The 110,482-nt window shown below is 62.6% G+C and carries 123 protein-coding genes, 1 tRNA gene and 1 riboswitch; of the genes, 98 read left to right on the top strand and 26 right to left on the bottom strand.

What is annotated here, in order from left to right; genetic code table 11:
* Positions 1-195 precede the first annotated feature (195 nt).
* Complete coding sequence (locus NKH95_RS25980; protein ID WP_352441245.1) at positions 196-381, bottom strand: hypothetical protein; 186 nt, start codon at positions 379-381, stop codon at positions 196-198.
* Between the two features lie 112 nt (positions 382-493).
* Between NKH95_RS25980 and NKH95_RS25975 the strand changes: the two genes are divergently transcribed.
* Positions 494-646 carry a hypothetical protein gene (locus NKH95_RS25975; RefSeq protein ID WP_155930617.1) on the top strand — a complete coding sequence of 51 codons (153 nt, stop codon included), beginning with the start codon at positions 494-496 and terminating at the stop codon, positions 644-646.
* A gap of 56 nt (positions 647-702) precedes the next feature.
* Here NKH95_RS25975 and NKH95_RS25970 read toward each other — a convergent pair.
* The 3 genes from NKH95_RS25970 to NKH95_RS25960 form a co-directional block, all read right to left on the bottom strand.
* Positions 703-776: transfer RNA gene (locus NKH95_RS25970), tRNA-Gln, on the bottom strand.
* A gap of 82 nt (positions 777-858) precedes the next feature.
* Entirely contained in the window at positions 859-1,152 is a 294-nt protein-coding gene (locus NKH95_RS25965) for a hypothetical protein (RefSeq protein ID WP_352441244.1), read from the bottom strand.
* A gap of 375 nt (positions 1,153-1,527) precedes the next feature.
* Positions 1,528-2,004, bottom strand: coding sequence for a pyridoxamine 5'-phosphate oxidase family protein (locus tag NKH95_RS25960; RefSeq protein WP_023813825.1), 477 nt, complete (start codon positions 2,002-2,004; stop codon positions 1,528-1,530).
* Positions 2,005-2,203: 199 nt separating this feature from the next.
* On the opposite strand from NKH95_RS25960, the gene NKH95_RS25955 reads away from it, so the two are divergent.
* A complete protein-coding gene (locus tag NKH95_RS25955) occupies positions 2,204-3,271 on the top strand; it encodes a sensor histidine kinase (RefSeq protein ID WP_352868836.1) in 1,068 nt (355 codons plus the stop codon).
* Positions 3,272-3,412: 141 nt separating this feature from the next.
* Positions 3,413-3,961, top strand: a complete 549-nt coding sequence (locus NKH95_RS25950; protein ID WP_127297318.1) for an MgtC/SapB family protein — start codon at positions 3,413-3,415, stop codon at positions 3,959-3,961.
* Here NKH95_RS25950 and NKH95_RS25945 read toward each other — a convergent pair.
* Complete coding sequence (locus tag NKH95_RS25945) at positions 3,941-4,879, bottom strand: alpha/beta fold hydrolase (RefSeq protein WP_352674232.1); 939 nt, start codon at positions 4,877-4,879, stop codon at positions 3,941-3,943. The two genes, NKH95_RS25950 and NKH95_RS25945, sit on opposite strands and share 21 nt — an antisense overlap.
* A 147-nt stretch (positions 4,880-5,026) precedes the next feature.
* Between NKH95_RS25945 and NKH95_RS25940 the strand changes: the two genes are divergently transcribed.
* A complete protein-coding gene (locus NKH95_RS25940) occupies positions 5,027-5,335 on the top strand; it encodes a hypothetical protein (protein WP_023813821.1) in 309 nt (102 codons plus the stop codon).
* Between the two features lie 91 nt (positions 5,336-5,426).
* Positions 5,427-5,561, top strand: a complete 135-nt coding sequence (locus NKH95_RS25935) for a hypothetical protein (RefSeq protein ID WP_023813820.1) — start codon at positions 5,427-5,429, stop codon at positions 5,559-5,561.
* Between the two features lie 90 nt (positions 5,562-5,651).
* Here the strand turns inward: NKH95_RS25935 and NKH95_RS25930 are convergent, their stop codons facing one another.
* The 4 genes from NKH95_RS25930 to NKH95_RS25915 all read right to left on the bottom strand — a co-directional run bounded on the left by NKH95_RS25930 (position 5,652) and on the right by NKH95_RS25915 (position 7,129).
* A complete protein-coding gene (locus NKH95_RS25930) occupies positions 5,652-5,897 on the bottom strand; it encodes a DUF982 domain-containing protein (protein WP_023813819.1) in 246 nt (81 codons plus the stop codon).
* 14 nt (positions 5,898-5,911) lie between these two features.
* Positions 5,912-6,148, bottom strand: coding sequence for a DUF982 domain-containing protein (locus NKH95_RS25925; protein WP_023813818.1), 237 nt, complete (start codon positions 6,146-6,148; stop codon positions 5,912-5,914).
* A gap of 94 nt (positions 6,149-6,242) precedes the next feature.
* Positions 6,243-6,686, bottom strand: coding sequence for a GFA family protein (locus NKH95_RS25920; RefSeq protein WP_352611206.1), 444 nt, complete (start codon positions 6,684-6,686; stop codon positions 6,243-6,245).
* 263 nt (positions 6,687-6,949) lie between these two features.
* On the bottom strand, positions 6,950-7,129 hold the full coding sequence (locus NKH95_RS25915) for a DUF3606 domain-containing protein (protein ID WP_023813816.1): 180 nt from the start codon (positions 7,127-7,129) through the stop codon (positions 6,950-6,952).
* Between the two features lie 568 nt (positions 7,130-7,697).
* Here NKH95_RS25915 and NKH95_RS25910 point away from each other — a divergent pair.
* A complete protein-coding gene (locus tag NKH95_RS25910) occupies positions 7,698-8,126 on the top strand; it encodes a DoxX family protein (protein ID WP_352893671.1) in 429 nt (142 codons plus the stop codon).
* 58 nt (positions 8,127-8,184) lie between these two features.
* Here NKH95_RS25910 and NKH95_RS25905 read toward each other — a convergent pair whose 3' ends face one another.
* Both NKH95_RS25905 and NKH95_RS25900 read right to left on the bottom strand, forming a co-directional pair.
* A complete protein-coding gene (locus tag NKH95_RS25905; RefSeq protein ID WP_023813813.1) occupies positions 8,185-8,490 on the bottom strand; it encodes a hypothetical protein in 306 nt (101 codons plus the stop codon).
* 73 nt (positions 8,491-8,563) lie between these two features.
* Entirely contained in the window at positions 8,564-8,833 is a 270-nt protein-coding gene (locus NKH95_RS25900; RefSeq protein WP_023813812.1) for a hypothetical protein, read from the bottom strand.
* A 347-nt stretch (positions 8,834-9,180) separates the two neighbouring features.
* Between NKH95_RS25900 and NKH95_RS25895 the strand changes: the two genes are divergently transcribed.
* The 8 genes from NKH95_RS25895 (at position 9,181) to NKH95_RS25860 (ending at position 14,192) form a co-directional block, all read left to right on the top strand.
* Complete coding sequence (locus NKH95_RS25895; protein WP_023813811.1) at positions 9,181-9,378, top strand: hypothetical protein; 198 nt, start codon at positions 9,181-9,183, stop codon at positions 9,376-9,378.
* 171 nt (positions 9,379-9,549) lie between these two features.
* Positions 9,550-9,966 carry a hypothetical protein gene (locus tag NKH95_RS25890; RefSeq protein ID WP_352893669.1) on the top strand — a complete coding sequence of 139 codons (417 nt, stop codon included), beginning with the start codon at positions 9,550-9,552 and terminating at the stop codon, positions 9,964-9,966.
* The gene (locus NKH95_RS25885) at positions 9,959-10,381 is read left to right on the top strand and encodes a hypothetical protein (protein WP_352893667.1); all 423 of its coding nucleotides are present in this window, start codon (positions 9,959-9,961) and stop codon (positions 10,379-10,381) included. Before NKH95_RS25890 ends, NKH95_RS25885 begins: the two co-directional genes overlap by 8 nt.
* Positions 10,302-10,997 (top strand): terminase large subunit domain-containing protein, encoded by a 696-nt coding sequence (locus tag NKH95_RS25880; protein WP_352893666.1) that lies wholly within the window; start codon positions 10,302-10,304, stop codon positions 10,995-10,997. Before NKH95_RS25885 ends, NKH95_RS25880 begins: the two co-directional genes overlap by 80 nt.
* Positions 10,998-11,312: 315 nt before the next feature.
* Entirely contained in the window at positions 11,313-12,119 is an 807-nt protein-coding gene (locus tag NKH95_RS25875) for a TIGR04255 family protein (RefSeq protein WP_352893665.1), read from the top strand.
* The gene (locus NKH95_RS25870) at positions 12,106-12,711 is read left to right on the top strand and encodes a hypothetical protein (RefSeq protein WP_352893664.1); all 606 of its coding nucleotides are present in this window, start codon (positions 12,106-12,108) and stop codon (positions 12,709-12,711) included. Before NKH95_RS25875 ends, NKH95_RS25870 begins: the two co-directional genes overlap by 14 nt.
* Positions 12,712-12,718: 7 nt before the next feature.
* Entirely contained in the window at positions 12,719-13,219 is a 501-nt protein-coding gene (locus NKH95_RS25865; protein ID WP_352893663.1) for a hypothetical protein, read from the top strand.
* 217 nt (positions 13,220-13,436) lie between these two features.
* Complete coding sequence (locus tag NKH95_RS25860; RefSeq protein WP_352893661.1) at positions 13,437-14,192, top strand: phage terminase large subunit family protein; 756 nt, start codon at positions 13,437-13,439, stop codon at positions 14,190-14,192.
* Positions 14,193-15,031: 839 nt separating this feature from the next.
* Here the strand turns inward: NKH95_RS25860 and NKH95_RS25855 are convergent.
* Positions 15,032-15,403: a nuclear transport factor 2 family protein gene (locus NKH95_RS25855; RefSeq protein ID WP_352611220.1), complete on the bottom strand. Its 372-nt coding sequence runs from the start codon at positions 15,401-15,403 to the stop codon at positions 15,032-15,034.
* A 125-nt stretch (positions 15,404-15,528) separates the two neighbouring features.
* On the opposite strand from NKH95_RS25855, the gene NKH95_RS25850 reads away from it, so the two are divergent.
* Both NKH95_RS25850 and NKH95_RS25845 read left to right on the top strand, forming a co-directional pair.
* Positions 15,529-16,113, top strand: coding sequence for a hypothetical protein (locus tag NKH95_RS25850; protein ID WP_352893660.1), 585 nt, complete (start codon positions 15,529-15,531; stop codon positions 16,111-16,113).
* The gene (locus tag NKH95_RS25845; RefSeq protein ID WP_281035567.1) at positions 16,082-16,207 is read left to right on the top strand and encodes a hypothetical protein; all 126 of its coding nucleotides are present in this window, start codon (positions 16,082-16,084) and stop codon (positions 16,205-16,207) included. Before NKH95_RS25850 ends, NKH95_RS25845 begins: the two co-directional genes overlap by 32 nt.
* Before the next feature lie 283 nt (positions 16,208-16,490).
* Here NKH95_RS25845 and NKH95_RS25840 read toward each other — a convergent pair whose 3' ends face one another.
* Positions 16,491-17,102: a class I SAM-dependent methyltransferase gene (locus NKH95_RS25840; RefSeq protein WP_352441231.1), complete on the bottom strand. Its 612-nt coding sequence runs from the start codon at positions 17,100-17,102 to the stop codon at positions 16,491-16,493.
* Positions 17,103-17,403: 301 nt separating this feature from the next.
* On the opposite strand from NKH95_RS25840, the gene NKH95_RS25835 reads away from it, so the two are divergent.
* The 6 genes from NKH95_RS25835 (at position 17,404) to NKH95_RS25810 (ending at position 22,742) form a co-directional block, all read left to right on the top strand.
* Positions 17,404-19,173, top strand: coding sequence for a portal protein (locus tag NKH95_RS25835; protein ID WP_352893659.1), 1,770 nt, complete (start codon positions 17,404-17,406; stop codon positions 19,171-19,173).
* A complete protein-coding gene (locus NKH95_RS25830) occupies positions 19,170-19,493 on the top strand; it encodes a Bbp19 family protein (protein ID WP_352441229.1) in 324 nt (107 codons plus the stop codon). Before NKH95_RS25835 ends, NKH95_RS25830 begins: the two co-directional genes overlap by 4 nt.
* A 253-nt stretch (positions 19,494-19,746) precedes the next feature.
* A complete protein-coding gene (locus NKH95_RS25825) occupies positions 19,747-21,486 on the top strand; it encodes a hypothetical protein (protein ID WP_352441228.1) in 1,740 nt (579 codons plus the stop codon).
* A gap of 12 nt (positions 21,487-21,498) precedes the next feature.
* Positions 21,499-21,771 carry a hypothetical protein gene (locus NKH95_RS25820; RefSeq protein WP_352441227.1) on the top strand — a complete coding sequence of 91 codons (273 nt, stop codon included), beginning with the start codon at positions 21,499-21,501 and terminating at the stop codon, positions 21,769-21,771.
* Complete coding sequence (locus tag NKH95_RS25815) at positions 21,768-22,199, top strand: hypothetical protein (protein WP_352441226.1); 432 nt, start codon at positions 21,768-21,770, stop codon at positions 22,197-22,199. Before NKH95_RS25820 ends, NKH95_RS25815 begins: the two co-directional genes overlap by 4 nt.
* 81 nt (positions 22,200-22,280) lie before the next feature.
* The gene (locus NKH95_RS25810) at positions 22,281-22,742 is read left to right on the top strand and encodes a hypothetical protein (protein ID WP_352441225.1); all 462 of its coding nucleotides are present in this window, start codon (positions 22,281-22,283) and stop codon (positions 22,740-22,742) included.
* A gap of 201 nt (positions 22,743-22,943) precedes the next feature.
* On the opposite strand, the gene NKH95_RS25805 is transcribed toward NKH95_RS25810, so the two are convergent.
* Complete coding sequence (locus NKH95_RS25805; RefSeq protein ID WP_027040217.1) at positions 22,944-23,258, bottom strand: YMGG-like glycine zipper-containing protein; 315 nt, start codon at positions 23,256-23,258, stop codon at positions 22,944-22,946.
* A 257-nt stretch (positions 23,259-23,515) separates the two neighbouring features.
* Here NKH95_RS25805 and NKH95_RS25800 point away from each other — a divergent pair, with 257 nt between their 5' ends.
* From NKH95_RS25800 to NKH95_RS25705, 20 genes are all read left to right on the top strand, one after another.
* A complete protein-coding gene (locus NKH95_RS25800) occupies positions 23,516-24,085 on the top strand; it encodes a hypothetical protein (protein ID WP_352441224.1) in 570 nt (189 codons plus the stop codon).
* Between the two features lie 206 nt (positions 24,086-24,291).
* Complete coding sequence (locus NKH95_RS25795; protein WP_352441223.1) at positions 24,292-25,203, top strand: hypothetical protein; 912 nt, start codon at positions 24,292-24,294, stop codon at positions 25,201-25,203.
* Positions 25,204-25,384: 181 nt separating this feature from the next.
* Positions 25,385-26,374, top strand: coding sequence for a Coat protein (locus NKH95_RS25790; protein WP_352554723.1), 990 nt, complete (start codon positions 25,385-25,387; stop codon positions 26,372-26,374).
* A 279-nt stretch (positions 26,375-26,653) separates the two neighbouring features.
* Positions 26,654-27,769 (top strand): hypothetical protein, encoded by a 1,116-nt coding sequence (locus NKH95_RS25785; RefSeq protein ID WP_023814098.1) that lies wholly within the window; start codon positions 26,654-26,656, stop codon positions 27,767-27,769.
* Positions 27,766-28,701 (top strand): hypothetical protein, encoded by a 936-nt coding sequence (locus NKH95_RS25780; protein ID WP_023814097.1) that lies wholly within the window; start codon positions 27,766-27,768, stop codon positions 28,699-28,701. Before NKH95_RS25785 ends, NKH95_RS25780 begins: the two co-directional genes overlap by 4 nt.
* A complete protein-coding gene (locus tag NKH95_RS25775) occupies positions 28,662-29,153 on the top strand; it encodes a hypothetical protein (protein ID WP_352893657.1) in 492 nt (163 codons plus the stop codon). Before NKH95_RS25780 ends, NKH95_RS25775 begins: the two co-directional genes overlap by 40 nt.
* On the top strand, positions 29,153-29,578 hold the full coding sequence (locus NKH95_RS25770) for a hypothetical protein (protein WP_023814095.1): 426 nt from the start codon (positions 29,153-29,155) through the stop codon (positions 29,576-29,578). Before NKH95_RS25775 ends, NKH95_RS25770 begins: the two co-directional genes overlap by 1 nt.
* Positions 29,579-29,681: 103 nt before the next feature.
* Entirely contained in the window at positions 29,682-30,008 is a 327-nt protein-coding gene (locus tag NKH95_RS25765) for a hypothetical protein (protein WP_023814094.1), read from the top strand.
* A 473-nt stretch (positions 30,009-30,481) separates the two neighbouring features.
* Complete coding sequence (locus NKH95_RS25760; protein ID WP_023814092.1) at positions 30,482-30,907, top strand: hypothetical protein; 426 nt, start codon at positions 30,482-30,484, stop codon at positions 30,905-30,907.
* 97 nt (positions 30,908-31,004) lie between these two features.
* Positions 31,005-31,340: a DUF6973 domain-containing protein gene (locus NKH95_RS25755; RefSeq protein WP_128304615.1), complete on the top strand. Its 336-nt coding sequence runs from the start codon at positions 31,005-31,007 to the stop codon at positions 31,338-31,340.
* Positions 31,337-31,732: a hypothetical protein gene (locus NKH95_RS25750; RefSeq protein ID WP_352630436.1), complete on the top strand. Its 396-nt coding sequence runs from the start codon at positions 31,337-31,339 to the stop codon at positions 31,730-31,732. Before NKH95_RS25755 ends, NKH95_RS25750 begins: the two co-directional genes overlap by 4 nt.
* Before the next feature lie 274 nt (positions 31,733-32,006).
* A complete protein-coding gene (locus NKH95_RS25745) occupies positions 32,007-32,603 on the top strand; it encodes a phage connector family protein (protein WP_023814089.1) in 597 nt (198 codons plus the stop codon).
* A complete protein-coding gene (locus NKH95_RS25740; protein ID WP_352630439.1) occupies positions 32,603-35,086 on the top strand; it encodes a phage tail protein in 2,484 nt (827 codons plus the stop codon). The genes NKH95_RS25745 and NKH95_RS25740 overlap by 1 nt, the downstream gene beginning before the upstream one ends.
* Positions 35,087-35,329: 243 nt before the next feature.
* Positions 35,330-35,998, top strand: a complete 669-nt coding sequence (locus NKH95_RS25735) for a hypothetical protein (protein WP_031213875.1) — start codon at positions 35,330-35,332, stop codon at positions 35,996-35,998.
* A gap of 4 nt (positions 35,999-36,002) precedes the next feature.
* On the top strand, positions 36,003-36,506 hold the full coding sequence (locus NKH95_RS25730; RefSeq protein ID WP_031213873.1) for a hypothetical protein: 504 nt from the start codon (positions 36,003-36,005) through the stop codon (positions 36,504-36,506).
* Positions 36,506-38,992, top strand: coding sequence for an HNH endonuclease (locus NKH95_RS25725; RefSeq protein WP_352893656.1), 2,487 nt, complete (start codon positions 36,506-36,508; stop codon positions 38,990-38,992). The genes NKH95_RS25730 and NKH95_RS25725 overlap by 1 nt, the downstream gene beginning before the upstream one ends.
* The gene (locus NKH95_RS25720; RefSeq protein ID WP_023814084.1) at positions 38,980-39,273 is read left to right on the top strand and encodes a hypothetical protein; all 294 of its coding nucleotides are present in this window, start codon (positions 38,980-38,982) and stop codon (positions 39,271-39,273) included. Before NKH95_RS25725 ends, NKH95_RS25720 begins: the two co-directional genes overlap by 13 nt.
* A gap of 8 nt (positions 39,274-39,281) precedes the next feature.
* Positions 39,282-39,596 carry a hypothetical protein gene (locus NKH95_RS25715; protein WP_023814083.1) on the top strand — a complete coding sequence of 105 codons (315 nt, stop codon included), beginning with the start codon at positions 39,282-39,284 and terminating at the stop codon, positions 39,594-39,596.
* Positions 39,597-40,029: 433 nt separating this feature from the next.
* Positions 40,030-42,378, top strand: a complete 2,349-nt coding sequence (locus tag NKH95_RS25710) for a glycoside hydrolase family protein (RefSeq protein ID WP_352793206.1) — start codon at positions 40,030-40,032, stop codon at positions 42,376-42,378.
* Positions 42,379-42,520: 142 nt separating this feature from the next.
* Entirely contained in the window at positions 42,521-45,322 is a 2,802-nt protein-coding gene (locus NKH95_RS25705; RefSeq protein ID WP_352893655.1) for a hypothetical protein, read from the top strand.
* Between the two features lie 4 nt (positions 45,323-45,326).
* On the opposite strand, the gene NKH95_RS25700 is transcribed toward NKH95_RS25705, so the two are convergent.
* Positions 45,327-45,491 carry a hypothetical protein gene (locus NKH95_RS25700; protein WP_352441212.1) on the bottom strand — a complete coding sequence of 55 codons (165 nt, stop codon included), beginning with the start codon at positions 45,489-45,491 and terminating at the stop codon, positions 45,327-45,329.
* Positions 45,492-45,648: 157 nt separating this feature from the next.
* On the opposite strand from NKH95_RS25700, the gene NKH95_RS25695 reads away from it, so the two are divergent.
* The 7 genes from NKH95_RS25695 (at position 45,649) to NKH95_RS25665 (ending at position 49,543) form a co-directional block, all read left to right on the top strand.
* Positions 45,649-46,686, top strand: coding sequence for an EpsG family protein (locus NKH95_RS25695; protein ID WP_352441211.1), 1,038 nt, complete (start codon positions 45,649-45,651; stop codon positions 46,684-46,686).
* A gap of 530 nt (positions 46,687-47,216) precedes the next feature.
* Positions 47,217-47,927 (top strand): glycoside hydrolase family 108 protein, encoded by a 711-nt coding sequence (locus NKH95_RS25690; protein ID WP_352893653.1) that lies wholly within the window; start codon positions 47,217-47,219, stop codon positions 47,925-47,927.
* On the top strand, positions 47,924-48,142 hold the full coding sequence (locus NKH95_RS25685; RefSeq protein ID WP_352893651.1) for a hypothetical protein: 219 nt from the start codon (positions 47,924-47,926) through the stop codon (positions 48,140-48,142). Before NKH95_RS25690 ends, NKH95_RS25685 begins: the two co-directional genes overlap by 4 nt.
* A 1-nt stretch (position 48,143) precedes the next feature.
* Positions 48,144-48,377 (top strand): hypothetical protein, encoded by a 234-nt coding sequence (locus NKH95_RS25680; RefSeq protein WP_023814075.1) that lies wholly within the window; start codon positions 48,144-48,146, stop codon positions 48,375-48,377.
* Positions 48,362-48,547, top strand: a complete 186-nt coding sequence (locus tag NKH95_RS25675) for a hypothetical protein (RefSeq protein ID WP_032909564.1) — start codon at positions 48,362-48,364, stop codon at positions 48,545-48,547. Before NKH95_RS25680 ends, NKH95_RS25675 begins: the two co-directional genes overlap by 16 nt.
* Positions 48,547-48,870, top strand: coding sequence for a hypothetical protein (locus NKH95_RS25670; protein WP_013530789.1), 324 nt, complete (start codon positions 48,547-48,549; stop codon positions 48,868-48,870). The genes NKH95_RS25675 and NKH95_RS25670 overlap by 1 nt, the downstream gene beginning before the upstream one ends.
* Positions 48,871-49,396: 526 nt before the next feature.
* The gene (locus NKH95_RS25665; protein ID WP_352893649.1) at positions 49,397-49,543 is read left to right on the top strand and encodes a hypothetical protein; all 147 of its coding nucleotides are present in this window, start codon (positions 49,397-49,399) and stop codon (positions 49,541-49,543) included.
* Between the two features lie 86 nt (positions 49,544-49,629).
* On the opposite strand, the gene NKH95_RS25660 is transcribed toward NKH95_RS25665, so the two are convergent.
* Together NKH95_RS25660 and NKH95_RS25655 are read right to left on the bottom strand one after the other, a co-directional pair.
* A complete protein-coding gene (locus tag NKH95_RS25660) occupies positions 49,630-50,337 on the bottom strand; it encodes a hypothetical protein (protein ID WP_023814072.1) in 708 nt (235 codons plus the stop codon).
* A gap of 39 nt (positions 50,338-50,376) precedes the next feature.
* Positions 50,377-50,547 carry a hypothetical protein gene (locus NKH95_RS25655; RefSeq protein WP_164762750.1) on the bottom strand — a complete coding sequence of 57 codons (171 nt, stop codon included), beginning with the start codon at positions 50,545-50,547 and terminating at the stop codon, positions 50,377-50,379.
* Positions 50,548-50,636: 89 nt separating this feature from the next.
* Between NKH95_RS25655 and NKH95_RS25650 the strand changes: the two genes are divergently transcribed.
* The 3 genes from NKH95_RS25650 to NKH95_RS25640 all read left to right on the top strand — a co-directional run bounded on the left by NKH95_RS25650 (position 50,637) and on the right by NKH95_RS25640 (position 54,252).
* Positions 50,637-52,187, top strand: a complete 1,551-nt coding sequence (locus NKH95_RS25650; protein WP_352893647.1) for a glycosyltransferase family 39 protein — start codon at positions 50,637-50,639, stop codon at positions 52,185-52,187.
* Between the two features lie 127 nt (positions 52,188-52,314).
* Positions 52,315-52,833: a peptide-methionine (S)-S-oxide reductase MsrA gene (gene msrA / locus NKH95_RS25645; RefSeq protein ID WP_352893645.1), complete on the top strand. Its 519-nt coding sequence runs from the start codon at positions 52,315-52,317 to the stop codon at positions 52,831-52,833.
* 387 nt (positions 52,834-53,220) lie between these two features.
* Positions 53,221-54,252, top strand: a complete 1,032-nt coding sequence (locus tag NKH95_RS25640; protein WP_128304625.1) for a formyltransferase family protein — start codon at positions 53,221-53,223, stop codon at positions 54,250-54,252.
* A 44-nt stretch (positions 54,253-54,296) separates the two neighbouring features.
* Here NKH95_RS25640 and NKH95_RS25635 read toward each other — a convergent pair whose 3' ends face one another.
* Complete coding sequence (locus NKH95_RS25635) at positions 54,297-54,617, bottom strand: RodZ family helix-turn-helix domain-containing protein (RefSeq protein ID WP_023814068.1); 321 nt, start codon at positions 54,615-54,617, stop codon at positions 54,297-54,299.
* A 195-nt stretch (positions 54,618-54,812) separates the two neighbouring features.
* A riboswitch (TPP riboswitch) is annotated at positions 54,813-54,926 on the top strand.
* Here NKH95_RS25635 and NKH95_RS25630 point away from each other — a divergent pair.
* The 7 genes from NKH95_RS25630 (at position 54,917) to NKH95_RS25600 (ending at position 60,419) form a co-directional block, all read left to right on the top strand.
* Positions 54,917-55,525, top strand: coding sequence for a YkoF family thiamine/hydroxymethylpyrimidine-binding protein (locus tag NKH95_RS25630; RefSeq protein WP_128304626.1), 609 nt, complete (start codon positions 54,917-54,919; stop codon positions 55,523-55,525). (Overlaps the previous riboswitch by 10 nt.)
* Positions 55,526-55,628: 103 nt before the next feature.
* Positions 55,629-56,381: an ABC transporter permease gene (locus NKH95_RS25625; RefSeq protein WP_081735003.1), complete on the top strand. Its 753-nt coding sequence runs from the start codon at positions 55,629-55,631 to the stop codon at positions 56,379-56,381.
* Positions 56,378-57,145, top strand: a complete 768-nt coding sequence (locus NKH95_RS25620) for an ABC transporter ATP-binding protein (RefSeq protein ID WP_023814065.1) — start codon at positions 56,378-56,380, stop codon at positions 57,143-57,145. Before NKH95_RS25625 ends, NKH95_RS25620 begins: the two co-directional genes overlap by 4 nt.
* Entirely contained in the window at positions 57,138-58,157 is a 1,020-nt protein-coding gene (locus tag NKH95_RS25615; protein ID WP_352441204.1) for an ABC transporter substrate-binding protein, read from the top strand. The genes NKH95_RS25620 and NKH95_RS25615 overlap by 8 nt, the downstream gene beginning before the upstream one ends.
* A 236-nt stretch (positions 58,158-58,393) precedes the next feature.
* Positions 58,394-59,029, top strand: a complete 636-nt coding sequence (locus NKH95_RS25610) for a methyltransferase family protein (protein ID WP_352758656.1) — start codon at positions 58,394-58,396, stop codon at positions 59,027-59,029.
* 377 nt (positions 59,030-59,406) lie between these two features.
* Positions 59,407-60,012 (top strand): hypothetical protein, encoded by a 606-nt coding sequence (locus NKH95_RS25605; RefSeq protein ID WP_031213861.1) that lies wholly within the window; start codon positions 59,407-59,409, stop codon positions 60,010-60,012.
* A gap of 251 nt (positions 60,013-60,263) precedes the next feature.
* Complete coding sequence (locus tag NKH95_RS25600) at positions 60,264-60,419, top strand: DUF3309 family protein (protein ID WP_023814061.1); 156 nt, start codon at positions 60,264-60,266, stop codon at positions 60,417-60,419.
* A gap of 282 nt (positions 60,420-60,701) precedes the next feature.
* Here the strand turns inward: NKH95_RS25600 and NKH95_RS25595 are convergent, their stop codons facing one another.
* Positions 60,702-60,959 carry a hypothetical protein gene (locus NKH95_RS25595; RefSeq protein WP_023814060.1) on the bottom strand — a complete coding sequence of 86 codons (258 nt, stop codon included), beginning with the start codon at positions 60,957-60,959 and terminating at the stop codon, positions 60,702-60,704.
* Positions 60,960-61,043: 84 nt separating this feature from the next.
* Here NKH95_RS25595 and NKH95_RS25590 point away from each other — a divergent pair, with 84 nt between their 5' ends.
* The 10 genes from NKH95_RS25590 to NKH95_RS25545 all read left to right on the top strand — a co-directional run bounded on the left by NKH95_RS25590 (position 61,044) and on the right by NKH95_RS25545 (position 70,112).
* Entirely contained in the window at positions 61,044-61,313 is a 270-nt protein-coding gene (locus tag NKH95_RS25590) for a DUF982 domain-containing protein (protein WP_027035091.1), read from the top strand.
* 217 nt (positions 61,314-61,530) lie between these two features.
* Complete coding sequence (locus tag NKH95_RS25585) at positions 61,531-62,256, top strand: GntR family transcriptional regulator (protein WP_023814058.1); 726 nt, start codon at positions 61,531-61,533, stop codon at positions 62,254-62,256.
* Between the two features lie 3 nt (positions 62,257-62,259).
* Positions 62,260-63,300, top strand: coding sequence for an ADP-ribosylglycohydrolase family protein (locus NKH95_RS25580; protein ID WP_023814057.1), 1,041 nt, complete (start codon positions 62,260-62,262; stop codon positions 63,298-63,300).
* The gene (locus NKH95_RS25575; RefSeq protein ID WP_128304630.1) at positions 63,297-64,268 is read left to right on the top strand and encodes a PfkB family carbohydrate kinase; all 972 of its coding nucleotides are present in this window, start codon (positions 63,297-63,299) and stop codon (positions 64,266-64,268) included. Before NKH95_RS25580 ends, NKH95_RS25575 begins: the two co-directional genes overlap by 4 nt.
* Positions 64,269-64,325: 57 nt before the next feature.
* On the top strand, positions 64,326-65,387 hold the full coding sequence (locus NKH95_RS25570) for an ABC transporter substrate-binding protein (protein WP_128304631.1): 1,062 nt from the start codon (positions 64,326-64,328) through the stop codon (positions 65,385-65,387).
* Positions 65,388-65,452: 65 nt separating this feature from the next.
* Complete coding sequence (locus NKH95_RS25565; protein ID WP_127317861.1) at positions 65,453-66,316, top strand: ABC transporter permease; 864 nt, start codon at positions 65,453-65,455, stop codon at positions 66,314-66,316.
* Entirely contained in the window at positions 66,316-67,104 is a 789-nt protein-coding gene (locus tag NKH95_RS25560) for an ABC transporter permease (protein ID WP_352630498.1), read from the top strand. Before NKH95_RS25565 ends, NKH95_RS25560 begins: the two co-directional genes overlap by 1 nt.
* On the top strand, positions 67,104-68,168 hold the full coding sequence (locus NKH95_RS25555) for an ABC transporter ATP-binding protein (protein ID WP_352893642.1): 1,065 nt from the start codon (positions 67,104-67,106) through the stop codon (positions 68,166-68,168). The genes NKH95_RS25560 and NKH95_RS25555 overlap by 1 nt, the downstream gene beginning before the upstream one ends.
* Positions 68,169-68,406: 238 nt before the next feature.
* Positions 68,407-69,657: an aconitase X gene (locus NKH95_RS25550; RefSeq protein ID WP_352630454.1), complete on the top strand. Its 1,251-nt coding sequence runs from the start codon at positions 68,407-68,409 to the stop codon at positions 69,655-69,657.
* Positions 69,654-70,112, top strand: coding sequence for an aconitase X swivel domain-containing protein (locus NKH95_RS25545; protein WP_352441197.1), 459 nt, complete (start codon positions 69,654-69,656; stop codon positions 70,110-70,112). Before NKH95_RS25550 ends, NKH95_RS25545 begins: the two co-directional genes overlap by 4 nt.
* Here NKH95_RS25545 and NKH95_RS25540 read toward each other — a convergent pair.
* Positions 70,073-71,158, bottom strand: a complete 1,086-nt coding sequence (locus NKH95_RS25540; protein ID WP_352893640.1) for an SIP domain-containing protein — start codon at positions 71,156-71,158, stop codon at positions 70,073-70,075. The genes NKH95_RS25545 and NKH95_RS25540 overlap by 40 nt on opposite strands.
* A 2-nt stretch (positions 71,159-71,160) precedes the next feature.
* A complete protein-coding gene (locus tag NKH95_RS25535; RefSeq protein WP_352721965.1) occupies positions 71,161-73,287 on the bottom strand; it encodes a TonB-dependent hemoglobin/transferrin/lactoferrin family receptor in 2,127 nt (708 codons plus the stop codon).
* Between the two features lie 186 nt (positions 73,288-73,473).
* Between NKH95_RS25535 and NKH95_RS25530 the strand changes: the two genes are divergently transcribed.
* From NKH95_RS25530 to NKH95_RS25500, 7 genes are all read left to right on the top strand, one after another.
* On the top strand, positions 73,474-74,418 hold the full coding sequence (locus NKH95_RS25530) for a heme/hemin ABC transporter substrate-binding protein (protein ID WP_352554747.1): 945 nt from the start codon (positions 73,474-73,476) through the stop codon (positions 74,416-74,418).
* Between the two features lie 278 nt (positions 74,419-74,696).
* Positions 74,697-75,293, top strand: coding sequence for a thioredoxin family protein (locus NKH95_RS25525; RefSeq protein WP_023814046.1), 597 nt, complete (start codon positions 74,697-74,699; stop codon positions 75,291-75,293).
* A gap of 30 nt (positions 75,294-75,323) precedes the next feature.
* Positions 75,324-76,949: an FAD-binding protein gene (locus tag NKH95_RS25520; RefSeq protein WP_352893638.1), complete on the top strand. Its 1,626-nt coding sequence runs from the start codon at positions 75,324-75,326 to the stop codon at positions 76,947-76,949.
* The gene (locus tag NKH95_RS25515) at positions 76,946-77,272 is read left to right on the top strand and encodes a 4Fe-4S dicluster domain-containing protein (protein ID WP_023814043.1); all 327 of its coding nucleotides are present in this window, start codon (positions 76,946-76,948) and stop codon (positions 77,270-77,272) included. Before NKH95_RS25520 ends, NKH95_RS25515 begins: the two co-directional genes overlap by 4 nt.
* Before the next feature lie 32 nt (positions 77,273-77,304).
* Positions 77,305-78,141, top strand: a complete 837-nt coding sequence (locus NKH95_RS25510; protein ID WP_128303534.1) for an ABC transporter ATP-binding protein — start codon at positions 77,305-77,307, stop codon at positions 78,139-78,141.
* Positions 78,142-78,153: 12 nt separating this feature from the next.
* Positions 78,154-79,050, top strand: coding sequence for an ABC transporter permease (locus NKH95_RS25505; RefSeq protein WP_128303403.1), 897 nt, complete (start codon positions 78,154-78,156; stop codon positions 79,048-79,050).
* A 36-nt stretch (positions 79,051-79,086) separates the two neighbouring features.
* Positions 79,087-80,106, top strand: a complete 1,020-nt coding sequence (locus tag NKH95_RS25500) for an aliphatic sulfonate ABC transporter substrate-binding protein (RefSeq protein ID WP_128303404.1) — start codon at positions 79,087-79,089, stop codon at positions 80,104-80,106.
* A 49-nt stretch (positions 80,107-80,155) separates the two neighbouring features.
* Here NKH95_RS25500 and NKH95_RS25495 read toward each other — a convergent pair whose 3' ends face one another.
* Entirely contained in the window at positions 80,156-81,184 is a 1,029-nt protein-coding gene (locus NKH95_RS25495; protein WP_128303405.1) for a LacI family DNA-binding transcriptional regulator, read from the bottom strand.
* A 336-nt stretch (positions 81,185-81,520) separates the two neighbouring features.
* Between NKH95_RS25495 and NKH95_RS25490 the strand changes: the two genes are divergently transcribed.
* From NKH95_RS25490 to purU, 15 genes are all read left to right on the top strand, one after another.
* A complete protein-coding gene (locus NKH95_RS25490) occupies positions 81,521-83,134 on the top strand; it encodes an extracellular solute-binding protein (protein WP_128303406.1) in 1,614 nt (537 codons plus the stop codon).
* An 81-nt stretch (positions 83,135-83,215) separates the two neighbouring features.
* Positions 83,216-84,076, top strand: a complete 861-nt coding sequence (locus NKH95_RS25485) for a carbohydrate ABC transporter permease (protein WP_013530821.1) — start codon at positions 83,216-83,218, stop codon at positions 84,074-84,076.
* Positions 84,073-85,032: a carbohydrate ABC transporter permease gene (locus NKH95_RS25480; RefSeq protein WP_352758683.1), complete on the top strand. Its 960-nt coding sequence runs from the start codon at positions 84,073-84,075 to the stop codon at positions 85,030-85,032. The genes NKH95_RS25485 and NKH95_RS25480 overlap by 4 nt, the downstream gene beginning before the upstream one ends.
* Complete coding sequence (locus tag NKH95_RS25475; protein ID WP_352893636.1) at positions 85,029-86,120, top strand: ABC transporter ATP-binding protein; 1,092 nt, start codon at positions 85,029-85,031, stop codon at positions 86,118-86,120. Before NKH95_RS25480 ends, NKH95_RS25475 begins: the two co-directional genes overlap by 4 nt.
* A gap of 1 nt (position 86,121) precedes the next feature.
* Positions 86,122-87,183: an ABC transporter ATP-binding protein gene (locus NKH95_RS25470; protein ID WP_023814034.1), complete on the top strand. Its 1,062-nt coding sequence runs from the start codon at positions 86,122-86,124 to the stop codon at positions 87,181-87,183.
* A gap of 35 nt (positions 87,184-87,218) precedes the next feature.
* Positions 87,219-88,304, top strand: a complete 1,086-nt coding sequence (locus NKH95_RS25465; RefSeq protein ID WP_352893634.1) for a Gfo/Idh/MocA family protein — start codon at positions 87,219-87,221, stop codon at positions 88,302-88,304.
* Positions 88,305-88,359: 55 nt separating this feature from the next.
* Positions 88,360-89,274: a sugar phosphate isomerase/epimerase family protein gene (locus NKH95_RS25460; RefSeq protein WP_023814032.1), complete on the top strand. Its 915-nt coding sequence runs from the start codon at positions 88,360-88,362 to the stop codon at positions 89,272-89,274.
* Positions 89,275-89,331: 57 nt separating this feature from the next.
* Positions 89,332-90,276 (top strand): sugar ABC transporter substrate-binding protein, encoded by a 945-nt coding sequence (locus tag NKH95_RS25455; RefSeq protein WP_352441184.1) that lies wholly within the window; start codon positions 89,332-89,334, stop codon positions 90,274-90,276.
* An 82-nt stretch (positions 90,277-90,358) separates the two neighbouring features.
* The gene (locus tag NKH95_RS25450) at positions 90,359-91,339 is read left to right on the top strand and encodes an ABC transporter permease (protein ID WP_352674316.1); all 981 of its coding nucleotides are present in this window, start codon (positions 90,359-90,361) and stop codon (positions 91,337-91,339) included.
* A complete protein-coding gene (locus NKH95_RS25445) occupies positions 91,336-92,118 on the top strand; it encodes an ATP-binding cassette domain-containing protein (RefSeq protein WP_164892899.1) in 783 nt (260 codons plus the stop codon). The genes NKH95_RS25450 and NKH95_RS25445 overlap by 4 nt, the downstream gene beginning before the upstream one ends.
* 16 nt (positions 92,119-92,134) lie before the next feature.
* Positions 92,135-93,316 carry an aldose 1-epimerase family protein gene (locus tag NKH95_RS25440; RefSeq protein WP_128303414.1) on the top strand — a complete coding sequence of 394 codons (1,182 nt, stop codon included), beginning with the start codon at positions 92,135-92,137 and terminating at the stop codon, positions 93,314-93,316.
* A 49-nt stretch (positions 93,317-93,365) separates the two neighbouring features.
* Positions 93,366-94,448, top strand: coding sequence for a fatty acid desaturase family protein (locus NKH95_RS25435; protein ID WP_164892896.1), 1,083 nt, complete (start codon positions 93,366-93,368; stop codon positions 94,446-94,448).
* Positions 94,449-94,459: 11 nt separating this feature from the next.
* Entirely contained in the window at positions 94,460-94,774 is a 315-nt protein-coding gene (locus NKH95_RS25430; protein WP_013530832.1) for a MocE family 2Fe-2S type ferredoxin, read from the top strand.
* A 34-nt stretch (positions 94,775-94,808) separates the two neighbouring features.
* Complete coding sequence (locus NKH95_RS25425; RefSeq protein WP_031213845.1) at positions 94,809-95,609, top strand: 3-methyl-2-oxobutanoate hydroxymethyltransferase; 801 nt, start codon at positions 94,809-94,811, stop codon at positions 95,607-95,609.
* The gene (purU, locus tag NKH95_RS25420) at positions 95,606-96,487 is read left to right on the top strand and encodes a formyltetrahydrofolate deformylase (RefSeq protein ID WP_128303416.1); all 882 of its coding nucleotides are present in this window, start codon (positions 95,606-95,608) and stop codon (positions 96,485-96,487) included. Before NKH95_RS25425 ends, purU begins: the two co-directional genes overlap by 4 nt.
* A gap of 11 nt (positions 96,488-96,498) precedes the next feature.
* Here the strand turns inward: purU and NKH95_RS25415 are convergent, their stop codons facing one another.
* Positions 96,499-97,980 carry an HAL/PAL/TAL family ammonia-lyase gene (locus NKH95_RS25415; protein ID WP_352893633.1) on the bottom strand — a complete coding sequence of 494 codons (1,482 nt, stop codon included), beginning with the start codon at positions 97,978-97,980 and terminating at the stop codon, positions 96,499-96,501.
* Entirely contained in the window at positions 97,977-98,978 is a 1,002-nt protein-coding gene (locus NKH95_RS25410) for an ornithine cyclodeaminase family protein (RefSeq protein ID WP_023814023.1), read from the bottom strand. Before NKH95_RS25410 ends, NKH95_RS25415 begins: the two co-directional genes overlap by 4 nt.
* Positions 98,979-99,115: 137 nt before the next feature.
* Here NKH95_RS25410 and NKH95_RS25405 point away from each other — a divergent pair, with 137 nt between their 5' ends.
* From NKH95_RS25405 to NKH95_RS25375, 7 genes are all read left to right on the top strand, one after another.
* Positions 99,116-100,549, top strand: a complete 1,434-nt coding sequence (locus NKH95_RS25405) for a DHA2 family efflux MFS transporter permease subunit (RefSeq protein WP_128303418.1) — start codon at positions 99,116-99,118, stop codon at positions 100,547-100,549.
* Between the two features lie 270 nt (positions 100,550-100,819).
* Entirely contained in the window at positions 100,820-101,806 is a 987-nt protein-coding gene (locus NKH95_RS25400; protein WP_128303419.1) for an ABC transporter permease, read from the top strand.
* A gap of 65 nt (positions 101,807-101,871) precedes the next feature.
* Positions 101,872-102,897, top strand: a complete 1,026-nt coding sequence (locus NKH95_RS25395) for a sugar ABC transporter substrate-binding protein (RefSeq protein ID WP_352893630.1) — start codon at positions 101,872-101,874, stop codon at positions 102,895-102,897.
* A 77-nt stretch (positions 102,898-102,974) separates the two neighbouring features.
* Positions 102,975-105,098: an ABC transporter permease gene (locus NKH95_RS25390; RefSeq protein ID WP_352893629.1), complete on the top strand. Its 2,124-nt coding sequence runs from the start codon at positions 102,975-102,977 to the stop codon at positions 105,096-105,098.
* On the top strand, positions 105,095-106,144 hold the full coding sequence (locus tag NKH95_RS25385; RefSeq protein ID WP_352612587.1) for an SMP-30/gluconolactonase/LRE family protein: 1,050 nt from the start codon (positions 105,095-105,097) through the stop codon (positions 106,142-106,144). Before NKH95_RS25390 ends, NKH95_RS25385 begins: the two co-directional genes overlap by 4 nt.
* A complete protein-coding gene (locus NKH95_RS25380; RefSeq protein ID WP_352893627.1) occupies positions 106,144-107,640 on the top strand; it encodes a sugar ABC transporter ATP-binding protein in 1,497 nt (498 codons plus the stop codon). Before NKH95_RS25385 ends, NKH95_RS25380 begins: the two co-directional genes overlap by 1 nt.
* Before the next feature lie 380 nt (positions 107,641-108,020).
* On the top strand, positions 108,021-108,428 hold the full coding sequence (locus tag NKH95_RS25375; RefSeq protein ID WP_352893625.1) for a carboxymuconolactone decarboxylase family protein: 408 nt from the start codon (positions 108,021-108,023) through the stop codon (positions 108,426-108,428).
* Positions 108,429-108,432: 4 nt separating this feature from the next.
* Here the strand turns inward: NKH95_RS25375 and NKH95_RS25370 are convergent, their stop codons facing one another.
* A complete protein-coding gene (locus tag NKH95_RS25370; protein WP_352793178.1) occupies positions 108,433-109,320 on the bottom strand; it encodes an amidohydrolase family protein in 888 nt (295 codons plus the stop codon).
* On the bottom strand, positions 109,320-110,482 hold a 1,163-nt coding region (locus NKH95_RS25365), incomplete at its 5' end, for a vWA domain-containing protein (RefSeq protein ID WP_502895334.1). The genes NKH95_RS25365 and NKH95_RS25370, both read right to left, overlap by 1 nt.

The following is a 110,482-nucleotide window of genomic DNA, read 5'->3' as shown; positions in this document are numbered from 1 at the left end:
ATGTCTCCTGTGTCGGCCCGGTGGTCAACGCGGGGTCCGCGAAATGGTTTCAGGAGGCCGGATGCAACTTAATGGCGCCCGGATCCGTAACGCAGTAATTGCTCCATTGTTCATCGTAACGGAGCAACAGGGCTCGCCGGGGAGGGCGTTGGGGCTGCCTCGGCGAGCTTGATCGCTTTGCCCGGGGGCGCTGCCTCACCGAGGTATGGGGACGAGTTTCGGCGCCCGCAATTCCCCGGCCATCCTTGCCGCCTGGAAAATTGTCATCAAAACCAGGATGGGCTCACCCTCGGTCGGGTTGATGGTCAGGACGACGCGGCCAAGCTCGTCGCTCATGCCGCAAGACCAGTCCTTGACGGCTATCACCTTTCTGGCGGCCATATGCCTTCTCCTGCACAGGAGGTTCTCTGCGGGCTACGCCGTCTGGAGTTGGTCGGCAGAACCTTCGCGCGATATTGCAACCAGCCGAAATGCGGCAAATGCGGCCAATATCATGAAAACCGCCGTGATGTTCAGGGACATCGCCGATGCAAGGACGCCCCCGTCAAAGCAACTCAGTTCCATGTCGCTGCACCCCTTCGATCCACTGTCGGCCAGGATGATGATCCTGCTTCGAGTGAAATACAAGCGCGCGCTAATACGCTGAAGCCGGCTGGCCAGTCTGCGCGCAGCTTCGAACCAGCCGAACGATTGGTTGCTTGCTGGTTCCCGCTCATGGGCTCGAACCACGATTCACGCCTTCAAAGGGCGCTGTCCTACCATTAGACGAAGCGGGAAAATGCAAGTTGCCCCCACCCCTAGCCGGTTCCCGCGCCGGGATCAACGCAATGCGGCGGCAAAGCGACTTGAGGCGCGGTCTCAGTCCGGAAAGTTGGTGACAGGTTCCTCGCAGCGGTAGACGGGGCAGTTGCCGTCACGGGTCGGGACATAGGCCGACATCGGCACCTCCGGCCAGTCGCATTCGTTGCCGAACTGCCTGACATAGCGGTCATAGGTGTTGGGGCCGGTGGTCAGCACCACGGCATGATGGCTTTGGAGCAGTTGCCGGAGTTGGTCGCAACTCATCGTGCGGGTATCGGGCCTGGCTTCGGCGAGGCCGGTCGCGGCCAGCAAGATCGCTGCCGCCATCAAGGCAATTCGGCGCATCGGCATGGCTGTTCCCTCGAATGGATGTATTGGCCGAAACTCGCATCCCGGCGGGTGGTTCCGCAACCGCCGGCCGGCCGTCGGTGGCGGCGCAACCAAATGGTCCGTCGTGCATTGCTGGGGATGAATGGCAGGAAGCCCTACGAAACCCCGCAATGGCGTCCCGGAAACGGGGATCGCGAGGCCATGTGCTGTTCTTTTTGCGGCGGCCGCGACCACAGCTACGAGGACTGTCCGCAAAGGGATGCCGACGCCGATCCAGCACCGAATGCCCCTGACCCTCCCAAGCCGGACTGATCGGCACCGGTGTGCCGCACCGGCGATATTCGCTGCGCCCCACCGGCATTCGCACATCTGCCTGAGGTCCTCGACGCCGTCCGGCTACATCCTGACCTTGCCGGTGTTACCGATTTCCGGGCGGCTGTCGCTGACCGTTGCCGCCAGCATCTTCACATAGCTGACCACGGTGCCGGGACTGTCCCAATACTGGGCATCTTTCGGCGTCACTTTAAGCACGCGGATCGAAGGGTCATCGGCACTGTCCCACCAGGCCTTGGCCGGGGTCGACCACAACTCCCTGATCTTGGCGCGGTCGTTCGAAACCGCCGCCAGACCGCTGACGGAAACATATTTCTGGCCGCCTGAATCGGCGAAGGCGAGACCGACATTGGGCTCGGCTTCGATCTCGTCGTCCTTATGGCTGTCGACATCGGTGAGGAAGTAGATTGCGTTTTCGTCGCGCACCACATGCGCCGCCATGGGTCGCGAGCGGATGTCATCGCCTTCGCGGGTGGCCAGCATACAGAAACCGATCCTGTCCATCAGCTTCCAGACCCGGTCGAGATCGCCGTCGCTCATCGTGTGCCTCCTTATTGAGCCATCCATGGGGGTGTCGGGTGCAACTCGCGCAAGCGCGCAAGGTTCCAGTGCAAGGTCCAGTCATGAACTGCCTGGACTGTTCCTGGGAGGAATGTTGGGAGGCGATTGCAACCAAAACCCACCGCGGCGCATTGGTGGCCATGCGCGCAATCCGCGCATGAGGGAGAAGGGGTCGACAGTGACAGATTTGGCGGGCTTTGATGCCTTGATCGCCATTACCGCCGATGCGCGGCTGGCGGCGATTGTCGATTCGTCCTTCGACGCCATCGTCAGCAAGGATTTGAACAGCATCATCACCAGTTGGAACGCGGCGGCGCAACGCATGTTCGGCTACACCGTCGAAGAGGCCGTCGGCCGGTCCGTGCTCATGCTCATCCCCGATCATCTCAAGGATGAAGAGACCGACATCATCAGCCGGGTCCGCAAAGGCGAACTGCTGGCAAGCTATGAGACGATCCGCCGACGCAAGGACGGCGGCCTCATCGCCGTGTCGCTGACCATTTCGCCGATCAGGAACGCGTCCGGCGAGATCATCGGCGCCTCGAAGATCGCCCGCGACATCACCGCCAGCAAGGAGAGCGAGCGCCGGATCAGGCTTTTGCTCCGCGAGGTGAACCATCGCGTCAAGAACCAGTTCGCGGTGATCCTCTCGATGATCCGGGAGACCAGCAAACGCTCGACCGATCCGCGTGAATTCGAGGAGTTGATCCGTTCCCGCATCATGGCGCTGTCGCGGTCGCACGATCTGCTGGTGAACTCGGAATGGGCCGGCGCCAGCCTCTTCGACCTCGCCCAGGAGCAGCTCAAGCCGTTCGGCCACGAGGCGCGGGTATCGCTGTCCGGACCGCTTTTGACCCTGCAGCCGAACGCCGTGCAAAATCTCGGCATGGCATTTCATGAGCTCGGCACCAACTCTTCAAAATATGGCGCGCTGGCGAGCGAGGCCGGGCGGCTCGAGATCACCTGGCGGATCGTCGAAGGCGTTTCGGACAAGCGGGAAATCCATCTGGTTTGGGACGAGACGATGCCGGTGCGTGAAGGAGAGCGGCCCGGGGGGCGGCAAGACGAAAGCACGCGCAAGGGTTTCGGCACTGTCGTCCTGCAACGGGTCGCGCCGCAATCGCTGAACGGCTTGGCGGTGCTGGATCGCAGCCCGGGCCATCTCAAATGGTCCCTGACGGCGCCCCTGGACTCGATCATCGTTCCGGAGCTCGGCGCCGACCTGCCCGAAACCGAGCCTTCCTGAGCCCTTGAGGTCTGGTTCCATCAACCTCCCTTTGGCAGATGCGTTTTCAAAAGCGGCCGCATCCTTGCCGCACCTGGCGGTGGATTCAGGAACCGTGACCCGGTGGCCGCGTTGTGGCGTCACGCTTTCGGAGGGGACATCATGGAACAACTCGTGGAGGAATTCGGCCATTCCACCTACACCTCGTTTCCGGTCATCGCGGCGCGGCTGTTGCTGGCGACGCTCTATGGCGCGGTCATCGGTTTCGAACGCGAATGGCGCAATCGCCCGGCCGGACTTCGCACGCATATTCTCGTCTGCGTCGCCGCCGCCACCTTCGGCATCCTGACGGTGGAGATCGTGCACGCGCCGATGTTCGCGGGGGAATCGGTCAAGGTCGATCCGATCCGGGTGGTCGAGGCGGTGACCGCCGGCGTCGCCTTCCTTGCCGCCGGCTCGATCATGTTTTCGCGCGGCGAGGTGCATGGGCTGACGACCGGCGCCGGCATGTGGCTGGCGGGCGCGATCGGCGTCGCCTGCGGACTGGGTCTTTGGCAAGTGGCCGGGTTCGGCACGCTGATCGTGCTGGTCGTTGCCGGCTTTCTGCGCCGGTTCGAACGCGGACCCGGCCTTGCCGCCGGTGATGAAGGCAGTCAGGCAAAGGCGGAGAAGGAGGGGGCTTCGGCCCGATCAAAGGAAGGGCGAAGGTAATTCCGATCGCCGGGAAATGCCGTGACTGGTTTCACCGAAGAAGCCGGCCAGCAGATCGGCCGTGCGCGCCGGATTCTCCTCGGGAAAGAAGTGCCCGCCCGGCATCGCCTGGCCACGCACATCGTCGGCCCAGCCGCGCCACAGCGCCAGCGGCCCGCCTTCGCCGGCATACCAATCCGCCAAGGCGCCCTGACCGCTCCATAGCGCCAGCAGCGGGCAGCGGATGCGCCGGCCGGCTGCCTTGTCGGCATGGTCGTGCTCGCGGTCGAGCGTGGCTGCCGCCCGATATTCCTCGCAGATGGCATGGGCGTGGGCAGGCGCGCGCAAGGCCTCGATATAGGCCTGACGCACTTCGGCTGGAAACGCCGATGGCGGCGAGCCCCAGCCGTTGAGCGCATTGTCGACGATCGCCTCGGCGGCGCCGGACAGGATCTTTTCCGGCAACGGCTCTGGCTGCGCCAGCAGCGACCATGGCCAATAGCCCAGCGCCAGCCTGGCGTCGGCCCGGTCCCAGGCATCGGCGGTCGGCACGATGTCGAGAACGGCGAGCCTGTCGATGCTGTCGGGATGGTCGAGCGCCATGCGGTAGGCGACACGCCCGCCGCGATCATGACCGGCGACCATGAAGCTGCTGAAACCCAGCTTCTCCATCAGCCTCCTCATATCGGCGGCCATGGCACGCTTGGCATAGGGTGCGTGGTCCGGAGTGGACGTCGGACAGGAACTGCGGCCATAGCCGCGCAGGTCGGCGCAGACGACGCTGAACCGGCTGGCCAGAGCGGGGGCGATGTCGCGCCACATCAGATGCGTTTGCGGAAAGCCGTGCAGCAACAGCAGCGGTGGGCCGCCGCCGGCACGCAGGCAGTATATGCCGGCATCGCCAATGTCGATTTCCGTGCTTTGAAAACCTTCGAACATGACCGCCTCCGGCACGCGCAACGGCCGGCAAACGGGTTTGGTTGCAATGCCGCCCGGCGAGGCGGCCAACCTTTTTCTTCGACAGGCGTTGTCCCTGTGAAGGGAAGGTCGCCGCGGGCGGCCGTGAAAGAAAAGAAGGAGGCAGTGATGAGAACTCTCGCCATCATGCCACTAGGCCTCATGCTGGCGCTGGCAGTGCCGGCCGCGGCCCAGCAGCAGAACGACAGCCAGGCGCTGCAGGCCGACAAATGCAGGGCTCAGACCGAGCAAGGGGCAAAACAGCAGCCTGAACAGCAGGCCGATGACGGCAATTTGACCGCCAAGCTCAACGACTGCGGCGGCGTGCTGAAACCACCCCCGACGGGCGACCAGGGCATGGCGGCGCCCGCTCCCGACGAAGGCAAGACGCCGGTAATCAAGCCTGGTGAAGTGCCGCCCCAGCCGCCGAAACAATAAACGCCGGCTCGTTGGTATTATCGCGCAAGCTAATGGAACCTCGTTATCTTGGGAGCGTTTTTCTCACGACTTGGAATTTGGAGAGATTATCGTGAGAGATATTGCAGCCACTGCCACGTTGCTTGCCTCGATAGCGATCGTGATTGCCTTGATTCTGCTGGCGCCAAAGAGTTTTGGCTTCGAAACCTCTCACCCGATCGTACAGGGCGAGCTTCCGGCGGAATAATCGGATCGATCATTCGGATACGGAGTGATCAGGACCGATTTGCACGAAGCAGGCGAGGCACGATGCCCCGCCTGCCTTCTATTGAAACCGCTATCGCACCAAAACGCCGGAGTGGCTGCAGAGCGCTGCGAACGCTTCCTGTGCCTCGGCAGCACCTATCTTGGTTTCCAGGGCGGCTTCGACCTTCTCGCGCGCCGCCTGGTAGAACGGCCCGCGCTTGGCCTGCGGCCAGTCGATCAGGATTTCGCTGGCATCCTTGAGCGTGGCGACGTCGCGGATCGTATCCGACCCATGCGGCTTGATCCGCATCGGTGTGGGCAAAATGAGATCAGGCATGGCCCCTGTTCCAACTACTGGAGGAGTTTTGCTTCGCGCGCGGCGTCGATCATCGCCCGCATCGCTTTTTCCGCCGGCGTCCAGCCATCCAGCGCATCGCGGCAACTGCGCAACGCCGCCCGGTAGCGCCGTCCCTGGCCAGCCGGCCAGTCGCCGAGGCATTCCAGGCCTTCCCAGGCGCTGCGGATGATGCGCTCGCGCTCCGGCGCGAATTTCAACCTGATGGGGCGGGGAAACATCTTGTCGTTCAACGGTCGTCTCCATGATTGCCGCAAGTCGCTGGACGGCATGCGTGAGAGGCATCCGGTAACGTCGGCGGCAGGGCAGGGTTCCCTTTCCCGGAGATCAAATCTCAGCGTCGATGTCCGACAGCGATCTCGGCGTCGGCGCTTCGGCGTTGTGCGCCGCTGGGCGGTCATGCTCGAACTGTTCGGTCCCGGGCAGAGGGTGCAGCCAGGTCTCGCGCCTGGAGGTCCACAGTTCATATTCGGGCACGAGATCGGTCGGCGCGATGTCGAGGCTGCCGATCGCCACCTCGGCCTCGTTGTCGTCGACCCAGGCGACGCGGCCGCCGCAGGTCGGGCAAAAGCTGCGCGTGCCATAGGAGCTGACGAGGCCGGTCGTCTCGAAGGCCTCGCGCGGCCAGATGGCAAAGGCCGAATAGACCGACCCGCCGGCCTTGCGGCAATCCTTGCAGTGGCACAGGCCGACGCGCAACGGCGGGCCGTGAACCTCGAACTGCACGCCGCCGCACAGGCAGCTGCCGGTCCTGCGTATGGTGTCGGACATGACAACCTCCCTCAATGCGTGGCGCTGCGGGCCGGGTGGGACAGATGCTCGTCTGCCGTTTCGTTGGCCAGGATGAGAAACCGGGAAAAAGACATCCTGTTCACCGTACCACCAGGCCCGGTTGACACGGCCCGCAGCATCTTCAACGCCGTCCAGGCGAAATGGTTTCGGGCCTAAAGCGCGCCGCGCCCGAACGAGTTCAGACGACCCGCTTCATGCATGTCGTTCTCCCAAAACCGAGATCCACTTTTGGGCGACATGCGCTAGCCGCGGGCCGCCATATGGGCGTCGAGCTTCTTGCGCGAGGGTCCGTAGCGCTTGATGATGGTCTGTGCCTCGCTTGGCGGAATGCCGTATTTGCGGGCAAAGGCTGCAACCTCGTAGGGCTCTTCGCTCGAGACCTGCTTGCGGTCCTGTTTCGTCTTCGACTTGTCGTCAGCCATCTCAGGCCTCGCTTTCTGTTTTCGGGGAAACGCGCAACCTTCAGCGCCCGCGATCAACACGACATAACACAGATCGGCGCTGCCGGTTCCACCAGGCGACATGGCCAGGCTGCAACCGGCCTGTATCAGGCCGATGGCCGCATGAGGTCGGCGTCGGAAGCGTGGTCGCCGTCACATTCGGAGCATGCAGCGCTGAGGCCGGGGCAGCCGCGCCGGTGGGTGCCGGCAGGGCAGCAATGGCCGTTGGAACTCGTCCAGCGCGGGCATTCGAAGACTTGGCCAGCGCCACCGCAGCCGCTGCACTCCAGCGGCGCCGACCGCACGCTATGAGATATCGCCCCAAACCTGACGCTTGTACGCAAATTTCAGCCCACCCAAAATCGCTGCGCCGGCACGCCGGTGCATTAGCCCCGACTAACGATAGCACTTCCGTGATTACCAACAAGTTTCAATCGCGGGCGGCGCCGGAAGCCGTTCGGGCCTCTCGAGAAAAATTGGCCTGATGTGTCGGACCTGGCGCCCGTCGCGCGTCCTAGGAGCGAGCAACCTGCAAAGCTGGAGAACGAGCATGTCGTCGCAAATCACTCAATCGCCGTGGCAGACCACGGCCCTTCTCATCGCCCGGCTGATCTTCGCCGGCGTCTTCCTGATGGCCGTGACCTTCAAGTTCATGGGCATGGACGCCACCGCCGGCTATATCGCCGCCGCCGGCTTTCCGTTTCCGCTGTTCCTGGCCTGGTGCGCGGCGATCCTGGAAGTCGCGCTGGTGCTGTGCTTCCTGACCGGCGCCTTCTTCTCGCAGGCGGCCCTTGTCGCCGCCGGCTATGTGCTGTTCCTCGCCCTGGCCTTCCACGGACCCAGCCACTGGGCCGGCAACCAGGCCGAGTTCGGCTTCTTCGTCGACCATTTTTCGTTCCTGGCCGGACTGCTGTTTGCGGCCGTGCATGGACCGGGCAAGGTGCTTTCGCTCAATTTGGGATGGCCGGGCAGGGCTTGAGGCGAGACCGACCGGCACCGCGCGAAGGACGCGCGCCGGGGCCTGCCTTGGCACCCCCTCACAGCTGGTCGTTGTAGGGTTCCTTTATCTTGCCGACCATGCGGGCCAGCTTCGAAAAAGACGGCATCTCCGCCTCCGGCTGGCACTGGTTGGCGAGTTCCAGCAGCCGGATCGGAAAGTTGACGGCGTCGCGGCTGGACGCGGACATGCCTTCGGACCGCTCCTGGTTGGTTTCGCCTGCCTCGGTCTTGCGCAAGGCCAGGTCGATTTCCTCCGCCGTCAGCACCCCCTTTTGAACCAGGAGGCGGTTGATCGAGGCGACGGCCATCAACAGGCCTTCGAGTTGCAGGTTGGCGACATTCATGGCGATTGCTCCCGTGACTGGGGTTGAAACGCGCGAGCGGCATTTCCGCTCCAGAAAGGCTGCGGGCGAACGCCTATTCCTGCGTCAGCCGTTCGCCATATTCGCGCCACAGCGCCTTGACCTCCAGGCTGCCGAGGCTGCCGATCGAAACATCCCCACAGCTGATGGCGACGGCGCCGATGTCGTATTGGGGGTAGGCGTTGGCGACGAAACGGATGGCTTCGCCCAGCGAACGCACGCGGATGACCGGATCCGCCTGACCCTGGCCGGTGCTGCGCACGCCGGAAACCATGGCTGGTGCATGCCGCATCCTGAACACGGATGCCATGGCTGGTCTGTCCATCGTCCTCTCCCACAAGGCCGTGCGACGGGAATCATTCCATGAGCTTCGACGAATGATTTCACACCTGCCGGCTTGTGACCAGCCGCCGGCAAAAGCAGGGTTTTACGCGCTTTGCCAGCGTCGGTCAGGCCGGAATTGCGATCGATCTAGGAATTTTTTCTCAGAAAACGGTTGACGGGGTGAGTGCAGCTATGCTACATTTTTGCCCATGGTGCTGAGTTGCGCCGACGACCCGCCGCCGAGGCGGGTTTTTTGTTTCTGGGCTAGACATGTCGGCAGGACAGAGGGGGGCCCCAAGGAATGCCATCCTTCGCCCGATGACTCATTTCGCAATCCGAGAGACACTCATGACCCGCTACGCCACCATCATCACCGATGCTGACGGCCAGGAAATCGTCAGCGCCATCGGCGAATTCGAAGGTGCTGCGCCGCAGCCAGGCCTGGGGCGTGTCGAGCAGGTCGCGCCCAGCGTAAAGATCGGCATGGTGCGGGATGCGGCCGGCGGGTTTGACCGAATTAGGAATTTTTTCTCAGAAAACGGTTGACGGGGTGAGTGCAGCTATGCTACATTTTTGTCCATGGTGCTGAGTTGCGCCAACGACCCGCCCCTGAGGCGGGTTTTTTGTTGCTGGGCTAGACATGTCGGCAGGACAGAGGGGGCGCCAAGGAATGCCATCCTTCGCCCGATGACTCATTTCGCAATCCGAGAGACACCCATGACCCGCTACGCCACCATCATCACCGATGCTGACGGCCAGGAAATCGTCAGCGCGATCGGCGAATTCGAAGGCATTTCGCCGCAGCCACGCCTGGGGCGTCTCGAGGAGGTCGCGCCCGGCGTAAAGATCGGCATGGTGCGGGACGAGGCTGGCGAGTTCGGGTTCTCGCAGGCCGGCATCGCCGGGCACCTTGTCGGTCTGGTCATGGCGCGTCTCAGGGCGCGGGCCGGTCTGGCAAGGCCTGCCCCGGCGGCGAAGCCTGCCGACGCGGCAAAGCCAAAGCGCGTCCAGGGAGCCAAGAAGCGCACCAGGAAGAAATCCGCTCGTTCAAAGAAACCGGCCAGCCGGGCCGGATCGATGCCGAAGGCCGGCATTCCCGCTGCCAACGCCGTGGGTGGTGACGTCCGTGACTGACAAGACCGCCGCCGGGCCAACGCGCAGCAAGCCGGCAAAGCGCAAACCCGCCGCCAAACCGGCCGCGCAAAAGCCGCGCCGCAAGCGCGCCAAGAAGACACTGGGCGACGATTTCCTGGCTGCCGTGCGGGCTGATTTCCGCGCCTATGGCGCCGGCGTGATCGCCCAGGTGCGAGCCGACAAGCCGGACCAGTATCTGAAGATCGTGCTGTCGGTGCTGCCCAAGGATTTCGATGCCAAGATCAACCAAATGGACAGCCTGAGCGATGACGAAATCCGCAGCCGCATCCGCGCCCTCGAGACGATCGTCAAACCGTTCCTCGAAGAACCCGGTGATGTCCGTGAAGATGGAATATCTGGCGCTGCTGGCCGAACTGGACAGACGGCGCCGGACCAATCAATTGGCGGCCTATAGACCGTATGAACGCCAGGCCGAGTTTCACGCTGCAGGCGCGCAGAACCGCGAGCGCCTGTTCATGGCCGGCAACCAGCTCGGCAAGACCAGGGCAGGGGGCGCCGAATGGGCCATGCACCTGACCGGCCGTTATCCCCAGTGGTGGCAAGGCAAGGTTTTCGACACGGCCGTTCGGCTGTGGGCGGCCGGCGTCACCGGCGAAGGCACGCGTGACAATCCGCAGCGTGTGCTGGTCGGTCCGCCGCAGCAGCAGGCGGCCTGGGGCACGGGCATGATCCCGGACGACGCCATTGTGCAGACCTTCATGGGCCGCGGCGCACCGGGCGCGCTGGACAGCGTCGTGGTGCGCTGGGGTGGCGGCGGCGACGTGCAGGCCGATGAATCGGTGCTGTCGTTCAAGAGTTTCGAGAAGGGCCGCGAGAAATGGCAGGGCGAGACTTTGCACGGCGTCTGGTTCGACGAGGAACCGCCGCTCGACATCTATTCCGAAGGCCTGACCCGCACCAATGCGACGGGCGGCATCACCATCGTGACGTTCACGCCGCTGCTTGGGATGTCGGATGTGGTGCTGTTGTTTCTTTCGGCGGGAGAGATTGAGGGGATGGCGAAGGGGTGACTTCCTCCCTGTGGCCACTGTTCGGACGGTCAGTTTCCAAACTGAACGCACGGGCTCGATTCGCGCTGCCCGCTCCACCATATGGTATAAGGCTTTGCGTCTGATTTACCGACTGCCGAAATCAGCGTTTTACAGATGGTTTTACACCATTGATCCGCATAGGTTCCAAACGTCCATAGCGGAGCGCACTTTCCGAGTAGTTGTCGTCGATTCAGCCCACCCTCGGGTTGCATCTTCGCTGGAGATTATAAATAGTTCCACATGACAAGTGCCTTGCGTTGCGCTATCGCAGCGCGACCGAGTGGGGGACGACTTTTGAGCTTTGAGCCTATCAGCGGCAAGCATGCCATTGTTGAGGCCGTGTTTGGCGTCACGCTGCGTCGCGCCTTCAATTCTTCCGAAATTGAGGCCTTGGTAAACTCCCATGACCGGTGGCGTGGTCAAGTTCCCAAGCTGAGCCGACAGACGATGATGCAAGTTGCGGTTGGTGAAGGCATTCCGCCGGCGTTCATGCAGGCGCCGGCCGGCGGAGTGATTTTCGACCGAGTGAAACCGGACGGCACTCTGGCGTGGAGGCTTAGCGCGCTAGACCAGTCTCTTCTTGTAAACTGCGGCGACTACACAAGATGGGCGGAAGTGTTCCCGACCACCTTGGCGCTTATGACTGACGCTGCTGAAGTGGCAGCAATCTCATCAAATCCCATCACTAACCTGCTGTTACAATATGTCGACATATTCGAGTGGAAGGATCGTAACAAGTCCCCTCGGTTCGATCAGATATTGGACCTGAAAAGCGATTGGCTGCCCAAGAACATTGGTCAGAGCGGTCACCTGTGGCATGTCCATCAAGGTTGGTTTCGGACTGAAGGTCTGCCGATGCCTGGGCGGTTGCTCGAAAGAATTAACTTTGACGGTGTCATGAACCAGAACAATGAGCCGGCGCTGCGCATAGATAGCTATCTTAGGCTTGATCTACAGAATCCAATTAAATCCAGTGATCTTTTTAGAAAATCACAAGGGCGTGAATTTTTTGAATTTTTGCATAATTCTTCTAAAGAGCTTATCTCTAAGTTTCTGACAAAGGCCGCGCAGGACAGGATTGCGTTGAATGCGAGCAATTGACTACACCGATACGGCGACCGCGCCCACATTTCTCGGCGTGGCATACAGAGCCGCATCGGAGAATGATGCACCGCAACCAGCGCGCGCTACGCAGACCGGTATAGCTGGCTATTGGCTAACGGGAATCACGGCGGCTGCAGCGGTTCTTGCCGTGGGCGCGATGGACTTGGCGACAGTTCCAAAAGACTTCTCGGTCACCAGTCGTGTCCTTACTCCCAAGACGCTGTCGCCGTCAGTGACGCAGCAACGCGAAGCGGTGCTTAATGAAATGCTCGGATACCGCGACCTTGAAGCGGGATGGGACGGAACTGGCAGCCAACCACCGATGCCTGGAGCCATCGAATGTGCCGCGGTTTTCCTGCTTGCCATTCCGTTGGGTGTGACGCCACCAGAGTCCACTGTATCGGCTGACGGATCGGTCGGATGGTTTTGGACTAGCAGCGAGACGTCGATTTCGATCCATTTCTCTGGCGGCAACAATTTCGCCTATTATGCAAAGTCGAAGCCGAAAGATATGGTTGCTCGCGGCGAATCCATTTTTGATGGAAAGTCGATCCCAGATGATTTGTTGCAGATTATGTATCTAGTCTGAGGATTGCATGACAGGTTCGGAGGGGCTTTGCTCGTGTGAGCAAGCAAAGCATGGGGAGATGGGGCCAGTAGTCGCGACCGAGCGGATAGCGCGTGTCGTTGTGAGCCCCCAACATTTTTTGAAGGACGGCAGCATTAAGCCTGGTGTGTTCCCGATCGGGCACATCGAAGAAAAGGGGCTGTCGCTTCTGCGTGTTGATAAAATGTCAGGCGGTGACATTCACAAGCAAGCGACAGCGATAGCGGGCGATCCGGCCAAGCAGAAGCCGGCCGGGGCGTTGGTCTGCACGGCAGATACTTTAAGGGGTCTTCAGTCCGAAACCGCTGACGGTACTATCCAAGCGCTGTGCCTGTTGGACGATCCAGTGATTGGGGACAAGCAATTGCCCGATAATCCGGCTCATGCTTTCGCAGTGCGATCTCTTGGAAGGGATCGGCCTGAAACACTGAGGCTCCAATTGGAACTAGTCAATATTTTCGGCTCTATGATGGCCGTAGCTGACATCTAGCTTCTTCTCCTCACCTCATTTTGATCTTGTCCTTGATCGCGCCGGCGCGGCCGACGTAGCGACGGATGATGCGAACGTCGCGGCCCCTTCCAACACAATTCTGTTCGTGGGATCGTCAATCGGGGCCTGCTCGATACCCGTCGCGCCTGATCCGAAAAATCGCGTCCGAATAATACGATACAGCAGGTATGTCCCAAGCTGATTCCAGGACTTCCCGATGTCCCGACACGTCACCTTCATGACCATCGACGATGCCTCGCACTACACGCCGCAGGAGCGCGCGGCGATCGTCGCCGCCTATCCGGCGCATGAGCGCGAGGCCCGGGCGCGCGGCATTCCGGTGCTGGGCTCGGGCCGCATCTTTCCGGTGGCCGAGGCACTGATCGCCTGCGAGCCGTTCCGGCTGCCGCGCTACTGGCCAAGGCTCGGCGCGCTCGATTTCGGCTGGGACCATCCTTCGGCCGCGGTCGAGTTGGCCTGGGATACGGAAGCCGACGTCGTTTACGTAACCAAATCAGCGCGGGCCTCGCAACAGACGCCGGCAATGCAGACGCTGACCTTGAAACCATGGGGCGAATGGCTGCCCTTCGCCTGGCCGCGTGACGGCCGCCGCGAAACGCTGGAAGGGGCGGGCGTGGCGCTTGCCCGGCAATATTCGGCGCACGGGCTGAACATGCTGACCCGCCACGCGCAATTCCCCGACGGTTCGGTCTCGGTCGAGGCCGGGCTGATGGAGATGCTCGACCGCATGCAGAGTGGCCGCTTCAAGGTGTTTTCCACGCTGGCCGACTGGTTCGAGGAATTCCGGTTGTTCCATCGCAGGGATGGCCAGGTGGTCAAGTTGCGGGACGATCTGATGGCGGCGACCCGCTATGGCGTGATGATGCTGCGGGAGGCGGTGGTGGATCCGGCGGAGTTCAGGGCGGCAAGGCGGAAGGCGGGGCAGAGCGACCCGCTGGGGGCGTTTCGGTAGGGGCAAGGCTCCCCACACTTCGTCATTCTCGGGCTTGACCCGAGAATCCATGCCGTGATGGTCGCCGGGGAACGCGGCACGTCAGAATCCTGCGCCGTAGCAGCGCTCCAAGGTCACGGCATGGATCCTATGGTCTGCGCCGCGTCGCTCCGCTCCTTGCTCCGCCATAGGATGACGAAGAGACAGGGCGCGCCGGCCCTGCGCCTGTAGTCCGCAACACCGAATTACGGTGAATTACGGTGACAGTGCACTTTTATCGGTTGCACCATGTGACCGCAGCGAACCTCCGGACTGAAGCACCGGCACCGTAATTCTAGCTTATCGGCTAAACTTGGCAGCCAAAGCCACCAGAAAAAAGAGAGTCGAGACGGCGAGTGCCGCTCCCACGACAGCAAAAAGGCAAAGTATAAGTAAAGCACTGCGAAGGTGGTAACGCCAACCAGGCGTCGGAAAGTCAGAACGTCTGAGCTTCGAGAACGAGCCCTGTTTTTGATCGAATGGAGCCTGTTCTCCACGCGGACAAAAGTTCACGAACGCAGTAGAGTGTGGCCGAGGCGAGGACAATGAAGACGATACCGCTAGCCACTGTGTCGCTTAGTATCTTTGTGTCTGAAATCACTGGCGTTATCTGAACTGCTTGGTGCTGGAGTTTCATGGAAGATAAGCGCTGTATGCGGGGATGTTAGCAACGAGTCGAGAGCGGGATTGCAAATAGACCCTATCCTGTCTGAACGGCACAAAATCATTCGGCTGCGTGGACGAGAACCTGTCTGTAAGCGAATACGATGACAGTGCACTCTTACCCGTCACACCACCGCAATTCGTATTGACGCCGCAAGCTACTCCACGATCTTCCAATAAGAATCCTTGCGGATCACCTTGCCGTCGCGAAACGTGTAGAAGTCGCAGCCCCGGACTTCCTTTTTCACGCCTTCACGGGTGGTGCCGGTGAGGGTCCATTTCGACATGCCGGTCTCGGCAGCCTCGTCCGCAAAGTGCTCAGCCTTGCCGTAGTGGACATCGGGCAAGCCTTCGAAGCGTGTCGCCAGCGCGTCCCGTACGTTGCGCTTGCCCTCGCAACGGGTTCCCCAGGGCTCGGCTCCCCTCGGCATCTCCAGGACGCAGTCGTCGGCGAAGAACGCCATGATGCGATCGAGATCGTGCGCGTTGAAGGCATCGCATAGCTGCGTCAGTGTCGCTCGAATGTCCATTCGCCCGTCTCCTGGGTAGCCGTCGATGCCCGAAGTAGGTCACTGGCGACGGGGACGGTCAAGTGCGCAGGCCGCCGAGACGCCGCCCGGAAGCGAGAACTGCATTCTATTGCTCAGGCCTGCTCATGCCCCTTCGCATCATACCCGCGACGCTGCGCGACCTGTCCTACATCGCAGCCAATTTGCGCCCTGAGGACCGGGCCGAGATCGACTGCCAGCTCGACCATTGGTCGCCGGCGCTGCTGGCGCTGACAGCGCTGCAGGACTTTGCCTATGTCGCCGAGCTGGACGGCAATCCGGAGGCCGGCTTTGGCGCTGCCGAACAGCGCGGCGGCCTGTGGATCGCCTGGAGCTGGGGCACGCGCCGCATGAAGCGCTGCGTGCCTGGGATCACCGGGTTCTTTCACGCCGTGCTTGGGCCTCAGGTCGCGGCGCGGGACGCCTGGCGGGTCGAGGCGCGGGCGCTGGCCGCCAATGAACTGGCGCTGCGCTGGCTCGGTCGGCTCGGCGCGACGCAACGCTGCCTGTTGCCGGGTTACGGCCGCAACGGCGAAGACTTTTTCCTCTACGACTGGACAAGAACCTCTAATCTTGGAGAAGGCTGGAACCATGTGTCTGTTTCAAAAACCACCGGAACTGAAGCCGTTGCCGCCAACTCCGACGGCGCAGGACAAGGACGTGCAGGCGCGCGAGGCGGCATTGCGGGCTGAACTCGAACAGCGGAACGGCACCGCCGGCACCATCAAGACCGACCTCGCGCCAGGCAGCCTCACCGGCCAGCGCCGCGTGCTGCTGGGGCTATGACCATGACCGCGATGAAGCGCAGTTTCAGGAAGCGCGTGTGGGACTGGTGGGTGTGGCGACGGCATGCAAGGGTGATGAAAAGGCGGGGGTGATTAGCCGATCTCCCCCCTTGCGGGGGAGATGCCCGGCAGGGCAGAGGGGGGTGTGAAGGATCGCTACCCTTCCGCATATCTCACGCCCAGCCGAAGGCGCTTTGTGTTTGGCCGATAGGCCGAGGGACAGCACCCCCCTCTGTCCTGCCGGACATCTCCCCGCAAGGGGGGAGATTGGCAGCTTCAGCCCCTCACGCCTTCTTCGCAAAAGCCCAGACCATCAGCGGGTATTCCTCGTCGTTGCTCAAGTCCCGCCAAAGGCCGTAGGCGCGGACGGGGCCGCCGATATGGGCCCTGGCGCAGGCCTTGTTGCCCCAGCCGTGGACCTTGACGTTGGCTTCCGGAAAGCCGCCATCGACCATCAGCTGCTTGAGGCCGGCCGGGGTCCATCTGTTGTAGTCGTGCGGCCTGGCGTGCACCCGAAACAGGAACGGTGTCGCCACCATCGCCCAGCCGCCGGGCCTCGTCATGGCGTGGATGTTTTCCACCGCCGCGTGAGGCCGCCGCACATGTTCCAGCACCTGGTCGGCGATGACGATGGAATATTGCTCGTCGGTGCGATCCCTGCAGATGTCGAAGGCCGGAAAATCGACCGAGCGGTAATTGGGGCACATCGCCCGCCAGTAGCGGTTCCAGCCGGGCGAGATCTCGATCACGTCGGAAGCCTTGCGGTTGCCGGCTTCGAGAAAGAGCGTGAACGCCTCGATCTGGCGGATGCGTAGCCAGTTGCGGGAATCGTAACCGATGAGCCGTTTCACGGCGCGTTTGCTTTGGCTTTTCAGGGCGGCAAGGCTTGTCGTCACATCGACCTCCTCCAAAACCCGCCGCGAGCAAGTTCGTAGCACCGCCAAGTGGGCAAAAGATGACAAGGGAAGGCTGGCGCGAGGCACCCCCCTCTGTCCTGCCGGACATCTCCCCCGCAAGGGGGGAGATTGGATGTGCTGCCGCTTTCGCCAATTGCCGACGTTGCAGGAAACGCGCCGTCGGCAAAACTGCCGATCTCCCCCCATGCGGGGGAGATGGCCGGCAGGCCAGAGGGGGGTGCTGTCCCTCCGCATCTCCAATCAATCGGCAGCTCCGGCGCGCCAAACAAGTGAGAACATCATGACCGACACCCGCGCCCGCAATATCCTGTCCCGCCAGTCCGAGCTCGAGAGCGAGCGCAGTCAGTATGAGGCTGTGTGGGAGCAGGTGGCGGAGTTCTGCGACCCCGATGCGCCCGATATCTGGAGCGGCCGCCGAACCGGCAGCCAGGACTCGCAGGCCGAGCGGCAGGAGCGGCGCGGCGCCCGCGTCTATGCCAACACCATCAACTCGGCCGCCAACCGGCTGGCCGCCGGGCTGGAAAGCCTGATCATCCCGCAGTCGGAAAAATGGCACGGGCTGTCGACGGCGGCCATGAACGACGAGGAGACCGACGAGGAAAAGGAATGGGCGGAGGCCTTGCGCGATTTCCTGTTTGCGCTGCGCTACTCCGCCAATTCGAATTTCGTGCCGGCGACGCAGGCCTGCCTGCGCAATGTCGTGCGCTATGGCCCGGCCTATCTCTATGCCGAGGAAGGGTTTGGCGCGACGCTGATCCGCTATGCCTCGATCCCGGTGGTCGAGGGCTATCTCAGCCTCAACCGCTGGGGCCAGGTCGATATTTTCCACCGCCGATACGAGCGCACGGCGCGGCAGGCGGCGCAGCTGCTCGGCTATGAAAAACTGCCGGCGCAGATCAAGGTTCTGGTCGACGATCCGGCCAAATGCGAGACGAAGATCTCGCTGATCCAGTGCATTGAGCCGCGCGACGAGCGCAAGATGTACCGGCTCGGCGGCCAATACCAATATCTCGACACGGCCTTCGCCTCCTACCACGTCATCGAGGACGAGGAGGAGATCGTGCGGGAAAGCGGTTTTCGCACCTTTCCGGTGTCGACCTTCAACTGGCGCCGCTACGAGGGCGACCCCTATGGCATTTCGCCTGCTATCGAGGCGCTGACGACCGTGCGCGAGGAAAATGCCGTGCGCCGTTCGGGCTTGCGTGCCTTGCAGCAGATCACCGATCCGGCGACCGCCTCGAAGGCCCGGCTCGACTACGTGCCGGTGCTCAATCCGGGCGAGAATTATCCGGGGCTGATCGACGACAATGGCCGGCCGCTGATCGCGCCAATCTCGACCGGGCAGAACCCGACCTATGCCTTCAACTACGCGCAGAGCCGCGCCGACGAGATCCGCGACATGATGTTCGTCAACCTGTTCCAGACACTGGTGCAGAACCCGCAGATGACGGCGACCGAGGCGCTGATCCGCCAAGAGGAAAAGGGCGCGCTGCTGGGGCCGTCCGGCTCGATCATCCAGGCCGGCTTCGCCAGCAATCTCGATCGCGAGCTCGGCATTCTGGAGGACAAGGGGCTCTATGACGAAGACAGCCGCTTCGTGCCGCCGGAGAGCCTGGCCGGCAAGGCGGTGCGGCCGACCTTTACCGGCCCGCTCGACGTGCTCAGGCGCTCGGCCGAAGCGCGCGACACCATCCAGGTGGTGACGACGGCCATGCAGATGGCGCAGTTCGATCCAGGCGTGATGGACAACATCGACAGCGACGAGGCGATCAAGATCGTGCAGAGCGCCGGCCGCAGCCCGCAGCGCATCTTCCGCCGCAAGGAGGAGGTCGACGGCCTTCGCGACGCCCGCGCCAAGGCAAGCCAGGCGCAGGCCGGCATGGCGGCGATCGCCACCGCCGGCAAGGCCGCCAAGGATGCGGTGCCGGCAGCGGTGCAGGCGCGCGACAGCGGCCTGCTCGACGGGTTGCAAGACATGCTGGGCGGCGCCCAAGATGCGCAAAGTGGTCAAAGCGGGCAGCCTGTCGGCCCGGCGGGCGGCGTCGCATGAGCCGGAAACGCTTTGCCCATGCCGGGCAGGCCGGCAGCCCTGCCAGGGCGCGCGACGCGCTGGCCAAGGCCTATCTCCGAGTGTTTTCCGGCGAGGACGGCGAGATGGTGCTCGCCGACCTCGCGGCGACGACCGGCTATTACCGGCGTCCGTCCTATGGCGAGTGGATGGCGCGGACACGGACGCCCAACGGGTTCGAACTGCACAGCGCCTTGAGCAATGCGCGGGCCGAGGTGGTGCAGCACATAATGGGGTTCCTAACGCTCGATGACGCGCAGCTGGTGGCGCTGGAGAAGGCGGCACGGGCGGAGGAGCGGTAGCTGTTCGCCGACGCTGTCCCGCCGACATTCCGATCAATCGGACGCGCCCGACATAGCGGTCGCCGCGGCTCCGCGACGTGGCCGCGCTGACGACGAGCAGAGCCGACCCGCCCGGGCAGCACCGCTGCTCCAGGATTCTTCCAAAAATCGATCCGACAAAACCCGCGAACGCGACAGCCAGCGTACGACCCGGCCGTGCCGTGCTCGCCGGCGCGCCCTTTTTGTTCAAAGCCAGTTGGGCAGGAAACAGCCGATGGTCAGCATCATCCCCCTCTCCATTGCCCAGCGCCGGCTCGATACCGGCAATGCGGTGCAATACCCGCAGGGATCGCCGATCGGCGGCGCCATGCAGGGTCTTCGCGACCAGTTTTCCGCTGTCGCCGAGCGCTATCAGCAGATGAAGGAGCAACAGGAGGCGTTCGACGCCGAGCTGGAACGGCGCCGGTTCAACGGCCGGATCGCGCAGGCGGAAGATGAGGTGGCGGCGAACGCGCCGGCCGACGGCGCCGGCCTACATGAGACCATGTACGGCCAGGTCGATCCGCGCACCGGCCGGGTGGTCAAGACAGGCCTGTTCGACACGCTATTTGACGTCGCCTTGCCTGATATGCCCGAGAGCCAGCGCGCCAACTTCGCCAGGCAGAAGCAGGTAATGCGCGCGGTTGGCGCGCGGCGCATGGCGCTGCGGCAGCTCCAGCGCCGGCAGGACTATGAGTTGGCCGAGGTCGACACGGCGCTGAAGACCAGCGCCATCGCCATCGGCAAAGCCAATCCCGACGATCACGTGACCTTCGAAGCAGCCCGCCAGGAAGGGCTCGACCTGATCGACAAGATGGGGCTCGACCCAGGGATCAGACAGCAGAAGGTGAAGGATTGGTTCGGCACTGCGGCCAAGACGCGCTTCGAGGCGTTGATCGCCAAGGATCCGAAACGGGCGTTGGAGATATTTGGTGTCGGGACGCCGGCCTCCGGCAGCGAGGCCTCCGGCGACCGCCTCGGCAAGAAAACACCTGATGAAGCAGTGGCGCAGGCGTTTAAGGACCGTGCTCCGGCGCCCGATCTGATCGCGACCAAGCCGGCAGCCGACCATCTCGCCGACCTATCTCCAGATGACTTTCAGCGGCTGATCGACCAGGCACACGCCGCGACCACGGCCCAACTGATCGAGGCGCGCACCAACATCGCCCTCGCTTCGCAGAACGCTCCGGACGCAATCGCCAATACGGGCAGCTATTCCGGCAAGATGCCCAGCCCCGCTGACTTCGCGGCCGTTTATGGCGCGGAGGAGGGCGGCAATCGGTACCAGGACTTCAGCGTAAAGATGGATGTCGGCCGCCAAGCCTTTGGCATGCGGACGATGCCCATCCAGGCGATCCACGCAGCACTGCGTGATGCCGAGCCTGCGGCGGGCAGTTCCGAGGACGAGCAGACACGGTATCAGGTTACGGCTGCCGCTGCGCTCAAGACTCTGGGCATGAGGCGGGCGGACCCTGCTGGCTACGTTCGCGATGTCTTCGCCAATGTCGACGCCGCGTGGAGGGCGGCAACGAGCCCGGACGGCAACGATCCGGCCGCCTATCAAGTCGCAATTGCCCGTTCTATTGCTGCTCAAGAACAGTTGGATTTTGAGAACATCCAACCCTTGCCAAATTCATTCTCGGCCGACCCGACCAGCGCACTAGATATCCGTGAACTGCTGCACCATGCGAGCGACACGGAAGCAGGTACACTAGATGCATCAACCGATGCGTCTGAACCGAATTCGGGGAGCGGGCAACGTTCTGAGGCGTTGGAGAACCAGCAGACCGCGTCCGCAATGTATGAACAAAATGAGAACATCTATCCTTCCGTCGAGGTAGCTGGTATATCAAAGTCAGTCGCGAGGAATTTGTGTATCGACTTTTGCACCAACGCCACACTGCCCACCGGCACGTACGACGGAGCACCATTCCACTATTGTATGGCCAGGTGTATGGAAAATTACGGGCATTGAAGGACGAATTAAATGGTAGACAATCTCCGCAGAGATGATGCAGAGGCTATTGTGCAATTAATTCTTGGCACCTCTAAGGCTCTGAATGAATTCTTGCTTGATAGAAGAGATTTAAGGAGCAAAGAAGAATTCGATTTCCTCAAAAAAATCGTTGGAAGGCTGATGGGATTTCAATATTTCGAAGTGGTTGAAGTTGTTGGTAGTAAGTATAAAGACATCGTAGAAAATTTGCATGGACCGGCCTCTAAGTCAGATTTCGATTTTCCTGAGATCAATAAATTATGAAAATATATTATTATCTTGAGCCAGAGGTATCTGGTGGTTTTGGCGATAACATCATTTTGGACGCGAGTGTCCATCCCCCTCTCGTAACCCGTTTACATTATGAGTTTGATGGGTGGTTGGGGGACAGGATGGTGGCGTCATTCCCGTGCTATCTAGTCACCGAAGATGTTGCAGAGAAAATTCTCAAGAGTGAATTTTCAGGCGTAACCTTCGACAAGGTCGAGGTGACCACTTCTGAATTGTTCGAGGAAATGCAACCGGACCAGAAGCTTCCGCCCTTCGTATGGCTGAAAGTGAACGGGGATGCCGGTCGCGATGATTTCGGAATGGCGAAAGATCTCCGCCTAGTCGTTTCCGAGCGCGTGCTCGATGCCCTCAAGCCATTGGGGATCTCCAATGCCTTGATTGAGCCTTTTGAAGCGTCTTGATGGCCTCGGCCCTGGCTCTTTGGGGGGCGGTGTTGAAGCGATGGATTGCTGGCCTGAGGGCGAAATTCGCGGGAGAGACACATGAGGCGGCACGGGGGGCATCCGACCAACGGGTCGACCGGATACTTCAAAATAAGGCCGAACGTCGCTGGCGGGATCGGCGAAAACACCGTTCTCGACTCGAGCGTCCATCCGCCAATCGTGACCAAGCTTCACTATGAGGTAGAAGGCTGGTTCGGCGATGTGATCGTTGCGACATTCCCCTGTTTCCTCGTTACTGAAGAAACCCAGCGCGCACTGCAGAAGATGGGCTTTTCAGGTGCGACGTTCGCCGAGGCCGAGGTGACTACCTCGGAAGAGTGTCAAGAGGATCAACCCGGGCTGGAGCTACCACCTTTCGTCTGGCTGAAGGTAAACGGGAAGGCTGGCCGCGACGATTTCGGGATCGCAACACCCTTCCGTCTCGTCATTTCTAAACGCATTCTTGATTTGCTGGAGTCGTTGGGAATACCGTTTGCAGTGGTCGAACCCTACGAACAGTAACGGGATCGCGCTTTTTAATTGCGATGACAGTTCATTTGTCGGCTGCACCGATGTGACTGCAGCGAACGTTTGGGCTGAGAACTGGAAAATAGTGCACTGTCACCGCAATTCGGAAAAGGGTGTCGCCAAGCTGGAACACCCCTCATCCGGCCGCTGCGCGGCCACCTTCTCCCACAGGGGGGAGAAGGGAAGATCAGCGCCTCAATAATCGCCGTTGTAGTACCGGTCGTCGCAGGGTGCCGTGTAGATGCGGCCGCGGCGGTCCTGGTAGCGGCACATCTGTTCGCCGCGGCGCTGCGGCGTGGTGGAGCTGCCGACAACCGCGCCGAGCAGGGCGCCGGCACCGGCGCCGATGAGCGTGCTTTCGGTGTTGCCGCCGATGGCCTGGCCGACGAGGGCGCCGCCGGCGCCGCCGATCAGCGCGCCGGTCCCGGCCCGCTGCTGCCCCTCGGTCTGCGCGCAGCCTGCCAGTGCTGCAGTCATCAGCACGGCGGCTATGGCTTTGTGAAAGTTCATGTGCGGTCTCCCTTGAAGGCCTGAAATCCCTATGGCTCGTCCCGTGCGTTCGCATTGCGGCGGAACGGGGGCACGCGGCCTCACGATATAAGACATGGTTTCTCGGGCGTTGATGGGCCGAGGGCCGAAAACACCTCTTTCGAACAAGGCGCTAGCGCCGCTCCTTGTCAAAATGATTCAGCCTTCGATGGTTCGGCCCGGTGCCGGGGTTCACTCGGTCGGGCTTCCAGAATTTCACTCACCAATGGAGAAATGCCATGACCCGAGGTCTTCCCCGGACGCTTGTCCGCGCCGCCGCCCGCGAGGCCGGCCTTGCCCCGCCCAGGCCCGGCCTGAAAGCCGTCACCACAGGGCAGGGCGGATCGTATCGCACCGTCTTCACCTTCGCCGGCATGCAGGTGCCGGTCACCGATGCGCTGGCCTATGCTGCCCAAAAGATCTTCGACTTCATCGAGGGCAAGGTGCGCATCAAGGGCGGCACGGCAAGATTGCAGTTCGCTGTGCTCGGTACCCGCGCGGCGACCATCAACGACAATGCAGCGCTGAACTGGTCGCTCGGTTCGGCGGCGGCATCGAGCGCGACGCTGGCTGGAACCATGGTCAATGTGCTGGCGTCGACGGCCCGCACGCTCGACGGCGCCGGCGCCGCACTGTCCACGGCTTCGGTTGCCGACATCGCCGCCGCAGTGACGCTGGATGGCACCACGACGCCGGTCGATCTCCATCTCAACCTCGCGTTTGCAACCGGTTCCGATATCGACGCTGACGGGACGATTGCCGTGACCGGAACAATCACGCTGCTTTGGGAGAACTGGGGCGACGTCTAAGCGCTAATCTCCCCCCTCGAGGGGGAGATGTCGCCGAAGGCGACAGAGGGGGTCGGTTCGACTGGGCGCGACTCCCGGCGACGAATGAAGTTGGCGCTCCACGCGCGGCGACCCCCTCTGGCCTGCCGGCCATCTCCCCCTCGAGGGGGGAGATACCAAGCTTTTGCCGTCGGGTCTTTTCTAACCTCAACAAAGGAATCTCACACATGACAGATCTGGCAGACGCCGGGTCCGTGGCGGCGCGTGCGCAGCCGGCGGGCAACCCGGCACAGTCACCGGCAGGCGCGGACAACGGGTCCGCCGCGCCTGCCGCCAAAAGTTGGTTTGACGGTCTTTCCGAAGGCAACCGCAAGCTCGCTGAAACCAAGGGCTGGACCAAGCCTGAAAGCCTCGATCGGGTTTTCACATCCTATGCGGAGCTGGAGCGGCAGCAGGGTGAGAGCCTGCGCGTTCCCGCCCCGGACGCATCGCGGGAAGACTGGGACCGGTTTCATGCCCGGCTGCCCGAGGCCATGCGTCCGGTCACCTCGTCCGAGAAGGTCGAATACATCAGGCCGGAAGGACTGCCGGAAAACTTCGCCTATTCGGACGAACTCGCCAACGCATCCAAGGCCTGGGCGGTCGAGGCGGGTGCTTCGCCGAAGACCGCGCAGGCCTATCATGACAAGTTCGTCGGCTACATGGCCGAGCAGGCCGCGCGTCAGGAAACCGCGCTCGCCCGCTCGGTCGAAGCCACCCATGACGACCTTGTCAGGGACTGGGGACCGACCGACAGCGACGGCTTTCGCCAGAAGCTGGAGGTCGCCAACCGGGCGATGAAAAAGCTCGGCCTGGTCGACGCCTACAAGGCGAAGGGCATCCTTCTGCCCAACGGGGCGCTGACCGATCCGCAGATCGCCAGGGCGTTCCAGGCGATCGGCGAGGCGATGTTCCGCGAAGACACGATCGACGGCGGTGCTGGTCGGAGCGGAGCCAATCCGTTCAAGCGCAACGCCGCCGGCGAACGCAACCTGACTGATATCTCAGCCCTCGTCAAAAGCGACCCCGCCCGCGCCCGACGGCTGGCTCGCGAGGCCGGGGAGAACCCCGACCGCTGGATGCCCAACAACCCGCGCTGACGATCGATCAGCCGCACTGAAACGCCCCTCATCCGGCCGCTTCGCGTCCACCTTCTCCTCGTCAGGGAGAAGAGGCGCGCCGACGTCGCAAGTCTCCTCTCCCCCGGAGAGGTCAGCCGAGCGAAGCAGAGGCTGGGTGAGGGGGCACCCGCCGCCAACCCAAACCTGAAGGAAGAGAAAAATGGCAGATGCCTACACCCGTATCGCGGACGCGATCGTTCCGTCCGTCTATGCGCAATATGCTTTCGAGGAACATGTGCAGTCGCTCGAGATCTACCAGGCCGGAATCCTGTTTTCCGACCCGGCCATCTCGTCAAAGCTGTCGATGGGCGGCCGCTCCGTCGACATGCCCGGCTGGAAGGACCTCGGCAACGATCCGTCCGAACCGGTCAATGACGATCCGGCTGATTCCATCGAGATGAAGAAGATCGGCTCGCGCCGCGAGGTCGCCGCCCGCAATGTCCGCGCCCAGGCGTGGGGCGTTCCGGACCTGACCTCGATCCTAGCCGGCGACGATCCGCAGAAGCTGATCGTCAAGCGGCAGACCGAGTACTGGCAGCGCGCCAACAAGCTGACCCTGCTCGGCATCCTGAAAGGCGTCGTCGCTGACAACGTCGCCAATGACGGCGGCGACCTGGTGCGCACCACCGGCGCCTCCATCGTCGACACCGACATCATCGAGGCCGCCTATCTGATGGGCGACCGCGCGGACAAGTTCAAGACGATCTGGATGCACTCCAAGCAGATGAAGGCGCTGAAGCTCGCCGACCTCATCGACTATGTGCCGTCTTCCGAGCAGGGCGGACCGCTGATCCCCTATTATATGGGTCTGCGGGCCGTGGTCGACGACGATATCCCGGTCACGGCGGGCGTCTACACCGCCTTCATGTTCAAGGACAAGGCGATCCTGTGGAACGAGCTGCCGGTCAACACCGAGGGCGGCCCGCTGGAGTTCGACCGCAAGCCGCGCCAGGGCCATGGCGGCGGCATCACCGAAATGGTCGGCCGCCGGCATTTTGTGCCGCATGTGCCCGGCACCCGCTTCCTCGACGCCTCCTCGGCCGGCGAATTCGCCACCGATGCGGAACTGGCGCTGGCTGCGAACTGGGACCGCACCGCGTCGAGCGTCAAGAACATGACGTTCATCGCGCTGAAGACGACCGAGGCCTGATAGGACCGAGGCGGGGGGCGGGGGCGATGCGCTCCCGCTTCTTTTCTAAACTTGGCGCCGACCATGTTCCGATCCTGGCGTGACAAACAGAGCCGGAATCCGTCGCCGGCACAGGATTGGCCCGCCGAATCAATGCGTGGGCAACACGCTCGTTGGCGGCCTCTCCAAAATCCGGATCCGACGAAGGCATCGGCCTCGAGCGCCATTGCCGGCCGTGCCGCAGCGGCCGGGTGATTTTCGGCCGTTCAGCCCTCAGTGCTTCGTGAGCAGGGAACAGCCATGGTACACATCATCCCCCTTTCCATTGGCCAGCGCCGGCTCGACACCGGCAACGCGCCGCAATATCCGCAGGGGTCGCCAATCGGCGGCGCCATGCACGGGCTGGGCGATCACCTTTCCGCTGTCGCCGAGCGCTACCAGCAGATGAAGGACCAGCAGGAGGCGTTCGACGCCGAATTGGCCCGCCGCCGCTTCCACGGCCAGATCGCGCAGGCGGAAGATGAGGTGACGGCCAACGCCCCGGCTGACGGCGCCGGCCTGCATGAGACCATGTACGGCCAGGTCAATGCGTACGACGGCAGGGTCGTCAAGACCGGCCTGTTCGACAGGCTGTTCGACAAGGCTTTGCCGAACATGCCTGAGAGCCAGCGCGCCGCTTTCGCCGAGCACAAGGAGACGATGCGCAGGGTTGGCTCGCTGCGCATGGCGCAGCGGCAGCTTCAGCAGCGCGAAGACTATGAACAAGCGCAGGTCGACACGGTGCTCACGACCAGCGGCATCGCCATCGGCAACGCCGATCCCGACGATCCTGTCACCTTCGAAGTAGCCCGCCAGGAAGGGCTCGACTTGATCGCCAAGATGGGGCTCGACCCCGGGATCAGACAGCAGAAGGTGAAGGACTGGTTCGGCACCGCGGCCAAGACGCGTTTCGAGGCGCTGATCGCCAAGGATCCGAAACGCGCGCTGGAGACGTTTGGTGTCAGGACCCCGGAAGAGTCTTCGGGAGACGTTCAGCCGATCACTTGGGTTCTTGCCTCGGGCAGATCAGAGGCGGCTGCCGCGAAAGGCGATCGCGTTGGCAAGCTCACGCCAGACGAGCGCGTGGCGCAGGCGTTTGGGGACATTGCTCCGGCGCCTGATACGGCGATCAAGCCCGCAACCGACCATCTCGCCGACCTGTCTCCAGATGACATTCAGCGGCTGATCAACCAGGCACACGCCGCGAATACGGCCCAATTGATCGAGGCGCGCACCAACATCGCTCTCGCTGCGCAGAACGCCCCGAACGCGATCGCCAATACGGGAAGCTATTCCGGCAAGATGCCCAGCCCCGCCGACTTCGCCGCCGTTATGGCGCCGAGGAGGGCGGCGATCGGTACCAAGACTTCAGCTTGAAGATGGATGTCGGCCGCCAAGCCTTTGGCATGCGGACGATGCCCAACCAGGCGATCCACGCAGCGCTGCGCGATGCGGAGCCTGGGCCGGTCGGCTCCAACGAAGAGGAGACACGGTATCGGGTTACGGCTGCCGCTGCGCTCAAGACCCTGGACATGAGGCGGGCGGACCCTGCTGGCTACGTCCGCGAGGTCTTCCCCAATGTCGACGCCGCGTGGAAGGCGACAACGAGCCCGGATGGCAAGTCGGAGACCGGCAATCCGGAGGCGTACAAATGGGCCATCGCCGTCTCTGTCGCAGCCCAGAGGCAACTCGGCATCGAGACCCCTCAACCTCTGCCGAAGGCCGTTGTCCAAAGCATAGCTGACACCTTCGGCGACAAAAACATGCCGCAGGCTAAGAAGGACATCATCCTGCGTGATCTTCTAGCAGCAGCGCCCGATCCGGGTGTCCGCCAGGCCTTATCTCAGCAGTTGGATCAAGCTGGCCTTTCTCGATCGGCCCAAGTCGGCCCGATCGTCACTGCTGCGACAGTGCAAGGACGGCTTCCATCAGCGCCTCCTGGCGAAGCCCGGTCTGCACTCCAACGAGCTGCGGACGACTTCGGCGATTATCTGAGCGAGGGTTTCGAGGCCCTAGGCCGAATCCCGCATGACATTGGGATAGCTCTCCAGGATCTGCACGATTCTCCTTTGGGTTTCCTTGAGCAACTGCCCGCCACCCCTGGCTCGGGGGCGGTTGCTGAAGGGCGCTTGGCATTAGAGACAGTCGGCGAAGCTGTTGCAAAAGGCTTGGCCATATCCGCGGCGGGACCGGCAAGTTTGCCAAACCGCTGGAGGAGTTTGCAACAAGTGGTTCGCGCGCCACATCGGAGCTTGCCGCTGAGGGCGCGGTGGCTCGCCAAGCCGTCGGTGCGGAGGCTCGTGCAGTAAATGCAGCAAATAAGGCCGCTTACCGCTTGGGCACAGGTGCAAAGCCCGACAAGGCCGAGCTTCTTGAAATAATAAAGTCAATCGCGAGAGACCCCTCAAAGATAAAGTACGCGGGGGCATCGTTTGGCAAGGCTCTTTCAAAAAATTACCGCAAAACGTTTCTCGACGCGAACCCGAAACTGGAGGGTGAAGTTGTGGTCCACCACGCGGCTGAGCAGCAAATCTTGAACAGATATCTCGGGCTCGTGGCCGAAGAGGAGATGCACTCGCTTCAGAATCTGCGTGGGATTCCTAAAAGCTTGGACAACCTCTTGCACAACAAAATTTTCCGATACGAATGGGACGAATTTTATGCGTCGCATCCTCAGGCCACTCGTCAGCAGGTGCTGGACTACGTGGCTTATATCGACAAAAAATACGGACATCTGTTCAACCCTCCAATAGGTGGATAATGCAGTATTTCTATATCAGACCTGATGTGGCTGGTGGGCTTGGCAGAAACACCGTTTTGGACCCCAGCGTCCATCCTCCGATTGTGACCAAGCTCCACTACGTGGTAGAGGGCTGGACCGGTGATGTGCTCGTTACGACGTTCCCGTGTTACCTCGTCACCGAAGAAACCCAGCGTGCACTGCAGAACATAGGTTTTTCGGGTGCGACGTTCGCTGAAGCCGAAGTGACGACATCCGAAGAGTTTCATGAATATCAACCTGGGCAGGAACTTCCACCTTTCGTCTGGTTGAAAGTGAATGGGAAGGCTGGCCGCGACGACTTCGGGATCGCAGCAAACTATCGCCTTGTCATCTCGGAGCGCATTCTTGATTTGCTGGAATCATTGGGAATACCGTTTGCAGTGGTCGAACCCTACGAGCAGTAACGGATTACGCTTGTTGAATGCGATAACAGTCCGTCTTTTGTCGGCTGCACCATGTGACTGCAGCGTGCACTGTCACCGTAATTCCAGAAGACACTGCATCCGAATGGCCGAGGAGGATTTTCCCTATGGGGAAAAAATGAAGTTGCTGGATATCGTTGGACGGTTGTCGGAATTTGACGAGGAGGACCCGGTCTACGCAGCGGAGCCCACAATCTACGCGGCGGAGCCTTGGACCGAGGATTCAGACGCAATGGTTTTGCCTCAGCAGGATGGGGTGTTGGTACCAGCCGAGGCAGCTAAAGAGGGCCTGGCATACTTTCTCGAAATCAACCTTGCGATCGAGATTACCGAGGCTTTGGTTGCATCCGCAGAAAGAAAAGCCAAGCGTTTCCGCTATCTGCGAACGCGTTATTTATTATGCCACCTATGATGCGTGAGAGGTTAAATGTCGACTAACCCACGTTATGACGGACAGCCGCTGCTTAGACTGCTGGATGTTTATGTGCTCTGGGCGATCGGAGAACTTTCTCAAGAGTCGGAAGAGGGCTTGAAAAGAATGGCCCCCAAACTGCAATCTCTGTTTGGTGGCGATGGACGGTGGCATCACGCAATTGCCCAAGCCATGCACATGCCCGGAGGAATCCCGGCAGCAATCGGGATATGTGGGCAAGGAATCTCAAAATCGCTCGCGTCAACGGCACGACCCTCCCGCCCGAGAGATTTGCCGAGATATTCGTGGACAACAACTTCGCGGATTGGGCGTTCTGTAGCGCCAGATTTTCAGACCTTCGCTGCCCCTCAACCTCCTGCCGGGACCTTCTCCCCGTCAACGGGGATGATCAATAATCGCCATTACCTCGATAAGAAATACTGAAATCTGTTCAATCCTCCGATAGGTGAGTGATGCAATATTTTTACATAGAACCGAACGTTGCTGGTGGGCTTGGCAACCACACCGTTCTTGACACGAGTGTCCATCCGCCGATTGTGACCAAGCTTCACTACGAGGTAGAGGGCTGGTTCGGCGATGTGCTCGTTACGACGTTCCCGTGTTACCTCGCCACCGAAGAAACCCAGCGCGCTCTGCACAAGATGGGCTTTTCAGGTGCGACGTTCGCCGAAGTCGAAGTGACAACCTCCGAAGAGTTCCATGAGGACCAGCCTGGGCAGGAACTTCCGCCATTTGTCTGGTTGAAAGTGAATGGCGAGGCTGGCCGCGACGACTTCGGTATCGCAGCAGATTATCGCCTCGTCATCTCGCAACGCATTCTCGATCTGCTGGAGTCGTTGGGAATACCGTTTGCCGTGGTCGAGCCTTACGAACAGTAACGGGATTACGCTTTTGAATTGCGACGACGGCTCATTTTTGTCGGCCGCACCCATGTGACTGCAGTGAATCTTCAGACTGAGAACTGGAAATAGTGCATTGTCACCGCAATTCCTCATGGGAACGGCATCGCTCCAATCTCATCCAGGCGTCAATAATGCAGCGGGTGCTTTGAGACATGCCGAATGGTCGGCCAAGATGGCGCAATCGCTTGGGGTCAACGAAGCGAAGAAGATATCGGATGCCTATGAGATATCCCATCCGAATGACCGATATGAGCGCGCGATGGATTTGATAAATAACAATGTCGGCCGTGTGTTGGGCGAAGCTTTACCCGGGGTCGCGCCCGACGAAATCGCGCGCCTTGCCCTGGAGGCCGGACTACTTCAGACTTCACTGCCTCCGGCAATGATCTTTCACGAGAAAAGAAAATGAAGAAAGTGATGGTTCTGACGACCGCAACTATCTTGGTGGCTGCTGCAATTTTTGTTTATTGCAGCCCTCTTCTCGTCAAGCTTGAGAAGGACGGATTTGTGGGCGGAACGCTGGAAATTGCAGGCACCAAACTGGATGAAGCGGCAGGATCTGGAACGACGTACCACCTCGTTTTCGTGAATGAGGAATCCAGCGCGAGCGTTTCTTGCAGCAAGGATGGGAAAGTTACAAGCCGGGATGGATATCTATCTCCATGGCTTGGGTGGTACGTAAGTTTCCATCTTTCGAATTGCTCGATTAGTGGATTTCGTCCGATATTAAGGGTTGGAATCACGAATAACAGTGAGATGCCGGAGATCTCGCGCGTTTTGTCGATAGCATGTCCGGACTGAGACTTGGAAAATAGTGCGCTGCCGCCGTAATTCCTCGTTCTGACAATATTTCTTAGCGCCCCCTCCGTCCTGCCGGCTTTCGTCATTCGGAAAGCCAAGCAGTTGGCTTTCCGTCCGCTACGCGGACCACTCTTCAACCCCACGAAGGGAGATCGGAGGGGGCGTAGAGCACGATCTCTGAATATCGCCATCCAAACCCCCAGCCGCTTCGCAGCGGCTTTTTTCATGCCCGGAGAAAATCATGACCCGACCCACATGGACGAGGCGCTGACCCATGGCCATCACCCCGCTCGATATCGCCAACATGGCGCTGGCCGTGCTCGACGAGGCGCCGATCGACAGTCTCGATCAGGACGTCAAGGCGGCACGGCTGCTCAACTTGCATTTCGACCTCGCAAGGGAAGCAGAACTTACCAAATGTGCCTGGGTGTTCGCCATCCTGCGCGCCACGGTTGCCGGGGCGGACACCGGCAGCGATTGCGGCTTGACCTTTGCCTATGAACTGCCGGCCGACTGCCTGCGGCCGCTGCCGCTGACCCGTGATGGCGAGCCGGACGGCGTGCCGATTTCGTGGCGCCAGGAGGCGGGGCTGATCTATTCCGACCAGTCCGGCCCGCTGACCATCCGTTACGTCGCCAACCTCACCGATCCCAACGACTGGGATGCGCTGTTCACCGAGGTTCTGGTGGCGGCCCTTGCCGTCAAGGTGGCGCATCCGCTGACGCACAAGTCAGGCATGATCGATATTGCCCGCTCGGCCTATGACCGGGCGCTGGACGCGGCGCTCAACGCCAACGCCATCCAGCGCGGCAGCCGGCTCTACACCGCCTCGTGGTCCAATCAGCGCGGCGACAACAGGATTGCGCGCTGATGACGACGCTCTATCCCGTCCAGGACGTCTTCACCCGCGGCGAGATCTCGCCGCGCCTGCATGCACGCGCCTCGCTCGACTTCTATCGGGCGGCGCTGGCCAAATGCGAGAACTTCATCACCCTGCCGCATGGCGGCATCCGCAAGCGCGGCGGCACCTATTTTGCCGGCGAGGTGAAGATTTCCGCGAAGACGACGCGGCTGATCCCGTTCATCTTCTCGGCCGATCAAGCCTATGCGCTCGAATTCGGCGACCGGTACATCCGCGTCCATGCCTATGGCGCGCGCGTCGACACGGTGGAGGTCGCTTCGCCCTATCTCGAGGCGGACCTGTTCGAGCTCGCCTATGTCCAGTCGGCCGACCAGATGTGGGTCACTCACCGGGACTATCCGCCCAAGGTGCTGACGCGCAGCGCACACACGGCGTGGGCTCTGACGGATTTTGAATTCCTCGACGGTCCCTACGACCCGGTCAACGACACGGCGACGACGCTGACACCGTCCGACACCGGGCATCTGACGCCGCAGATGACCAGCAACACGACGCCTTCCGGCACCGCTTCCACCGGCAGCGGCAGCGCCTCTGCCTGGCAGATGTTCGACCGCGACAAGACGCAGGATATCCAGATCTCTGGCGGCGGTGACGGCTATATCCGGTTCCGCAATGCCGGCGGTTCACAGCGCGTGGCCGATGCCTACTGGATCACCACGTCACGGGTGGCAACGGGCAATTATGATTTCTTCACCGCCTGGGAATTGCAGGGTTCCAATGATGGCACCAACTGGGTCACCCTGGATACTCGTACGGGCGAGCTCGGCTGGGGCAATGGCGAGACGCGCTTCTACGAATTCACGAACAAATCGGCCTTTGAATATCATCAACTGGTGTTCAGCGGCGGTGGCGGCGATGATGCCGAAAGCAGCGTTTCGGCCGAGCTTGCGATCCATGTCGCCGCATTCGACCAGACGCCGTTCGACATCACCGCGTCTTCAAGCATCGGCATCAACAATGACACCGGCTTCCAGGCGACCGATGTCGGCCGCGCCATCCGCTTGTTGGGCGCCGACGGCATCTGGCGGTGGGCGAGGATCACCAGCCGCACCAGCACCACGGTGGTCAAAGTGATCCTCTACGGCCATGCGCTGCCGAACATGAACCCGATCACGCGCTGGCGGCTCGGTACGTTTGTTCCCGGAAAACATGTGGAGAGCGGCTCGCTCTATGAGGAGCGGCTGGCCTTCAGCCGCAAATTCTCGGTCTATGCCTCGGCCACCGGCGACTTCGACAATTTCGCTCTCGGCGAGAAGGACGACGATGCGCTGGAGTTCGTCCAGGCGGGCGGCGGCCAGGCCAACGACATTGTCTGGATCGCCGACAGCGACGGCGCGCTTCTGATCGGCACCTCAGGCGGCATCCGCGCCCTGTCGGGCTCGGGCATCGACGAGGCGCTGACGCCCTCCTCGTTCAAGAACCGGCGCTCGCGCACCTTTGGCTGCGCCCGCATCCGCCCGGTGGATGCCGGCCAGTCGTTCCTCTATGTCACACGCTCGCGCAAATCGATCGCCGAGCTGACGCAGACGGCGCAGAGCCGTTTTGCTTCGGACGATGTCGGCCAGGTCTCCGAGCATATTCCCAAAAAGGGTGTGGTCGAGCTCGCCTTCCAGACCGATCCCGACCCGTTGCTGTGGTTCCCGCTCGAGAATGGCGAGCTTGGCGGCTACACCCATCAGCCGAGCCAGGAGGTGCGCGGCATGCACCGGCATCGCCTGGGCGGCAACGTCAGCGGGGCGGGCTCCGATGGTTCAAATTGGGCTGATGTCGAAAGCGCTGCGGTCACCCCCGGCCAGGACGGCAATGACGATCTCTGGCTGATCGTGAAGCGCAGCATTGGCGGCGTGACCAGGCGCTACATCGAGATCAAGACCGCGCCGTTCGAATACGGCGCCATCGCGGACGCCTTCGAGGTCGATTGCGGCCTGTCCTACGCGGGTCTTGCGGTCACCACGGTGGGCGGCGCCATGCACCTTGCCGGCCAGTCCGTCGATGTGCTCGCCGACGGCAAGGTCTATCGCGGGCTGACCGTCAGCGGCGGCGGCACCGTCACGCTGCCGGGCGGTTCTACCGCCGCCAAATGGCAACTCGGCCTGCCCTACGCGGCGGGCGCCGACACGCTGGAGCTCGATGTCGGCGGCCGCGACGGCTCCATCATCGGCCGCCGCAAGAAGGTGGCGAAGGTGATCCTGTCGCTGCTGGAGACCGACACCACGGGGCTTCAAGTCCAGTCCTTGATGCGCGGCCGCTGGGAGCCGGTGCGCATGCCCTCGATCATCGCGCCGGACGGGCGGGCAACGCTGTTCACCGGCAATGTCGAGGTGCCGATCGACGACAGCTGGGAAGGGCCGGGCCGAGTGCGGATCCGCCATGTCAACCCGACGCCCTGCACGATCCGTGCGTTCACGCCGGTGTTCGACGCCGAGCCGTAGAGCGCCGGCGTTGAAGATGGTGATTTCCCCCCTTGAGGGGGAGATGTCGCCGGAGGCGACAGAGGGGGTCGGTTCGACCGGACGCCAACCTCCTCCACGTTGAAAGAGGATGCCGACGCTCCACGCGAAGCGCCAATCTCATCTGCCGCGGTAGGTCGCACCCGGTCGTGCCGACCCCCCTCTGGCCTGCCGGCCATCTCCCCCTCGAGTGGGGAGATAACAATTCACCAAAGGATCCCCGAAATGACATCTCCCCATGCCGAAATCCTCGGGATGGCGCGGACGGCTGCCGAATTCGCCGCCGTCATCGCCTTGCTCGACACCGACCTCAACGACGCGCTTCACTGCAGAACCGAACTGGCGCAAGCCGAGGACCGCGCGGTCTTCGGCGATGGCGACCTGGCCGCCGCGCGTGCCGCGCTGGACGACTGCAACGACCAGATCGGGCTGCTGGAAAAGACCATCGACGCCGCCGGCAAGCGCCGTGCGGAGGCCGCGCAAGGCGAAGCGCGGGCCGACATCGCCGCGCTTGGCGACGAGATCAAGGCCAAAGCTGCAACGCTTGGCGAGCGCTGGGGCAGCGCCCGCCGGCTGGTCGAACTGCTGCGCCAGGAATTGTTCGAGGCCGATGCGCTCGCCCGCACCATTGCCACCGCCAACGGCCTGTTCGATGCCGCCGGCGTCGCCGAGCTGAAGATCAATCTGACCACGACCCGCCGCGCCGCCATGGCCGGCCCGCGGGCCGCTGCACCCGCCCGTCTCAGCCGGCCGGCGTTGCAGGCCGACAGGCTGCTTGTGTCGTTCCTCACCCCCGGCGGTGCGCTCGACCCGCGCCCGGCGCTCGGCGCGCCGGTGGACGGCGTCAAAAGCAAATTCATTCCCGCAAACACCTCCTTTGGCGAACGAGGCTGAACGCATGTGCACACTTGCCCTTATCGGCACCGCCCTTTCTGTTGGCGGCGCGCTGGTCGAAGGCCAGCAGTCGAAGCAGATGGCCGACTATCAGGCCAAGGCCTACGGGCAGCAAGCGCAGGCCGAGGCGCAGAGTTCCGCCTTCGAGCAGAGCCAGGAGCGCCATAAGCAGGATCTCCTGCTGGGCCAGGCGCGTGCGCAGGCCGGCGCCTCGGGCGTCGGCATATCAGGCTCGCCGGCCGAGGTGCTGGCCGCCAATGCCAGGCAGGGCCAGCTTGATCTCGACGCGATCCAGTACGGCTCGAAACTGCGCCAGAACAGTCTCAATACGCAAGCCGCGCTCTCGCGCTTCTCCGGCAAGCAGGCGGTCACGGCCTCGATCTTCAAGGCCGGCAGCAATCTCGTATCGGGTCTCTCCGGCCTCTACGACCCGACCAAGGCCGTGACCTTCGGCAAGGGCGCCTTCCCACCGCCGCCGGGCGGCTCGTCCACCGGAGGCCTCTACTGATGGCCACCATTCCGCTCCACATAGCGCAGCGCCGGCTCGATGCCGGCAATGCGGTGCCGTACCCCGGGGGATCGCCGATTGGCGGCGCCATGCAGGGTCTTGGCGACCAGTTCTCGGCTATCGCCGAGCGCTACCAGCAGATGAGGGACCAGCAAGAGGCGTTCGACGCCGAGCTGGCGCGCCGCCGGTTCAACGGCCGGATCGCGCAGGCGGAAGACGAGGTGGCCGCGAACGCGCCGGCCGACGGCAGCGGCCTGCATGAAACCATGTACGGCCAGGTCGACCCGCGCACCGGCGAGGTGGTCAAAACAGGCCTGTTCGACACGCTGTTCGATGATGCCTTGCCCAACATGCCCGAGAGTCAGCGCGCTGGTTTCGCCAGGCAGAAGGAGACGATGCGCGCGATTGGCGCGCGGCGCATGGCGCAGCGGCAGCTCCAGCAGCGCGACGACTATGAGTTGGCCGAGTGGACCAAGATCGACAACATGTCCACGGGTTCCATCGCACAGGGCGACCCGAACGACGCCGAGACATTCGAGGCGATCCGGCAGAGCGGCTTCGACCTGATCGCCAAGATCGGCAACTCGATCATTCGGCAAACAGCCGAGGCCACCTGGCGCACCAACACGGCCAAGGCGCTGGTCCAGGCAATGATTGCCCAGGATCCGAAGCGGGCGGCTGAGATGCTGGGTGCGGGGCGGGCTGGCAGCCGGATCAAAGATGATACGGCCGAGGCGGTTGGTGGCCCGCAGGCAAATACCACAAGTTCTGTGGCGCCAAGGGACGATCGCCTTGGCGAGCCGACGCCATATGAGCGAGCGGTGCAGGTTGTCCGGGACGACATCCCGCCTGAAGACAGGCCAGCGTTGGCCCAGAAAGCGCGGACCGCTGAGATCGCACGGCAGGTCGAAACACGAACCAGCATCGGCCTCGCCGAACAGAATGCGCCAAGCTCCATCAGGGAAACTGGAACCTATTCCGGCCCCGTGCAGACTCCGGAGCAGTTCATCGCTCTCTACGGCGCCACCGAAGGCGTCAGGCGCTTCCAAGCCTTCAGCCAAGCAATGGATGTCAGTCGGCAATTCTACAGCATGCGTGGCATGTCGAATGAGGCCGTTTTGGCCAGAGTTAAAGAGTCCTCGCCCAAGGCCGATAGTGCTACGCCGGAAGAGGACAGCGCGCGTCATGAAGTAATAGCCACGGCCGCCGACCTCACGCTCAAAGAGAGGCAGGGCGATCCGGGTGGCTATGTACGTAAGACGTTCGCGAATCTCGATGCGGCTTGGAACAATCTTTCGACGCCGGAAGACTATCAGGCAGCCATCATCGGCTCGATCGCCGCTCAGCAGCAACTGGGCTTCGAGAAGATTCAACCGCTGCCCAATTCCGTGGCGGGAGGCGTCGTCGACGGACTCAAAAACGGAACAAACCCGCAAGATCCCGCCCTAAACAACCTCTTTGCTGCACTGCCTACCGAAGCTGCCCAAAAGGCAATGCTAGACCACCTAATTCGGACAAGTGCAGCGCAGACAGAGAGAAGCCTAGCTGATCGAACACGTCGCGATTGGATAGTCGACCCCGAAATGCTGCTCGATCTGCGCCAAGCAGCCGAGTTGGGTCTGCGGGACTCGCATGTAGAAGTCACGAATTACATTCCTACGCCCCAAGATAAGCTTGGCTACCTTATCGCCGGCGATAGTAAGCCAAGCAGCGTGCGGCGTAATCTGGCGCGGATGCTGGTTGGCTCCGAGGGAGCCGGCGAGCAGGGCATCTCGCTGCTCGGCATTGCGCCCATGGTCGCGGCCGATAAGGCTGTTGCGTCCGCGATGTCTGGCAACGTCGGCGACACCATTCTCAATGTCTTAGGAACGCTCCCCACCGAGAAATTGGTATCCGTCGGCCTGCAACAAGCCGGCAAGATTGCGGGGCCTTTGGTTAAGGAACTCTCGCAGGTCTTGAGGCGGTCCGACGACCTAGCGGAGGGGGCCGAGGCGCTTGTTCGCAGAAGCAGCGGCAAGCTCGCCGACTCGACGGAGGACGCTCTTTCTGAAGGAGCGGATCTTTACAAAGGCGTAGACGACTTACCTACACCCGGGTCCGAACCGCTGACAGAAGAAGCAGGCGACGGCGTTAGTCGAGGGCCGACCGGTCAATTCTATAGTGTGGTGTTCGAGACAGAGATAGATTCTGCATTATATCCGAACGTTTCGCGCCCACGCCATTTCCAGGCGGCCAACGAAGCCCTGCTGGTGCTAATGGAAAGAGAGCCGGATTTCGCGAAAGCTCTGCAAGATGCGGGAATTAACCTCCAGCGGACAAAGAGGGGGCTCGTTCCCCGAAGAGCGCCCCCCGGCTACACTTGGCACCACGACATAAAAGCCGGTGTGATGCAACTTGTCCCTAGATCGCAGCATGATCCTGGGACTATCTTTCAGAAAGCATTGCACCCGAATCGTCGAGGAGGATTTTCTTTATGGGGAAAATAATCAAGTTGTTGGATATTGTTGGACGGTTGTCGGACTTTGACGAGGATGACACGATTTATGTGGCGGAGCCTTGGACTGAAGATTCCAATGCAATGGTTGCGACCGCACCCGACGATAGCACGGTGCCTCCGAAGGCGGCAGCCAAAGCGGGGCTTACATATTTCATCGAGATATTCATTGCGATTGAATTTACCGAGGCCTGGGTAGCTTCACTGAAGGAAAAGCCCAGCCTGTCGGCTATCTGCCAAAGACTCATCGAATACGCCACCAATGATGCGTGAGGGGAAACATGGCGACTAACCCACGTTACGATGGACAGCCGCTGCTTAGGCTGCTGGAGCTTTATGTGCTCTGGGCCATTGGAGAACTTTCTCAAGAGTCGGAGGGTGGCTTGAAAAAGATGGCCCCCAAACTGCAATCTATCTATGGCGGCGACGGACAATGGCATGATGCAATTGCCCAAGCCATGCACATGCCCGAGGGAATGCCGGCAGCAATCCGGGATATGTGGGCAAAGAATCTCGAAATCGCCCGTGTCAATAATGTAACGCTTACGCCCCAGCAATTTGCCAAGATGTTCGTGGACAACAACTTCGCAGGTTGAACGCTGTTTTCTGATTGGAATTGCGGTGCTGGCTGGCGTTCTACGGCGCCCCCCTCGTCCTGCCCGACATCTCCCCGGAGGGGGATTACGGTGACGATGCACTTTTATGAATTCTATCGATACGGATCGGAGTGAAATCTAGACAAAGAAAATAGTGCAAGAGCACGACTCGCCAAATGTAGGCAGCCCCGAAGCAAGAGCCTGGGCGCGAAATTATCTAAAAGATCGATAGTGCGTGCGAAAAGCGCGGCAACTGGGTTGCTGACCGAGGCGAAAAGGCTGATGCCGACCTTGTGCTGCAGTTACGGTGACAGCGCACTTTTATCGGTCCCACCCATGTGACGGGGGTTAACCTCCCGACGCGCCCACGCCCCAAAATCAGACCCTTTTCACAGCCTCGCTTGCGCGGGGCTTTTTTCATGGAGCAAGCCTTATGGCCCGACCTGCAACCGCCGCCGTTCGCCTGTTGACCGGCGAGCGCGAACCCGTGCGCCTGGCAACGACGGCGAACCTGGAGACGATCGTCATCGACGGCGTTGCCTGGATCCAGGGCCTCAAAATGGTTGACGGCGTCCAGACAGCGACCGGCGACCGGGTGCTGGTCAAGGATCAGGCGGACGCCAGGCTGAACGGCATCTATACGGCCTCGGAAGGCTACTGGTACCGCGCCGCCGATGCGCGCACGGGGCGCACCATGCAGAAGGGAACGACGGTGCATGTCCAGGAGGGCACGGCTTCGGCCGCTTTCGTCTATGCCTTCCAGACAGTGAGCCCCGTGATCGGTGCCGACGACATTGTGCTGTCGTTTTACCAGTCCGACGACACCGTCGGCGATATCCAGGCAGCCGCGCAAGGCATCATCGACCGGGCCCAGGCCGCGGCGGACGTGGCGACGGGCGCCATGACGACGGTGCTCGATCCGCAATTCGCAACCAAGGCGACGGCAGAGGCATACTCACCGGCGATCGCGCCGGATTATATCAGGACTGCCGGCTATTCGCAGGTCGGCGACGGCCAAGCCCTCTACAGGAAGAATGGCACCATTTCGGCTGGCGGGGGCGGCCTGGCGATCACGCTGCAAGATGGGGCGAAAGCCGGCTTCGACATCATCAACGCACCGAGGGCAAAGGAGATCAACATTCGCGCTGCGGGCGCCGACACGGCAGCCGGCAACAACAGGACCGCGATCGTCAACGCCATTGCTGCCGCCGGGCAGGGCAGGGTGATCATCCCGGCTGGCACATTTTCGCTGGCCGGCAATATCGACATTCCGCAGGGGCTGATGGTCGAGTTTGACGACAAGGCGCTTTTACAGCGCACCGAGGAGGCCACGCACCTATTCAACCTGAAGGGCGACAACCGCATCATCGCTCCAAAGGTCAACGGCGCCTGGAATCATGTCGCGGCTCCGAACGGCTTTGGCGTTTTCAACATCAGCGGCATTTCAGGCGTCACGATCGAGCATGGCACGCTCACCGGTGCGCAAGGCGATCACTACCGCATTGCCGATTCCAACTGGGTCTACATCGACGACGCCAGGGGCGACACGGCGCGCAACATCGTCACCATCAACGACGATGTTTCCGGCACAAGTCACGTGTTTGTCCGCCGCGCTCGCGTGAGTGCCTATTTGAACGGTTTCGATGCAGAGAGCGACGACGACTGGCCGGTGAGCGATATCGAGGTGGATATCGACTGGACGCAGCTTGGCGGCGTTCAGCTTGGTGCGGCCGTCGCCTTCACCCGCAGCGCTGTGCCCGCCGGATCGGTGTTGAAGTACAAACGCCTTCGCATCAGTGCCAAATCCAGGGATGGCCTTTATGGTCTGGTGCTGCGAGGGGCCAAGGATATCGAGGTGCGCAGCCTGGTGACGGAAGGCGTGCAGCAAGGCATTCGCGCCGGCACCGGCCATCATATCGAAGATCTTCGCCTGCTGTCCTTCGACATCCAGGCGACACATCAGGGCATCTATATCGAAACCCCGGCCGGGCAACAGATCTCGCGCGGCGTCAGGATTGGCGCCGGCCGCATCTTTGGGTTCACCCAGGCCAATGCCTATGGCGTCTTCAGCGCGGCGGATGAGACCATTGTGTCGGCTGACACGCTTGTCGACATGGGCGGCGCAGCCGCTTCCATCGGCGTTCGATTGAACGGCGACATGTCGCAAACCCATGCAGGCATCGCGGATGCGCGATCGTCCTATGTCGCCCTGTCGACACTATCGAGCGAACGGCAGAGGGCGACGGGTGGCCTTTTCAAGGCGACGACCGGCAGTGTCGTCAACGACGTGAAAGTCAGCGGATCCTCGCCGAACATCGAGGTGCGGGGCAACATCTACTCCGGCACGGCGACGGGCAAGCCAACCGATGACGGATCGCACATAGCGCTGATTGAAGGAAACCGGGGCGGCGATCTTTTCAAGGGCTATAAATCGACGCCGGACGCAACGCCCGTTCTTATGGTCTTCGAAGCCGGAAACAGCTTTGTTCCGATCAGGCCAGGGCAAGGCGCAAAGTTCACCGTCGATGTCGCTGCCCGCCGCACGGATGGTTCATCGTCGACCAGCGCCGGCTATGTGTTCGCCGGGGTGATCCGCAACACGGGCGGAACCCTGGCGATCGAAGGTGCGATCACCAAAACGGTGATCGGCGAATATGCAACCGACGCCGCATCGCTCGACGCGTCGGTCACCGCTGGGGCTTCCGGAATTGAGGTGACCGTTACCGGCGTCGCGGCAAAGACCTATGGCTGGAACGCCGTTGTGCGGCTTCAGGAGGTTTGATTCTGCTGAGAAGTTCGACGCCGCTGCGCCATCACAATCGCCACTGATGTCATCAGCCGGCTGATCGGCAGGCCCGAGGGATGGGCTCGCTGCATTGCAAGACCAAAATCTTTTTTCAGCCTCGCTTTTGCGGGCTTTTTTCATGGAGCAAGCCAGCATGGCCCGATCTTCAGCCGCCGCCGTTCGCCTTCTGACCGGCGAGCGCGAACCCGTTTGTCTGGCAACGACCGCCAGCATTGCGTTTTTCGGCCTTCAGACCATCGACGGGGTGGCGACGGAGGTGGGCGACCGCGTGCTGGTCAAGGACCAGGCCGACCAGACGCAAAACGGTATCTATACGGTAAGCGAAGGCCGATGGTTCCGCGCCGCCGATGCCCGCACCGGGCGCACCATGCAGAAGGGAACGACGGTGCATGTCCAGCAGGGCAACGCGAACTCCAGCAAGGTCTACGCTTTCCAGACCGATAACCCGGTGATCGGGACTGACAACATCGTGATCAGCTTCTACCTCTCCGACGACGCCGTCGGCGATCTTCAGGAGGCGGCACAGGAAATTCTCGATCTCGTAACGGGCGCTATGACGACCGTCATGGATCCTCAGTTCGCTACCAAAGCGACGGCTGAAGCATTCTCGCCGGATGTCGCGCCCGACTACATCCGCACGGCATTCTACGACGGCAACCATGTGGCAGGCAGCGGCGGCGTCTATCGCAAAAATGGCACGACGACCGGCGACCTCGTGATCACCTTGCACGATGGCGTGACGGTCGTCGGATACACGCTCTCTGACACGCCGACGGCTTCGCAGAAGGGTGCCCGGAAAAACAACTCGACTGATGATGCCGCAGCCGTGCAGACCGCGCACAATCTGGGTTCGGGCGGCGTAGAGTTTCCGTCCGGCATCTACAAGATGGTGCCCGGCTCGGTCTCGCCATTCACGCTCGGCAACACCACTGCCAATGTCTATCGCGCGGTGGCACTGACCGCCGACAATGTTACCTTCAGCGGACATGAAGCAGTGCTGCATGGCGTGAGCCGGGCAAGTGTTGTCGCTACCGACATTCAACCGGTCTTCTCGACCGACAAAAATATGACAGTCGGCGCTCGCAAGAATATCGCGTTCGACGGCGTCACCTTCGATTCCAACAATGACGGCGACGCGACGAACAGCAACCAGCGTTTCCTTTACGCCGTGGGCGTTGATGGTCTGCGGTTTATCAACACCAAGGCCGAGTCGAGTGGCGGCCGTCGCGGCTATTATACCCACATTCAGAACAGCAAGAACGTGCAGGTGAACGGCCATCGTCACCAGAAAATGACAGGCGGATTCAATGTCCGCTATGTCGACAGCTTCGTGATGACCAACTTCATTTTCGAGGACTTCTCGGAGGCGATCGATCTCGACGGCACAAGCCAGCTTGTCGTGATCCGAGGCGGGGTCTTCAAATCGGTCGCGCGCGTTAACCAGTGCATAGACATCAACGACCAGATCGATGCGTCGATCGGCGATTTCTCGGTCCACAACACCGGCAACATCGCGACCATCAACTACAAGACGACGACGCCAGATACTTTTGCAGAGTACGTGGCCGGTACTGCTGTCAGAAATTTTCAGGTCAGCAAGCGCATTATTTTGTCCAACATCAGCGGCTCGGCCATCGGCTCGACCACGGCCCCTGCCTTCTACATCGGGTGGGATTGGGCGGCTGGCGGCCATGCAGGCACGGGTCCAGTGCAGGACATCACGCTACAGAACATCACGCTTGATGATCATGGGTATTTCTGGATCCGCGAAGCCGTCAACCTGAAGCTCAAGGACATAACGTCTTATCGTGCGATCTGCGGTTTCAACCACGCCTTTACTTGCTTTTCAGGCGTAGCCAACGCCGATCAGATAGGATGGTCAGACCTTGATATCGACATCGATGGGATGCGCATCGAGGCTTCCGATAAAGGTGGCATCAGTATTCAATCCCCATCGAGCGTAAAAGTGCGTCGCCTTATCACTCGGGGCAACAACACTTCAGGATCAACCCAGGCTGACCTTGTCATCACCGCGCTACACCAGCGAGCAGGTTGCGCTACGGTCGATGAGTGCGACATTGAGGGCAGCGTGAACCTCAATGGGGACAGCACCGCAATTGCCTCGTGGGCTGCCGACACGATCTACAAGCGCAACGCCATGGTGACGAACGGGGGAAATTTCTACCGTGCGACCACCGAGGGCCGTTCGGCAAGCAGCGGGGGACCAACCGGGACGGCACTGTCCGTGACCGACGATGGCAGCGCATCCATTGCCGCGTGGGCTGCCTTTACACCTTATGCGGTTGATGCTGTGCGGAGGAATGGGAGTGCCTACTTTATCTGCATGACAGCCGGCACCTCTGCGGCGTCGGGTGGCCCGAGCGGAACCGACCAGCGGATTGCCGACGGCACGGCTGTCTGGCGTACCATTGAGGGGCTGGTAAGGTGGGAATATCTCCTCCACCCCTACTCCATCCGGTGGGGCAAAAACAACCGCGTCAGGGGCACCGTCACTTTTCAAGGGGATGCGCAGAAGCACACGTTCGGCGAGAGCATCACGGCGATCGCGGGCGACTACTCGGCGACCGGCACCGTGAACAAGTGCGTGTTCGTCGCGCGGCGTCGTTGCCTTGTCGCCCGGGCCAGCTATCAGGTGCTCGCCGACGTTGCCGCAAGCGGCTCCAACTACCGGAACCTCATCCTGCGGCGGTATCGGGCAGGCTCATCTGCGAACGCTGCGACAATCGACACGACCGCAACCGGGTTCACTGCCTTTGTGTCGCGAGATGCCGGGGTCACTGCGAGCCCGGCCGGCGCATATCTGGAGCCTGGGGACGTGTTGATCCTCAACTCCAACTCTGCCGGGTCCGGCGTCGCTCTGTCCGGGCTTGGCGTGACGGTCGACTATATCGAGTATTGATCGGCTACCGAAGCGCACTGAACAGCGGGACGATCCACAAGTAGACGAAATAGGTTGCGGTCGGGCCAAGCACGATGATCGCCAACCATACCATCTCGTTGGTCATGATCTGAAGCTCAGCTTCTTCATCGAATGGGGCGTCTTTGTCCTTGGTGCCTCTTTCGATCATGGTCCATCCTCGCCAGCAGCACGAGCGCAGACCCATACCAAGGAGCGGCCAGCCAAGCAAAGAACGTCAATAACGCTTATCGACGCGGCGCCGGGGCTGTTGCCGGGTTTTGGCAGCCGGCCGCCATGGGCATTGATTAAATTGCAAGAGTTGAGCAATGGTTGCAGCCATCGTTATACGAGAGAGTCGAATGCGGCCCGTTCGCCAGAATTGGTTCCCGGCACTGGCCTGCTTAGTGCCAGTGATGCTATTTGCGGTTTCGAGGACTGACTATGCCAACTACGTGGCATACACAGCCGATGGCGACATCGTCAGCTATTCGCGTGGTTTCTCCTATGCGACGCGAACTGGCTTTGTCCTCTATATGACATCTGTAGCGCACGAGCGCGTGTTCCTAGCAATGCACTGGCTGTATGCAAACCTGGGATTTTCGCTCTCCGACAGCATGCTGGCAAACAGCATGATGATGATCGCAGCCTATTTCTTCTACGCCTCCCGGCAGTGCAACAATGTGCTTCTTGGCGCACTAGCTACCGTGGCCTTCATCATGCTGCCATGGTTTGAACAGCTCGGGCAAAACACGCTAAGGCAAGGGTTTTCGCTGATATTCATTCTCGCCTTTTTTCGGGCGGTGAATTATCGGCAAAAACGTTGGGCCGTCCTCTTCGCGGCGCTCGCTATAGGTAGCCATTACAGCGCCGCATTGTTCGTGAGCGTGTACATCCTCACCGACTTCTTGCCGAGGTCCGGCAAGCTGTTTGTCGCGGTCGTTGTCCTGACGTTCGTCGGCTATGTCACCGATTACATCACTGTTCTATCTGGGATGATCGTCACCCCGATCCTTTTATGGACTGGGCTTTACACCCAGTACTCAACCAACGCGTTCTTGACTTATCAGGTGGGCTACAAGGCGCTGTTCTTCTACTACTCACTGTTCCAGTGTGTCGTGAGCGTCCTGCTGCTTCACAAGGCCGAAAAGCAATCGGATGCGCGCTTGGCTAAATACTGCATTGTCATGACCGTGATCTACATGGCAGCGAGCGGCCTGCCTTATTACAATCGAGTGGCGATGATGCCGATGCTGCTGCTGCCGGTGGTGGTCGTGACCCTGTGTTCCCGGATAACTTTGCCTCGCTGGGGTCTGAGATCAATGCTTGATCCCGGGAACTATCCGTTCTTGCGGCGCGTCGGGTAAAGACGATCTCGCCAACCCTTCTTCGCAGGCCGGTTCGTCGGCCATCGGCTATAGCTGTGCCGTAAGAATTGCCGGAGTTTTCGCAGCCAACCGAAGAACCGTCGCGGCTCGCTACCAAGGGACAAATAGTGCGAGCGCCATCGTCAACCTTATGTAGACTGCGCCGCTCGGCATGGGTATGCGCCCTCAGAGGGTCGTACCTGTTCCAGACAAACCAGACAGCCTGAGAGCAATGGGACGTTCCCCGTCCCGTAAGCCGGCAGGGACGGCGGGCGCTCGGGTTGTGTCAGCCAGTTTCCGCGTTGCTGTCGCCGGGTCGAATGACTTCCCACCCGCTGTCGTAGAGAAGCAAGAGCCCGCCGTCGTGGGTTCTGATTTAGCCAGCCTTCGTCGCTGCGTTCGCACGAAACTTAGCGCTGTGCTTAGCCCACGGCGCGGCGAGTATCACTAGGTCCTTGCGTCGCTCATCATCCATCAGCCCGCTCCCCGGCGCCGACCATAGCCAAATCATTCGAAGAAGGAAAACCACCATGGACCGCAACTTCGCTCGGGCGCTTGCGCTTGTTCTCAAATCGGAAGGCGGGTGGTCGGACAATCCGGCTGACCCCGGCGGCGCCACCATGAAGGGCGTGACGCTTGCCAGCTTCCGCCGCTATGTGAAGGCCGACGCGACGAAGGCGGATCTGCGTGCGATCAGCGACGCGCAGGTCGCCACCGTTTATCGCCGCTTCTACTGGTACGCTGTGCTCGGCGCCGAATTGCCCGATGGCGTCGACCATGCGGTGTTCGATTTCGCCGTCAACAGCGGGCCTGGCCGGGCGGCCAAATATTTGCAGGCGGCCGTCGGCGTTGCGCAGGACGGGCGGATCGGACCGGTCACCGTCGCGGCGGCCAAGGCAAAGCCGGCCGGCGTCACCATCGATGCGCTTTGCGATGCGCGGCTGGCGTTCCTCAAGCGGTTGCCGACATGGGCAACATTCGGGCGCGGCTGGTCCGATCGTGTCAGGTCGGTGCGGGTTCAGGCCCTGCTGATGTCGGCGCAGGGCCCCGCGGCACCGGTGGCCGCGCCGGCGTCGCCCAGGTTTGAGACATCGGCTGATGTGATGCCGGCGACCCAGCCCGTGCAGCCGGCGTCCGGCGGCAAGACGGCTGCCGCGGCCGGCATCCTCGTTCTCATGGCCGGAGCGCTCGCGGCCTTGCGGCATCGGGTCGCCGATTTTTTCGGGGGCCTGTTTCAATGACATGGTTCAACACCAATGCGCTGCACAATCTCCTCAACACGCTGATCGCCATCATCTGCGGCGGCGCGCTCGCCGGCTTCGACTGGACGCTGCTCGGGGTGGGCAACCGCACCGCGCTTCAGATCAGCGGCGCCATTGCCCTTGCCAAGATCATCATCAACGCGGTGCGTGACGGGCCGCGCGGCATGGTCGCGCCGCCGGCCAAGGAGACATGAGATGGGAACACTCGCCCTCGCGCTGCTTGGCCAGGCCTGGCCGTATCTTCTGGCAATGGGCGCCGCGCTTGCCGGTGTCTGGACCGCCTATGCCAAGGGCAAGGCCAGCCAGAAGGCCAGGCAGGATGCCGCCGACGCAGCGGCGCGCACCGAAGCCCAGAAGATCGACGATGCCGTCGCCGGCCGGGCGCCGGACGACAACAGGGGGAGGCTGGCCAGATGGTCAAAATCATAGCGCTCTCGCTTCTGCTGGCCGGCTGCACCAAATCAGGCGGGTCGTTCTGCGCGGCCGGGCATCCCCTCCGGCCGACAAGGGCAGAGGCGGCGACCCTTTCCGATGCGTCGGTGGCGGCGATCCTGGCTCACAACGAAAAGGGCCAGAAACTTTGCGGCTGGAGGCCATGATGAACGATCTTTTCGACCTGCTCGGCATCAAGGGACCGGTCGTGGCGGCGGGTCTCGCCGGCGGCGTTCTGCGCGCGCTGTCGCGGCATCGCTACAAGCTGCGCGAAATGGTGGCCTCGCCGATCTGCGGCGCACTTGCGGCGGCCTACCTGACGCTGCCGGCGGTTTCCTACGCCAGGATCGCCGGCCTGCCGATGCCCGATCCCGCCGACGACACCACCACGCTGGCGGCTGCCTTCCTGATCGGCGTCTGCGCCATGTGGATTTCGGACGTGCTGTTCGAGTTTGTGGTGCGGAGATTCAAGCCGGGGGTGGAGGAGTAGCTATTGGCACCGCGTCGTCTGTTGGCTACTGCCTCGGAATTACCGAGGCAGGCAACCTGGCGCGGCGCTGCTCTCATTTCCAGAAACGACCGCTGCCCGCTTCGGCTCACGCCGGGGCGGCTTTTTTGTATTTCCGATCGGCTATTGCTGAGCGGCATTCGATCTGACCGGTCTCGTCATCGCCCGTTGTCACAAGCAAGTTAATCATGTCGGTTATGCATAATGATTATTGTTAATTTTTGATTGATGCACCGAAACTAGATAAAGACTTGAGCGGATGAAGTGTTCATATATTGTTAAACAAGAGGTAGACCACAGAAGACGGAAGCCATCTCCATCATCAAACGGGAGTAGCTTTCATGAACAAGTTCACTGTTATTTTAGCCGCTGTTGCAGTTGCATCGTCCGTGGAGCCGCCGAGGCAGGTTGTGGGTGCGGAGGTTCGGGCGGCTGGGGAGGCAATTCGGGCAGCCTGATCAATGTTTCGCCATCCATCGACCTTGGCAAGATCACCGCGCTGAACGACGTGCTCAGCGGCAACAACATCCTGAGCGGCAATGTCGTCTCAGGCATTCTGAACGGCAACAAGACCAACATCGTCGGTGGCGTTCTGAGCGGGCTCGGCGTCAACCTGCTGGGCGGCAACAGCTACAGGCTGGGCAAGCGCCACTAGTTCGGCGCTGCATTCCAATCATCGAAGACAACCCAAAATAGCCCGTTCCGGTTCGCCGGGCGGGCTATTTTCGCGTGTCGGGCCGATCAAGCGAGGATGTTGACCGCGCGTGCCGCGACCAGCGCGATGGTCAGCAGCGAGATCATGGCCTCGGCCATCATCAGCAGCTTGGCGCGCTGGGAGAGTGGCAAGGTATCGGTGGGCGAAAATGCGGTCGCATTGGTGAAGGCGAGGAAGAAATAATCGACGAAGCCGGGCAGCCAATCTCGAAGCTCACGGTCGTTCAACGTCATCTGCGCGAACAGGAAATCGGCCTGTGCGAGCTTGACGAGGCCGCAGGTCGGCGGACCGCCGCGGTCGGTGCTCCAGAACCACAAGGCAAACACGATGACGTTGGTAACCCAGATGTTGAGTGCGTCGATCAGCAGCGTCGTACCGCTGTTGCCGGCATGGCCCTCCAGCAAGGCACGCACCAGCAGGACCAGCGAACCGCAATTCATGATGCTGATGATGGCGGTCATGGTCAGGGCTGTTCTGCGGATCATGACCCGAAACTGGCCGATCGCATGCCACTCGTGGTCCTCGACCGCCTTTCGGGTGGCGGCCTGTGTCCAGGCGGTGGCCACCGACAAGGGCAGCAGCAGGGCCGCCTCCAGCGCGGGCGCCACCCAGCGCGGCCCGAATGAGAGATTGTTGATGACCAGAAGCTGCAGGCAGATGATGACGAGAACGGCCGCACGGGCCATCCAGAAATCGAGCGCACGGTAATGAATGACGGCATGGTGGTGGCGCATTTTTCAAATCCTGGATGCTTTTTTGGGGACGGGAGCCGGTCAGGCGTAGGCGACACCTGCCGCGATCACGCCCAAGGCGCCATGCCCGGCATGTTCAGGGTGCTGCGGGATGGCGTGTTCCATTGTTGTCTTGCTGGCATGTGATGACGGGAGAGGCGGCATGGTGGCGCGAAACTCTGCCTCAATCTTGGTTTTGCCATGGTCGGCCAAGTATACATTTTCGTAAGCTTCAAGTTCTGGGCTGTTCGTAAAACCGTCCGGTGTGATTTATCCACCGCATGACGCGAATCGACGAACCCATGAACGGTTGGCTGCCGGTCGGCAGTTCTGTTCCAGGCGACTGGCGGCAGTCGTCGATCTGGCCGGGTCTGATGCGCTATCCAGAAGCCGGCCTGGCGCTTTTATGCCTGACGCAGATCCTGTGCTGGACCGTGGTTCCGGCGCTTGTCGATGCCGCCCCGCCCGGCGATGTCGTCGAGAGCTTCATGTGGGGCCGCGAATGGGTGCTTTTGACCTACAAGCATCCGCAGCTCCCCGGCTGGCTGCTCGAGATCAGCCATCTTCTGACCGGATCGTTCCGCTGGCCGCAATATCTGCTCGCCCAGCTTGTCGTCTCGGCGACCTTCGTCTTCGTCTACCTGCTGGCCCGCGACATGCTCGGGAGAACCCGCGCGCTGGCCGCCGTGCTTTTGATGCCGTCATTGTATTTCTTCGGCTGGCCGACACCGCAGTTCAATCATGATTACGCGCAGATGCCCTTCTGGGCCGCAATCTGCTGGCTGCTGTGGCGTGCGGGCCGTGGCGGTGGGCCGGGCTGGTGGCTGCCGCTCGGACTGGTGTCGGGCGTCGGGCTCTATGCCAAGTTTTCCACCGGGTTGCTGTTGCTCTTCGGGGCGATCTGGCTGTTGTCGGACACACGGGCACGCAACCGGCTCGCCACGCCCTGGCCCTGGCTTGGGCTCGCGGTTTTCCTCGCCGTCGCCGCGCCGCTGGCCGTCCAGCTCTACCGCATCGATTTCCTGCCGCTGACCTATGTCGCCGGCCGCGATGAATGGGTGTTGGTCCACCGCGCCCGCCTTTACTATATCGGTGTCCAAATGGCGGGGCTCTGCGGCTTATTGCTGGTGCTGGCGATATCGGGGCTGTTGCGGCGTTCGCCCGCGCCGGAACAGCCCATCGAGCGCGGCGCGCTGGCCTATCTCGTGTGGATGGGGCTTGGTCCGGCGGTGCTTGTCATGGTGGCTTCGCTGTTCACCGGCGCCGGCGAGGCGTGGGGCGCGCCGATGTACAATCTGGTCGGCGTTGTGGCGCTCGCCTTGCTGGGTCATCGGCTCGGCGCCGTCGAACTGCGACGGCTGGCGATCTGCGCGTTCGCCTGCATCCTCGGCATGTCCGGTGCCTATGCGGGCATCCGCTGGACGAGTTGCAATTTGCGCGGGCGCATGGATGCCGTCTGCTGGCCAGCGCGGCAGATTTCGGACGAAGCCGAGGCGGTCTGGCACGCGGCGGTGCCCGGTCGGCTCGACATCGTCGGCGGCGATACCCGCATCGCGTTGCTGGCGGGCCTCAACGCCTATGACAAGCCGTCGATCTTCACCGACCTCGACATGCGGCTCGCCCCCTGGATCACCAGCCAGCGGCTGCGCGATCACGGCATGCTCCTGGTCTGGCCCGGGAGCGGCGTGCCACCTCGGCTGCTGGCGTGGCTGGGCAACATCCCCGTCAAGACCGTTCTTTTCGACTGGTCGCTCAGGGCACCACCGGTGGCGATCAGCTTTGCCGCCATTCCGCCTGGCCTGAAGCTACCGGGTTTGATCGACAGCCTCGCCCAAAACGAGCAACTGAAGTAGATCCACCGCGTCCGCTGGACGAAGCAGGTGACAATGCCCATTTATGGCGAGACCACTTGCTTTTACGCAATTCCAGACGGAAAACCGCTACACACTTTTCCTGGAATTGCTTTTGAGGAGACGTGACATGGCGACTTCGACCGAACGTGCAGTCCTTGCCGGCGGCTGTTTCTGGGGCATGCAGGATTTGATACGGCGCTATCCCGGCGTCATCTCCACCCGTGTCGGCTACAGCGGCGGCGACGTGCTCAACGCCACCTACCGCAACCACGGCACCCACGCAGAAGCCATCGAGATCAATTTCGATCCGGCCATCATAAGCTTTCGCACGCTGCTGGAACGCTTTTTCCAGATCCACGATCCGACGACCCGCAACCGCCAGGGCAACGATGTCGGGACGAGTTATCGCTCGGCGATCTATTACACCAGCGAGGAACAGAAGCGCGTCGCCGAGGACACCATCGCCGATGTCGATGCCTCGGGCCTGTGGCCGGGCAAGGTCGTCACCGAAGTCGCACCCGTTGGTCCATTCTGGGAAGCCGAGCCCGAGCATCAGGACTATCTGGAGAAATATCCCAACGGATACACCTGCCACTTCGTCAGGCCAGGCTGGAAGCTGCCGGTTCGCGAGACGGCGGTTTCGTAGATTCGCAACTGCGATTTGCCCTGCATTGCTGCTCGACGGTGTCGTCGAGCAGATCATCGCATCCAAACCCCTTCAGTCAGCGCGTCTTGTCGCGTCGGTGAAGCCATCGAGCTTTCACCAATGTGCGAAAGCGCCCTTCGAACAACTTCGTCAACGGCGAATGCGGTGCGGTAGGCAAACACGGTCAGGCGGTTGACAGCCTGCCGTATCGCGGTCCAATTGCGCAGGAAGAGTTGATTTCGGGAGACGGGCCGTGAAAAAAGTTTACGAAAAGCCAGTGTTTGTAAAACGCGAGCGTCTTTCGGTTGTAACTGCCTTGGCATCGCCTTCCACTCAGCCGACCTGACAAGCTCGCCCTGATCTGTCGGCCCGTTTGAGCCGCCGAAGATGAGGCCGATCGAATCGACCGATCACTCGGAGCCGATCACAGCCGTTTTTGTCCTCGATATCTCTAACTATACGGGGCCTCTGCTCGCCGGCTGGCTAGAGGCTGGAAATGCAATTGGCGCGATCATCGTGCCCGGGTTCCGGCGTCGTCCCACCGGTTTCAGCATTGGCAATTTCCGGCGAAGGCTTCAACGCAAGCTGCTGCTCAGGCGGTTTATCGGTAACACGCCTGTCAAGTTTATCGAATTTGGCCGCCCTTACGATTGGAATGCGCTTGGTCGGCAATTGTCTGACGTCCGCGCCGATGTGCTGGTCTGCTACACTTTGCCTGTCTTGATCCCTCAAGAGGTTCTTGGCCATTTTTCCAAAGGCGGGGTCAACCTCCACCCGGCGCTGCTCCCCGACTATCGAGGGCCCCACCCGATCCAGCGCTTGGCCGTGGACGGCCGGTATGCGGCTCATGGCGGCGTCACGCTCCACAAGATGTCCGCCGGTTTTGACGAGGGTGACATTCTCGGGCAGGTGCCGTTTTCCGAAGCTGACTGGACATCGAGAGAAGCCTTGGTCGACAGCACGGCAACCGCTATGCGGATTCTGGTGAGCGAGGCGGTGCCGGCCTACTGCCGGGGGCTGTTGTCAGGAATGCCGCAGCCGAAAGGCGACTTCGTCTGGGCGCGGCTTCAGCCCAGCCACCTGATAATCTCGCCGGCCATGTCGGTCGAGCATGTTGTACGGCTATGGCATGTGCTTGGCCTTCTGCCAGGCATCTATCTTGAAATCGGAACGCGCAAAGTCAGGCTGGGATTCCAGATCAGAAGGCTGGGGCCCTGCACAGGAAAGGCTCCGGTCAGGCGGTGGGGAACAGTGGAATTCGATCTCGCCAACGGTCGGGTCCTGTATTTTACCTACGGTAGAGTGCTCAAACGGCTGCTCAATTCAAAACACCTATTTTCGCGCCCGCCCGCCGGGAAACCCGCTCCAGAAATCCGGCTGTTCGGCAAAGCGAGTGCTGCGGACCAGAAAAACGGATGAAGTCGCTGGGCGATGCCCAGCGGCTTCATCCGTTTGCGACGTGGTTACTTGCCACAATGATTATCGTTTACCGTTGGCGCCGTCGCGTTACCATCGGCGTCCGGCTGCGCGCCTTGCGGGTTGGTCGGGCAATTCTGATCCGCGTTCGAATTCATGTCCCCTACCGTGCCAGTCGTGCTGTTGGTCGTGCCCGGGTCGACAGTGTCCGGCTCGATCGTATTCGGGGAAGCCGGCGTGTTCGGCTCAACCGTCACCGACTTGCCGCTGCCGCTTCCATTTGCGTTGTTGCTGCCGGCGCTTTGCGCCATGGCTGACGTGGCCAGACCAATGGTGAGAACCGAAGCTGCGAGGATTTTCATGAACATGGTTTGTCTCCATTTCTGTGAAGTCGTCGCTTATTTTCTACGAAAGTGATCGCGTTGCGACTGTGGGGACAACCGGTCGCGGCGGCGAAGGTTCCCGACAAAATTCCGCTCAGGCGCACCGTGACTGGCGCAATGCTTTTGGCGCAGTGCTCTGAAAAAACGGCTTTCCCTTGAACTCGAATGATGCTTTAAGGCGCACATCCACAGGGGTGCTCCGTACGGTCGGGGCTGAGACGGGGGCGGCAAGCCCACAGACCCTAGAAGCTGATCTGGGTAATACCAGCGGAGCGAGGCGGGCGATGTTTTCAGGCGCACAGATTTCCCTATACCCCATGACCGACGATTTCGTCGGTGTCATTCTTGGCGCGCTCGGTGCGCTCGATCCCTGGCGCGACAAGCTCAGGATCGAGACCGACGACATCTCGACCTTGCTGGTCGGGCCGCCCGAAGTGCTGTTTCCCGCCATGCGTGACCTCTTCGTGGCGGCGGCACGCAGCGGCAAACATTGCGTGTTGTCGGCCACCATCTCGCGCGGGTGCCCTGGCGAACCGGATGATCCGATCTGCCGCTCCGATGCACTTGGCGGGCCTGTCGGGTCGCTCGGCCCGCGCAAGGATGCGGCCATCGCGGCGGTGCGCAATGCTGCTGCCACCGGCCAGCCGGCGGCGGCGCAGTTCTCGCTCTATGTGATGGGCACCGACGACCACATGGACGAGATCTACGGCTGCATCGATTTTCTCAAGCAGTCCGGCGTCTATGAGCGTTCTAAGCATTTCTGCACGAAACTGCGCGGTGATGCCGGTGCGATCTTTTCGGCGCTGGACGAGGCCTTCTGCCGCTTCGGACCAGGCGCCGGCCACGTAACCCTCGACGTCACGGTCTCGGCCAACAGCCCGTCGGCTGTCTGAGCCAGCCGCGCTTTCGCGCTGCCGTCAAAGGTTGTCTCCCGTGGCCACATCATCAGTCGCTTCGCGCCCGATCGCGGGTCTTCTTGTCAAGGCAATGCCGGCCATGATCTCGGTCGGTTTGCTCCTAGTGGCGTGGGAGCTTTATGCCACCTATTCCGGCATCAGGCCGACGATACTGCCGGCGCCGTCGCGCGTTTTCGAGCAAGCGCTGCTCAATCGCCAGGCGCTGGCCGACAACGCCATTCCGACCATCGGCGCCACGCTGCTCGGCTTTGCCTGTTCGCTCAGCGCCGCCTTCGTGCTGTCGATGCTGGTCGACTTCTTCCAGCCGCTGCGGCGTGCGCTGTTTCCCGTCTTAATCGTCAGCCAGACCTTGCCGCTGGTGGCCATCGCGCCGCTGGTGGTGCTGTGGTTCGGCTTCGGGCTGGCGCCCAAGATCATGCTGGTGGCGCTGGTTACCTTCTTTCCGATGCTGGTTGCATTGGTCGAGGGTTATGAGTCGACCGAGGCCGAGATCGGGCAAATGCTGCGCGCCATGGGGGCAGGGCGCTGGCGCATCTTCGTGCTGGCACGGCTGCCTTCGGCGCTGCCCTATTTCTTCGCTGGCTTGAGGATCTCCATCACCTACGCCGTGGTCGGCGCGATCTTCGCCGAATATGCGGGGGCCGCGAAGGGGCTGGGCATCTACATGCTCAACGTCAAGAACAATTTCCGTCCTGACCTGGTTCTTGCCGCCGTCGGAGTGAGCGCTGCCCTGACCCTTGTCCTGTTCGGGTTGACTGTACTGCTGCAGCGCCTTGCGATGCCCTGGGAGCGGGCCGGCAAGGAAACCGCCGGGAAGGGAGCCTGGCGATGAGCCGGCTGGAACTGCGGTATGTGCGCAAGGCGTTCGGTGGGCTCGACGTGCTGGCCGATATTTCGCTTAGCGTCGGCGCTGGTGAATTCGTCTCGATCCTTGGACCCTCGGGCGCCGGCAAATCGACGCTCTTCCAGCTTCTGACCGGCGCCGAGCATGGCGAGGGCGAGATGTTGTTCGACGGCGCGCCGCTCGACGACCACGGCAGGCATTTCGCCTTCATGCCGCAGCGTGACGCGCTGATGCCGTGGCGGCGCATCCTCGACAACGCGACGCTCGGGCTCGAAGTCCAAGGCATGAGGAGACAGGCGGCGCGGGTGCGCGTTGCGCCGTTGTTTGCCGAATTCGGGCTTGCCGGCTTCGAGCGGCATTTTCCAGCGCAACTGTCCGGCGGTATGCGCCAGCGCGCGGCCTTGCTGCGCACGGTGGTGCAGCAACGCGACATGCTTTTGCTCGACGAGCCGTTCGGCGCGCTCGACGCGCTGACCCGCACGGCCATGCAGCGCTGGCTGGAACAGATGTGGCGGCATCATCGCTGGACGGCGCTCCTGATCACCCATGACGTGCGCGAAGCCGTGTTCCTGTCCGACCGCATCTATGTGCTGTCGGCGCGCCCGGCCCGCATCGTGCGTGAAATCAAGGTGCCGCTGCCGCGCCCGCGCAGCCTTGGCGGCGATGCCGCGCGCCAGGCAAGTGCGCTCGAGGCCGAGATTCTCGACATCATCCTCAACGCCACCCCATCCAAAGGACACGATCATGATTGACTTGACGCGCCGGCAGGCCTTGTTGCTGACCCTTGCCACAGGCCTTCCGCTCATTGCCGGATCGGGGCGAGCCCAAGCACAATCGGCACAAAAGGTCACCGTTGCCCTCGACTGGACGGTCAACACCAACCACATCGGACTGTTCGTCGCCCGCGACAAGGGCTTCTATCGCGAGGCCGGGCTCGAGGTCGACATCCTGCCTTACAGCGATACCGGTGCGGGCACGCTGGTTGCAAATCGCGTCGCCGATTTCGGCATCAACGGCACCATCAGCCTGTTCACCCAGAGAACCGCCGGAGCGGACCTGAAGGGCGTCTATGCGGTGGTGCAATCGGAAACCGGCCGCGTGGTCTTCAATGCGGCCCGCAGCGAGATAGTAAGCCCGAGAAACCTCGACGGCCTGACCTATGGCGGCTTCGGCAGCGCCTGGGAAAACGCCCTGATATCGACCATCATCCGCCATGATGGCGGCAAGGGCAATTTCGAGACGGTGACGCTCGGCACCTCAGCCTATGAGGCGCTGGCCAATGGTTCGGTCGATTTCACGCTCGAAGTCTCGACCTGGGAGGGTGTCGACGCCGAGCTCAAGGGCGTCAAACAACGCAGCTTCGTCTATGCCGATTACGGCGTGCCTGACGAGCACACGACACTGATCTCTTCGAGCGAAGCCTATCTCCAGGCAAACTCCAAGCCTGCGGCCGCCTTTGTCCAGGCGACGCGGCGCGGCTACCAGTTCGCGGTCGATCACCCCGAAGATGCGGCAGCCCTGCTGATCGCGGCCAACAAGGATGCGTTGACCAATCCGGCGCTGATCCACGCCTCGCTGAAGGCGCTGATCGACGGCCATTATCTGCGCAGCCAAAGCGGCGCCATCGGGACGATGGATCCAGCCAAGATGGAAGCGATCGGCGGCTATCTCTTCGCGTCCGGCATTTTGCGTGATGCCGACGGCAAGCTGGTTGCTCAACGCCCGGATTTCGGGAGCTATTTCCGCAACGACTATCTGAGCTAGTCTGGCAAAACCAAATGAAATGGGTCGCCAGTCTATTTCTGGACGACCGCGTGGAGCAGGGTCGTCTGGATGTGGCACCCTGGCTCCCCGACAGCCAGTTTAAACACCGATCTGATCTTGTTGATTAACTGCCCGGCAATGGTTGCGTGCAAAGGTCGCCTCGAGGGATCATCGGGGTGTTTGCATTGCTCATATCAAAAAGCGAGGCGCTTTCGCACGTCAGTGACGGCAGGATTTTGTCCGCAGCCCGAAAGCGCGAAATCCTGGTGGATTTGCGCGAAGGTTTCTTTCGGATCTGCGCGCTGGCCTTCGCGGGCATGTTCGTCTACCGCGGCGTATATCACCTGATGCTCGACCCGACCCGCATCAATGTGGCGCTGGTGGCAATTTCCGAGATCCTGACCTTTACCTGGCTGCTTCTGTCGCGGCGACCGCAGGTACGCGACTGGAACCCGCTGACGGTGGTTGTTTCGGTGGTCGCCAGCTTCGGTGTCGGCTTCATCGACCTGCAACCGGGCGTGGCCATCATCCCGGTCTATGCCGCTGCGCCGCTGCAAGTCCTGGCGTTGGGGTTCGTGATCTGGGGGAAGATATCGCTAGGGCGTTCTTTCGCCATTCTGCCAGGCAATCGCGGCGTGATGACCGACGGTGCCTACCGCCTGGTGCGGCACCCGATCTATGCCGGATACCTTGCCGGTCATGTCCTGTTCCTGCTGTCGGCCTTTTCCTTCTACAATCTTGCTGTCTACGCCGCGATCACCTTCTTCCAGGTTCATCGCATCCTGCGCGAAGAGGCGCTGTTAGCCGCCACGCCGGAATACCGGGACTATATGAAGCGCGCCCACTACAGGCTGTTCTACGGGATCGTCTGACAAGCGGGCCGGCGCAGAATCGTTCGGTCCTGCAATCACGCTTGCACTCTCTCACTCCCGCATCCGGCCGCCGATAGACTCTGGCCACTTGCAATCATCGCGGCGGTCTTGCTGATCTTGCGAGAGGCCTATCCATGTCCAGCGCGGTGTGCGGCATGGAGCAGAGTAACGTCCGATCGCCAATGCCTTACGAATTGTTCGTGTAAAGAACAATTATTCAAACTTTAATATCATTTTGTTTCAGAAATTTTGTTGATGTACACCACGCCTCAGGTTCAGTATTCTCTCTCTGAAACTGAAATTCACCACCTCGCGTAGTTGATCTTGCAATCGGCCTCTCGCCAATTGCTTTAGCGCAACGACAACAGGAGAGTGTTATGGCTCACACCATCAAGACAGTCGCCAATATGTTGGCGGGTAGTGCGGTAATTTTAGCTCTTTCCCTGCCCGCCAATGCTGCGGGAATCGGCCTTGGCGTTGGTGCCTCGGTGGGTGGTAGCGGCGGCGTCAATGCCGGTGTCGGGGCTTCCGTTGGCGGCAGTGGCGGCATCAGTGCCGGAGTGGGCGCCTCGGTCGGCGGCAGCGGTGGTGTAAATGCCGGTGCCGGTGCCAATGTTGGCGGCTCGAGCGGTGTCAATGCTGGTCTCGGCGCTTCGGTCGGCGGCAGCAACGGCATCAATGCCGGCGCGGGCGCCAACATCGGAGGGTCTGGCGGCATTACGGCCGGCCTTGGCGCCAATGTAGGCGGGACGAGCGGCGTCGGCGTGGGTATTGGTGGCGGCATCAATCCAGGCAATCCGTCGAACCCGAGCAATCCGTCCAATCCGTCAAACCCCAGCAGGCCGAGCCTGCCGGGTGTCGTGGCCCAGATGTCGGATAGCAACGTGGCGCGAATGAAGAAGCGCTGCGTCGACGTGCTCAGCAGCGAAGGCGCCTACGACCGCGATCTACGGCAACTCTGCCTCCTGATCGCTCGTCGCTGATACTGGAGGGGCCGGGGATTGGAAGTGCCGAATCAGCCGTGAGGCTCGACCGCACTCTCCTGGCCTCCGGCCGGTAGGAAAGCCCGCCACGCTGGCGGGCTTTCTGCGTCCACAGGCGTGCCGGAATCAAATTCTGGTTGCCATCATCTGGATGGCCGCTTCTGTTGCCGGCAGACCTCTTCCGCACGCGATGCCCGCCACAATCGCGCGGAACGGTAGAGCCTTTGGAGCGCTCGTCTTTGAACATCGCTATGAGTCTTGGAACCATACCGATCATCATTGCGCTGCTTGGCGGCCTCAGCGGCCTCGGTGGCGGTCCGTTCTACGGCACCGGCTACTATGGCGGCGGCGGCCTTGGGCTCGTGCTGCTCATCGCCATCGTGCTTGTCGTGCTCGGGCGTATCTAGCCGGGTTATCGCAACTGATCGCAATCTCGTGAGCGCCCCCAATATCGGCGTGCACCGGATTGTGATGCAGGCAAGCCGGCTTGTGATCCTGCACTCTGCAAAACTTTCGTATGGTCATTGCGGTCCACACCCCCCCGTGGAAACAAGAGGAGAGGGTCCCACCCCTTGTCCTCCTCCAAGGCCCGCTCCGGTTCACCGTAGCGGGCTTTTGCTTGCTGGCGAGGGGAAACCGGCTCGCATCAAACCCTATGGGCAAGGCATCCAGAAGCTGACGCCAGTCGACTATTCCATGTCAGGTACGTCGCCGCTGACGAAGAGCGTGTTCGGCGGGCCGTATTCGCCCAGCGTCGGATCGGCCTCGCGGCTCCAGGCGATGACGCCGGCATGCTTTGCCGCTAGAGCCCTGGCGGTGCGTATGGCGCGGTCTTCGCTCTGCTGGTCGGCGGGTCCAAAGGCTGGGAACAACTCGCCATCCTCACCGCGATCGAACGCGACCACGACGATCAGCCTGGGATTTTTCTGGCCACTGGAATCGGACATCTTGCACCTTTGTCGCGGAACCTATCACATTGCGCGGGGTTGAAGGCCGCGAATCGATGAATGCCGACTTTGGGGAGTGGCATCGTGCAAGATCAGCGTTTCGATGAGCCGGTCAGGATTGCGCTCGGCCGATCGCGAAACTCGATCTTCAACGTGGAGCGGGTCGCTCAGGCTGCCGACATCCTGCTGAACCGCTGGCCGGTTGCAACCGGGCAAAAGCATATGGTTGCCCGTAAGGTCTGTCTGGCCGTGCTAGAGGGAAAGAAAGAAGTCTCGGCGGCAAGGGCGGCGTTCATCAACGCCGCTATCGAGGCGGACATTCTCGTTGAGCCGCGTGAGGTGTCGATCCCGTAGCCTGCCCGGTGAAATTGAATCAAGGATCGGCTCTATCCTCTTGGTTGATCTCGGTCTTTCACCGGCTTTTCCGGGCCATGGCAACCGGCCAGTTCGGCGCGCTCTGCGGACAATCCGAAATTCGGGGTTCATTGGGCCTGTTTCCGGCATCTGTTGACACGGCATTTCTATCCAGATATTGAACAGGACTATACAGGTTCACTGAACAGGTACCTATATGAAGCGGCGCGCGGTTCAACTGTCTCCCGGTACGGGCAAACCCGAGCAGATCGCCACCGTTCTCGAACATGAAATCCGCTCCGGTGTTCTCGGCTTCGGCGACCGCCTGCAAAGCGAGAATGAACTTGTCCAGCGCTTCTCCGTCAGTCGCAATACGGTCCGCAAGGGCCTCGAAGAACTGTCCAGCCGCGGGCTGATCACGACCAGGGTTGGTATTGGCTCGTTCGTCACCTTCGACGGCAAGCCGGTCGATGACTCCATCGGTTGGTCGCGCGCGCTGGCCGATGCCGGCGCCAATGCCGAGACGCGGACGCTGCGGCTGGAGGTCATCGAAGACCCCGATCTGGCTGCGCTGCTTGGTATCGAAAGCCCGTTCTTCATTGCCGTTGACCGGGTGCGCACCAACGCCAGCGACGGCCATGCGATCTCCATCGAGCGCAGCCGGCTGCCATTGTCCTCCGAGCTTGAGGACGTACCGTTGCGCGGACTGCGCGAGGGCTCGCTGCACCAGACGCTGCGCGCCGCCGGCCTCATTCCCGACCATGGCGAGGAATGGGTCGAGATCGAGATGCTCAATGCCGAGGATGCGGCCATCCTCGGTTGCCCACAAGGCACGCCCTTCCTGCGCGGCCGCCGGCTGACGCGTGCGGCTGACGATCGGCCGATCGAGTATGTCACCAGCCTGCTCAACCCGGCACATTTTGCGCTGCATATGAGGTTCTGAGCGATGTCGGATGCAACCAGCAAGGCCATCGATCGCGCCATGGGCGCGCTTGTCGGCGGAGCGCTGGGAGATGCGCTCGGCATGCCGACGCAGCTTTTGTCGCCGGTTCGCATTGCCGAACTCCACGGCCATGTCGAGGATTTCATCGAGCCTTTCGCCGATCATCCGGTGTCGAAGGGACTGGCTGCCGGCACCATCACCGACGACACCGAACAGGCGCTGCTGCTCGGCCGCATCCTGGTCGAATCCGGCGACCGTTTCGACCACGCGCGCTGGGTCAATGCGCTGCTCGACTGGGAGCGCGAGGTCAAGGCGCGCGGCAGCTATGATCTCTTGGGGCCGTCGACCAAACGGGCCATCGACGCCATCAACAATGGCGTACCGGCCGAGGAAGCGGGACGCAGCGGCGACACCAATGGCGCGGCCATGCGCATCGGGCCTGTCGGCATCATGATGCCGCTCGAACCATTGGAGGCGTTCGTCGCCAAGGTGGCGGAGACCTGCCGGGCGACGCACAACACCTCGATCGCAATCGCTTCCGCTGCTGCCGTTGCCGCTGCCGTCAGCCGCGGCATCGCCGGCGGTGGCTGGCGCGATGCTTCCGCCAGCGCCGTCGCGGCGGCGAGGCGAGGGGCGACGCTTGGTCATTGGGTCACCGGCGGCGACATCGCCGCGCGTATCGTCTGGGCGCAGGACATCGTGCGCGGCAAGGCGATCAGGGATGCCATTCGGCTGATCACCGATCTGGTGGGTACCGGCGTCGCCAGCCAGGAATCCGTCCCGGCGGCCTTCGCCGTGCTGGAAGTCGCCCGTGGCGACCCATGGCAAGCAGCTATCATCAGCGCCAATATCGGCGGCGACACCGATACGATCGGCGCCATCGCCGCCGGCATGGCCGGCGCCTGCAGCGGTTTTTCCCGATTGCCGCAACAGCATATCGCCCGGCTTGTCGGCCTCGACATGTCAGAGGTTCGCGCGCTTGCCGCCGACCTCGTGGCAGCAAGGGTGGCGAAAATCGGTTCCGGCAAGGACGCGGCGGAATGAGCGGCCGTCTCGTCCATGTCGGCAGTGCCGTGGTCGACTATGTCTACCGCATCGACGCCCTGCCGGCGCCCGGCATGGAAAAGACGGCGTCGAGCTTCGCCCAGGTCGCCGGCGGCGGCTTCAACATGATGGTCGCGGCCAGCCGCACCGGCATGCAGGTGGTGTTCGGCGGCCAACTCGGCAGCGGACCCAATGGCGATTTCCTGCGTGCCGCTTTCGCCGCCGAGGGCATCGCGACGCTGACGCCGCCATCGCCATTGACGGACAGCGGCAACTGCGTCGCCATGATTTCGAGCGACGCCGAACGCACCTTCGTGTCGTGGCCAGGGGCGGAGAGCGTGCTCAGCCGCGACCTGATGGCGCCGGTCGCGGTGGCGCCGGGAGACTGGGTGTTCACCTCCGGCTACACGCTAAGCTATCCCAAGAGCCGCGATGCGCTCACCGATTGGATCGAGGCACTTCCGGCAGATATTCCCTTCGTCTTCGATCCGACGCCGGTCATCTCGGACATTCCGCGTCCCATCCTGTCGCGGGTGCTTGCCCGCACCACATGGCTGAGCTGTAACACGACGGAAGCCGCCGAGATTGCCGGCCCAGGCGATGTCGAGGGACTCGCGGCACGACTTCTCGCCGACCACTGCCCCAAGGCTGCTGGCGTGATCATTCGCGCTGGCGCGAAGGGTTGCCATATCAGGCTGGCCGACGGCACAGCGCAGACCATTGCCGGCTTCAACGTCAGCGCCATCGACACCAATGGCGCCGGCGACACCCATATCGGCGGTTTCGTCAGCGCGCTGGCGCACGGCATCCCGCCCTTCGAGGCAGCGCGCTATGCCAATGCTGCAGCGGCCATTTCGGTCACCCGCCATGGCGGCTCGTCGGCGCCGACGAACCGCGAAATCCAGACATTCCTGAGCCATGCCGCCGACCCATCGGGAGCAGGCCGGACACAGAAGGCCAATGCATAACAGCTGGAAAGCCTGACAAGCCCGGGAAGCGGGCAAACCCACAGAGAGGAACCAACCATGCGCATGCCTGACTTGACTGCTCTGCTGACGGCGACCGCCGTCTTTACCTCCGCACTCACGTTCGCCGCCAAGGCCGACGAAGTGCATGTGCTCAACTGGAAGGGCTACGGCGCCGACGAGCCGTGGGCCGTCGAGGCTTTCGAAAAGGCGACCGGCAACAAGGTCGTCAACGATTTCTTCAATTCCGAACAGGAAATGCTGACCAAGATCCGGACCAATCCCGGCCTCTACGACGTCGTCATGATCAACGCCGCCTTCAACGACCAGGCGATGGACGGCAAGCTGATCCAGCCGATCGACGTTTCCAAGCTGCCGAACTACGCCGACATCAGCAAGGACAAGGCGGGATCGCCGATGCTCGTCCACGACGGCAAGGTCTATGGCGTGCCGTGGGTATGGGGCCTGACGGCGCTCGCCATCAACGAAAAATCCTTCGACAAGCCGCCGACGAGCATCGCCGAGATGTGGGATGCCGCGCACAAGGGCCGTGTCGTCATTCGCGACGACGCCGTTGAAGCGGTGCAGTTCGGCGCCATCGCCACTGGCCAGAACATCAACGACATCAAGGATATGGATGCGGTCAAGACGAAGCTGACCTCGCTGATGCCGCAGATCAAGACCTTCTGGAGCTCGGAGAACGACTGGAACCAGATGGTCGCCTCCAACCAGATCGACATCGGCACCTACTGGAGCGGCTCGGCCGATCGCGCCAAGACGCATTTCAAGCTGCCGGTCTCGCTGGTCGTGCCGCAGGAAGGCGCCGTCGCCTGGCTCGACGCGTTTTCCATTCCGGTCGGCGCCAAGAACGTCGCCGGCGCCGAGGCCTTCATCAACTACATGATCGACCCGAAATTCTACGTCGAATGGGTCACCAAGGTCGGTGCTCCCGTCTCCGCCAACACCAAGGCGGTGGAAGCGCTGCCCGAGGATGCCTTCAACCGCAAGGTCATGGGTGATCCCGAAGTGGCCAAGCGCATCCAGTTCCAGGCGCCGATCACCGACGCCCAGCGCGAAGCCTATCTGGCGCTCTGGCAGCAGCTTAAGGTCGACGTGAAGTAAGATCACAGCCAGGCCAGCCGGCGGTTCGCGTCGGCTGGTTCTTCCAATACTGGGAGGAGGGTACCATGGCAGCTGCGACAGCGTCGCGAAGCGGGCTGAGATCGGCATTGCCGCTGCTGGCGCCAGCCTATCTCTGGCTGACGGTGGCGATCTTCCTGCCGCTATCCGCTATGGTCTTCTTCTCGTTCATGACCGAGCTGCCGCTGTCGGGAAAGCCGTGGGCGTTCACGCTTGGCAACTATGCCGCCTTCTTCTCGCAAAGCCTCTATCTGACGCTGCTGCTGGCCTCGCTGCGGCTTGGCCTCGAAGTGACGCTGTGGTGCGTCGTCATCGGCTATCCCGCGGCTTACGTGCTCGCCAAGGTGCTGAAGGGGCGCAGCCGCGAGGCGATCTTCCTGCTCGTCATCCTGCCGTTCTGGTCGAACGGGCTGGTGCGCATCTTTTCCTGGGCGATGGTTTTGCGCGAGGGCGGCATTCTCGACACCGCGCTCAACGCGGTGCTGCCGTTCAAGATCAACATCGACCTGATGTATTCCTATCCAGCCGTCATCATCGGGCTGGTGCACTCCTATGTGCCCTACATGGTGCTGACCTGTTATCTGACGCTGCAGGCGATCGACGACTCGCTGATCGAGGCCGGGCGCTCGCTTGGCGCATCGCGGTTGCAGGTGCTGAAGCGGGTGATCATCCCGCTGTCGATGCCCGGATTGGTCGCGGGTGCGGCGCTGATCTTCGTGCCGGTCGTCGGCTCGTTCATGGAACCGCGCATCCTCGGCGGCCGCACCGGCACCTTCTACGGCACGGTCATCGAGGACCAGTTCGTCGCCGTGTTCAACTGGCCGCTCGGTGCAGCGCTCTCCTTCATCCTGCTGGCGGTGGTGCTGGTCATCCTGGCGGTGGCGTCGCCGGTGCTGCGGAGGGCCGCGTGATGGTGACGACCCGCATCCTCGAATGGCTCGGCCGTCTCTACATCTTTATGCTGCTCGCCTTTCTTTATCTGCCGATCATCATCATGGCGCTGATGTCGTTCAATGTCTCGCCCTTCTACCAACTGCCGTTCGAATGGACGACCGAATGGTACGCCTCGCTGTGGCAGAACGACCAGCTGATCGCGGCCACCTGGAACAGCGTCGAGATCGCGGTCATCACCACGATCATCTGCGTGGTGCTCGGCTCGGCTGCATCATTGGCGCTCTATCGCTACGAATTTCGCGGCAAGAAGTTCCTGCAGGCGATGCTGTTTCCGCCGATCGCCATACCGTGGCTGATCACCGGCACGGCGATGCTGATTTTCTTCTTCGGTGTCGGCATCGGCCGCGGCCTGCATGCGATCCTGCTCGGCCATGTCGCGCTGGCGCTGCCCTATGTCATCGTCGTCGTCTCGGCCCGGCTGCAGACCTTCGCGCCGGAGCTGGAAGAGGCGGCGCGCTCGCTCGGCGCCAACCAGTGGCAGGTGACGAGGCGCGTTACGCTGCCCTGGATCATGCCCGGCGTCATCGCCGGCGGGCTGTTTGCGTTTGCCGTTTCGTTCGATCAGTTCGTCGTGTCCTATTTCCTGGCGACGCCGGGCCAGACGACGCTGCCGGTCGAAATCTACGCCGCGATCCGCAAGGGTTTTACGCCCGAGATCAACGCGGTCTCGACCATCATCATTGTCGTGTCGATGGCGCTGATGCTGCTGACAGCGCGGTTCTTCAAATTCGGCGGAGAGAAATAATGGCCGGCGTGCAGGTATCTGATGTCTCGCGCAGTTTCGGCGCGCACAAGGCACTGGACGATGTCTCTATCGATTTCGCCGATGGCGGCTTCTATGCGCTGCTCGGGCCATCGGGCAGCGGCAAGACCACGCTGCTCAGGCAGATCGCGGGGTTCGATTTTCCCGATTCCGGCCGCATCACCATCGGCGGCGAAAGCGTTGAGCGGGTGCCGGTCGAAAAGCGGCGCATCGGCATGGTGTTTCAGAACTATGCGCTGTTTCCCAATATGAGCGTCGCCGACAATGTCGCCTTCGGCCTGTCGGTGCGCGGCGAGGCCAGGGCGATCATCGCTACCGAGGTGCAGCGCGCGCTCGATCTGGTGCAACTCGGCAAGCTCGGTGGGCGGCGGCCGCATCAGCTGTCGGGCGGCCAGCGCCAGCGCGTGGCGCTCGCCCGCGCCATCGTCACCAAGCCGCGCGTGCTGCTGCTCGACGAGCCGCTCGGCGCGCTCGACAAGGCGCTGCGCGTCGATATGCAGATCGAGCTCAAGCGCATCCAGCGCGAGATCGGCATCACCACCATTTTCGTTACCCATGACCAGGAAGAAGCGCTGACGATGAGCGACCGCATCGGCATATTGCGCGAAGGCAGGCTGGTGCAGGAAGGACCACCGGAGGAGATCTACGACCGGCCGAAGAGCGAATTCGCCGCCACCTTCCTCGGCGACGCCAACATTTTTCGCGGCGATACGACGGGCGATGGCATCCGGCTGCCGGACGGCACGGCGATTGCCGCCGGCGCGGGTGCTCGCCTTGCTGCTGGTGCCAAGGCGAGTTGTGCGGTGCGGCCCGAACGCATCCGTATTGCTATTGATGGCGGGGCTTCGGATGGCAACGCCAACATGCTCAAGGGGCAGGTCTCCAAGCGCATTTTCGCCGGCAACAACAGCACATACTTTGTCGAGCACGCTGGTCAGACGTTGAAGGTCATCGTGCAGAACACCGGTGCCGAAAGACTGGCCGAGGGTCAGGAGGTAATGCTCAGTTGGTCGCCGAAAAGCACCGTGCTGATTGCGGCAAACTAGTCGACGCGGTTCGATAGCAGGGACTGTTGGCGTTCCTTCGCACCCCCCTCTGTCCTGCCGGACATCTCCCCCGCAAGGGGGGAGATTGGCGGTTTGAGCGTCACTGCCCTTTTTGCAACGTCGAAAATTTGCGAAAGCAGGTATGACGGCTAATCTCCCCCCTTGCGGGGGAGATGCCCGGCAGGGCAGAGGGGGGTGCTGTCCCTCCATCGGGCTAGATAGGGCCGGGAGCACATCTATGACGCTGGAATTGACGGCTAAGGACCGATCCATGCTCGACGGCGAGCAGGGCCCGTCCGCCGCCGCTGCCATGAAAATCCTCGTCGCATTTTCCAATGCGGTTGGGGCGCGCGGTCTGCTCGACATCACTGGCGCCCATATCGATGGCTGTCTCTACCACGGCAAGGCAGGGCTCGATTTCGTCGAGCGGCTGGTCGAAGGCGGTGGCCGGGTCCAGGTGCCGACGACATTGAATGTCGGCTCATTCGACCTCATCCATCCCGGCATGGTGAAGATGCCGGCAGCGGAAGAGGTGCCGGCGCGGCGGCTGATGAAGGCGCATCTGGAGCTCGGCTGCCAGGCGACCTTCACTTGCGCACCTTACCAGACGCGGTTCAGGCCGGAGTTCGGCGAGCAGATCGCCTGGGGCGAATCCAACGCCATCGTCTTTGCCAATTCGGTGATCGGCGCGCGCACCAACCGCTATGGCGATTTCATCGATCTGTGCTGCGCCATGACCGGCCGCGCGCCGGCCTGGGGTCTGCATCTGAGCGAGAACCGGCGCGGCCGGATCCTATTTGAGCTGGATGTTCCGGACGGCGAGCCGAGCGACAGCCTTTTCGTCGGCGTCGGGCTATTCATCGGGCAAGCGAGCGGCGACCGCGTTCCGGTGATTGCCGGTCTGCCGCAGCCGCGCGATGAGGACCAGCTAAAGGCGCTGGGCGCGGCGGCTGCAACGACGGGTGCTGTGGCGCTGTTCCATGCGGTCGGCATCACGCCGGAAGCGATGACGCTCGATGAGGCGTTCCAGGGTCATGCGCCTGACGAAACGATCCGCATCACCCGCGCCGATATCGACCATGCGCTGGCCAGGCTATCGAGCGTACGGGATGGCGCGCCGGTGGCGGCCGTGTCGCTCGGCACGCCGCATTTTTCGTATGAGGAGTGGATGCGACTGTTGCCGTTGCTGCGCGAGGCAGCACCCGGAAGGCGCATCCCGATCTACGTCAACACGGGCCGTGCGACCTTGGCGCGACTGCAGGAGGAGGGCGCGCTGGCGGGGATGGAGGCGTTTGGTCTGGTCCCGGTCGCCGACACCTGCACCTATGTCACATCGATCCTGGAACGCCTCGACGGCGTCGTGATGACCAATTCCGGCAAATGGGCGCATTATGCACCGGGCAATATCGGCGTGTCCGTCGCCTTTGCCGAGATGGAGGATTGCATCCGCTCCGCTGCCGTCGGGCATGTCGTGCGGAGCGCCTCATGACGCGACCGGTGGCACGAACCGGCACCTTCCAGTTGGCCGGCGAAGCCAAGGGCCAGGCGCTGGTGTTCTCGCAACCCCTCAGCTTCTGGGGCGGTATCGATGCCGAGACCGGCGACATAACAGACCATTCGCATCCCGGCCTCGGCCAAAATGTCGCCGGCAGGATTTTGGTCATGCCGAGCGGGCGCGGCTCATCGTCTTCATCCTCGGTGCTGGCCGAGGCGATCCGCAGAGGCACGGCGCCGGCCGGTCTTCTTCTGGAGCGGCCGGACCCGATCCTGGCGGTGGGCGCCATCGTTGCCGAGTTTCTTTATGACATCCGCATGCCGCTGGTGGTGTGCGATATTTCGAACCTTGTCTCCGGTGATCAAATTGATATCGGCATCGGCAAAGACGGCGGGCCGATCATCAGAGTTCACCCCGCCATCAATCCGGCAGAGCCACGCCGCCAATAGGCAGCCGCCAGCGTCTGATCGCGACCAAGTCCCAGCGTGTCGCGCCAATATTCGCGCACGATCTTGGCGGCAGCGGCTTCCGCCGCGAACCAGCCGAAGGCCGAACCGTCCTGCGGCCACGCCACCGAGCGGACAGCCTCGGCCAGCCGTCTGTCCTCGCCCGCCGCCACGCCATCCCGTGTCAGCCAATGCACTTCGATGCGGGTGGGGTTGGCGATCTTCTGCCGTTCACCGTCATTGGCGATCTCGACGAAGGCAACGCCTTTTGTCTCGGCCGGCAGCGTCTCCAGCAGCCGCGCCAGCGCCGGCAGGCCGGTTTCATCGGCACCCAAGACATACCATTCTGCCTGCCGCACCGGACGGCCGACCGGTCCCATGATGCCGACCTTCATGCCGGGCGCTGCCTGCATGGCCCAGGTGGAGCCGACGCTCTCGCCGGTATGAATCAGGAAGTCGATATCGATGATGCCCTTTTCCACGTCGAGCGCGCGGATGGTGTAGACGCGCGCCACCGGGCGCCGGTCATCGGCGGGCCAGACCGGCAAGCCATTGCCGCCGAGCACCGGCCACAGCGGATCGGGCACCTCCCTGGTCGGAAACAGCATGCGGATATGCATGCCGCCGAATTTGGCGAAACGGCTGAGATCCTCGCCGGCCAGCCGGATGCGGCGCATATGCGGGGTGAGGTCGCGAATATCCGTCACCACCATCTCGCGGAACTGAGCGAGGCTGGTTTCGCCTGAGAGATCGCCGGTCCAGACGATCTCGGGATTTTCCTCCTTGGCGTAGACCTGTACGGCCGTGGCCAGCAGGTCCTTGATACGGGCCAGCCCGTCGCGGTCGGCGGCATTGGCCCGCATCACCAGCCGTTCCATGTCGAAAGAGGCGCCACCGAAGGCAAAGCGGAAATCGATGCGCTGTCCCTGATGCGAAGCATCGGCCTCGAAGCTCTGCAGTCTGTCGCTGATGCTGTCCATGTAATCGGGCAGATGTCGCAGGTTGAGCTGTGCCTCACAGGCCAGTTCACGCACCGATGCTTGGCTCATTGTCAGCCTCCGATCCTGCCGGTGAGCGCCACCTTGAAGGTGCGGCCCTTGCCCTGTTCGGTTGCCGCCGAGGTCGACCATGCGCTTTGCGGGTCGGTGTAGGCGGTGTTGAAGATGTTATCGACGCCGAAGTCGAGCTTGAGGTTGTCATTGACGCGCCAGTTGGCGAAGACGTTGACCAGATCGAAACCGTCATCGACGACCGGCACGGCGTTGGGATTGGTGCGGCTGGTGCGGGTGATCTTGCCGACGCTGAGATATTGCGCGCCGACGGTGAGCTGGTCCTCCAGCATGCGGAAGCCGATGGTGGCCGAGAAGCGGTCGAGCGGCGTGTTGTTCAGCGCCTGGCCGGAATAGACGCCGCTGACGACCTTGGCGTCGATCAACGCGCCGGCAAGGTTCACAAAACCCCAGTTGTAGTCATAAACCATCTCGGCCTCGATGCCCTTCAGCCGGGCGTCGCCGATGTTGATCGCGGTGCGCGGCAGGACGGTCAGGTCGACGTCGATGTAATCCTCGACGGCAGTGTGGAAGACGTTGAGCTTGGCGCGCAACCGGTCGCCCGCCGTCAGAACATCGTCATACTTGACGTTGATGCCGGCCTCCCAGTTCTTCGCCGTCTCGGGCTGCAGCAGAAGATTGGGCCGGTATGTATCGCCGCCGCCATGCGCGCCGCCGCCGCGGAAGACATCCTGCAGGCCCGGCGCCCGATAGCCTTCGGAATAGGTGCCATAGAGCTGGAAGCCATCGAATGGCGTGACGCCGACGGTGAGGCGCGGCGACCAACGATCGCCGGAGATCGAGGCTTCCTGCGGCGACGGGATGCGCGTTTCGCCATCGAGCTGGTAGCCGTCATACCGCATCGCAGTGATGACCTGCAGCCAGTCCTCGTAATCGCCCTGCCACTGCAGGAAGCCGCCATAGCCCTGCTGTTCGCCAGCGCCGAAATGCGCCGCTTCCGAGGAGGCCTCGAGATAGTAGTAATCGAGTCCGTAGGTCAGCGTATGTGCTAGTCCCCAGGCGTCGAAACGTGAGGAGTTCTTCACGTTGAAGCCGGATGTGGCGACATCGTAAAAACGGAAATTGCCGATCCCTGAGGCAGGCGCGACCTGCGTCTGCTCGGTGCGGGTGCGGTTGTGGTAGGCATTGGCGCTGAAGTCGATCAGCTCGTTGTCGTCTGGCTTCCAGGTGTAGGCGGCGGTGTAGGTCTGGTTGGTGGTGTTGGTGTCGTAGCGGCTCAGCGTCGGCGAGGTCGAGCCGCTGGATCCGGTGATCTGGTCGTTGTAGCGCTGCAGGATGGCGCCGAGCTTCAGCTCATGGTCATCGGCCGGCCGCAGCGTCGTCTTCAGATAGCCGCTGGTCACCCGCTCGCCGGTCCATGGCACGGTCTCGCCATTGCCGTCGGTGTAGCTGTCGCGGTCGCGGTAGATGAGGTTGCCGATGATGTCGGCATCGTCGCTGAAGCGGTAGGCACCGGTGGTGCTGGTGGTGAAGCCGTCGCCATTGTCCTCGTAGCCGAGCTTCTCGCTCAGCGCCCAGCGCTCGTCCTTCTTGAGGAAATCGCCGGCGTCCTTGGTCTCGAAGGAGACGACGCCGCCGATGCCGCCTGACCCATAGGCATTCGACACCGGGCCACGAATGACGGTGGCTTCCTTGATCAGGTCCGGTTCGACATAGAACGAGCCAGAGCCATGACCGACGCGCCAATAGTCCTGACGGGCGCCGTCGAGCGTCACGACGACGCGGCCATATTGCTCCAGGCCGCGAATGTTGATGGCGGTTGCGGGATCGTCGCCATTCATCGAGGCAGCGACGCCGGGCGTGGTGCGGAAGATGTCGGCCGCTGTGTCGGGCTGAATGCGGTCGAGTTCGTCCTGATCGACGGCGCTGATGGCGGCCATCGATTCGATCACCGCCGTTTTGATCATCGTCGCCGAGATGGTGATCACGTCGAGCATCGTCGCCGGCTGATTCTGCGCGGCACTGGCCGGCGCCAGGCGGCCGGCCTTGGCGGCGGCCTTTTTCTCCTGGTCCTGTTCCTGCGCGCTGGCAAGAGGCACGGCGCAGAGGCCGAGCACGAAGGCGAGCGCGGTGCTCGCCATCAAGGTCGTGTTTGTTGTCGTTGTCATCGTCATGCAGCCCCCAAGCAAAAGCAAAACTGCTGGCGGTGGCTGAAGGGCCTTGGCTGGCATGATCGAGAATCCCTCGACCAGGCGGGCCGGGGCAGGGGTCACATATTAAAACATGATGACACAAGTCAACTTTAAATTTATAGCCGACCATCATCGAGAAGCATCTGGCACGGGAACAGCGGCATGGTCGGCAGTTTAGGCGAAGGCAAGACGACCCACTGGTCGCAACCTGGCAGGATCGCGGCGGTGCTGCTTCTGGCGCTGTCGGTGCTGGCGCCTTCCTGTGGTTTCCAGGCGCTGGCCGCCGAGGGCGTTGTCGACGCGCTGGGGCGAACCGTCGTGCCGGGCGCGGCGACCCGAATCGTGACGCTCGGCTCCGACGTCACCGAGATCGTCCACGCGCTGGGCGCCGGCGAGCGGATCATCTCCGTCGATCGCGGCAGCAAATATCCGCCTGAAGTCGCGCAAAAACCCAATGTCGGCTACCGCCGCCAGCTTTCGGTCGAGGGGCTGGCCAGCCTGCGTCCCGACCTGATCCTGGCGGCCGAGGACAGCGGACCGCCGGAGGCGGTCGAGGTGCTAAAATCACTGGCGATCCCGATCGTCTTCGTCCCGCAGGACAACAGCCCGCAAGGCATCGAGCGGAAGATCACCCTGATCGCCGCCAGCCTTAGGCTCGAGGACAAGGGCAAGGTGGTTTCCGCCGAGGTGCTCACCGCCTTTCAGACGGCAGCCGATCTGGCAGCAAAAATCCCGCCGGAGCGGCGCAAGAAGGTGGTGTTCTTCCATGGCCTCGTGAAGCTGAGCGCTGCCGGCGCCGGCACCTCTGCCGACGCCATCATTCGCTATGCCGGCGGCCTCAACCCGATGGATGTCGTGCATGGCTACAGGGCGGCATCGGAGGAAAAGCTGATCGAGATGGCGCCTGACGTCATCCTGATGATGAGCGACGGCAAGAGCGGGCCGACGCCCGAGCAGGTGTTCGGCAACCGCGCGCTGGCGGCAACGCCGGCGGCGGCCAACAAGGCGCTGGTCGTGCTTGACGGCGCCTACATGATCGGCTTCGGGCCGCGCACATCAGATGCGATCCGCGATCTGGCGAAGGCGCTTTATCCGGAAGGGGAATGACGCCGTAAAATCGCAAGGCGGTTCGGCTGGGCAGTACCAATTCGTCGGCGAACCAGTTGAGCTTGATAAATCCTGTCCGTCCGGATTTCTCCGGATCGGCTTCCGCCCGAACAAACTTGGCGGCTCGGCCTGAAACATTGGCACGATATTCTAAGCCGCGCGGTTGACCGCGAATGCGCTATCCAGCCTATAATTATACTAAATTCATAGACTAACTGCGGACGTTCAGGGCGCTCGCACCTTGGCCTGTGAAAATGGTTGCACAAGGGAGCGCATCGATGCCGAAGACAGAGTCCAATCCGATCGACCTCGGCACCAGGGCGGCCGATTTCCTGTTGCCCGACGCGCAAGGCGTGCTGCACCGCCTCGCCGATTTCGACGCCAAGCCGGCCCTGCTCGTCGCCTTCATTTCCAACCGTTGCCCGTTCGTCGTGCTGATCCGCGAGCAGCTTGCCGCTTTCGCCAGGGATTATGCGGGCAAGGGGCTGCAAGTGGTGGCGATCAACGCCAACGACCACGAAGCGCATCCGGAAGAAACGCTTGCCCGTATCGGCGAAGAGGCCGAAAAATTTGGCTATTCCTTCCCCTATCTCAAGGATGCGTCGCAGCAGACGGCGAAAGCCTATGGCGCGGCCTGCACGCCCGACTTCTTCCTGTTTGATACCGACCGGCGGCTCGCCTATCACGGCCAGTTCGACGAGGCGCGGCCGGGCAACGGCAAGCCGGTGACGGGTGCCGATCTGCGAGCGGCGGTCGACACGGTGTTGGAGGGCGGCAGGCCCATTGCCAGCCAAGTGCCGTCGATCGGCTGCAACATCAAATGGAGTGCCGGCAACGAGCCGGTCTGGTCTTCCAGCGCGGCGCGCGCGGCCTAGCGCCGGCCTCGACGCATTCGCCAGGTGTCCATGCACAAGCCGCAAAAATCCGCTTCCGACAGCTTGCTGCTCCAGGCAGACGTGCTGGTGCTGGGCGGCGGCCCGTCGGCCGCCTGGGCGGCAGTCGCGGCGGCCGAGGGCGGCGCCAAGGTGGTGCTGGCCGACAAGGGCTATCTCGGCACCAGCGGCGCCACCGCGCCGTCCAACACCGGCACCTGGTGCGTGCCGCCGGGTGACAACAGGCACGCCGTGGTCGAACGACGCTGGCAGCGCACCGGCGAACTCGCCGACCCGCGCTGGATGCTGCGCTGCGTCGACACCGCCTACCGCAACCTGCTCAGGCTGTCCGAATGGGGCTATCCCTTTCCGAGCGAGGATGACGGACGGCTCTACATCGCCAATCTGCGCGGCCCGGACTACATGCGCTTCATGCGCCGCCGGGTGCTTTTGGCCGGCGTCACCGTGCTCGACCATCATCCGGCGCTCGAACTTCTGTCCGACGACGATGCCATTGTCGGCGCCGCCGGTGTTGCGAGACAGATCGGCCAGGACTGGCGCGTCGACGCCAACGCCGTGGTGCTGGCGACCGGCGGCTGCGCCTTTCGCGAACGCATCCTCGGCGCCACCGGGCTGACTGGCGACGGCTATCTGATGGCGGCCGAAGCCGGCGCCAGCCTGTCGGGCATGGAGTTCACCGGCAAATACACGCTGGCGCCCTATGGCTCATCGCTGAACAAGGGCCTGCCGTTCCGCTGGGCCTCGTTCCATCGCGAAGATGGCTCGCCGATCGTCGGACCGACCGGCGAGCCGTTGCGTAACGGCATCGGCGACCGCGAGGAGGAAGTGGCGCGCGCGCTGATCGACGGCCCGGTCTATGCGCGGCTCGATCAGGCCGAACCGGCGCTGCAAGGCTGGCTGCGCCAGGGCCAGCCGAATTGCTTCGTGCCCTATGACCGCGTCGGCATCGACCCGTTCAGCGAGTTGTTCCGCATCACCTTGCGCGCCGAAGGCACGGTGCGCGGCACCGGCGGCATCGACATCGTCTCCGACGATTGCGCCACCGGCGTGCCCGGCCTCTACGTCGCCGGTGATGCCGCCAGCCGCGAGATGATGACCGGGGCCGTGTCGGGCGGCGGCGCCGTCAATTCATCCTGGGCGCTGGCCAGCGGCTGGTGGGCCGGCAAGGGCGCCTCGACCCATGCCAAGCGCCGCACCGGCAAGGCGTTCCGCAGTGCGGTGCAGTCGCTCGGCCAAGCCGGGTTGCGTCCGGCATCGTCGGCGAGTGCCGACATCTCGGCGAGCGAAGTTATCGAGGCGGTGCGTAGCGAAGTGACGCCGCTCGGCAAGAATTTCTTCCGCACTGGCGAGGGCCTGGAGAAAAGCGGCGAGCGGCTGGAGAGTGTCTGGCGCGACGTGCGCGACCATCTGCAAGGCGAGGGGCTGGATCGGGTCCGCACGCGCGAGGCGGCATCGATCGCCGCTGCCGGGCGCTGGTCCGTGGCCGCAGCGCTGCACCGCACCGAGAGCCGCGGCATGCATCGCCGCACCGACCTACCGGGCAAGAGCCCGGCCTTCGCGCACCGGCTGGTCATCACCGGTGTGGATGAGTTCCGCATCGCAGGTGCGCCTGAGCGGCTGGCGGAGCTGGCGTCATGATCGAGATCGTCTCGGCCACGCGCTGCGTCGAATGCGACATCTGCGTCAAGGTGTGCCCGGCCAACGTCTTCGACGCGACCGACAATGGCGTGCCGGTGATCGCTCGCCAGGAGGACTGCCAGACCTGCTTTCTCTGCGAGATCTATTGCCCGACCGACGCGCTTTATGTGGCCGAGTTCGCCGAAGGGCCGACCGGCATCACGGAAGCTCAGGCCGACGCCCGACGGCTGTTCGGCTCCTATGCCCGCGCGCTTGGCTGGAAGCGCGGCAAGGCGGGCGGCTCGGAATTCGACCCGACGCACCGCATCCGCGTGGCGCAGTGAACCGATCGGAGACAGATATGGACCGCCCGAACATGGACCGGATCGTCGTCAGCGACATCAGCAAGACGTTCCAGCTCAAGCCGGGGCAGTTCGTCACCGTGGATGGCGAGGCGACCGACCGCGTCACCGTGCTCGACGGCGTTGATCTCTCGATCCGCAAAGGCGAATTCATCACGCTGGTTGGCCCGAGCGGCTCGGGCAAGTCGGTGCTGCTCGACATTATCGGCGGGCTGACGCAGGCGACCGGTGGCGACGTCCAGCTCGACGGCAGGCGCATCACCAGGCCAGATCCCAAGACCGGCTATGTCTTCCAGCAATATGCGCTGTTTCCCTGGCGTACGGCGCTCGCCAACATCGAATATGCGCTGGAGGTGCGCGGCGTGGCCAAGGGCGAGCGCACGGCGACGGCCCGCCATCTGTTGGCACTGTTCGGCCTTGCTGGTTTCGAGGACCGTTTTCCCAACCAGCTGTCCGGCGGCATGCAGCAGCGTGTGGCAATCGCGCGTGCGCTGGCCAGCAACCCGGAAGTGCTGCTGATGGATGAGCCGTTCGCGGCGCTCGACCAGCAGACGCGTGAACTGCTGCAAGGCGAGCTGCTGCGGATCTGGGGCAAGATCAACACGACTGTCATTTTCGTCACCCACTCGATCGACGAGGCGATCTTCCTCGCCGATCGCGTGGTGGTGATGACGGCGCGGCCGGGCGCGGTGAAGGAGATCATCGATATCGACCTGCCACGGCCGCGCGACGGCGACATCCGCGCCAGCGCCGAATTCAACGCCTATCGCGCCCGCGTCTGGGACGTGCTGCGCGACGAGGTCAACAAGGCGCAGAAGGACTGGACCCTGTCGCCAGCCTTCAGTCACTGAGGAACTGGACCCATGGCCTATCTGACCGAGAAGTTTGGCTCCGCTGGAGCGCTCCACCTGTTTGCCGGCGCTGGCGAAACTGTCGCCGCCGCCAGGATCCCCGCGATCAAGGCCAGCGCCAAGAACCGGAGCAAGAAAGCGAGCCACGGCACGTTCCTCTATGGCTTGCCGCTGCTCGGCCTGTTCTTCCTGCTGTGGGAGATCGCGCCGCGGCTCGGCTGGCTGAACCGGATCTTCTTTCCGCCGCTGAGCGAGGTGCTGGTCGCCTGGTGGGCGCTGCTCGCCTCGGGCGTGCTGATCGAGCATATCGGCATCAGCCTGCAGCGCGCTGCGATCGGCTTCGCACTCGGCGTGGTGGTGGCCATCCCGCTCGGTCTGTTGATGGGGCGCTATTCGCTGTTCGAGAAGGTTTCCGACCTTCTGGTGCAGACGCTGCGCAACACATCGCAATTCGCACTGCTGCCGGTGTTCATCCTTTTGCTCGGCATTGGTGAGGAATCGAAGGTGGCGATCACCTTCTACTCCTCGGTTTTCTTTCTCCTCGTCAACACGATCAGCGGCGTCAAGTCGGTGGATCCGCTGCTGATCAAGGCGGCGCGCTCGATGGGCACGTCCGACTTCGATCTGTTCCGGAAAGTCATCCTGCCGGCCAGCATTCCCTCGATCGTCGCCGGCGCGCGGCTGGCGGTGAAATCCTCGCTGTTCGCGGTCATTGGCGCCGAGATGCTGGCGGCCAAATCCGGCCTCGGTTTTCTCATCCAGAACTCGCAACTGATGATGGAAACGGCCGACATGTATGCCGGCATCCTGACGCTGACCGTCATCGGCCTGACTGTCAATTACCTGCTCGTCTGGTTCGAGCGCTGGGCGACAGCCTGGAAAGGCCAGTCCGAGACCTCGCTCATCTGAGCCGTCCATTCATTCCAATCAGGAAGGATTTTTCCCATGCCCAGCATTCCATTCGATGCACTTCGCCGACTGCTCCTGAAGGGCGCCATTGCCGTCGTCATCGGCCTTGGCGGCATGCCTGCCTTCGCCCAGGACAAGCCAGAAATCATCCGCATCGGCAGTACCGCGCCGGGGCATCTCAAATTCATCCTCGCCCACAAGGACGGCTGGTGGGAGAAGGAGTTCGCCAAGGACGGCATCAAGGTCGAACTGGTGACTTTCAATGGCGGTTCGGAGGCGACGACAGCGTTGGCCACCGGCGCGATCGAATTCACCTATACCGGCAACAATCCAGCGCTGCGCGTTGCTGCGTCCGGCGCCGACGTCAGGCTGATCGGCCTGTCGAGCTATGTGAAGGCCGGCGGTTCCTACATCGTCGTCAAGACCGACTCGCCGCTGAAGACGCTGCAGGATCTCAAGGGTAAGAAGGTCGCCTATTTGACCGGCACGGTGCGGCATTCGAATTTCAGCAAGGCGCTGAACAGCGTCGGCCTGACCACCAATGATGTCGAAGGTCTGAACCTGCCTTTCGAGGCATCCGGCCCGGCGCTGCTGCGCGGCGATATCGACGCCATTGTCGAGACCGATTCGACGGCGGCCAAGCTGGTCGACACCGGCGAGGCGCGCGTCCTGTTCGACACCAGCACCCATCCGGAATGGAACGTGCCCAACGTCATCTCGGTCAACGGCGCCTTCGCGGCGAAATATCCCGATCTGGTCAAGCGGCTGCTGAAGGTCGATATCGAGATTTCGCGCTGGGCCGACGCCCATCCGGACCAGACGATCAAGACCTTTGTCGAGGCGACCAAGTCGTCGGAAAAATCCGTCCGCAAGACCTATGCCGACGGGGTGTTCCATCAGGATCCGAAACTCACGGACGACGCGATCGCCGCCTTGCAGGGCGAGGAGAAATTCATGGCCAGCGCCGGGCTCCTGAAGGGCTCGATCGACTATGGCAAATGGGTCGACAAGAGCTTTGTCGATGGCGCCGCGGCTGAAGTCGCTGCCGTCCAATAGGCCCGGAAAGATCGAGCGGGCGGCGCTTTGCGGCGCCGCCTCGTACAGGTCAAATCTCCGGAATGTTCTCCTTGAAGATCACCTGCAGCCTTGGCTGGTGCAATTCGTAGGGCAGCCCCCGGACCGCATGGATCAGGGTGTTGAGCGCTTCGCGGGCCTCGACGCGCGGGTTCTGGTCGATGACCGCGTCGAGCGTGCCGTCGAGCAGAAGGTCCTTGGTGCCGTCCGTCACTTCGTGGCCGAGGAAGACCATGGATTGGGCGCGGCCGCGCTCCTTGAGCGCGCGGGCGATGCCGGTGTTGCCGGCGCCGACATTGTAGATCGCGGCAAGGTCGGGGTGCCGCTCCAGAAGGGCGGATGCTTCCGAATAGGCCTTTTCGCGGTCGTCGAGCATTTCGCGCATCTCGACGATCTGCAGATTGGGTGATTCCTCGGTCAATACGTGGCGGAACCCCATCTCGCGTTCCTCGTGGCCGCGATAAGACAGCGAGCCGGCGAACAGCGCCACCTTGCCCGGACGCCCCGATCCCATGAAGCGGTTGAGCAGATAGCCGGCCAGCCGCCCGGCGGCGCGGTTGTCGATGCCGATATAGGCGACCCTGGGCACATGCAGGATGTCGGAGGCGATGGTCACCACCTTAATGTCGTTGGCCGACAGGGAGCGGATTGCTTCGCGCACCGTCGGATGGTCGAGCGCGATGACGCCGACGCCTTGCGTCTGTCCGCGTAGATCCTGCAACAGGCGAGCGAGCCGGTCAGGATTGAAGCCCTCTATGGTGGCGATACGAACATCGAGGTCGGGCCGCGCCAGAGCCTGTGCCTCGATCTGGCGGTGCAGCATCTTGATGAAGGAATTGGTGCCGGCCGGCAGGGCGAAGTCGAGCCGGATGACCTCGCCGGGCGAGGGTCGTGGCGGCGCGCCGTTCGGACCTTCGGCGATGTAGCCGAGGCGCTGCGCCATTTCGAGCACGATTTCCCGCGTGCGCGCCCGCACGCCGGGTCGGTTGTTGAGCACTCGGTCGACGGTGGCGGCCGAGACGCCGGCTTCCCGGGCTATGTCAGTCAGGGTGGAACGCACCGTCTTTCCTCTCCTGCATGCGTCGGATCGGCTGGTGACGGCTTCCCCGCCATCCGCGATTCTGATGGGAAATGATGTATCCGCCCTTGGCCGATGTGCAAGCCGCCGCGCTAAATCAAATGGTCCGGCAGGGCTGCGCGGGGCAGGGAAGGGCCGGGCGCCCTCAAAATGAGGCATCCTGCGTGACGTATGGGTCCCGTTTTTGTGCATTTCCTTGCCCTGTTGCAATATTATGAGGTGTTTTGATTATTTATGATGTTGACAGCCTTGCCATGCTGCCGTCAATATCCCTCATAAGGGTCGTGGAGGAAACGTGGCCCTGAGGGAGGAGTTTCAATGTCTGACTTGATCCGCATCTCGCGGCGCCGGCTGCTGGCATCCGGAGGAAAGGCGGCTGTGATCATGACCGCCGCTGGTATCGCACCCCAATTCATTCGTCCCGGTCGCGCCTATGCGGCCGACGCGCTGGCGCCCGGCATGATCGGCGGCCCGACGGGCTTCGAAGGGGCCGAGCGCTACCAGTATGGCGCCGACACGCCGGAAGGCCGTGCCATCGAGGCAGCCAAGGCGCTGAAGGGCGCCGGCAAGGCGCCGGCCAAGATCGTGCTCGGCCTGTCCGACGGCTCGATCGGCCAGCTCACGCAGCCGTTCCCGGCCGGTGCGCCGTCGATCAAGGAGCTGTGGGAAAAGGAAACCGGCATCGCGATCGAAATCGTCGGTTTGCCGAACGGCCAGGAATTCACCAAGACGATGCAGGACATCTCCACCAAGGGTGGGGCCTACGACATCTACTCGACAGAATGGAACCGTCTTGGCGACCTCGCCGAAACCGGCGGCATCGCCAAGCTCGACGACTTTGTCGCGCAGCATAAGCCTGAATGGGACGATCCGGTCAGCGGCTATGTCAACGGCGCCAAGGGCGTGTCGCTGCTCAACAAATACCGCGGCTCGAACTATGGCGTGTCGCTGGACGGCGACTTCCAGACCTGGGTCTACCGCACCGACCTGTTCGGCGACGAAGCCGAGAAGAAGGCCTTCAAGGACAAATACGGCTACGATCTGGCGCCGCCGAAGACCTGGAAGCAGCATGGCGACATAGCCGCCTTCTTCCAGCGACCGGACAAGGGCCTGTTCGGCTCGACCGACCTGCGCAACCAGGGCTGGGGCTATACCAACTGGTACCAGCGCTATGTTTCGATGGCTTCGCCCAACCAGTTCCTGTTTGGCGATGACGGCAAGCCGATGATCAATTCCGAGCAAGGTATTGCCGCCACCAACGAATATGTCGCTTCGCTCGCGCATCATTCGCCGGATGCGATCTCCTGGGGTTGGCCGGAGCAATACGGCAACTTCGCCAAGGGTGGTGCGGCGATGACCTGCGCCTTCTCCAACTTGCCGAAATTCCTCGACAATGCCGGCAACAAGGATTCAGCCGTCACCGGCAAGATCGGCTCGATGCTGCCGCCCGGCCGCGAGATCGGCGGCAAGCTGATCAGCCGTTCCGTGCTGTGGTTCTCGCTGACCGGCATGGTCTCGTCGCAGTCGAAAAACCAGGAGGTCGCCTATCTCCTGCTGCAATGGCTGGGCTCGGCCCGTATCTACGCATGGATGAGCGCCAACCCCGGCGGTTACCTGGACCCGTTCCGGCTTTCGGACTTCTCCGATCCGCTGGTGCGCCAGACCTATCATGCCTACCACATGGACGTCGTGCGCGAGACGGTCGCCCGCACCGTGCCAACCATCAATTATCCCGGCGCGACAGCCTTCCACAATGCGCTCGACGAGAACCTGATGGCGGCGCTGACCAAGGCCAAGACATCGGAGCAGGCGATGGCCGATACCGAGGCAGAGTGGAAAAAGATCGCCCGGCGCACCGGCGAGGACAAACTGCTCGAAGCCATCAAGACCAACAAGGAGGCCTGGCCGACAGTTCTCGATCCAATCGTCTGATCCTCCTCCCGAGATCGCACCGAAGGAGGGGAGGAGCTTGCTTCTCCCCTCCGCCCACAACGCCACCAGCAAAGCCGCCAGATGAAGCGTTCCGTTCCTTTCCTGATATTCCGCTATGCCGCGATCTTCGCCGCTATGGCGGTGACGCTGGTGCCGATCCTGTGGATGGTGTCGATGGCTTTCAAGCCGATCGCCGAATGGTCGGCGACCGGCGCCGACCTGACATGGTGGCCGAAGAACCCGACGCTCAGCAATTTCCGTTTCGTCTTCGGCGAGTCGACCAACAATCTGATCGTCGCGCTCGACCGTAACGCGCTGAAGCCGATCCTCGCATCGCTGCTGTCGGCGGTTTTCGGCACGGTGATCGCCATGTCGGCGGGCACTGCCGCGGCTTATGGGCTGTCGCGTTTCGGCTCCGGCCAGAACCTGCCGCTGGCGCTGATCCAGCTCCGGATCTTTCCGCCGATGGCGGTCATGATCCCGGTGATGATCATGTGGGCTTTCCTCAACTTCACCGATAGCTGGTGGGGCCTGGCGCTGATCTACGGCATCGTCACCTTGCCGTTCGCCTTCTGGCTGATGAAGACCTTCTTCGACGACATGCCGCGCGAGATCGAGGAGGCGGCGCTTGTCGAAGGCTGTTCGCGGCTGCGCGTCTTCACGCGCATCACGCTGCCGATGATGCGCGCGCCGCTCGCCAGTGCCGCGCTCTTCGTCTTCATCCTCAACTGGTCGGACTATTTGATCGCGCTGCTTCTGACGACGCGCGAATGGGTGACCATCCCGGTCTACATGGCCTCTCTGTCCTCCTCGATGACTGGGCAGCTCTATGGCGCCAAGGCGGCGCTTGGGCTGATCGCGGCCGTGCCGCCGGTCATCATGGGCATCGCCATCCAACGCCATCTGGTGCGCGGGTTGACGTTCGGGGCGCTCAAGCAATGAGCGCGGTGACTGTCATGACTTCCAAGGATGAGATGAAAGCCGTCGGAACAAGGCCGGGTTCGCGTGACGAGGGCGCAAGGCTGGGTTTCCGGCTGACATTGCCCGCTCAGATCCTCGTGCTGTTCATCTCGGCCTTCCCGCTGTTGATGCAGCTCTACATCAGCGTCACCGACTGGTCGCCTCTGTCGGGCACCGGCTGGTGGAGCGCCTGGTCGATGTGGAACAGCTTTGCCAACTACACCGATCTCGCCGCCGACGCGCGCTTCTGGAGCGCGCTGAAGCGTACGGCCATCGTCATGATCGTCTGCGTGCCGGCGGAATTCCTGCTTGGCCTGGCACTGGCGACGCTGTTTGCCGACGATTTCCCGGGCAAGCGCGTCTTCTACTCGATCCTGCTGATGCCGATGATGGTGGTGCCGGCGGTGGCCGGCTACATGTTCTTCATGCTGTTCCAGTCAGGCGGCCCGGTGAACGACATCTTGTCGTCGCTGACCGGTTCTCCCGTCACCATCGCCTGGCTGTCGGATCCGACGCTGGCGCTGATCGCGGTGATGGTCGCCGATATCTGGCAATGGACGCCGCTGATGTTCCTCATCCTGCTCGCCGGCCTGGTCGGCGTGCCGGAGGACCAGATCAAGGCGGCGACGCTGCTCGGCGCCAATCCCTGGCAGCGCTTCGTCACCATCGTGCTGCCGAAGATGAAGACGATCATCATCATCGCGCTGGCGATCCGGGTGATAGAGAACTTCAAGATCTTCGACACGCTCTACATCATGACCGGCGGCGGTCCAGGCGTCGCCACCGAAACCATCTCGGTCTACATCTACAAGCTCACCACGCAGGACCTGATCTGGGGCTATGTGGCGGCGATCGCGCTGGCCATTTTGGTCGTGCTGTCGATCGTCGCGGTGTTCGCGATGAAGCGCATGGCGCGGGCACGCGAGGTGGCGGCATGAGCGCAATTCACCTGCAAAACCTGATCAAGAAATTCGGCGACTTCACCGCGCTGAAAACCATGGATTTGGCAATTGCCGATGGCGAGTTCATGGCGCTGCTCGGCCCGTCGGGCTGCGGCAAGTCGACGACGATGAACATGATCGCCGGCATGGAAGAGCCGACCGGCGGCAAGATCCTGTTCGGCGAGCGCGACATGGCCGGCGTACCGATGGGCCGGCGCGGCGTCGGCTTCGTCTTCCAGAACTACGCCATCTTCACGCATATGACGGTGCGCCAGAACCTTGCCTATGGACCAAAAATGCGAGGGGCTGCCAAAGCCGAGATCGATCGCCGTGTCGGCGCCATCGCCGAGATGCTGCAACTGACGCCGCTGCTCGACCGCAAGGCCGACAGGCTGTCAGTCAACATATTGCAGCGGGTGGCGATCGGCCGCTCGGCGATCATGGAGCCGGCGATCTTCCTGCTCGACGAGCCGCTGTCCAATGTCGACGCGGCTTTCCGGGCCGTCATGCGCACCGAACTGAAGCAGCTGCAGCGGCAGTTCCGCCAGACCATGGTCTATGTCACCCACGACCAGCTCGAGGCGATGACCATGGCCGACCGGATCGCGGTCATGGATCATGGCGTGTTGCAGCAGGTCGGCACGCCACTCGAGGTCTACAACGATCCCGCCAATGTCTTCGTCGCCCGCTTTATCGGTGCGCCGGGCATGAATCTGCTCAAGGGCAGGCCGGTGGAAAGCGACCGCGGACTGGTCGTCGATCTCGGACCGCTGGGCGTCACGCCGCCGCTGCCGGTCGAACTCGCGGCGGCCATGCGTGGTGCGCGCGGCGAGGTGCTTTACGGATTCCGTCCTGAACAGGCGACGTTGGTGCAGAATGGGCAGGGCCTCGCAATGCCGGTGACCTTCGTCGAACGGATCGGTGCGCGCACCATCGTTCATCTCGGCCAGGGCGAGGCGGCTGTGAAAACGGTGTTCGACAATGATGTCGGACTGGCTATCGGCGACACCGCTGTCATTGCCCCCACTACGTCGTCGGTGCGCGTCTTCGACGCCGCTACCGGCCTTGCGATAAAGGCAGGTTGAGATGGCCGATATCGTCTTTCGCAATGTGACCAAACGCTACGGCAATATACTCGCCGTCGACGACGCCTCGTTCACCGTCAACGACAATGAGTTCTTCTGCTTCTTCGGACCGCCGCTGTCAGGCAAGTCGACCATTCTGCGCCTGGTGCTCGGGCTGGAGACACCTGACACCGGTGAAGTCCTGATCGGAGGCAGGCCGGTCAACGCGATGTCGCCGGCCGAGCGCAACGTGGCGATGGTGTTCCAGAACCTGGCGTTGTTTCCGCATATGAGCGCGCTCGAAAATGTCCGCTTTCCCCTGGTCGAACGCCGGGTCGCCGAGGCCGAGATCAAGTGGCGGGTCACGGACGTCGCGGCGAAGCTGCATATCGGCCATATCCTGCACAAGCCGCCGGGACAGCTTTCGGGCGGGGAGCGGCAGCGCGTGGCGATCGCGCGGGCTCTGGTGCGCGATCCCAATGCCTATCTGATGGATGATCCGATCTCGGCGCTAGACGCCAGGCTGCGCGAGGAAACGCGCGTCGAGCTGAAGCGCATCCAGCGCGAACTCGGCAAGACGCTGATCTATGTCACGCATGACCAGGAAGAGGCGATGTCGGTCGCCGACCGCATCGCCATCCTGGAGGACGGCAAGATCAGGCAGATCGGCACGCCGGCAGAGATCTACGACCGCCCGGCCAGCACGTATGTGGCAAGGCTGCTTGGCTCGCCGATGATGAACATTCTCAGATCGGCGCGCAGCGAGGGCGGTGTCGAAGCGGCTGAAGGGACGATCCGCATCGAAGACAAGACAGCGCCCGCCGACGCCGTGGAGATCGGCCTGAGGCCGGAAGACATCAAGGTCAGACCGTGGGCGGATGGGGGCCCGGGCCGCCCGGCGCGAGTGTTCGAGGTCGAGCCGCTTGGCGGCTATACCGTGGTGACGCTCGCTGCCGGGCAGGCGCGGCTGAAGGCATTGCTGCGCGGCCAGCCCGACGTCCGGCCGGATGCCATGGTGGCGATATCCTGCGAGCCGGCCAGAGTGCATTATTTCGAACAGAGCGGCGGAGCGTTGGCACGATGACGGCCGCCGCAAGGAAAGAGTTTCGGGAGGAAGAGATGGCAAGCAAAGACTTCGAGCCGGACGTGAAGGTCCGCACGAAGGAATACAGGATCGGCTGCGTCGGCGCCGGCATGATCATGGCCGAGTGCCATCTCGCCGCCTACAAGGAAGCTGGATTCCCGGTGGTGGCGATCGCCTCGCGCACCAGGGCCAGCGCCGAGAAGGTGGCGACGCGCTGGAGCATCCCCACGGTCCACGACACGCCCGAAAAACTGATCGAGGACGAGAATGTCGAGATCATCGATCTTGCCTTCCCGCCCGACCTGCAGCCGGCGCTGATCCGTCACGCGCTGAAGCAGAAGCACATCAAGGCGATCCTGGCGCAGAAGCCGTTGGCCTTGTCGGTCGACGAAGCGGTCAAGCTGCGTGACGAGGCGGCCAAGGCCGGCAAGATCCTCTCGGTCAATCAGAACATGCGCTACGACCAGTCGATGCGCGTCTTGAAGCAGATCATCGACAGCGGCGCGCTGGGCGAGATCATCTTCGCCCAGATCGACATGCACGCCATCCCCCACTGGCAAAGCTTCCTCGAGGATTACGACCGGCTGACGCTGGCCAATATGAGCGTGCATCATCTCGATGTGCTGCGCTTCCTGTTCGGTGACCCCTCAGAGATCACCACGCTGACGCGGAAGGATCCGCGCACGACATTCGACCATTCCGACGGCATCACCGTGTCGACGCTGCGCTTCCCGTCCGGCGTGCTCGCCGTGTCGCTGGAGGATGTCTGGTCCGGTCCGCGCCAGGATGGCTACAAGGACGACCAGCACATCAACTGGCGCGTCGACGGCACCAAGGGCGTCGCGAAGGGCACCATCGGCTGGCCGACGGGCGCGGCCTCGACGCTGACCTATGCCTCGACCGAGACGACCGGCGGCGAATGGGTCAGCCCGAGTTGGGACACGATGTGGTTCCCGCATGCCTTTATCGGCGTGATGGAGCAGCTCCAGCATGCGGTGAAGACCGGCACGCCGCCGGCGCTGTCGGTGGCCGACAACGTCAAGACCATGGCGCTGGTCGAGGCGGGCTATCGCTCGATCGACGAGGGCCGCACGATCAAGCTTTCCGAAATCGCTATCTGATCACCGCAACTGAAACACCAGACAACTGAATCGCTTACAGGGAGGAATTCACACCATGATGCAGGCAGGTATTTTCACGGGCTATTTCCCGTACGGCCTCGAAGAGACGGCGAAGAAGATCCGCGGGCTCGATTTCAACACGGTGCAGCTCGACCTGCATTTCAAGGACGTCGACCTGTCGGCGGGGCAGATCACCAAGGACAAGGCCAAGAAGGTGCGCGACGTCTTCCGCGATCATCACCTGCCGGTGTGCTGCATTTCCGGCTACACAAACATCATCCATCCCGACAAGGCCGAGCGCGACAAGCGTGTTGGCTATCTCAAGGAGATCATCCGCAACGCCCGCCATTTCGGCAGCCCGTATGTGATCTCGGAAACCGGCACCTACAACACCGAATCCGACTGGGTGCATCACCCCAAGAACAAGACCGAGGAAGGGTTCGAGGAGTGCCGCAAGGTGGTCGCCGAGCTCGCCCAGACGGCCTATGACCACGGCGCGGTCTTCCTGCTCGAAACCTACGTCAACAACGTCGTCGGCTCGGTCGAGGAGACGGTGAAGATGTTCGCGCAGGTCGACCATCCCGGCCTTGGTCTGCTGATGGACCCGACCAATTATTTCGAGACGCATAACATCGACAGGATGGACCAGATCCTGAACCAGGTGTTCGACACGCTGACCGACAAGATCAGAATAGCTCACGCCAAGGACGTCAAGCGTTCGGGCGGCGACAAGTCCGAGAAGCACGCCGATATCGGCGACGAGGACGCGCTGGAGAGCCACACCTTCCGTGGCGTCGGCGAGATCGAGCTGCCGGCACCGGGCCTCGGTTCGCTGAACTATGATCTCTACCTCCAGCGGCTGGCGGAAAAGCATCCGAACATTCCTGTGATTATCGAGCATCTCTCGGAAGACGACGTGCCGCGCGCCAAGAAATTCCTCGATGGGAAGTTCCGCGCCAACGGTCTGTGACGGTCACTGCGCGCTGTCGGTTCGCGGCGGCGCGGCCCAAAAGCAAGGGAGGAAAGAATGTTGAAGTTCGCATTGAAACTGGCGGCTGCCGCAACGCTGCTCGCCAGCGTCGCGCTAGGCTCGCCGGCAATGGCGCAGGATGGCCAGAAGACGTTTTACCTGCTGTCGCATGGCGGTCCCTCGGATGCGTTCTGGCTCGACTGGAATGCCGGCGCGACCAAAGCCTGCGACCAGCTCAAGGTGACCTGCAAGATCTCCTTCAGCGGCGGCGACATGGCGGCGCAGAAGGAGGCCTTCAATTCCGCGCTTGCGGCCAAGCCCGACGGCATCGCCACCACCTCGGCCCAGCCGGGCTTGTGGACCGAGGAAGTGAAGGCTGCCAAGGCGGCCGGGATCCCGATCGTGTTCTTCAACACAGACGATCCGGCGACCGGACGGCAGGCCTATGTCGGCGCCGATCTCAAGGAGGCGGGCGTCATCTGGGCCAAGTATCTCGTCGACCGCAAGATGGTGAAGCAGGGCGACAAGGTGTTCCTGCCGGTGGAAGTGCCCGGCGCCAGCTATCAGCAGCTGGAGACCGAAGGCATCGCCAGCGTCTTCGATCCGTTGGGGATCAAATATGATGTGGTCGATTGCGGCACCGACCCGGCCGGCATCATTGCCAAGATGACCGACTATATGGTGGCCAACAATCCGCCGGCGATCATCGCGCTCGGCGATTCCGTGGCGGCCAGCGTCAAACGGGTGTTCGACGGCGCAGGTGTGCCGGCCGGCAAGATCCCGGTCGTCGGCTGGGGCAATTCGAAGGAAACCGCCGAGGCCGTCAAATCCGGCTTCGTCAACGCGGCCGCCTGGCAGTTTCCGTCTGCGCAGGGCTTCATGCCGGTGGCGCTGCTCGGGCTCGCCGCGTCGGGCGAACCGATCGGCTACGACATCCATACTTTCAGCCTCTACGACGCCTCGAGCGTCGAACCGATCCTGAAACTCTACGACACGAAGTGAAAACCGGTGCCCGCGGCGCAGGCCGCGGGCACCATTTCAAAGCATGGTTCAAGCAGTCATGATGATCGCCGCAGAAGACGAAATGCCTGTCGGGAAACGCAGATCGAGCCTTATGCGCTCGCCGCAATTCTCCTCGCTCATCATCCTCATTGTCCTGCTCGCGGTGTTCGCCATCGCCGATGCCAATTTCCTGTCGCCGCTCAACATCTCCAACATGATGGCGTTCCTGCCTGAGCTCGGCATCATCGCGCTCGGCATGACGCTGCTTCTGACGGCGGGCGAATTCGACCTGTCGGTTGGTGCCGTGTTCGGGCTGGCGCCGGTCGTCGTCATGCTTCTGGTGCAGAACGGAGGCGTCGATATCGGCATCGCGCTTCTGGCCGGGCTTCTGCTGTGCGTCGCCATCGGCGCGATCAACGGGTTGATCGTCACCAAGATCGGCATTTCGTCCTTCCTGGTCACGCTGTCCATGCTGCTCGTGGTGCGCGGGGCGGCGCTCTACATCACGCAGGGCTTTCCGCTGAAATCCTGGGACCAGCCAGGCTTTTTCGTCACGCTGCTGGCCGGCAGCTTCAATGTCGGGTCGTTCCGGTTCTACACCTCGCTGTGGTGGTTCATCGGTCTCTCGCTGCTGGCGATCTACGTGCTGCGCTATGCCAAGCTCGGCAACTGGATCAGCGCCATCGGCTCCAACCGGAACGCGGCGGTGGCGCGCGGCGTGCCGGCGGACGCCGTCAAGGTGTGGCTGTTCATCCTGACTTCGGTCCTTGCGGGACTGGCCGGCATGATCAGCGCCTTCCGCATCTCGGCCGCCTCACCGGTGGCCGGCACCGGCTACGAGCTCGAAGTGATCGCCATGGTGGTGGTCGGCGGCACGGCGCTGACCGGCGGACGCGGCACGATCCTCGGCACCATCGTCGGTGCGCTGATGCTGCGCGCGATCCGCAACGGCATCGTGCTGATCGGCGTGCCGGGCCTCGCCTACAACATCTTCGTGGGCCTCATCATCCTCGCCATGCTCATCCTGCACGCTTTGCTGCAGAAGAACGCCGCAAGGGGCTGACGATGGAAGTGCTTCGGCTGCAGAATCTGCAAAAATCCTTCGGCAGCGTTCGGGCGCTGAAGAATGCGTCCTTTGCCCTCAACGAAGGCGAGGTGGTGGCCTTGCTCGGAGACAATGGCGCCGGCAAATCGACGCTGATCAAGGCGATCTCGGGCGTGTTTCCAGCCGATCGGGGCGACATCTATGTGCGCGGCGAAAAGGTCTCGATCCGCTCGACGCGCGATGCGATGGACCTCGGCATCGAGACCATCCACCAGGATACGTCTCTGGCGCCGGATCTCAGCATTGCGCGCAATCTTTTCCTTGGGCGCGAACCGGTCAAGCTGAAATGGCTGGGCGTGTTCGCGCCGCTCGATTTCGCCAAATTGCGCGACGCGGCGTCGGCGCTGTTGAGGCGCGTCGGCATCTCGAAGAAACTCGACGCCGATGCGCTGGTCTTAACGCTGTCGGGCGGCGAGCGGCAGTCGATTGCGATTTCTCGCGCTATGCAGTTCGCCGCCAAGGTCATCATCCTCGACGAACCGACCAACAATCTCGGCGTCGAGGAAACCCACGGCGTGCTGCGCTTCGTCAAGGAGGTGCGTGACGCCGGCCATTCGGTGCTCTTGATCACCCACAACATCCATCACGTGTTCCAGGTAGCCGACCGCATCATCGTCATGCGCCGCGGCGAGATCGTTGCCGAGCAGACGGTTGCCGATACCGATCTCCTGACCGTGGAAAGCATTATCACCGGCGCCGACATGTCGGCCCTGCTGAAAGAGACGAGAGCGAAGTGAAGAAGTTGGCCGTCACATGGTAGAACTCTATGGCAAGACGCTTTCGCGCCGGCAGGTGTCGGAACGTTCGGGCATGCTGTCGCAATTTGCCGGCGTGCGGCTGATGACGCTTGGCGACGGTGTGGAACGCGGCATTCGCATGCTGGAGTTCCGCACCGGCTCAGGCCTGCGCTTCACCGCGCTGGTCGACCGGGCGCTCGACATCGCCGACTGCGACTATAGGGGACAGGCGATCGGCTGGCATTCGCCAAGCGGCTTTCGTCATCCCGGCCTGCACGATTACGAGGGGGAGGGCGGGCTCGCCTGGGCGCGCTCGTTTTCAGGCCTGCTTGTCACCTGCGGCCTCGACCACATATTGGGCCGCGAAGAGGTGCCTGCCGATAGCTACAACTACCCGGGCAAGAAGACCGTGATCCATTCGCTGCATGGCCGCGTGGGCACCATTCCAGCGCGGCTGACCGGTTATGGCGAGGCCTGGGATGGCGACCGCTGCGTGCTTTGGGCCGAAGGCATCGTTCAGCAATCGGCGGTGTTCGGCGAGGATTTGCATCTGATCCGGCGTATCGAGGCCGATGTCGGCGGCAACGAGATCCGGCTGTCGGACCGCGTCGTCAACCATGGCTTCAATCGCACGCCGCATATGTATTTTTACCACGTCAATGTCAGCCACCCCTTGCTCGACGAGGGTTCGCGCTATCTGGCGCCGATCCGCGACGTCGTCTGGGCTGGCCATGCAGGCGAACGCTACGAGGCGCAGAAGGTCGGTTACCGCACCGTGCCGGCGCCGCGACTGGGCTTCAGCGAGCAGGTCTGGCAGCACGAGATGGCGGCGGACGCCAATGGCGAGGTGCCGGTGGCGGTGGTCAATGACGGCATAGGGCTTGGCCTGGAAGTGATCACGCGCAAGGACCAGCTGCCTTGCGCCTATCAATGGCAGAATTTCCAGGCGGGGCAGTATGCGTTGGGCATCGAGCCCTCGACGCACCATGTGCTCGGCAATCTCGCCGCACGTGAGCGCGGCGAAATGATCTGGCTGGAGCATGGCGAAAGCCGTTCCTACGACGCGATGTTCCGAGTGCTCGACGGTGCCGGCGAGATCGCCGCGACGGAAGAGAGGATCGCTTCGATCGCCAGGCAACCGCAACAGGATTATCCTGCGCCGTCGGGCAATTTTCCGGGATTGGCGGACAGGGCATGATGCGAAACGAATGCTCCGGCTGGCGGGCCGGAAATCGGAGGTCGATGTGATGGCGAAAAAGCGCGACTACAGCCTGGTCGGGGAAAGCACGCGCACCGCGATCGAGACCGGGCTGGCCTCGGCCGAGTGGTATCACACCGATGTGCCGCGCAAGGCGATGAAAGAGCTGATGCAACGCTCGGACGGGCCGGCGATCCGCGACACGATCATCTGGATCGTTGCCATATTGGGCTCTGCCGCCGGGATCGCCTGGTTCTGGGGCACGTGGTGGGTGGTGCCGTTCCTGCTCGTCTATGGCGTGCTCTACGGCTCGTCCAGCGACTCGCGCTGGCACGAGTGCGGCCACGGCACCGCTTTCCGCACGCGCTGGATGAACGATGCCGTCTACCAGATCGCCAGCTTTATGCTGATGCGCAACCCGGTGACCTGGCGCTGGAGCCATGCGCGCCATCACACCGACACGATCATCGTCGGCCGCGACGCCGAGATCGCGGTGATGCGTCCGCCGGACCTGCTGCGCGCCGCACTCGCCTTCACCGGCATTCTCGATTTCCGCTATTCGCTGCCGACGCTGGTGCGCAATGCGTTCGGCAGCATCTCGCCCGACGAGAAAAGCTTTATCCCCGAGATGGAGCTTCACAAGGTGGTCACCGCCGCGCGCTGGCATGTCGCCATCTATGTCGCGGCGATCGTGCTGGCGCTCTATCTGTGGTCGTTCCTGCCGCTGGTGCTGATCGGCCTGCCGCGCCTCTACGGCAGCTGGCACATGGTGCTGACCGGCCTGCTGCAGCATATCGGCCTCGCCGATAATGTCACCGACCACCGGCTGAACACGCGCACCGTCTACATGAACCCGATCAGCCGCTTCATCTACTGGAACATGAACTACCATGTCGAACATCACATGTTCCCGATGGTGCCGTATCACGCGCTGCCGAGGCTGCATGAATTGATCAAGCATGATCTGCCCGCGCCGAACCCTTCGATGTGGCATGCCTACCGCGAGGTCTGGCCGGTGCTGCTGAAGCAGCTTCAGTACGAGGACTATTTCCTCAAGCGTGAATTGCCGCCGACGGCCAGGCCGTACCGGGACGAGTTCCATGCGCTGACCGTTCCGGCGGCGGCGGAATAGGGGAGAAGCAGATGGCCGACTGGGTTGAAGCGTGTGGCGTCGACGATGTCGAGGAAGAGGATGTCATCCGCTTCGATCATGGCGGCCGTACCTTCGCCATCTATCGCAGTCCCGATGACGAGTACTTCGCAACCGACGGATACTGCACGCATGAGAAGGCGCATCTGGCCGATGGGCTGGTGATGGACGACATCATCGAATGCCCCAAGCACAATGGCCGCTTCAACTACAAGACGGGTGTGGCCCGAGGCGCACCGGTATGCGTCAATCTCGCCACCTATCCGGTGAAGGTCGAGGCTGGCAAAGTGATGATCCAGATCGGCTGACCTGCCGCCGAATGCAACTGAGGGAACCCATTTGATGAGCCGAAAAAGACCAACGGTGGCGGATTTGCGCGCCATGAAGGGCAAGCGACAGCTGACCATGCTGCGCGTGCTGACGATGGACGAGGCCGAGGCCGCCGAGCGCGCGGGGGTCGACATCGTCTCGGTGCCGCCCGAACTGGTGCTCAACCCGCAATACCGGGACGCCGCACCCAGCCTGTTCACCATGCCGGGCGACAATTTCTACGAGATCGGCACGGCGGACGATTTCGTGCGCTGGGCTTTCCTGCTCTACAAGGCCGGCGCCGACGCGGTCTATTGCAGCGCCGGCTACGCCACGATCAAGCGGATGGCCGATGACAATATCCCGGTGATCGGCCATGTCGGGCTGATCCCGTCACGGGCCACCTGGACCGGCGGCTTCAAGGCGGTCGGCAAGACCGCCGACACCGCCATGGAGGTCTTCGCGGCGGTGAAGCAGCTGGAAACTGTCGGCGCCATCGGCGCCGAGATCGAGGTCGTACCGGTCGAGGTGGCCAAGGCGATCTCTGAACGGACATCGTTGATCATGCTGTCGATGGGAGCGGGCACCGGTTGCGATGCGCAATATCTGTTCGCCGACGACATCCTCGGCCAGAACCGGGGCCACATGCCTCGCCATTCCAAGGTCTATCGCAATTTCGCCGCCGAATATGATCGTTTGCAGGCCGAGCGCATCGCCGCGTTCTCGGAGTACGTTGCCGACGTCAACAGTCTCGCCTATCCCGAAGACAAGCATGTGGTGCATATGGATCCGGCTGAGCTCAGCCTGTTCATGAAAAGGGTCGACAGGGCGTGAAATCTCAAGGCAATGATGCGACGGGCGAAGTCGCGCCGGTTCATATTCTTACGCTTTCTTGCGAGGACCGGCCGGGGATCGTCGCCGCCGTCACGGCGGAGCTTGCCGCGAACGGCGCCAACATCGCCGAAAGCAGCCAGTTCTGGGACCGGCAGACCAATCGCTTTTTCATGCGCATCGCCTTCATCAGCCCGCCAGGCTCGACCAAGGACAGCCTGGAACGGGCCTTGAAATCAAGCGTCGATCGCTTTGGCATGAAGACCGCGCTGGTCGATCAGGGACGCCGGCCGAAGATCATCGTCATGGTCTCCAGGTTCGACCACGCGCTTCTGCACCTGCTGTACCAGATCAGGGTCGGCTGGCTGAACGCGGAGGTTGCCGCCGTCGTCTCCAACCACGAGGATGCCCGCCGCTTCGCCGAGCTGGAGGGTGTTCCCTACCACCATTGGCCGACCACCAGGGAAAACAAGGCCGAACAGGAACAGAAGCTGCTGGACCTGGTGCAGCGGACAGGGGCCGAACTGGTCATCCTGGCGCGCTACATGCAGGTCTTCTCGAAAGGCCTGTCGGACCGGCTGTTCGGACGGGCGATCAACATCCACCATTCGTTCCTGCCGAGCTTCAAGGGCGCCAAGCCGTATCACCAGGCCTTCGACCGCGGCGTCAAGCTGATCGGTGCGACGGCGCATTACGTCACCTCCGACCTCGACGAGGGCCCGATCATCGATCAGGAGACCGAACGCGTCACCCATGCGATGAGCGCCGAGGATTTCGTTGCCGTCGGGCGCGACATCGAAAGCCGGGTGCTGGCGCGCGCGGTCAAGCTGCATCTCGAAGCCCGCGTCATGCTCAACGGCCACAAGACCGTCGTTTTCTGAGCGAAGCCGCGTCAGGCCGGCCAGCTTCCGCCGGCGAGCGCAGCGTAAAGTGCCTCGGCGTCGATACCGAGCGGCCGGTCCTCCTTCAGAGCAGGGACCAGCGCGCGGATCGCCGTGTGAATTGCGGCGGTGCGTGGCGCTGGCGTGAAACCGTCGCGCAGGTCGACCGCTTGTGCGGCCGCCATCAGCTCGAAAGCGATCAGGCGGCGCCATAGCGCGATCATCCCGGCGCATTTCGCAACCGCCAGAGGCGTCTGCGTGGCGTGATCCTCGACGCCTTCCGACACGGCCAGGAAGTCGAGCATCACCGGATTAGCCTTGTGGCGGATGGCGGCCAGGATCGAGGTCACTGTCTTCTGCAGCGGCACGAAGCCGGCCGAGGCGCCGCCGACCGGCGACAGATATTTCGGCAGGCCATTGCGGCCCGAGCCAGTGAGCTGGATAAAGCGGGCGGCACTGGCCGCGGCACATTGGGCGATCGCCAGGCCGAGCGTCTCGAAGGCGAGCGCCAGTGCGGCGGTGTGGAAATTGCCGGTCGACAGCACCAACTCATCATCGCCCAGCACCAGCGGATTGTCGGCGGCGGCGTTGAGTTCGATCTCGACAGCCTGTCTCGCCTGACCGATCGCCTCGATCAGCGCGCCATGGATCGACGGCATGCAGCGGATCGACAGCGGGTCCTGCAAGGTGGTCGGCACCAGCGCCTCGTCGCGGACGAGCAGATCGTGCAGCACCTTGGCTGCTTCCTGCTGGCCGGCCGCCGGGCGCGCCATGTGCAAGCGCGGATCGAGGATGGTGCGGTTGGCACCAAAACCTTCCATGGTCAGCGCCCCGGTCTGCTGTTGCTGGGCAAGAGCCGACAGCGCATCCGTCACCGCAAGCGCGCCGCTGCCGGCGGACACCGCCGAGGCATTGATCAGCGACAGCCCATCCTTGGGCGCCAGGCTGATGGGGGCGAGGCGCGCCATCATCAGTGCCTTGGCCGCCGGCATGCGACGGCCCTGATAGTCTGCTTCGCCTTCGCCGGTGAGCATGCGGGCGAGTGCCGTCATCAGCACCAGATCGCCGGCGCCGATCGAGCCGAGTGACGGCATGACGGGATGGACGCCGGCGTTGAGCGCGTCGACCAAAGCGACGAAGACGGAGGGCGAAAGGCCGGAGCCGCCAACCGACAGCATCGCGGCGCGGGCAAGCATAGTAGCGCGCACGGCTTCAACCGGCAGCACCTCGCCGACGGCGCCGCTGCGTCCTTCAAGCAATTGGCGCTGGAAGGCGCCGGCGTCGCCGTCGACAGCAGTGCCGAGATTGGCGCCGAGTCCGGTGTTCAGGCCATAGATCTGCTGGCCGGATGCGGCGGCCTGGTCGAGCACTTTTCGCGCCTTCTGCAGCCTGCCGATGACATCGGGTCCGATCTCCACCTTGCGACCATCGCGGGCCACGGCGGCGACATCGCCAATGCCGACGCCGGCTCCGGAGAGGACGAGCACGGTCATGCGAAGCGCAGCCGCTGGCCAATGCCTTGCACTTGCGCCTTGGCCAGCATCGCCTTGCCCAGCGCAATGTCGGACAGCGACAGGCCACGATGCCAGAATAGGATCGTTTCGTCGTCGCTTTCGCGCCCGACTTTTAGACCGGCGGCGATCTGGCCAAGCTCGGCGTGCAGCGTCTTCTCGCTCAGCCGCCCGGTCTCGACATGGGCGCGCAGCGAGCCGAACTTGCCGCCCTTGCACTGGCCCCAATCGTCGACGACCATTTTCTGCATGATCTCGGTCAGCGACAGTTCGACCGCGCTCATCGTGCCATAGGGCACGACCAGCGCGCCGGGCTTGATCCATTCGGTCTTCAGCAATGGCTGCGGCTCCGGCAGCCGCGAGGCTTCGACGACGATGTCGGCGCCCTCGATGCAGCTCTTCCAGTCGGCCACCGCAGTGACCGTCTTGCCGAGATCGGCGGAGAGTTTGGCGGCAAAACCGTCGCGGCTTTCCGGCCGGCGCGAATGGACGCGGATCTCGTCGAAGTCGAAGAGATGGTCGAGCAGGCGCACGTTCCAGTAGGCGGTGCCGCGCGCGCCGATATGGGCCAGTACCTTGGAATTCTTGCGCGCCAGATGTTTGGCGCCGATGGCGGTGACAGCGCCTGTGCGCATGTCGGTGATGACGGTGGCGTCGAGGATGGCGCGCGGCGTGCCGGTTCGCGGATCGAACAGATTGAGGATGCCGAATTCGGAAGGCAGCCCATGCAGGTAATTGTCGACATAGTCGCCGACGATTTTCACGCCCGCCGTGTCGAGCGGCGCGACGTAGCCACGCAAGACATTGAAATGACCGTGGAAGGACGGGTCCGGTTCGAGATGGACGCGCGGCTCGATCACCGTCTGGCCGTTGCCTTGCGCCACCAGGCCAGCCTCGACGGCGGCAATGATTTCACCATCGGTCATGGCAAGGGCATCGATGTCGAGGGCATTGAGGTAGTCGATATAGATGGGCTTCATGTTACGCAGACACTTTCCTCGGCCACCCCGTCCATCCCATAGCAGGCCATGGCGCGACCCGAAAGTTTCGCGACACGAAAGTTTGTTGCGCTATCTCTGGACGCGGCCGGCCAAATGCTGTTCAAACCGGTTCCGTCATGACTGCCATTCCCGATACCGAAATCTTACCCGAAACGGCCACCAATGCGCGGCGCGTGGCGCTGATCGTCGCCATCGCCTTCTTCATGCAGTTGCTGGATTCGACGATCATCTCGACCTCGCTGCCGCAGATGGGCGCGTCCTTCGGCGTGTCGCCGGTGGCAATGAGCATCGGCATCACCGTCTACATGCTGACCATGGCGGTGTTCGTGCCGCTGTCGGGCTGGCTCGCCGACCGGTTCGGGGCGCGCAACATCTTCCTGCTGGCGATCGTCCTGTTCACCCTGGCCTCGCTCGCCTGCGGCCTCTCGCAAACCCTGACCCAGTTCGTCGCCGCCCGTGTCGTGCAAGGGCTCGGCAGCGCGCTGATGACGCCGGTCGGGCGGATTCTCGTCCTGCGCAATGCGTCGAAATCCGAATTGCTCAACGCCACGGCGCTGATCACCTGGCCAGCACTGTTTGCGCCGGTGGTCGGGCCGGTGCTCGGCGGCTTCATCACCACCTATCTGTCCTGGCACTGGAATTTCTTCATCAACATCCCGCTCGGCGTGATCGGGCTGTCGCTGGTCGCCCGCTTCATTCCGGGCGACCGTGAGGCTGACCCCAAGCCGCTCGACTGGCCGGGTTTTTTCCTGACATCGGCCGGACTTGCCCTGCTGCTCTATGGCCTTGAACGCATTGCCCATCCGGAGGACGGCGTGCTGCCGACAGCGCTGCTGATCGTTGCCGGCATTGTCATAGGCTGGCTGGCGGTACGGCATCTCCGGCGGGCGCCGCATCCGCTGCTCGATCTCTCCTCGTTCAAGGTGCTGACCTTCGCCATCTCGACATTGGCCGCCGGCACCATTTTCCGGGTGGCGATCAACGCCACGCCGTTCCTGCTGCCACTGCTGTTCCAGGTCGGCTTTGGCCTCTCGCCCGTCGATGCCGGCTTGATGATCCTGGCCTATTTCCTCGGCAATCTTGGCATGAAGACGGTGACGACGCCAACGCTGCGGCGTTTCGGTTTCCGCTCGGTGATGGTCGTCAACGGCATCATCGCCTCGGTCTCGATCATGGCTTGCGGGGCGGTCTCGCCGCAGACGCCACAGGCGCTGGTGGTGGCGCTGATGCTGATTGCCGGCCTGACGCGCTCGATGCAGTTCACCGCGCTCAACACACTGGCCTTCGCCGACATCGATGCGGCGCAACGAAGCTCGGCGGCGACCCTGTCCTCGATGCTGCAGCAGGTGGCGATGCTGTTCGGCGTCGCGGTGGCGGCGGCGATCCTCAATTTGTCGCAGATCGTCAGGGATCGCCCCGCTCTCGACCTTCTGGATTTTCGAATCGCCTTCCTGGCGATCGGCGCCATCGGGCTGGTGGCGGCGTTGCGTTTTCTCGTGCTGCCGCCAAGTGCGGGCGCGGAGGTTTCCGGCCACTCGCCGGGAAATTGAGATCGATTTTTCCGCCTGATGCGGAGATAAATTCCGTCTCGTCCTTTCGCCGTAGTGCAGCGCTTTCGCGAGCGGCCGCAATGGCGCAACCAATTGCCAAAAGTGCAGGCCTTTCCATGCATTGCGCCAGCTTCGGCAATCGACGCGTCCACTCGGTGAATATCGCTGCCGGCCTGGGTTCCGAGCGCGGATTCATTTGACGAACCGGCGTTGGGCCGATTAGCGTTCTTTCCCAGGGATGGCAGCGCTGCCATCGGGGCAAACGCAGACATGAACACGATCGGCTGGCCGAATTTCAGGAGCCTGAATCAGGAAGGCATTGTCTTTGCCATCGCGGTGGTGCTGTTCGTTGCAGCGGCCATCGGCCTGCCGGGCTTCATCGACCCCAACAACCTTGTCGCCATTGTCCGCTCGGTGTCGGTGCTCGGCATTCTGGCCCTTGGCATGGCTGTCGTCATCATCGGCCGCGGCATCGACCTCTCCGCCGTCGCGATCATGGCGATGTCTGTCGCCTGGTATCTGCAACTTCTGAATTCGGGGACGCCGGACGGGCTGGCCTTCGCCTATGTGCTGGCCGGTGTGCTGGCCATCGGCCTGCTCAATGGCTTTCTCGTCGCCTATGCCGACGTGCCGGCGATCTTCGTGACGCTGGCGACAGGCTCCTTCGTCTTCGGCTATGTGCGCTCGCAACTGATCACGCAGGATGCCGTGCCGGTGCCGCAGGGCCATTGGGTCGAGCTGCTCGGCGGCCTGCGCTTCCTCGATGTTCCCATCGAGGTGTTCGTCTTCGCCGGCCTGGCATTCCTGTTCTTCCTGTTCCTGCGCTACACCAAATGGGGACGCTACATCTATTTCGCCGGCGACAATCCGGTGGCGGCGCGCAACATCGGCATTCCAGTGCGGCCGATGCTGGTGCTGCGCTATGTGCTTTCCGCCCTGGTCGCACTGGTCGCCGGCCTGCTGACGGCGGCGAGCCTGCATTCGATCAACACCCGGGTCGTCAACTCAACGCTGCTCTACGATATCGTGCTGGTGGCGGTGATCGGCGGCATCGGCCTGTCCGGCGGGCGCGGCGGGGTGCGCAACGTGCTGGTCGGTGCGGCACTGATCGGCATCCTGCTCAACGCCATGACCATCATCGACATTCCGCTGCTCTACCAGAACCTGATCAAGGCAGCGATCCTGCTCGGCGCCATCATCGTCGACGGCATCATCAATCCACGTGACGAGCAGACCGCCCAGCAGGGTGACATTTAGTACCTGAACTGCAGCGGACGGTTGGGGCCGGCCGCTGATAACAAAACCAAACCAGAGGATGTGACATGAAACTGATCAGAACACTCATGGCAGCTGCCACGGCGCTTGCCGTCACCGCATTCGTGGCGCCCACCTTCGCCGCCGACGATCCCGGCCCGGCGGCTTACGCACAGGCGCTCAAAGGCAAGCGCGTCATGCTGGTGCCGCTGGCGATGGGCTTCGACCTGGCGCAGGGCTGGGCGCATTATCTGAAGACCGAAGTCGAGGCCTGGGGCGGCGTGTTCGAGACGCGCGATCCGAACTGGGTCGTCGATGCCGGCGCGCAGGCGATCACCGACGCCATCTCGTCGGACACCAGGCCGGACGTGCTGATCATCCATGCGCCGGACCTCAACTCCTATTCCAAGCTGATGAAGAAGGCGCAGGCCGCAGGCACCTACGTCATCCTGGTCGACAATCCCGCCAACTTCCCGGCCGACGCCTTTATCGGCAGTGACTGGGACCGGCTTGGCCAGCTCGAGGCCGAAGCGGCGATCAAGGGCTGCGGCCCGAACTCCTCGAAGAAGATCGGCCTTGTGCAGGGTGACCAGGCCAACTCCTCCAGCCTTTACCAGTATGCCGGCATCATGAAGGTGCTGGACAAGAACCCCGACTTCAAGGTGGTGGCCAAGCCCGACTCCAACTGGGACGCGACGACCTCGCGCAACGTGACGACGACGATGCTGCAGCAGAACCCGGACATCTGCGCCATCATCGATTTCTGGGATGGTGACGCCACCGGCGCTTCCGCCGCGATCCGCGACGCCAAGCTCGACGGCAAGGTGTTCCTGGTCACCACGGGCGGCGGCGAGAAGGCGGCCGATTGCGACAAGCTGCAGGACGGCACCTATGGCGCCGTGGTGATGACCGATCTTGCCCGCCAGTCGGGCGACATGAACGCCATCATCAAGTTCCTGCTGCAGAGCGGCCAGCCGGCCGGCACGTCGCACACCTACATCTACACGCTGGAGAAGGCGACGACCAAGGCCGACCTGAAGCCCGACAGCTGCTGGGACCTGAAGGCGCTGCAGGCGCAAGCGGCTGCGAAATAAGCCGATCCTTGCCAACACAGATCAACGAGGTGGCCGGATTGCCCGGCCACCTCTTTCTCATGGAATAGCAGCTGCCGATGTCCTTTCGCGAACGCCTCCAGTCCTGGCGCTACAATCTCGTGCCCGACCATGTCGTCGGCGAGATCCTGACCAAACGCTGGACCGACAACGCCATTCCGTTCCTGGCGCTGGTGGCGACGCTGGCAACCTTCGGTTCGATCATTCCCGGCTTCTTCAAGCTGACGGCGCTGCAGGAATCGACCCGCCAGCTTGGCGAGTTCTCGATGGTCGTCACCGGCATGACGGTGGTGATGCTGGGTGGCGGCATCGACCTGTCGGTCGGCTCGATCTTCGCGCTGTCCTGCTTTTCCGCTGTCTATGTTTTCTTCATCCTCGAACAGTCGATCTGGCTGGCGCTGGCTGCGTCGCTGGCCACCGGTCTCATCTTCGGCGCCATCAACGGCTACCTTGTCGGCTATCTCAGGCTGCGCGCCTTTCTGACCACGCTGGTCACCTTCATCTTCGGCCGGGCGCTGTTCGACATCCTGGTCACCACCTATGCCGCCGACGTGCAGCTTTCGACCGCGACATCGGATGTGCTCGATTTCATCGGCGACAGCACGTTCTGGGGGCTGTCCGTCTCGGTGTGGCTGGCGATCATCCTGGCCATCGTCACCCATATCGCGCTGACCCGTTCACGGCCGGGCTGGCATGTGCTGGCGGTCGGCGGTTCCAGGCGCTCGGCGCACAATGCCGGCATCCGCGTGCGCCGCACGGTGTTCATGACCTACGTTTTTTCAGGCTTCTGCGCCTCGATCGGCGGTTTTTTGATCGCCTGCCGGTTGAGCGGGGCAGGGCCGGGCACCGGCCTCAACCTCGAGATCATGGCGCTGACGGCGGCGGTGGTCGGCGGCGTCAGCCTCGGCGGCGGGCGCGGCTCGGTGATCAAGGGCCTGATGGGCGCCATCATCGTGCTGACCATGACCAACGGCCTGATCCGGCTGGGCTACGGCACCGGCACCAACCAGATGGTGCTGGGCATCATGCTGGCGGTGGCGGTGACCATTGACATTCGCTGGCTGAAGAACCGCCACAAGGTGCTCAACGAGGTCTATGTCGCGCCTGTCTATCTCAGAATGGGCGAAACGCAGTCGGCCGCACCCGGCTCGGGCACGCCCTACGAGCTTGATAACAGGCTGTCGGCAGCCGACCATATCGGGCTTGGCGAGCTGGAGGGGCCAGAAGACGTCATCCTCGACCGCGACGACAATCTCTATTGCGGCACGCGCCATGGCGAGATCGTCCGCTTCTTCGCGCCGGACTATGTCAAATCGGAGGTGTTTGCCCATATCGGCGGCTTTCCGCTCGGCCTCGCCTTCGACAAATCGGGCAATCTGATCAGCTGCGTCGGCGCCATGGGGCTCTACTCAGTCTCGCCGGATCGGGAGGTCAAACGCCTGTCGGCCGAAACGTCGCGCTCGTGGACCTCGATCGTCGACGATGCGCGGCTGCGTGACCCCAACGACTGCGACATCGCACCCGATGGCCGCATCTATTTCACCGACTCGACCAAGCGCTACGACGCCCATGACTGGGCGCTGGATTCGATCGAGAACCGCGCCACCGGCCGGCTGCTGGTCTACGATCCGAAGGATGGTTCGACGAAGACGCTGCTCGACGGCTACCGCTACACCAATGGTGTGTGCATGGCGCATGACGGCAAGTCGCTGTTCTTCGCCGAAAGCTGGGCCTGCCGCGTGCATCGCTACTGGCTGGAAGGGCCGAAGGCCGGCACCGCCGAATGCGTCATCCGTGACATGCCGGGCTATCCCGACAACATCAACCGCGCCTCCGACGGCAATTACTGGATGGCGTGGCTCGGCATGCGCACGCCGAGTTTCGACCTGTCGCTGCGCCATCCCGACATGCGCAAGCGCATGACGCGCCGCTTGCCGCAGGACGAATGGCTGTTCCCCAACATCAACACCGGCGGCGTGGTGAAATTCAACGAAAAGGGCGGCATCGTCGAGGCGATGGGCGATCTCACCGGCGGCGCGCACCCGATGGTCACCTCGATGCGCGAGCACAAGGGATATCTGTTCGTCGGCGGCATCCTCAACAACCGCATCGGCCGCTACAAGATTTCAGGCGCAGACCCGAACTGGACCAGCCCCGCTTCCTATTGGGGAACAAAGCCATGATCCTCGATCCGGTGCTTGACCTGTTTCGCGGCAAGGCCGTCACCATCCCGCCGCTCGACGGCGCTTTCAGGCCCAATACGCGGCTGGATGATGCGCCGGCTTTTGCCGAGCTGACCGAGCCGGACAATCTGCTGGTCTCCGGTGACAAGCTGCTGGCCTCCAGCGGCAACGCCATCTACTCGGCTGCTGCCGGCGCAACACCAACCGTGGTCGAGACCTTTCCGTCTGCCGTCACCGCGCTGGCGCTGTCGCCATCCGGCGAACTGACGGTCGGGCTGGAGAGCGGCAAGCTGCTGATATCAGGCAAGGAGGTTTCGCTGCCGGTTGATATCGGTTGCATCACTGCACTTGCCTATGCCGGTGACGGCACGCTGTGGCTGGCCAACGGCTCGGCCGAGCACGGGCCGTCGCAATGGGCCGCCGATCTGATGAAGAAGGGCGCGTCCGGTTCGCTGTGGAAGCGAGACGCCGCAGGCGGTGATTTCCGCAAACTCGCCGGCGACATTGCCTTTCCCTATGGCCTGCATCCTGTCGGCAGGGATGTTCTGGTCAGCGAAAGCTGGCGTCACCAGCTCGTCCGCTTCGATGGCGCGACAGGCAGCCGCTCGACGGTTATGACGCATCTGCCCGGCTATCCCGCGCGGCTGTCGCCATCCGCCGATGGTGGCGCCTGGCTGACCTTGTTTGCGCCGCGCAACCGGCTGATCGAATTCGTGCTGCAGGAGACGCATTACCGGCAGGATATGCTGAGCCAGGTGCCGCCCGCCTATTGGATCGCGCCGGCGCTGGCCTCCAGCCGCAGCTTCCTCGAGCCGCTGCAATGCGGCGGCATCCGCACCATGGGCATCCACAAGCCGTGGTCGCCGAGCCGCTCCTACGGGCTGGTGGTCAGGCTCGACCAGAAGATGCAGCCGCAGTTCAGCCTGCACAGCCGCGCCAACGGCACGCGCCATGGCATCTGCAGCGTTGCGGAAAAAGACGGCCTTCTGTTCGTCGCCTCCAAAGGCGGCGACTGCATCCTTTCCGTCGCCATGGGAGGTTTCTGATGGAACCGATCGTCCGTCTGGAGAATGTCACCAAGAACTACCGCGGCGTGCCCGCGGTGAAGAATGTCAGCTTCGACCTGCGCAAGGGTGAGATCCATGCGCTGCTCGGCGAAAATGGCGCGGGAAAATCGACGCTGACCAAGATCATCGCTGGGGTGGTCGACGCCACTTCAGGCAAGATGTTCCACAAGCGACAAGAGATCGCCTACGCCTCGCCGCACGCAGCGCTTGAAGCCGGCATTGCGATGGTGTTCCAGGAGACGAGCCTGGTGCCGTCGATGACGGTGGCGCAGAACCTCTATCTCGGCACCGAAAAGTTCCTCAACCGGCTGCGCGGCACCTACATTTCGGCGCAGCAATTCCTGCAATCGCTGAACTTTCCCGTCGACCCGAACGCGATGGTGGCGACGCTGGGTGCTGCCAAGCGGCAGATGGTCGAGATCGCGCGCGCGGTGCACCACAATGCCGAGATCATCATCTTCGACGAGCCGACGGCGACGCTGACGCCGGAGGAGAAGCGGCACTTCTTCGCGCTGATCCGCCGGTTGAAGGCGAGCGGCGTGTCGATCGTCTTCATCAGCCACGCGCTGGAAGAGGCGCTCGATATTGCCGACCGCATCACCATTTTGCGCGACGGAGAGCTGGTCATCACCGACGACACATCCGCCTTCGACCGCGACAGGATCGTTTCCGCCATGGTCGGGCGTACGCTGTCGGGACAGATCTACCGCCAGCGCGACGAGGCCAAGCTGCGCAAGGCGGGCAAGAAGGTGCTGTCGGTGCAGGACATTTCGATGAGCAATGTCGTGCGCAACACGTCCTTTTCGATCTTCGAGGGCCAGATCACTGGCGTGTTCGGGCTGATCGGCTCCGGCCGCACCGAAACCTTCAAGATCGTTTCCGGCATCTACAAGCGCGATTTCCTGCGCGGCGGCGCCATCGAGCTGGACGACAAGCCCGTGCGCTATCTCGTACCAAGCGAAGCGGTGGCGGACGGCATCGTCTACGTCACCGAGGACCGCAAGAGCGAAGGCATCTTCGAGACGATGGGCATTGCCGAAAACCTGTTCGGCGGACTGCTGGCGGCGGGCCGCGAAAAGGCGTGGGTGATCAATGCGCAGGAAATGCGCGCGCTGTCGGCCGAATGGACGAAGACGCTGAACATCAAGGCGATCAACGACAATGCGCGCGTGGTCGAACTGTCCGGCGGCAACCAGCAGAAGGTGGTGATCGGCAAGGGACTGGTGCAGCAACCGCGCATCGTCATCTTCGACGAGCCGACACGCGGCGTCGATGTCGGCGCGATCGCCGAGATCCACCAGATCATCAACCGGCTGGCCGACGAGGGCCTGGCCGTCGTCGTCATCTCGTCCTACCTGCCGGAGATCATGAACCTGTCCGACCGCATCCTGGTCTGCCGTCAGGGCCGTATCGTCGAGGAGTTTTCGCCGGCCGAGGCCACGGAGGAGAAGATCATGTACGCTGCGGTGCATTAGGGTTCTGGCCGATGCGTACGTCGATAATTGGCGCGCACGTCCATCCCTTCGTCATCCACGGGCGAAGCAAGGAGCGTAGCGACGCGGCGCAGACCCCTGGAGCTGCTCCGCAGCCCAAGGGATCCATGCCGGGACTCCGTAGCGCTGCTGCGGTGCAGAATTCTGCTCCGCTGCACTCTTCGGCTAAGGTCACGGAATGGATCCCAGGTCTCCGCGACGGCGCTTCGCGCCTGCTTCGCCCTAGGATGACGAAGTTTAGGTGCCTCGGCTAATCTTCAACGCTATTGCGCCAAAAACTGAGTCAAAGAAGCTGGTTAGCCGCCTTTGCTCGAAACTTGATTCAACGAGCCAGTTCATCGATCGAAAGGAAAGGAAATACCATGGCCACCACAAGACTTCTGAGCGACGCCGAGGTCGAAAAGATCTCGGCGGTGAAGGCCGTGTTCGACGACATCCGTGCGACGCGCAAATCCGATTTCGTCAACAATTTCTGGCGCGGGCTGGCCAATGATCCCGCGGCGCTGAAGCGGATCTGGGAACAGTTGAAGGTGGTGATGGTTGCCGAGAGCGCCATCGATCCGTTGACCAAAGAGATGATCTACATCGCGGTGTCGACTGCCAATGGCTGCTCGTACTGCGTCCATTCGCATACGGCGGCAGCGCGAGCCAAGGGCATGACCGATGCGCAGCATAGCGAGCTGGTGTCGATCATCGGATTGGCTGGGCAGACCAACCATCTGGTGACGGCGATGCAAATCCCGGTCGATCCACAGTTCGAGGTGAAGTGAAGCGTCACACCGGCCGGTAGACCTTCTCCGCCGTGTTCCAGAAGATGTCCGCCTCTGCCGCCGCGCCATGGTTGGCCACCGCATTGCGGTGCGCCTTGATCAGCTCCGCGTGGCTGGTCCATAGCTTCTCGATCGGGAAGTTCGAGCCGAACATCAAATGGTCGGCACCCAGGATCTCGATCGTGTTGTCGACGATGTAGGCGATCAGCGCCGGGTCGTTGCGGTGGACGAAGGTGCCGAGGCCGGACAGCTTGGCGTAGAGATTGGGCGCCGCCGACAGCGTGCGCAGGCCTTCTTTCCAGGCTTCGGTGGTTTCCGGTTCCATGCCGGTCAGCATGCCGGCATGGGTGAGGATGAAATTGGTCTGCGGGTTTTCGCCGACAAGCGTCAGCCCGTCCTTCATCTGGGCGGGGAAAAGCTGCAGGTCGAAGGACAGGTCATAGTCCTTCAGGCGCGCTACATTCGCTCGCACCTTGCGGTCGATGACCTGATCGGCCGAGGCGGCGAAACGGAAGGCCGGCGTTTCGTGCCAGTGCAGTTGCATGCGCACGCCGCGCAGCAGCTTGTATTTCATCAGCCGATCGATCTGGGGCCTGATATCGTCGACGGTCATGTCGGTGTAGCCGACGATGGCATGCGGCCAGCCGGTTTCGTCGGATGTCTTCTGCAGGAAGGCGACTTCCTTCTCGAAATCCTCCTTGGCCCAGTTGGTCTGGACATAGACGGCCTTCTCGACGCCCGACCCCTTCTGGTCTTCGAGAAACTCCTCGATCGGATAGTCGCGGCGGATCGGCTCGTAGGGACCAAAAATGCGCGGCACCATCGGCCCGACCAGCCAGGGCTGGTCCTTTTGGCGCCAGATGTGGAAATGCGCGTCGATGGCTTTCTGCATCACGAAACCCTCTTCCAGATTGTCGCCGCCGCTGAAGCAGGGCGGGCGAGCGACAGGATGAAATCGGTGAGGCTTTTCACCGACGAGCCGTCGACGAGGTCGTCCAGTACCGGCAGGATGGCACGAAGTGCAGCCGTTGCCGGCCGGAAGCGCGGGTCGCCGGCTAGCGGTGTGGCCAGCGACAGCCGGAAAGCGCGGGCGCTCAGCCGTCGCATAGCTGTCTCCAACTCGCCATGATCGCCGCGCTCCAGCGCGTCGGACAGGATCACGACCGTGGCACCGCGTGCAAACGACGAGAAGCGCGGCACCGATAGGAAGGCGAGCAGCGTCGGTCCCATGCGGGTGCCGCCGTCCCAATCGTCGACCTGGGCCGCGGCGCGCGCCAGCGCCTGGCCGCGGTCGCGGATGCGCAATGCCCCGGTGACGCGGGTCAGCCGCGTGCCGAAGGTGAAGATTTCGGCGCGGTCGGCACCTTGCACGGCCGCATGTGCCAGCTTGAGATAGTCCGCGGTGTGCAGCTTCATCGAGCCGGAAACGTCGATCAAGAGCAGCAGCTTGCGCGGCACGGTCTGGCGGCGGCGCAGCAGCGGCGAGGGGACGTCGCCATCGGCACTGACGATTTCCCTGAGCGACCGGCGCAGATCGAGCTTTCCGCGCGAGTGGGTGCGTACGGTGCGGAAGGAACGGCGGGCGGGCAGGGCGGATGCGAGTTTGCGGCGGAAAGCGGCAAGGCGGTCATCGTCACGCTGGAAGTCGCGGCTGCTCAACTGCTCCAGTGCCGAGGACAGCTCGCCGCCCTCTTGGGTTTGTTCGGCTTCGATCCGTTCGTCGTCGGCGCCGCCATCATCCTTGATGCGGGTTTCCTCGTCGGCGTCGCCTTCCACCACGGCGGATGTGTTGCCATAAAAGTGGCTCTGGAAATGCGCTTCGAATTCGTCGTGGCGGTCGGGCGGCGGCGCCAGCGTCGCGAGCGCCGCCTCGCGGATGTCTGCCATCGAGCGCGGCCCGAGCAATGTCACGGCCTGCATGAAGCTGGAGACCTGCTCGGGCGCTATGGCGAAGCCGTAGCGGCGCAGCAACCGGGCGAAGCTGAGCAAGGGCGCTGCCGCGCGGGGTAAGCTTGTTTCCCGCATCATTGCGTGGCGCCCCCCTCTGTCCTGCC

Source organism: Mesorhizobium sp. M0848 (assembly GCF_040319805.1).
GTDB lineage: Bacteria > Pseudomonadota > Alphaproteobacteria > Rhizobiales > Rhizobiaceae > Mesorhizobium.
The sequence above is the reverse complement of the archived record's forward strand: the minus strand, read 5'-3'. Positions and strand labels throughout refer to the sequence as shown.

Coding starts and splice junctions, on each gene's coding strand:
- NKH95_RS25895 (WP_023813811.1), top strand. CDS start 9,181: ATGACCCGCTACGCCACCATCATCACCGATGCTGACGGCCAGGAAATC.
- NKH95_RS25435 (WP_164892896.1), top strand. CDS start 93,366: ATGGCGAAAAAGCGCGACTACAGCCTGGTCGGGGAAAGCACGCGCACC.
- NKH95_RS25820 (WP_352441227.1), top strand. CDS start 21,499: ATGGTAGACAATCTCCGCAGAGATGATGCAGAGGCTATTGTGCAATTA.
- NKH95_RS25880 (WP_352893666.1), top strand. CDS start 10,302: ATGTCCGTGAAGATGGAATATCTGGCGCTGCTGGCCGAACTGGACAGA.
- NKH95_RS25930 (WP_023813819.1), bottom strand. CDS start 5,897: ATGCCTGATCTCATTTTGCCCACACCGATGCGGATCAAGCCGCATGGG.
- NKH95_RS25835 (WP_352893659.1), top strand. CDS start 17,404: ATGACCGACACCCGCGCCCGCAATATCCTGTCCCGCCAGTCCGAGCTC.
- NKH95_RS25695 (WP_352441211.1), top strand. CDS start 45,649: ATGGTTGCAGCCATCGTTATACGAGAGAGTCGAATGCGGCCCGTTCGC.
- NKH95_RS25700 (WP_352441212.1), bottom strand. CDS start 45,491: ATGATCGAAAGAGGCACCAAGGACAAAGACGCCCCATTCGATGAAGAA.
- msrA (WP_352893645.1), top strand. CDS start 52,315: ATGGCGACTTCGACCGAACGTGCAGTCCTTGCCGGCGGCTGTTTCTGG.
- NKH95_RS25570 (WP_128304631.1), top strand. CDS start 64,326: ATGCGCATGCCTGACTTGACTGCTCTGCTGACGGCGACCGCCGTCTTT.
- NKH95_RS25525 (WP_023814046.1), top strand. CDS start 74,697: ATGCCGAAGACAGAGTCCAATCCGATCGACCTCGGCACCAGGGCGGCC.
- NKH95_RS25830 (WP_352441229.1), top strand. CDS start 19,170: ATGAGCCGGAAACGCTTTGCCCATGCCGGGCAGGCCGGCAGCCCTGCC.
- NKH95_RS25380 (WP_352893627.1), top strand. CDS start 106,144: ATGGAACCGATCGTCCGTCTGGAGAATGTCACCAAGAACTACCGCGGC.
- NKH95_RS25865 (WP_352893663.1), top strand. CDS start 12,719: ATGACAGGTTCGGAGGGGCTTTGCTCGTGTGAGCAAGCAAAGCATGGG.
- NKH95_RS25785 (WP_023814098.1), top strand. CDS start 26,654: ATGGTACACATCATCCCCCTTTCCATTGGCCAGCGCCGGCTCGACACC.
- NKH95_RS25520 (WP_352893638.1), top strand. CDS start 75,324: ATGCACAAGCCGCAAAAATCCGCTTCCGACAGCTTGCTGCTCCAGGCA.
- NKH95_RS25475 (WP_352893636.1), top strand. CDS start 85,029: ATGAGCGCAATTCACCTGCAAAACCTGATCAAGAAATTCGGCGACTTC.
- NKH95_RS25615 (WP_352441204.1), top strand. CDS start 57,138: ATGATTGACTTGACGCGCCGGCAGGCCTTGTTGCTGACCCTTGCCACA.
- NKH95_RS25605 (WP_031213861.1), top strand. CDS start 59,407: ATGGCTCACACCATCAAGACAGTCGCCAATATGTTGGCGGGTAGTGCG.
- NKH95_RS25515 (WP_023814043.1), top strand. CDS start 76,946: ATGATCGAGATCGTCTCGGCCACGCGCTGCGTCGAATGCGACATCTGC.
- NKH95_RS25510 (WP_128303534.1), top strand. CDS start 77,305: ATGGACCGGATCGTCGTCAGCGACATCAGCAAGACGTTCCAGCTCAAG.
- NKH95_RS25790 (WP_352554723.1), top strand. CDS start 25,385: ATGGCAGATGCCTACACCCGTATCGCGGACGCGATCGTTCCGTCCGTC.
- NKH95_RS25750 (WP_352630436.1), top strand. CDS start 31,337: ATGAAGAAAGTGATGGTTCTGACGACCGCAACTATCTTGGTGGCTGCT.
- NKH95_RS25760 (WP_023814092.1), top strand. CDS start 30,482: ATGCAATATTTTTACATAGAACCGAACGTTGCTGGTGGGCTTGGCAAC.
- NKH95_RS25530 (WP_352554747.1), top strand. CDS start 73,474: ATGGTCGGCAGTTTAGGCGAAGGCAAGACGACCCACTGGTCGCAACCT.
- NKH95_RS25505 (WP_128303403.1), top strand. CDS start 78,154: ATGGCCTATCTGACCGAGAAGTTTGGCTCCGCTGGAGCGCTCCACCTG.
- NKH95_RS25370 (WP_352793178.1), bottom strand. CDS start 109,320: ATGCAGAAAGCCATCGACGCGCATTTCCACATCTGGCGCCAAAAGGAC.
- NKH95_RS25940 (WP_023813821.1), top strand. CDS start 5,027: ATGAGAACTCTCGCCATCATGCCACTAGGCCTCATGCTGGCGCTGGCA.
- NKH95_RS25660 (WP_023814072.1), bottom strand. CDS start 50,337: ATGCGCCACCACCATGCCGTCATTCATTACCGTGCGCTCGATTTCTGG.
- NKH95_RS25500 (WP_128303404.1), top strand. CDS start 79,087: ATGCCCAGCATTCCATTCGATGCACTTCGCCGACTGCTCCTGAAGGGC.
- NKH95_RS25850 (WP_352893660.1), top strand. CDS start 15,529: ATGCCCCTTCGCATCATACCCGCGACGCTGCGCGACCTGTCCTACATC.
- NKH95_RS25385 (WP_352612587.1), top strand. CDS start 105,095: ATGATCCTCGATCCGGTGCTTGACCTGTTTCGCGGCAAGGCCGTCACC.
- NKH95_RS25720 (WP_023814084.1), top strand. CDS start 38,980: ATGGGGAAAATAATCAAGTTGTTGGATATTGTTGGACGGTTGTCGGAC.
- NKH95_RS25630 (WP_128304626.1), top strand. CDS start 54,917: ATGTTTTCAGGCGCACAGATTTCCCTATACCCCATGACCGACGATTTC.
- NKH95_RS25800 (WP_352441224.1), top strand. CDS start 23,516: ATGACCCGAGGTCTTCCCCGGACGCTTGTCCGCGCCGCCGCCCGCGAG.
- NKH95_RS25900 (WP_023813812.1), bottom strand. CDS start 8,833: ATGGACAGACCAGCCATGGCATCCGTGTTCAGGATGCGGCATGCACCA.
- NKH95_RS25710 (WP_352793206.1), top strand. CDS start 40,030: ATGGCCCGACCTGCAACCGCCGCCGTTCGCCTGTTGACCGGCGAGCGC.
- NKH95_RS25460 (WP_023814032.1), top strand. CDS start 88,360: ATGATGCAGGCAGGTATTTTCACGGGCTATTTCCCGTACGGCCTCGAA.
- NKH95_RS25735 (WP_031213875.1), top strand. CDS start 35,330: ATGACATCTCCCCATGCCGAAATCCTCGGGATGGCGCGGACGGCTGCC.
- NKH95_RS25705 (WP_352893655.1), top strand. CDS start 42,521: ATGGAGCAAGCCAGCATGGCCCGATCTTCAGCCGCCGCCGTTCGCCTT.
- NKH95_RS25455 (WP_352441184.1), top strand. CDS start 89,332: ATGTTGAAGTTCGCATTGAAACTGGCGGCTGCCGCAACGCTGCTCGCC.
- NKH95_RS25430 (WP_013530832.1), top strand. CDS start 94,460: ATGGCCGACTGGGTTGAAGCGTGTGGCGTCGACGATGTCGAGGAAGAG.
- NKH95_RS25905 (WP_023813813.1), bottom strand. CDS start 8,490: ATGAATGTCGCCAACCTGCAACTCGAAGGCCTGTTGATGGCCGTCGCC.
- NKH95_RS25745 (WP_023814089.1), top strand. CDS start 32,007: ATGGCCATCACCCCGCTCGATATCGCCAACATGGCGCTGGCCGTGCTC.
- NKH95_RS25815 (WP_352441226.1), top strand. CDS start 21,768: ATGAAAATATATTATTATCTTGAGCCAGAGGTATCTGGTGGTTTTGGC.
- NKH95_RS25595 (WP_023814060.1), bottom strand. CDS start 60,959: ATGTCCGATTCCAGTGGCCAGAAAAATCCCAGGCTGATCGTCGTGGTC.
- NKH95_RS25585 (WP_023814058.1), top strand. CDS start 61,531: ATGAAGCGGCGCGCGGTTCAACTGTCTCCCGGTACGGGCAAACCCGAG.
- NKH95_RS25860 (WP_352893661.1), top strand. CDS start 13,437: ATGTCCCGACACGTCACCTTCATGACCATCGACGATGCCTCGCACTAC.
- NKH95_RS25425 (WP_031213845.1), top strand. CDS start 94,809: ATGAGCCGAAAAAGACCAACGGTGGCGGATTTGCGCGCCATGAAGGGC.
- NKH95_RS25470 (WP_023814034.1), top strand. CDS start 86,122: ATGGCCGATATCGTCTTTCGCAATGTGACCAAACGCTACGGCAATATA.
- NKH95_RS25795 (WP_352441223.1), top strand. CDS start 24,292: ATGACAGATCTGGCAGACGCCGGGTCCGTGGCGGCGCGTGCGCAGCCG.
- NKH95_RS25540 (WP_352893640.1), bottom strand. CDS start 71,158: ATGAGCCAAGCATCGGTGCGTGAACTGGCCTGTGAGGCACAGCTCAAC.
- NKH95_RS25575 (WP_128304630.1), top strand. CDS start 63,297: ATGAGCGGCCGTCTCGTCCATGTCGGCAGTGCCGTGGTCGACTATGTC.
- NKH95_RS25635 (WP_023814068.1), bottom strand. CDS start 54,617: ATGTTCATGAAAATCCTCGCAGCTTCGGTTCTCACCATTGGTCTGGCC.
- NKH95_RS25465 (WP_352893634.1), top strand. CDS start 87,219: ATGGCAAGCAAAGACTTCGAGCCGGACGTGAAGGTCCGCACGAAGGAA.
- NKH95_RS25650 (WP_352893647.1), top strand. CDS start 50,637: ATGAACGGTTGGCTGCCGGTCGGCAGTTCTGTTCCAGGCGACTGGCGG.
- NKH95_RS25975 (WP_155930617.1), top strand. CDS start 494: ATGAAAACCGCCGTGATGTTCAGGGACATCGCCGATGCAAGGACGCCC.
- NKH95_RS25810 (WP_352441225.1), top strand. CDS start 22,281: ATGAGGCGGCACGGGGGGCATCCGACCAACGGGTCGACCGGATACTTC.
- NKH95_RS25480 (WP_352758683.1), top strand. CDS start 84,073: ATGAGCGCGGTGACTGTCATGACTTCCAAGGATGAGATGAAAGCCGTC.
- NKH95_RS25910 (WP_352893671.1), top strand. CDS start 7,698: ATGTCGTCGCAAATCACTCAATCGCCGTGGCAGACCACGGCCCTTCTC.
- NKH95_RS25640 (WP_128304625.1), top strand. CDS start 53,221: ATGAGGCCGATCGAATCGACCGATCACTCGGAGCCGATCACAGCCGTT.
- NKH95_RS25950 (WP_127297318.1), top strand. CDS start 3,413: ATGGAACAACTCGTGGAGGAATTCGGCCATTCCACCTACACCTCGTTT.
- NKH95_RS25560 (WP_352630498.1), top strand. CDS start 66,316: ATGGTGACGACCCGCATCCTCGAATGGCTCGGCCGTCTCTACATCTTT.
- NKH95_RS25375 (WP_352893625.1), top strand. CDS start 108,021: ATGGCCACCACAAGACTTCTGAGCGACGCCGAGGTCGAAAAGATCTCG.
- NKH95_RS25685 (WP_352893651.1), top strand. CDS start 47,924: ATGACATGGTTCAACACCAATGCGCTGCACAATCTCCTCAACACGCTG.
- NKH95_RS25730 (WP_031213873.1), top strand. CDS start 36,003: ATGTGCACACTTGCCCTTATCGGCACCGCCCTTTCTGTTGGCGGCGCG.
- NKH95_RS25625 (WP_081735003.1), top strand. CDS start 55,629: ATGATCTCGGTCGGTTTGCTCCTAGTGGCGTGGGAGCTTTATGCCACC.
- NKH95_RS25555 (WP_352893642.1), top strand. CDS start 67,104: ATGGCCGGCGTGCAGGTATCTGATGTCTCGCGCAGTTTCGGCGCGCAC.
- NKH95_RS25890 (WP_352893669.1), top strand. CDS start 9,550: ATGACCCGCTACGCCACCATCATCACCGATGCTGACGGCCAGGAAATC.
- NKH95_RS25965 (WP_352441244.1), bottom strand. CDS start 1,152: ATGCCGATGCGCCGAATTGCCTTGATGGCGGCAGCGATCTTGCTGGCC.
- NKH95_RS25915 (WP_023813816.1), bottom strand. CDS start 7,129: ATGGCTGACGACAAGTCGAAGACGAAACAGGACCGCAAGCAGGTCTCG.
- NKH95_RS25535 (WP_352721965.1), bottom strand. CDS start 73,287: ATGACAACGACAACAAACACGACCTTGATGGCGAGCACCGCGCTCGCC.
- NKH95_RS25485 (WP_013530821.1), top strand. CDS start 83,216: ATGAAGCGTTCCGTTCCTTTCCTGATATTCCGCTATGCCGCGATCTTC.
- NKH95_RS25825 (WP_352441228.1), top strand. CDS start 19,747: ATGGTCAGCATCATCCCCCTCTCCATTGCCCAGCGCCGGCTCGATACC.
- NKH95_RS25415 (WP_352893633.1), bottom strand. CDS start 97,980: ATGACCGTGCTCGTCCTCTCCGGAGCCGGCGTCGGCATTGGCGATGTC.
- NKH95_RS25395 (WP_352893630.1), top strand. CDS start 101,872: ATGAAACTGATCAGAACACTCATGGCAGCTGCCACGGCGCTTGCCGTC.
- NKH95_RS25680 (WP_023814075.1), top strand. CDS start 48,144: ATGGGAACACTCGCCCTCGCGCTGCTTGGCCAGGCCTGGCCGTATCTT.
- NKH95_RS25855 (WP_352611220.1), bottom strand. CDS start 15,403: ATGGACATTCGAGCGACACTGACGCAGCTATGCGATGCCTTCAACGCG.
- NKH95_RS25945 (WP_352674232.1), bottom strand. CDS start 4,879: ATGTTCGAAGGTTTTCAAAGCACGGAAATCGACATTGGCGATGCCGGC.
- NKH95_RS25565 (WP_127317861.1), top strand. CDS start 65,453: ATGGCAGCTGCGACAGCGTCGCGAAGCGGGCTGAGATCGGCATTGCCG.
- NKH95_RS25740 (WP_352630439.1), top strand. CDS start 32,603: ATGACGACGCTCTATCCCGTCCAGGACGTCTTCACCCGCGGCGAGATC.
- NKH95_RS25550 (WP_352630454.1), top strand. CDS start 68,407: ATGACGCTGGAATTGACGGCTAAGGACCGATCCATGCTCGACGGCGAG.
- NKH95_RS25390 (WP_352893629.1), top strand. CDS start 102,975: ATGTCCTTTCGCGAACGCCTCCAGTCCTGGCGCTACAATCTCGTGCCC.
- NKH95_RS25400 (WP_128303419.1), top strand. CDS start 100,820: ATGAACACGATCGGCTGGCCGAATTTCAGGAGCCTGAATCAGGAAGGC.
- NKH95_RS25545 (WP_352441197.1), top strand. CDS start 69,654: ATGACGCGACCGGTGGCACGAACCGGCACCTTCCAGTTGGCCGGCGAA.
- NKH95_RS25805 (WP_027040217.1), bottom strand. CDS start 23,258: ATGAACTTTCACAAAGCCATAGCCGCCGTGCTGATGACTGCAGCACTG.
- NKH95_RS25580 (WP_023814057.1), top strand. CDS start 62,260: ATGTCGGATGCAACCAGCAAGGCCATCGATCGCGCCATGGGCGCGCTT.
- NKH95_RS25490 (WP_128303406.1), top strand. CDS start 81,521: ATGTCTGACTTGATCCGCATCTCGCGGCGCCGGCTGCTGGCATCCGGA.
- NKH95_RS25405 (WP_128303418.1), top strand. CDS start 99,116: ATGACTGCCATTCCCGATACCGAAATCTTACCCGAAACGGCCACCAAT.
- NKH95_RS25675 (WP_032909564.1), top strand. CDS start 48,362: ATGGTCAAAATCATAGCGCTCTCGCTTCTGCTGGCCGGCTGCACCAAA.
- NKH95_RS25770 (WP_023814095.1), top strand. CDS start 29,153: ATGCAGTATTTCTATATCAGACCTGATGTGGCTGGTGGGCTTGGCAGA.
- NKH95_RS25980 (WP_352441245.1), bottom strand. CDS start 381: ATGGCCGCCAGAAAGGTGATAGCCGTCAAGGACTGGTCTTGCGGCATG.
- NKH95_RS25450 (WP_352674316.1), top strand. CDS start 90,359: ATGCCTGTCGGGAAACGCAGATCGAGCCTTATGCGCTCGCCGCAATTC.
- NKH95_RS25920 (WP_352611206.1), bottom strand. CDS start 6,686: ATGTCCGACACCATACGCAGGACCGGCAGCTGCCTGTGCGGCGGCGTG.
- NKH95_RS25440 (WP_128303414.1), top strand. CDS start 92,135: ATGGTAGAACTCTATGGCAAGACGCTTTCGCGCCGGCAGGTGTCGGAA.
- NKH95_RS25600 (WP_023814061.1), top strand. CDS start 60,264: ATGAGTCTTGGAACCATACCGATCATCATTGCGCTGCTTGGCGGCCTC.
- NKH95_RS25715 (WP_023814083.1), top strand. CDS start 39,282: ATGGCGACTAACCCACGTTACGATGGACAGCCGCTGCTTAGGCTGCTG.
- NKH95_RS25620 (WP_023814065.1), top strand. CDS start 56,378: ATGAGCCGGCTGGAACTGCGGTATGTGCGCAAGGCGTTCGGTGGGCTC.
- NKH95_RS25765 (WP_023814094.1), top strand. CDS start 29,682: ATGGCCGAGGAGGATTTTCCCTATGGGGAAAAAATGAAGTTGCTGGAT.
- NKH95_RS25960 (WP_023813825.1), bottom strand. CDS start 2,004: ATGAGCGACGGCGATCTCGACCGGGTCTGGAAGCTGATGGACAGGATC.
- NKH95_RS25870 (WP_352893664.1), top strand. CDS start 12,106: ATGCGAGCAATTGACTACACCGATACGGCGACCGCGCCCACATTTCTC.
- NKH95_RS25670 (WP_013530789.1), top strand. CDS start 48,547: ATGAACGATCTTTTCGACCTGCTCGGCATCAAGGGACCGGTCGTGGCG.
- NKH95_RS25690 (WP_352893653.1), top strand. CDS start 47,217: ATGGACCGCAACTTCGCTCGGGCGCTTGCGCTTGTTCTCAAATCGGAA.
- NKH95_RS25410 (WP_023814023.1), bottom strand. CDS start 98,978: ATGAAGCCCATCTATATCGACTACCTCAATGCCCTCGACATCGATGCC.
- NKH95_RS25725 (WP_352893656.1), top strand. CDS start 36,506: ATGGCCACCATTCCGCTCCACATAGCGCAGCGCCGGCTCGATGCCGGC.